This is a genomic window from Enterobacter sp. 168J2 (assembly GCF_034107265.1).
Lineage (GTDB): Bacteria > Pseudomonadota > Gammaproteobacteria > Enterobacterales > Enterobacteriaceae > Enterobacter > Enterobacter nematophilus.
This window is the reverse complement of record NZ_JAWNEB010000001.1, coordinates 1,311,904-1,426,657: the sequence shown is the minus strand read 5'-3', so window position 1 is coordinate 1,426,657 and position 114,754 is coordinate 1,311,904. Positions and strand designations below refer to the sequence as shown.

Sequence of the window (114,754 nt, the reverse complement as noted above, 5' to 3'; positions counted from 1 at the left end):
GGCATTCCGTACGTGTTTAAAGCCTCTTTTGACAAAGCCAACCGCTCCTCCATCAACTCTTACCGCGGCCCGGGCCTGGAAGAGGGGATGAAAATTTTCCAGGAGCTGAAGCAGACGTTTGGCGTGAAAGTGATCACCGACGTGCATGAGTCCTGGCAGGCGCAGCCTGTGGCAGACGTGGTAGACGTAATCCAGCTTCCGGCTTTCCTGGCGCGTCAGACCGACCTGGTTGCCGCGATGGCGAAAACCGGTGCCGTAATCAACGTGAAAAAACCGCAGTTCGTGAGCCCTGGCCAGATGGGTAACATCGTTGATAAGTTTATCGAAGGCGGTAACGACAAGATCATTCTGTGCGACCGTGGCGCTAACTTCGGTTACGACAACCTGGTTGTTGACATGCTGGGCTTCAGCGTGATGAAGAACGTTTCTAACCAGTCTCCGGTGATCTTCGACGTGACCCACGCGCTGCAGTGCCGTGACCCGTTTGGTGCAGCCTCTGGCGGCCGTCGTGCCCAGGTGACCGAGCTGGCGCGCGCCGGTATGGCGACCGGCCTGGCAGGTCTGTTCATTGAAGCGCACCCGGATCCGGCTAACGCGAAGTGCGATGGTCCTTCCGCGCTGCCGCTGGATAAGCTGGAGCCGTTCCTGAAGCAGATCAAAGCGATTGACGATCTGGTGAAGAGCTTCGACGAGCTGGATACCAGCAACTAATAAAAAAACCCGCTTCGGCGGGTTTTTTTATATTTTCTCCCTCTCCCTGTGCGAGAGGGTTGGGGTGAGGGCATCAGGCCGCACCGGATCAATCTCACGCAAAGATCGTCATCAAATACGCCACAAACAGCGCCATATGCGCCGCGCCGTTCAGCACGTTAGTGCGGCCGGTGGAGAATGAAATCTGGCACAGCAGCAGCGAGGCCACCATCACAATCATCTCCGGCGCGCCCAGCGCAAACTGCAGATCGTTACCCGTCATAAAGGCAATCAGCGTCACCACCGGCACGGTGAGTGAAATGGTCGCCAGCACGGAGCCGAAGAACAGGTTCATTGCGCGCTGCACCTGATTGTTCAGCACCGCCTTCAGCGCGCCCAGCCCCTCAGGGGACAGGATCAGCAGCGCCACCAGGAAACCGGTAAAGGCCACCGGGGCGTTCAGCTCGGTTAACAGCGTCTCCAGCGGGTTGGCGTTCATCTTGGTGACCGCGATAACCGCAATCAGATGCACGATCAGCCAAACCGTGTGCCACGCGCTGCTGTGGGCCGACGGTTTACCGTGGTGCGGGTCATCGTCGTCGCTGTCATCTTCATGTTCGTAAACAAACAGGCTCTGGTGCGTTTTGGTCTGAATGAGCAGGAACACGCCGTACATGGCGGCGGAAATCAGCGCGACCAGCAGCGCCTGGCCGGTGGAGAAGTTTGCACCCGGCAGCGCCATCGGGAAGACCAGCACGATAATAGCCAGCGGGAAGAGGGCGATCAGATACTGTTTAATGCCGAAAAGATTCATGTACTGGGTCGCGAATTTGCGTCCGCCCAGTAACAGAGAGAAGCCCACCAGGCCACCCGTCACAATCATAATGATGGAGTAGAGCGTATCGCGCATCAGCGTCGGGGCGGCATCGCCGGTCGCCATCAGCGCGGAAATCAGGCTGACTTCGAGAATAACGACGGAAAGGCTGAGAATTAAAGAGCCATATGGCTCGCCCAGGCGGTGGGCTAATACGTCCGCATGGCGAACGACGCTAAACGCGCTGGTTAAAATGCCCACCAGAGCAAGAATATTGATACCAACCACCACTGGCAGTGACTGACTGCTTCCCCAGAAGAGCAGCACAGCCAGTGCCAGAACCGGGAAAATGAGAGACGTCTCCTTGTGGCGGGTCTTTACCGCCTCGTGTGTTGCTGTCATGTGCTTCTCCATCAATGCAGGTGCTTGTAATTATAGATAGATTTTGAGGTCATTAAACTAACAGAAATCTATTAAATACCCTTTATTTTTTACTTAATTTTACCCTTTATCTTAGTTTTCATCTTTAACGCCTATAATAAGATATCTCTTTTAAATAAATATTAAATAACAATAAATTATGAATTTAATTCGTTCATTATTTTCTGCCGGGTGGCACACCGGCGTATCGTCGTCCACACTTAACTCTTTAGGCAAAAGAGAGGTTAGTGATGCCATATAAAACGAAACGCGAATTACCCGATAACGTGAAAAACGTCCTGCCCGAACACGCGCAGGATATCTACAAAGAAGCGTTTAACAGCGCCTGGGATCAGTACAAAGATAAAGACGATCGGCGGGATGATGCCAGCCGGGAAGAGACGGCGCATAAGGTCGCCTGGGCCGCAGTAAAACATGACTATGAGAAAGGAGACGATGATAAATGGCATAAAAAGAAATAGCCGTGAAATTATTCGCTGCCTTCATTTTGACTTTTCAGGCGGTTGAACTTCCGTTGTATTGCAACTGGTCCGCTAATTGCTTATCGTAATTTGACTGCTGGCAAAATGACCAGCACAGAATGCCGGGAAGGCGAATTACAGATGTCGCAGGGAAGCATGCAGTGGCGGAGGTGAAAAGTGTTAACGCGTGATTTCTTAATGAAGGCAGATTGTAAGACGGCATTTGGCGCTATTGAGGAATCGCTTCTCTGGTCAGCTGAACAACGTGCGGCGTCGCTCGCTGCCACGCTTGCCTGCCGCCCGGATGATGGCCCGGTATGGATTTTTGGCTACGGTTCACTGATGTGGAACCCGGCTCTCGAATTTGTTGAATCGGCAACCGGCACGCTGCCTGGATGGCACCGCGCTTTTTGCCTGCGCCTGACGGCCGGACGCGGCAGCGCCTGTCAGCCAGGGCGCATGCTTGCACTGAAAGAGGGCGGACGCACCACGGGCGTCGCGTATCGTCTTCCGGATGCCACGCTCGAAGAGGAGCTGACGCTGCTCTGGAAGCGCGAGATGATCACCGGCTGCTATATGCCGAGCTGGTGCAAGCTGGAGCTTGACGACGGACGCACCGTTAACGCGCTGGTGTTTATTATGGATCCACGCCATCCGCTGTATGAAGCGGACACCCGCACGCAGGTGATTGCCCCGTTAATCGCCTCCGCCAGCGGGCCGCTGGGCACCAACGCGCAGTATCTCTTCTCCCTCGATCAGGAGCTGACCCGCCTCGGCATGCAGGACGATTGTCTGAATGAGCTGGTGGTAAAGGTGAAGGCGCTGCTGGAAGGGAACCCGCTCAACGGTACGCTGCGACCGGGTTTTGCCTGAGAATACGCCCGGCGAGCCGGGCGTTTAAATTACGCTGCCACGTAGCTGACCGAATGCTCCAGCGACTGGCTGTGGCTGTCGATAAGAACATCCCACGTGCCGGTATACGGCACGGTTAGCCAGGCCTTGTCATCCTGCACGGTCAGAATATCCGCCTGGGATTGCTTCTGTGCTTTCGCGCTCATAAGATGAATACGACAGCGCTCTGAGCAACGCACCACTACCGTATCCCCGCCAAACAGTTTCAAACTTGTTTTCACCAGTGCCATTTTTTACCCCGTCGATTTTGCCCATCCCGAGCGTGATGTTGTTCACAAAATACTCATTGCATAACACCAAAGCGGGGAGCGAGGGATGCTGATTTTGATCAAAAAATGGCATAACGTTTAAACAAAAATGACAAAATTCCTGAAACCTTTCAGCTGACGCGCGTTTACCCTGTTTAACGCGCGCCTGAAGAAAATTAAATGCGGAAATGGCCGGCGGTTTCAGCAAGGTCGCCCGCCTGGCTTTGCAGTGCGCTGGCGGCCGCGGCGGACTGCACCACCAGCTCGGCGTTCTGCTGCACCATTCTGTCGAGATGGGTCACCGCATGGTTGATCTCGTGAATGCCTTTCATCTGCTCGCTGGTGGCAATCGAGATTTCGCGCATGATGCCGGAGACGCTGCCGATGCTGGAGCGGATCTCATCCATGCTTTCCCCGGCCAGATGCACGTAGCGCGAGCCGGTGGCCACGCTGTCGGTGGTGGAGTCGATAAGCGATTTGATCTCTTTCGCCGCCTGGGCGCTGCGGCTGGCGAGGTTCCGCACTTCACCGGCGACCACGGCGAACCCGCGACCCTGCTCACCGGCACGCGCCGCCTCGACGGAGGCGTTCAGCGCCAGGATGTTGGTCTGGAAGGCGATGCCGTCGATCACGCTGGTGATATCGCCAATCTTAGCGGACGCTACTTCGATGGACTGCATGGTGCTGATGGCCTGCGAGACCACTTCGCCGCCGCGCGCTGCGGCCGCAGAGGCCTTGCTGGCCTGGTCGTTGGCTTCTGCTGCCGATTCATTCGACTGGGTGACGGAGGCGGTGATCTCCTCCACGGCGCTGGCGGTTTCGCGAAGGCTGGACGCCGCCTGCTCGGTACGGCCTGAAAGATCCTGGTTGCCTGCCGCAATCTCCTGCGCGGCGTTTTTCACCGAGGCGCTGGCGTCGCGGAGCTGAACCATCACCACCGAGAGCTTATCGCTGAAGGCGTTAAACGCCTGCGCAATTTGCGCCACTTCATCATCGCCGCTGTCCGGCAGGCGCTGGGACAGATCGTTGGTGCCGTTGGCAATGTTGTGCATTGCGTCGCGAATGTCGGACAGGCGCTTCAGCAACCGGGCAATCAGGACGTGAACAATGGCGCCGCTCAGGAGTGCGAGGATCACCAGGGAAATCGCCGACGCTTTCAGCAGGGAACGCATGCCGGAGGTGGCATCGCTGCTGTCGAGGGCGACGACCAGGAGCCAGTTCGTGCCCGGCACGGCTGAGGCGATAAAGGTTTTTTCCTCGTCATTCAGCGTTCCATCGACCGGGTTACCGCTCTTCAGCGCCGCAAGGTCGATGCCTTTGAGCGTCTCGGCAAACGGCTTCAGCGTCAGGGCCGGCTCGTTGGCGGCAATCACCGTGCCGTCGCTGTTCAGGAGCAACCCGCTGCTGGCAGGAGTAGGGTGGATCCCGCGCACGTTCGCCACCACGCTATCCATGGCGACGTCGCCCGCCACCACCGCTTTCAGAGCGCCATTCTCCTTCACCGGCACGGCAAAGGTTACCACCAGCTTCCCGGTTCCGGCATCAACGTAGGGTGCCGTTACAACCGGGCCGTCCGTGCTCACCACCTGCTGATACCAGGGACGAACGGTTGGGTCATAATCCGCCGGGACGCCTGTCGGGTCGGAGAATTTCGCCGTCTTGCTGGCGTAGCCCACGTAAACGTTGGTGAAGCCGCCCGCCTGGGCAAGCTGCTTAAACACCGGAACCGGATCGTCAGCCAGCGCAATGCTCTGCGCGGAGGCAATCACCGTCATTTTGCTTTTGACCCAGTCGGCAATCGCCATGTTGTGGCTGGCGCTGGTGCTGGTCAGAATATCGCGCTGGGACTGCTGGTTATCCTGGCGCGTGACCTGGAAGTTAATAACGGTATTGAGAAGAAGGGCGACGACGAGGCAGCCTGTCGTCGCGGCGATAATGCGTGCGCGAATGGATCTGAACATAAGTGAAATACCTGCTGTGTTGTTTCCATGCCTATCGGCAACCCCGCAGGTAAACTTGATGCTGAAACCGCGTCCATAAGAAAATAATATTTTTACGGGTTTATTATTAAAAAGTTAATACTTTATCCGCGGTCAGCGTCCATTCGGCGAGTTCAACCAGCGTACCGATTTCAACGCCATCGATCAGCGGCAGCCCGGTAATGCCGCGCCCGTCGGTGCAGGTCTTACAGAGTTTTACCGGCACGTCCTGCGCGGTCAGGATCTCCAGCATCTGCTGGATGTTGTAGCCTTCCGCCGGTTTTTGACCCTTCAGCCCGGCGGTCACGGCATCGGACATTAAAAATATCCGCAGTGCCAGGTCGCTCTCTTTATCGCGTAGCGCGATTGCCAGACGCAGGCTGTTGAAAAGGGATTCGCTGCCGTAGGCCGCACCGTTGGCGACGATCACAATCTTCTGCATGTTGACTCCTGTTCTTATAAAGGCACGAATATTGCTTAATTTCCCGGAGTTTCGCTGTCCGGGAGAGTAAGCATGACATTAATGGCCGGCATTTCGCCAGGTGCAACCGAATGGCTCCAGCGCGCAAGGCGGATGCGCCGGGAGCAGCTCAGCAGGCTGGCGCAGCTGAACGTGCTGGTGCACGGCATTAGCCAGCTGGTGCACATGCTCCAGTGCGAGCGCGGTGCATCCAACGTCTGGCTCTGCTCACAGGGTAAGCTCTATGCGCCTGAATGCAAAGCCAGCCGGGCGCTGGTGGACGAAAACCTTGCTGCACTGAACGACATCCTTGAAAAACAGTCCGTCTTTCCGGGAAGCGCCGTTTGCGAACGTATCGGCAATGCGCTGCTCACGCTGGAGACGCTTCCCGCGCTGCGCGACGGTGTAAATCGGCAAACGCTGACGGCGCCGCAGGCAATGGAGCACTACTCCCGCATGCTGCGCCACCTGCTCAGTATCGTACCGCAGCTTAATGACAGCATTGACGACCCGCAAATCGCGGGCCGTTTCGTCGCCCTTTATAGCCTGATGCAGGGGAAAGAGCTGGCGGGACAAGAGCGGGCCCTGGGGGCGATTGGCTTCACGCAGGGCTTTTTCGATGATGTCACCCGCCAGCGGCTGGTTGACCGCATTGACGGGCAGCAGGCCTGCTTTGAGATCTTTCTCTCCCACAGCCAGGCCGACGTGCAGACTACGTTTTCTCTTAACTGTCAGCCCGATCGCGAGACGGAGCAACTCCGGCGCGTGGCCTGTACCCGCCAGCCTGCCGCAGACAATGGCCATACCGCGCTCGCCTGGTTTGCGCTGCAAACGGCGCGGCTGGAGCATCTGCGCGCGCTGGAGGAGACGATCATCGCCGATCTGATGGTCGCGGTGGATGAGCGTATTCAGCGCGACGAGGCGTACCCGCTTCCTGGAGATGAACAGGACGATCCGCTGGCGCACTACCCGGATAAACCGCTGCTGACCCTGGTTCGCCAGCAGGCGCGTGAGATAGAGCAGCTTTCCCGCCAGCTCGCGTCGCTGCGCGATACGCTTGAGGAACGCAAAACCATTGATAAAGCCAAAAGCGTGCTAATGACCCACCAGAACATGAGTGAAGAACAGGCCTGGACGACGCTGCGCAAAATGGCAATGGACAAGAACCAGCGCATGGTCGATATCGCCCGCGCGCTGCTTACGGTGAAAAGCGTGTGGCAGGTAACACCAAAGGAGTAGCTGCACAATCAGCGGGCATTTTATGCCTGATTGAGGTGCGTGAACGCGGGCAAAACCCGGCTTCAGAGCCTGAAACGGGGTCTTCAAACCTGGCACTGGCTTTGCATTATTCAATTAACCATTTTTGACGGTGCGCCAACGGCGGTGCATCAGTCTTCGGGATAAAGGCGTCCAGCGGTGCTTCGGCACGGCGGGCGCTTTTTTTTGGCTTTTTTTTCGGGAGCGGTTATGGCGGATTTGTCGAGACGGCGATTTTTGCAGGCCAGCATGCTGGCGAGTGGCGCAGCGCTGTTACCGGGTGTTATGCAGGCTGCCTGGGCGGCTGGCTCAGATAAACCGGAACAGGAGACGGTGCGCGTCGGGTTTATCCCGCTGACCGACTGCGCGCCGGTGGTTATCGCAGCCCTGAAGGGCTTTGATAAAAAATACGGTATCACCCTCGTTCCCACCAAAGAGGCGAGCTGGGCGGCGGTGCGCGACAAGCTGGTGGCGGGAGAACTGGACGCCGCACACATTCTTTACGGTCTGCTGTACGGGCTGGAGCTGGGCATCGCCGGCAAGCCGCAGCAGATGGCGAACCTGATGACGCTCAATCAGAACGGCCAGGCCATCACGCTTTCAAGCGATCTGGCGGAGAAGGGCGTTCGCGACCTCGACGGGTTGAAAACGCTGATTGGGCAGCAGGCGCCGGGAACCTACACCTTCGCGCACACCTTCCCGACCGGGACGCACGCCATGTGGCTCTACTACTGGCTGGCCAGCGCGGGCATTAACCCCTTTGACGACGTGCGCACGGTGGTGGTGCCGCCGCCGCAGATGGTGATGAACATGCGCATTGGCAACATGGTGGGCTTCTGCGTCGGCGAGCCGTGGAACGCGCGGGCGATTAACGACCGGATCGGCTTTACCGCCGCCACGTCACAGTCCATCTGGGCCGACCATCCGGAAAAAATCCTCGGCACGCGCCGCGACTGGGTGGAGAAAAACCCGCACACCGCCCGGGCGCTGGTGAGCGCGGTGCTGGAGGCCGCGCGCTGGATCGAGGCGTCTCCGGAAAACAAACGTGAAACCGCGCAGATCCTCTCCCGCCGGGCGTGGCTCAACTGCAAGGAACAGTATCTCACCGGGCGCATGCTCGGCGAGTACGACAACGGACTGGGCCAGCGCTGGGAGGACGCGCACCCGATCCGCTTCTTCAACGAGGGAGCCGTCAGCTACCCGTATCTCTCCGACGGCATGTGGTTCTTAACCCAGTTCCGCCGCTGGGGCTTGCTCAAAGCCGCGCCGGACTATGCGGGCATTGCGCAGCGCATTAACCAGACCGCGGTCTGGCAGGATGCCGCCACCGCCGTCGGCGGCATGTCCACGCCGTCATCGCCGTACCGCAGCAGCACGCTGATGGACGGCACCGTCTGGAACGGCACCGATCCGGAAGGGTACGCCAGCCGTTTCGCCATTCACCGTAAAGGGGCCTGATTATGCCGCATCTGCAAAACACGAAACCACAAGAGACGACAGAGAGCGGGGAAGTGATTGTCCTGCCTCCGGTACAGGTTCGCCGCCGCACGCCCGCGCTTGCGCGCCGGATGAACGATTTTTTCCAGCGCGTTATCCCGGCGCTGCTCGGCCTCGGGCTGCTGGTGGTGCTCTGGCAGCTGGCGGCGATAAACAGTAAAGGCTTCCCGACGCCGCTCAGCACGCTCGATTCCGCCATTACCCTGTTTGCCGACCCGTTTTATCGCGACGGGCCTAACGATATGGGCATTGGCTGGAACGTGCTTGCCTCACTGCAACGCGTCGCCATTGGCTTTGGCCTGGCGGCGCTGGCGGGTATCCCGCTGGGCTTTTTGATTGGCCGCTTCACCTTTTTCGCCCGCATGTTTAACCCGCTGATTGCGCTTTTGCGCCCGGTCAGCCCGCTGGCCTGGCTGCCCATCGGCCTGCTGCTGTTCCAGAAGGCGGAGCCCGCGTCGAGCTGGACCATTTTTATCTGCTCTATCTGGCCGATGGTCATCAACACCGCCGAAGGCGTGCGCCGCATTCCGCAGGACTACCTCAACGTAGCCCGCGTATTGCAGCTTTCCGAGTGGACCATCATGCGCCGCATTCTCTTCCCGGCGGTGCTGCCCGCGGTGCTGACCGGGGTGCGCCTCTCCATCGGCATCGCCTGGCTGGTGATTGTCGCCGCCGAGATGCTCACCGGGGGGCTGGGCATCGGCTTCTGGATCTGGAACGAGTGGAACAACCTCAACGTCGAAAACATTCTCATCGCCATCGTCATCATCGGCGTGGTCGGGCTGCTGCTGGAGCAGGGGCTGATGCTGATCGCCCGTCGCTTTAGCTGGCAGGAAAAATAAGGAGCGAACATGAAACCATTAATTCAGGTCCAGGCCGTGAGCCAGCGTTTTTCCACCGCCAGCGGCGAGTTTCTGGCGCTGCAAAACGTCTCTTTTGATATCCACGAGGGCGAAACCGTGAGCCTTATCGGCCACTCCGGCTGCGGCAAATCGACGCTGCTTAACCTCATCGCCGGAATTACGCTGCCGACGGAAGGCGGGCTGATTTGCGACAACCGCGAAATCGCCGGGCCGGGGCCCGAGCGCGCGGTGGTGTTCCAGAACCATTCGCTGCTGCCGTGGCTCACCTGCTTCGACAACGTGGCCCTGGCGGTGGATCAAGTGTTCCGTCACACCATGAACAAGGCCGAGCGCAAAGAGTGGATTGAGCACAACCTCGACCGCGTGCAGATGGGCCACGCGCTGCACAAGCGTCCGGGGGAGATCTCCGGCGGCATGAAGCAGCGCGTCGGCATTGCCCGCGCGCTGGCGATGAAGCCGAAAGTGCTGCTGATGGATGAACCGTTCGGCGCGCTGGATGCACTGACGCGCGCCCATCTTCAGGACTCGGTGATGCAGATCCAGCAGGCGCTGAACACCACCATCGTGCTCATTACCCACGACGTGGACGAGGCGGTGCTGCTTTCCGATCGCGTGTTGATGATGACCAACGGCCCGGCGGCCACCGTCGGGGAGATCCTCCGCGTTGACCTGCCGCGCCCGCGCAACCGGGTGCAGCTGGCGGACGATAGCCGCTATCACCACATGCGCCAGCAGATCCTCCATTTCCTCTATGAAAAACAGCCGAAAGCGGCGTAACGAGGGGGCGTTGATGCGACTGGTCATTATCGGGAACGGCATGGCGGCAACCCGGCTGATTGCTTCGCTCACCGGGCGTGCTTCCGGTCGGTTCGCTATCACCGTTATCGGTGACGAGCCGGAGCATGCCTATAACCGCATCCAGCTTTCGCCGGTGCTGGGTGGCGAAAAAACGGCTGCGGACATCTGCCTTCAGGATGAAGACTGGTACCAGGAGCGCGGCGTGACGGTGCTCCGTGGCGAAAGGGCGATTGCCGTGGACGTGGACGCGCGGGAAGTGCAGACCACCGCCCGCACGCTGGGCTGGGATGCGCTGGTATTTGCCACCGGGTCAACGCCGTTTGTGCCGCCGATCCCCGGCGGCGAAGCGCCGCACGTGTTCACGTTCCGTACCCTGGAGGATACCCGCGCCATTCAGGCCATCACTGGTCCGGCGGTGGTGCTGGGGGGCGGCGTGCTCGGCGTAGAGACGGCGGCAGCGCTGGCGCGTTCAGGTGACAACGTCACGCTCGTTCACCGCGGCCCGTGGCTGATGGAGCAGCAGCTGGACCAGCAGGCGGGCGTGCTGCTGGAAGAGGCGCTGGCGGCGCGGGGCGTTAGCTGTGAACTCGCCTCCGGCATCACGGCGATTAACGGGGATAGCGTGACGCTGCTCAGCGGACGCCGCGTTGTCGCCGCGCGCGTGGTGCTGGCGACCGGCGTGCAGCCCAACGTCGCGCTGGCGCAGGCCAGCGGCATTCGCTGCGCGCGCGGCATCGTGGTGGATAGCCAGATGCGGACCTCCGCACCGGACGTCTACGCCATTGGCGAGTGCTGCGAAATTGACGGCCAGATCTTTGGCCTGGTCGCCCCCTGTATGGCGCAGGCGGATATCCTCGCCGCGCGGCTGGCGGGCGACACCGCCGCGCCGTTTGCCCTGACCAACAACGGCGTGCGCCTCAAGGTGACCGGCGTGGAGCTGTTCAGCCTCGGGCGCGCGGCGGAGCAGGAGGGCGATGCGGTCTGGAGTTCATGGGATCCGCTAACCCGTCACTATCGTCGTTTACTGATACATCAGGGTGCGCTGGCTGGCGCGCTGCTGATGGGCGACTGCCGCAGCGCGGCAACATTTACCGATTTACTGGCAACGGCTGCGCCCGCACGCGCGGACTGGCTGTTCGATCGTTTCACTACGCAACCGCAGGTTGCAGGACAGAACGCTATGACAAAACCTACTCTGGTGGTGGTTGGACACGGTATGGTCGGCCATCATTTTCTCGAAGACTGCGTTAACCGCAATCTGCATCAGCAGTATCAGATCGTCGTCTTTGGCGAGGAGCGCTATGCCGCCTATGACCGCGTGCATCTCTCGGAATATTTTGGCGGCCGCAGCGCGGAATCGCTCTCGCTGGTGGAGGGGGATTTCTTTGCCGATAACGGCATTGAGCTTCGCCTTTCGCAGCAGATCGTCGCTATCGATCGCGACGCGCGCGTGGTGCGTACCGCCAGCGGTCATGAGACCCACTGGGACAAGCTGGTGCTGGCGACCGGCTCGTACCCGTTCGTGCCGCCGGTACCGGGCAACGATCTGCCGGGCTGCTTTGTCTACCGCACCCTTGACGATCTGGACAGCATAGCGGCTCACGCGGCGGGCTCGCGACGCGGCGTGGTGATTGGCGGCGGCCTGCTCGGGCTGGAGGCCGCGAATGCCCTCAAGCAGCTCGGGCTTGAAACCCACGTGGTGGAGTTTGCGCCCAATCTGATGGCGGTGCAGCTTGATAATGACGGCGCGACGATGCTGCGCAGGAAAATTGAGGCGCTGGGCGTTGGCGTTCACACCAGTATAGCCACCACGGAAATTGCTGCTACGGACGACGGGCTGGTGCTGCGCTTCGCCGACGGTGAACAGCTGGAAACGGACATGGTGGTCTTCTCTGCGGGCATTCGTCCGCAGGATGCGCTGGCGCGCAGCGGCGGGCTGGCTGTCGGCGAGCGCGGCGGGATCTGCATTGACGACGGCTGCCGGACCTCCGATCCGAACGTGCTTGCCATCGGCGAGTGCGCCCTGTGGGAGGGGAAAATCTTTGGCCTGGTGGCGCCGGGCTACCAGATGGCGCGCGTGGCCGCCGCCGCGCTCGCGGGGGAAGATAAAACCTTCACCGGGGCAGATATGAGCACCAAGCTCAAGCTGCTCGGCGTGGACGTGGCCTCGTTTGGCGATGCTCACGGTCGCACGCCGGGGGCGCTAAGCTACCAGTGGACGCACGGTCCACAGCAAATCTACAAGAAAATCGTGGTCAGCCATGACGGCAAAACGCTGCTCGGCGGCGTGCTGGTGGGTGACGCCAGCGAATACGCCACGCTGGTGCAGATGATGCTTAACGGCATCAGCCTGCCGAAAGAGCCGGAAACGCTGATACTACCCGCGTTGTCAGGCAGCGCGCCGAAAGCGCTGGGCGTGGCGGCGCTGCCGGAAAGCGCGCAGATCTGTTCGTGTCATAACGTCAGCAAAGGCGATATCTGCCGGGCGGTGAGCGCGGGCGCAGCGGATATCGGCGCCGTCAAGCAGTGCACCAAAGCGGCGACCGGCTGCGGGGGCTGCAGCGCGCTGGTGAAGCAGGTGATGGAGTTCCAGCTTGCCGAGCAGGGCGTGGAGGTGAAAAAGGACATCTGCGAACACTTCCCGTACTCGCGGCAGGAGATTTACCATCTGGTGCGCGTCAACCATATCCGCACCTTTGACCAGCTTATCAGCCGCTACGGTCAGGGGCACGGGTGCGAAATCTGTAAGCCGCTGGTGGGGTCAGTGCTGGCCTCCTGCTGGAACGAGTATCTGCTGAAGCCGGCGCACCTGCCGCTGCAGGACACCAACGACCGCTACTTCGCCAATATTCAGAAGGACGGGACCTATTCCATCGTGCCGCGCATGCCCGCAGGGGAAGTGACCGCCGACGGGCTGATCGCCATCGGGCAGATTGCGAAACGCTACGGCCTGTACAGCAAAATCACCGGCGGGCAGCGTATCGACCTGTTTGGCGCCACCCTGGAACAGCTGCCGGAGATCTGGCAGGCGCTGGTGGAGGCCGGGTTTGAAACCGGGCACGCTTACGGAAAATCCCTGCGCACGGTGAAATCCTGCGTCGGGTCGACCTGGTGCCGCTACGGCGTCCAGGACTCCACCGGCCTTGCGGTCCGGCTGGAGCACCGCTACAAGGGCCTGCGCGCGCCGCATAAAATTAAAATGGCGGTTTCCGGCTGCACCCGAGAGTGCGCGGAGGCGCAGAGCAAAGACGTGGGGGTGATTGCCACGGACAAAGGCTGGAACCTCTATCTGTGCGGTAACGGCGGCATGAAGCCGCGCCATGCGGATCTTTTCGCCAGCGATCTGGATGACGAAACGCTGATCCGCACCGTCGACCGTTTCCTGATGTTCTACATCCGCACGGCGGATCGCCTGCAGCGCACCAGCACCTGGATGGACAACCTGGAGGGCGGCCTCGACTATCTGCGGGAAGTGATCCTAAACGACAGTCTCGGCATCGCCCACGAGCTGGAGCAGGAGATGGCCAGGGTGGTAGAGACGTACCAGTGCGAATGGCAAACCACGCTCAACGATCCTGACCGCCTGGCGCTGTTCCGCACCGCGGTGAACGTCACGCCGTCGGACGAAAGCAAGCGCTGGCAGGAAATCTGCGGCATTGAGGATATCCCGGAGCAGGCGGGCATCGGCGCGCGGCTTGGCCGCAAACCGATTGCGCTGTTCCGCTTTGGTCAAACCATTTATGCCCTGGACGACCTGGAGCCGGGCAGCCGCGCGAACGTGCTTTCGCGCGGCATTCTCGGCGATGCGGCGGGCGAACCGGTCGTTATCTCTCCGCTCTACAAGCAGCGCATTCGCCTGCGCGACGGCTGTCAGGTGGAGAACGGCGAACCCGCGGTGCGCGCCTGGCCGGTCAAAATTGAAAACGGCAAGGTGTGGGTCGGCAACGAAGAGCTGGTGATGCGCGCGGAGGCCTCATGACGGAAACCCGGACAACGTGCCCCTACTGCGGGGTCGGCTGCGGCGTGGTCGCGAGCGTGGAAGGTGGCGCGGTCAGCGTTCGGGGGGATGACACCCATCCTGCGAACTTTGGCCGCCTGTGCGTGAAAGGGTCGGCCCTGGGGGAGACGACGGGCTTGCAGGGACGATTGCTGCACCCCGTTGTCGACGGACTTGAGGTGGACTGGACGCAGGCGCTGAACGCGGCGGGCGAGCGGCTGCGGGAGATTATCGACACATGGGGGCCGCAGGCGGTGGCGTTTTACGCCTCCGGCCAGCTGTTAACCGAGGACTACTATGCCGCCAACAAGCTGATGAAAGGGTTTATCGGCGCGGCGAATATCGATACCAACTCCCGGCTCTGCATGTCGTCGGCGGTGGTGGGCTACAAGCGCGCCTTTGGCGAAGACGTGGTGCCGTGCGGCTACGAGGATGTGGAAAACAGCGATCTGGTGGTGCTGGCTGGCTCGAACGCGGCCTGGACGCATCCGGTGCTCTATCAGCGTCTGGTGCAGGCAAAGCACAACAACCCGCAGATGAAGGTGGTGGTGATTGACCCGCGTAAAACCGCCACCTGCGATATTGCCGACCTGCATCTGGCGCTTAAACCCGGCAGCGACGCCGGCCTGTTTGTGGGGTTGCTCAATCTGATTCAGGGCGAAGATGAGTGGCCAATTGCCCGCGTGGCGGCGTTTTGCGACCTGCCATCAGAGGACATTGGTATCTTTTACGACTGGTTTGTTACCGCGCCCCGTGCGATAACGCTCTACACCATGGGGATCAACCAGTCCTCCAGCGGCAGCGACAAGTGCAGCGCCATCATCAACGTTCATCTTGCCAGCGGGAAATTTAATCGTCCGGGCTGCGGCCCGTTTTCGCTGACCGGACAGCCAAACGCCATGGGCGGCCGGGAAGTCGGCGGGCTGGCGAACCAGCTGGCGGCGCATATGAGCTTCGAGCCGGACGATCTCTCGCGGGTGGCGCGTTTCTGGGGAACGGAACGGCTGGCGCAGACGCCGGGGCTGATGGCGGTGGAGCTGTTTGACGCCATCGCCCGCGGTGAGGTGAAGGCGGTATGGATTATGGGCACCAACCCTGCCGTGTCGCTGCCGGACAGCCACGCGGTGTGTCAGGCGCTGGCAGGCTGTCCGCTGGTGATTGTCTCTGAGGTGATGAAAGATACTGATACCAGCCGGTTTGCCCATATCCGTTTCCCGGCGCTGGGCTGGGGAGAGAAGGACGGCACGGTGACCAATTCCGAGCGGCGCATTTCGCGCCAGCGCGCGTTTCTGCCTGCGCCGGGCGAGGCGAAGCCGGACTGGTGGATCGTCTCTCAGGTTGCAAAACGGCTGGGCTACGGCGAGGCCTTTGCCTGGCAACATCCGCACGAGATTTTTTGCGAACATGCGGCGCTGACGGCGTTTGAAAATGACGGCTCGCGGGCATTGAACCTTCAGGAACTGGCAGGGCTAACCCGTGAAGCGTGGGTGACGCTTGAACCTTATCAGTGGCCGACGGGGGATTTTCCGCGCCGAAACGTTGTTCCCGTCAACCCTCTGCCGCACCGTGCTACTGTCACCGCATTATACCCGCTGATTCTTAACTCCGGCCGTATTCGCGACCAGTGGCACACCATGACCCGTACGGGGTACGTGCCCCGGCTGATGCAGCATATCGCGGAGCCGTTTGTTGAGGTTTGCGCCGCAGACGCCATTCGGTTTTCACTGTGCGACGGCCAGCTGGCGCGGATCGGCTCCCCGCGCGGCGTGATGGTGGCCAGAGTACGAATCAACGACGGAATACGGGAAGGCGAGGCGTTTGCTCCGATGCACTGGAACGCGGAGTTTGCCCGCCAGGGAAAGGTCAACGCGCTGGTGGAAGGGCGCGTCGATCCGGCTTCGGGCCAGCCGGAGAGTAAGCAAACCGCCGTCAGAATCATGCCCTGGCAGCCCGCCTGGCAGGGGGAGCTCTATGCCCGGGAATGGCCGGAAATGCCCTCTTCGGTTCACTGGTGGCGTAAAGCCTCGCGAATGACGATAGCGGGCGATAAGCCGCTGCTCTCGTGGGCCATGGACTATGCCAGCTGGCGGGGCTGGCAGCTGCAGGTTGCGCAAACCGGGGAACGCAGCAGCGTGCTGGCCTGGCACGAAGGCCATCTGATGCTCGGCTTCTGGGAAGGCACCGCTTTGCCCGAACTGGCGCACCCGGTGATAGAAGCCGCTTTTCAGTCGCCACCCTCGACGCCCGCAGAGCGCCATGCGCTGCTGAACGGGCAGGGCGTGGGGAAGGTTACAGATCCGGGGCGCATCATCTGCAGCTGTTTCAGCGTTGGAGAAAACGCGATACGAGAGGCGATTGCCGGAGGCTGCGGTTCCGTTACCGCGCTGGGGGCGACGCTACGGTGCGGCACGAACTGCGGTTCGTGCGTGCCTGAGCTCAAAACAATGTTTCAGGAAATTCCGGAAAATTCCCAGTAAAGCTGCAAAGAGGGAGAAATCGCGTTAAGGTACCTGGTGTTCTTACGTAAGCACCGGGTAATTCTTACGACATTGATGACTGTTTCTCCCCCTTTCCGAACGCTGGTTTTACTCTCCCTTGTTATTGCCGGAGCCGTTCACGGTGCGCCGAATTCCTTTATCCAGCAGGCACAAAATCCCTTTGATAATAACGGGGACAATCTGCCCGATCTCGGTATGGCAGCCCCCACCGGGGAGGGGGAAAAGCATCTCGCCGAAATGGCGAAAGCCTTTGGTGAAGCCAGTATGACCGACAACGGCCTGACCACGGGCGAGCAGGCGCGGCAGTTTGCCTTTGGTCAGGTGCGCGACGCGGTGAGCGGCGAGGTGAACCAGCAGATTGAATCCTGGCTGTCGCCCTGGGGGAATGCCAGCGTCAATCTGCTGGTGGATAACGACGGGAAGTTCAACGGCAGCAGCGGGAGCTGGTTTATCCCCTGGAACGATAACAACCGTTACCTGAGCTGGAGCCAGCTCGGCCTGACGCAGCAGACGGATGGCCTGGTCAGTAACGCCGGAATCGGCCAGCGCTGGGTGGCCGGAAAATGGCTGCTGGGCTACAACACCTTTTACGACAACCTGCTGGATGAGAACCTGCAGCGTGCCGGGCTGGGCGCGGAGGTGTGGGGAGAAAATCTGCGCCTGTCGGCTAACTACTATCAGCCTTTTGCCGGCTGGCGCGACAGCTCTGACGTCCAGGAGCAGCGCATGGCGCGGGGATATGACGTTACCGCCAAAGCCTGGCTGCCGTGGTTTCATCACCTGAACACCAGCGTCAGCGTCGAGCAGTATTTTGGCGACAACGTTGACCTCTTCAACAGCGGAACCGGGTATCACAACCCTGTGGCGGTTAATCTCGGGCTTAACTATACCCCCGTGCCGCTGGTGACGCTCACCGCCGCGCATAAGCAGGGCGAAAGCGGAGAGAGCCAGAACAACCTCGGGCTGAAGCTCAACTACCGCTTCGGCGTGCCGCTGGTTAAGCAGCTCTCCGCCGGGGAGGTCGCGGCCACGCGATCCCTGCGCGGTAGCCGCTATGATTCGCCGGAGCGCAACAGCCTGCCGGTGATGGAGTTCCGCCAGCGTAAAACGCTCTCCGTCTGGCTGGCAACCCCGCCGTGGGATCTGAAAGGGGGCGAAACCGTTATGCTGAAGCTGCAGGTTCGCAGCACCCACGGCATTCGTCAGATCCACTGGCAGGGCGATACCCAGGCATTGAGCCTGACGTCCCCGGGGAAAAGTGACAGCACCGACGGCTGGAGCGTAATTATGCCCGCCTGGAATGACGCTGAAGGGGCGACAAACCGCTGGCATCTTTCGGCAGTGGTGGAAGATGCGAAGGGCCAGCGCGTCTCGTCCAATGAGATCACGCTTGCTGTGGTGCAGCCGCTGGTCGCATTACCTGACGACGACCCGCGCTGGAAGCTGCTGCCGGATGAGTAATGCTTAGAAAATGCGTTCCTGATGGACCCACACCGCGGCTTCAACGCGGGATTTTAGCTTCATTTTCTTCAGCATATGCTTCACGTGCACTTTGACCGTGCTTTCGGTGATATCCAGGCGGCGGGCGATCATTTTGTTCGGCAGGCCTTGGGCAATCAGCTTCAGAATATCGCGCTCGCGCGGCGTTAACTGGCTGACGTCACGATCAGACGTGGCGCGGTTCGCCCGCAGGCTGGCGGCCAGCACCGGCGTCAGGGCCTCGCTCAGCACCATCTCGCCTGCGGCCGCCTGCTGCAGCGCCTTCAGCAGGTCTTCCGGCTCCATATCCTTCAGCAGATAGCCATCCGCGCCGCGCTTCAGCGCCGTGACCACGTCCTCTTCGTGGTTGGAAACGCTAAAGACCACCACGCGGCCGGAAAGGGATTTCTCGCGCAGCTTGTCGAGGGTTTCCAGACCGTTCATGCCGGGCATGTTGAGATCGAGCAGGATCAGATCCGGATCGAGGGATTCGGCAAGCTCAATACCCTGTTCACCGTTGCTGGCCTCGCCAACTACGGTAATGTCGGGTGCCATGCTGACCAGCTGTTTTACGCCAGTACGCAGCATCGGATGGTCGTCGATCAACAGGATGGATGCCGGTTCCTGATTAGTCATGGGTTTCTCCTTGAGCAGTTGTAAGCGGTTTTTCGGGAATAAAGGTGACCACAACTTCCGTGCCACCCGTCTCTCTCCGGCGAACCTGGCAATCACCGCGCAGGCTTTGGGCGCGGTCTCGCATAATGATTAAACCATAGTGGTTAGTGCGTTCGGCATTTTCCGGCACGCCGCGACCGTTGTCGTGAACCGTCAGCCTGACCTGGTTAGCGTGCTGGCTGACGGTGACCGTGACCGCCGTTGCTTCCGCGTGTTTGAGCACGTTGCTCAGCGCTTCGCGGGCGATTTGCAGCAGATGAATCGCCTGATGGGAAGGGACAAACCGCGGCGGCAGCTGGTAATCCAGCTTCACCGGGAAGCCCAGCCGGGCGCTAAATTCCTGGCAGCTGGATTCCAGCGCCGGGCGCAGGCCCGGCTCGGTCAGCTGCAGGCGGAAGGTAGTCAGCAGCTCGCGCAGCTGTACCCAGGAGGTGTTCAGCTCGTTGCGGATCTGGCTCAGCAGCTGCTTGTTGCTTTCCGGCATCTCCGCGTCCTGCATCTGCAGGCAGCTCACCTGCATTTTCATACAGGAGAGCGACTGGGCGATAGAGTCGTGAAGCTCGCGGGCAATGGTCGCGCGCTCTTCCATGACGATCAGCTGCTGCTGTTTTTCCTGATGCCTGTCGAGCGCCAGCGTAGCCGTTAGCTGTTCAACCAGGGTGTCCACCAGCTGCTGCTGGTCGTGGCTCAGATGACGTCCGGCTGGCAGGGTGGCCAGCAGAATACCGTACTGGGTGTGGCTGTCCGTCAGACGCCACTTCAGGGTGGTGCCGCCAGAAGCCTGCAGCGGCAGGCCGCGCGGGCAGAGGTGGCAGCCTTTATCATCGCAGGACATGTCGGACTGACAGGTAAACTCCTGATGATTATCCTCATCTTCCACATCGTAAACCCGCAGCTCCAGATCGTGCAGCAGGGTCAGATTTTGCAGGCCGTTCAGCACCGGCGAAAGGCGTTCACATAGCGGCACCTGCATGTGCAGCCGACGGTTGGCCTGCCACAGGAAGGAGAGGATCTCATTTTTTTGCTCCAGCCCGGCGGTTTTTTCCTGCACGCGCTGCTCCAGCACCGCGTAGCTTTCGGAGAGCTCCGCCGACATGGTGTTCAGCGCCTGGCCGAGCATGGCCATCTCGTTGCGGCCGCTGATGTGCGTGCGCTGGGTAAAATCTCTGTTCGTTACGGCGCGCGCCATCGCCAGCAGCTGTTTCCAGGGATTCAGCAGCCGAGCCCGCAGCCAGATAATGGTGAAGATCAGCAGCAGGCCCATAAACAGCGCCATCGCACGGTGTACCATCACCACCCGGTCGATGCGTAATTCGGTGGTTTGGTCGAAAGAGGAGACCAGTGCGTCAATGCGGGAGACGAAACCCGCTACGTCCTGCGCAACGGTTTCGGTGCTGCGCGCCTGTTTCAGGCCGGGTTCCAGCTGGGTGTGCCAGTAGCCCTGCAGGGCTTTAAGCTGGGACTGCTGGCCGGCGCGGATGGCGGCGTTTTCCAGTTCGGGGCTGAAGGCCGTGCGCTCCATTTCATCAATTAAGGGCCGATCGTCCTGCGTCAGAGGGACCGACGCCAGCAGGCGGTAACTCTGCATGCGTAGCGAACCTGCCTCGTTGATGGCATGTGCATTACCCTGTACCCCTTGTACCAGCCAGCCGGAAATCGCCATGCCGGTCACGCCAAGGGCGGTAGACAGCAAAACAATCAGGGCTAGCTGATTGACGAGAGTCAGCGGTGATAAACATCTTTTTAACATAGAGTTGCCGGGCTCCTGACGTGGCCTGCTTGCAGGAATGGCGCTATTCTGGTGCATACCCTGGAGTATACCCATACCAATAAAGGATTACCCCTAAATTGCCAACGGAGTATAGGTGAAGAGGCGGGGGTAGCAAGGAACCTTCAGTGCAGTGAAAAACCACGTCTTTTTTACCGAATTATTCTACTCACTTAGGATAACCTCTTTTTTTGCGCCGCAAATCCCCGCACTTTTCCTTTGATTTATATCAACTTACCGCCGCCCTAAAACCCTAATGTTTGCAGCATCATTCGAGAATCAGAGGTGTCTATGAGTCACTCATCCGCTCCCGAAAGGGAAAATGGTGCCGTTATTACAGACTGGCGTCCAGAGGATCCGGCGTTCTGGCAACAGCGCGGCCATCGTGTAGCAAGCCGAAATCTGTGGATTTCCGTTCCGTGCCTGCTTTTAGCGTTTTGCGTATGGATGTTGTTTAGCGCGGTCGCGGTAAACCTGCCGAAAGTAGGGTTTACGTTCACGACCGATCAGCTGTTTATGCTGACCGCGCTGCCGTCGCTTTCGGGCGCGCTGCTGCGTGTGCCTTACGCGTTTATGGTCCCGGTCTTCGGCGGCCGTCGCTGGACGGCGTTCAGTACGGGCATCATGATCGTCCCTTGCGTGTGGCTCGGCTTCGCGGTGCAGGATACCTCCACGCCGTTCAGCGTGTTCGTGATCATTTCCCTGCTGTGCGGTTTCGCGGGGGCGAACTTTGCCTCCAGCATGGCGAACATCAGCTTCTTCTTCCCGAAAGCGAAGCAGGGCGGCGCGCTGGGTATTAACGGCGGTCTGGGCAACATGGGCGTGAGCGTGATGCAGCTGATTGCGCCGCTGGCGATCTCTGTTTCTATTTTTGCCGCCTTCGGTGGCGGCGGCGTCGAGCAGGCGGATGGTTCTTCCCTCTACCTGCAGAACGCGGCGTGGATTTGGGTTCCGTTCCTGGTGGTCTTCACCCTGGCCGCATGGTTCTTTATGAATGACCTGTCTGCGTCGAAGGCATCCCTGAGCGAGCAGCTGCCGGTGCTGAAGCGTGGACACCTCTGGGTAATGGCGCTGCTGTATCTGGCTACCTTCGGTTCGTTTATCGGCTTCTCAGCGGGCTTTGCCATGCTGTCGAAAACCCAGTTCCCGGACGTGCAGATCCTGCAGTTCGCCTTCTTCGGCCCGTTCATTGGCGCACTGGCGCGTTCGCTGGGCGGCATGATCTCTGACCGTCTGGGCGGTACCCGCGTGACGCTGGTGAACTTTATTGTGATGGCGGTCTTCTGCGCGCTGCTGTTCCTGACGCTGCCTTCTGACGGGCAGGGCGGTAACTTCTTTGCCTTCTTCGGCGTGTTTATGGTGCTGTTCCTGACGGCCGGGCTGGGAAGTGCTTCCACCTTCCAGATGATCTCCGTGATCTTCCGCAAGCTGACGATGGATCGCGTGAAAGCGCAGGGCGGCAGCGAAGAGCAGGCCATGCGTGAAGCGGCGACGGATACGGCTGCGGCTCTGGGCTTTATCTCGGCGATTGGCGCAATCGGCGGCTTCTTTATTCCGAAAGCGTTCGGCATCTCGCTTGACCTGACCGGCTCTCCGGCCGGCGCCATGAAAGTCTTCCTCGTCTTCTATATCGCCTGCGTTGTGATTACGTGGCTGGTATATGGCCGTAATACCAAGAAAAATAAGTAAGTGTGATTATCCGTTTGCGCGGCCTTCGGGCCGCGTTTTTTTTAGACTGAATAATAGTTACAACATACTGAAAGCTTTTACGGCAGTCGCCTGCGGGTAACACTGTGATCGCCATCGCTTTGCAGGCATGTCTACCCCTTAATACCTGAGATGTTAGATTTTGCCGGGGTTATTGTACGATGAATCATAAATATCTTTATAAATCATTTATTTATTCGATTTAAAAATATACCGCTTTGGTGGTATTTGGTCTAACCCCTCCTTTTAAAGTCCCTCTTCGTCTTGATCGTTATCAATTCTCCCCCTCTTTCAGGGCGTTACCTTCGCTGCAAATCAGCAATGTCGATTTAGAGAGCCACAGGCTCCATACAGGAGATACCCGATGAGCAAATTTTTGGACCGGTTTCGCTACTTCAAACAGAAGGGTGAAACTTTTGCCGATGGGCACGGCCAGGTTCTGGATACCAACCGGGACTGGGAAGACGGTTACCGCCAGCGCTGGCAGCATGACAAAGTCGTCCGTTCTACCCACGGTGTAAACTGCACTGGCTCATGTAGCTGGAAGATTTTCGTTAAAAACGGTCTGGTGACCTGGGAAATGCAGCAGACCGACTATCCGCGCACCCGTCCGGATATGCCGAACCACGAACCGCGCGGCTGCCCGCGTGGCGCCAGCTACTCCTGGTATCTCTACAGCGCTAACCGCCTTAAATACCCGCTGATGCGCAAACGCCTGATGAAAATGTGGCGTGAGGCGAAAGTTCAGCACAGCGATCCGGTTGAGGCCTGGGCGTCCATCATTGAGGACGCCGACAAAGCGAAAAGCTTCAAGCAGGTTCGCGGTCGCGGTGGATTCGTTCGCTCTTCCTGGAAAGAGGTGAACGAGCTGATTGCCGCCTCTAACGTCTACACTGTCAAAACATACGGCCCTGACCGCGTGGCGGGCTTCTCGCCAATCCCGGCGATGTCGATGGTTTCCTACGCCTCCGGCGCGCGCTACCTGTCTCTTATCGGCGGTACCTGCCTGAGCTTCTACGACTGGTACTGCGACCTGCCGCCTGCCTCTCCGCAGACCTGGGGCGAGCAGACCGACGTGCCGGAATCCGCCGACTGGTACAACTCCAGCTACATCATCGCCTGGGGCTCTAACGTGCCGCAGACCCGTACCCCGGACGCGCACTTCTTTACTGAAGTCCGCTACAAGGGGACCAAAACCGTTGCGGTCACCCCGGACTACGCGGAAATCGCCAAGCTGTGCGACCTGTGGCTGGCACCGAAACAGGGTACCGATGCCGCGATGGCAATGGCGATGGGCCACGTCATGCTGCGTGAATTCCACCTCGACAAACCGAGCCAGTACTTCACCGACTACGTGCGTCGCTACACCGACATGCCGATGCTGGTGATGCTGGAAGAGCGTGAGGGCTACTATGCCGCGGGCCGCACGCTGCGCGCCGCCGATCTGGTGGACGCGCTGGGCCAGGAAAACAACCCTGAATGGAAAACCGTTGCCTATAACAGCAACGGCGAGTTGGTGGCGCCAAACGGCTCTATCGGCTTCCGCTGGGGCGAGAAGGGCAAGTGGAACCTTGAGCAGCGCAACGGCACCACCGGTGAAGAGACGGAGCTGCGTCTCAGCATGCTGGGCAGCCAGGACGAGATCGCCGAGGTTGGCTTCCCGTACTTTGGCGGTGAAGGCTCCGAGCACTTCAACAAGGTTGAACTGAAAAACGTGCTGATGCACAAGCTGCCGGTTAAGCGCCTGCAGCTGGCCGACGGCTCTACCGCGCTGGTCACTACGGTGTATGACCTGACCATGGCGAACTACGGGCTGGAGCGCGGTCTGAACGACGAAAACTGCGCAACCGGCTATGACGACGTGAAGGCCTATACTCCGGCCTGGGCGGAGCAGATCACCGGCGTACCGCGCGCGCAGATCGTTCGTATCGCCCGTGAGTTTGCGGAAAACGCCGACAAAACCCACGGTCGCTCCATGATCATCGTCGGCGCCGGTCTGAACCACTGGTATCACCTCGATATGAACTATCGCGGTCTGATCAACATGCTGATCTTCTGCGGCTGCGTCGGTCAGAGCGGCGGCGGCTGGGCGCACTACGTGGGCCAGGAAAAACTGCGTCCGCAGACCGGCTGGCAGCCGCTGGCGTTTGCCCTCGACTGGCAGCGTCCTGCACGCCACATGAACAGCACCTCCTACTTCTATAACCACTCCAGCCAGTGGCGCTATGAAACGGTGACCGCCCAGGAGCTGCTTTCGCCGATGGCGGATCAATCCCGCTACAGCGGCCACCTGATTGACTTCAACGTGCGCGCTGAGCGTATGGGCTGGCTGCCGTCTGCCCCGCAGCTGGGCACTAACCCGCTGCGCATTGCGGAAGCGGCGAAGCAGGCGGGGATGTCGCCGGTGGATTACACCGTCAAATCCCTGAAGGATGGCTCAATTCGCTTCGCGGCAGAACAGCCGGAAAACGGTAAAAACCATCCGCGTAACCTGTTCATCTGGCGCTCCAACCTGCTGGGCTCGTCCGGTAAAGGCCACGAGTACATGCTGAAATACCTGCTCGGTACCGAAAACGGTATTCAGGGTAAAGATCTCGGCAAGCAGGGCGGCGTGAAGCCGGAAGAGGTGGAATGGAAAGACAACGGTCTCGACGGCAAGCTGGATCTGGTGGTGACCCTCGACTTCCGTCTGTCCAGCACCTGCCTGTACTCCGACATCGTGCTGCCAACCGCCACCTGGTATGAAAAAGACGACATGAATACCTCGGACATGCATCCGTTTATTCATCCGCTGTCTGCAGCCGTTGACCCGGCGTGGGAATCAAAAAGCGACTGGGATATCTACAAAGACATCGCGAAGAAATTCTCTGAAGTCTGCGTAGGCCACCTGGGCAAAGAGACCGACGTGGTGACGTTGCCCATCCAGCACGACTCCGCCGCCGAACTGGCGCAGCCGCTGGACGTGAAGGACTGGAAAAAAGGCGAATGCGACCTGATCCCGGGCGTCACCGCGCCGCACATCATTCCGGTTGAACGCGACTACCCGGCAACCTACGAACGCTTTACCTCTATCGGCCCGCTGATGGAAAAAATCGGTAACGGCGGGAAGGGGATCGCCTGGAACACCCAGAGCGAAATGGATCTGCTGCGCAAGCTCAACTACACCAAAGCGGACGGCCCGGCCAAAGGCCAGCCAATGCTGAACACGGCGATTGATGCGGCAGAGATGATCCTGACCCTGGCCCCGGAAACCAACGGCCACGTGGCGGTGAAAGCCTGGGCGGCGCTGAGCGAATTTACCGGTCGCGACCATACGCATCTGGCGACGAATAAAGAGGAAGAGAAGATCCGCTTCCGCGATATTCAGGCCCAGCCGCGCAAGATTATCTCCAGCCCGACCTGGTCAGGACTTGAAGATGAGCACGTGTCCTACAACGCCGGCTACACCAACGTTCACGAGCTGATCCCGTGGCGTACCCTGTCCGGCCGTCAGTCGCTGTATCAGGATCACCAGTGGATGCGCGACTTCGGTGAAAGCCTGCTGGTGTATCGTCCGCCAATCGACACCCGCTCCGTGAAAGCGGTGATGGGCGCGAAATCCAACGGTAACCCGGAGAAGGCGCTGAACTTCCTGACGCCGCACCAGAAGTGGGGGATCCACTCCACCTACAGCGACAACCTGCTGATGCTGACGCTTTCGCGCGGCGGCCCGATCGTCTGGATGAGCGAAGCGGACGCCAAAGATCTGGGCATTGAAGATAACGACTGGATCGAAGTGTTTAACAGCAACGGCGCCCTGACGGCGCGTGCGGTGGTGAGCCAGCGCGTACCGGCCGGGATGACCATGATGTACCACGCGCAGGAACGTATCGTGAACCTGCCGGGGTCCGAGATCACCGAGCAGCGCGGCGGTATTCACAACTCCGTCACCCGTATTACGCCGAAGCCGACCCACATGATCGGTGGTTATGCGCAGCTGGCCTACGGCTTTAACTACTACGGCACCGTAGGATCGAACCGCGATGAGTTCGTGGTGGTACGTAAGATGAAGAACATTAACTGGTTGGATGGCGAAGGCAATGACCAGGTACAGGAGAGCGTAAAATGAAAATTCGTTCACAAGTCGGCATGGTGCTGAATCTTGATAAGTGCATCGGCTGCCACACCTGTTCAGTGACCTGTAAAAACGTCTGGACCAGCCGCGAAGGTATGGAGTACGCCTGGTTCAACAACGTGGAAAGCAAGCCGGGCACCGGCTTCCCGACCGACTGGGAAAACCAGGAGAAGTGGAAGGGCGGCTGGATCCGTAAAATCAACGGCAAGCTGCAGCCGCGCATGGGTAACCGCGCGATGCTGCTGGGTAAAATCTTCGCTAACCCGCACCTGCCGGGCATTGAGGATTATTACGAGCCGTTTGATTACGACTACCAGAACCTGCACAACGCGCCGGAAAGCAAACACCAGCCGATCGCCCGTCCTCGCTCGCTGATCACCGGGAAGCGCATGGACAAAATTACCAGCGGTCCAAACTGGGAAGAAATTCTGGGCGGCGAGTTCGAAAAGCGCGCGAAGGACCAGAACTTCGAGAACATGCAGAAGGCGATGTACGGCCAGTTCGAAAACACCTTCATGATGTATCTGCCGCGCCTGTGCGAGCACTGCCTCAACCCGGCGTGCGTCGCGACCTGCCCGAGCGGCGCCATCTACAAGCGTGAAGAAGACGGCATCGTGCTGATCGACCAGGACAAGTGCCGCGGCTGGCGTATGTGCATCACCGGCTGCCCGTACAAAAAAATCTACTTCAACTGGAAGAGCGGTAAGTCTGAGAAGTGCATCTTCTGCTACCCGCGCATCGAAGCCGGTATGCCGACCGTCTGCTCAGAGAGCTGCGTAGGCCGTATCCGCTACCTCGGCGTGCTGCTGTACGATGCTGACGCGATTGAGAATGCCGCAAGCACCGAGAACGAGAAAGATCTGTATCAGCGCCAGCTGGACGTGTTCCTCGATCCGAACGATCCGAAGGTGATTGAGCAGGCGCTGAAGGACGGCATTCCGCAGAGCGTGATTGACGCCGCGCAGCAGTCTCCGGTGTACAAAATGGCGATGGACTGGAAGCTGGCCCTCCCGCTGCACCCGGAATACCGCACGCTGCCGATGGTCTGGTACGTGCCGCCGCTGTCGCCAATTCAGTCTGCGGCGGACGCGGGCGAGCTGGGCAGCAACGGCATTCTGCCGGACGTGGAGAGCCTGCGTATCCCGGTTCAGTATCTGGCCAACCTGTTGACCGCAGGGGACACCCAGCCGGTGCTGCTGGCGCTGAAACGTATGCTGGCGATGCGCCACTTCAAACGTGCTGAAACCGTTGACGGCGTGAACGATACCCGCGCGCTGGAAGAGGTCGGCCTGACCGAAGCGCAGGCGCAGGAGATGTACCGCTACCTGGCAATTGCCAACTACGAAGACCGTTTCGTGGTGCCGAGCAGCCACCGCGAGCTGGCCCGCGAGGCCTTCCCGGAGAAAAATGGCTGTGGCTTTACCTTCGGTGACGGTTGCCACGGGTCCGACAGCAAATTCAACCTGTTCAACAGCCGCCGCATCGACGCCATGGATGTGACCAGCAAAACGGAGCCGCACCAATGATTGAACTCGTCATTGTTTCGCGTCTGCTCGAGTACCCGGATGCTGCGCTTGCGCAGCATCAGCAGGAACTCTTTGATGCACTCGCGTCATCTGCAAACCTTGACAAAGAGGACGCCCAGACGCTTGGCGTTTTCCTCCGCGATCTGTTAGCGCGCGACCTGCTGGATGCCCAGGCGGACTACAGCCAGCTGTTTGACCGCGGGCGCGCGACGTCGCTGCTGCTGTTTGAACACGTTCACGGGGAATCCCGCGACCGCGGTCAGGCGATGGTGGACCTGATGGCCCAGTACGAGCAGCACGGCCTGCAGCTCGACAGCCGCGAGCTGCCGGATCACCTGCCGCTGTACCTTGAGTATCTGGCGCAGTTGCCAAAAGAAGAGGCGCTGGGCGGTCTGCAGGACATCGCCCCGATTCTGGCGCTGCTCGGCGCGCGTCTTCAGCAGCGCGAGAGCCGCTATGCGGTGCTGTTCGACCTGCTGGTGAAGCTGGCTAACGCCTCTGTAGACAGTGAAAAAGTGGCGGAGAAAATCGCGGATGAAGCCCGCGACGATACCCCGCAGGCGCTGGACGCGGTCTGGGAAGAAGAGCATGTGAAATTCTTTGCTGACCAGAACTGCGGCGCGTCTGAAATCTCCGCTCACCAGCGTCGTTTTGCCGGCGCGGTTGCCCCGCAATATTTGAATATCTCTAACGGAGGACGGCACTAATGCACTTCCTGAATATGTTCTTCTTTGACATTTACCCGTATATCGCGGGCACCGTGTTCCTGGTGGGAAGCTGGCTGCGCTATGACTACGGCCAGTACACCTGGCGTGCTGCCTCCAGCCAGATGCTGGATCGTAAGGGGATGCACATCGCGTCTAACCTGTTCCACATCGGGATCCTGGGGATTTTCGCCGGTCACTTCCTGGGGATGCTGACCCCGCACTGGATGTACGAAGCGTGGCTGCCGATTGAGGTGAAGCAGAAGATGGCGATGATCGCCGGTGGTGCCTGCGGCGTGATGACCCTGGTAGGCGGCCTGCTGCTGCTGAAACGTCGTCTGTTCAGCCCGCGCGTGCGTGCGACCACCACCGCAGCGGACATCCTGATCCTCTCCCTGCTGATGGTGCAGTGCGCGCTGGGCCTGCTGACCATTCCGTTCTCGGCGCAGCATATGGACGGCAGCGAGATGATGAAGCTGGTGGGCTGGGCGCAGTCCGTGGTGACCTTCCACGGCGGAGCGTCTGAGCACCTGGACGGCGTGGCGTTTATCTTCCGCGTTCACCTTGTGCTGGGCATGACGCTGTTTGTGCTGTTCCCGTTCTCCCGTCTGGTGCACATCTGGAGCGCGCCGGTGGAGTACCTGACGCGCAAATACCAGATTGTGCGCGCCCGTCGCTAATTCAGCGTTTTGATACTAGCCCCGCATTCGCGGGGTTTTTTTTCGCCCCAGCCCAGGTTGTTGCCCGCCGCAGCAAACAGGATCAACGCGCCGCCCGCCAGCTGCGTCAGGTTCAGCGAGTGTCCGAACACCAGGTTATCGACAACAATCGCCACCACCGGATAGATAAATGACAGGGAGCCGGTAATGGGGGTAGGTAGCTTCTGAATCGCGCTATACAGCAGCTGGTACATAATGCCGGTATGGACGATGCCGAGCGTCAGCAGGATCGGCCAGGGAAAATCACCGGAAAATGACGGCAGGCTGGCAAACGGCAGAAGCATCACCACGCCCGTCAGCACCTGGATAAAGGCTATATGCTGCGGTGCGATGGTTTTCAGTTTGCGCGCAATGATTGCCGTTAGCGCGTAGAAGAAGGCCGCGGCCATAGCCAGACCGATACCCGCCAGCCATTCAGTGCCGTGGGCGCCGGTCAGCTCGCTGGAGAGCAATATCACCACACCGCCAAAGGCAAGGAACAGCCAGCCCCATTTCACCAGGCTGACGCGCTCGCCTAAAAACATCCCCATCAGAACCAGCATAAACGGCTGGGTGTTATAGACCACGGTAGAGAGGCCGATAGAGATGCGTTCATAGGCCGCGAAGAGCAGCAGCCAGTTCACGACTAAAGCCACGCCGCCGAGAATCGCCAGCAGCAGCGTGGTGCGGGTGAGGGGACTAAAGGGCTTTTGACTTACCCGGATAAAAATGAAAAGCGCCATTGCCCCAATAAGGCAGCGCCAGAACACCACTTCCGTTACCGGCAGGCCGCTGAGCAAAACAAACGCGCCGATAGAGCCGGAAATTAACATCGCCAGGCTCATCTGCCAGACGCCTTTATGGAAATCACGCATCATCCACCTCCTGATTGAATGACCCTATTGTCGAAAAACGCTGTCGGGTTTTACAGGGGTGATATAAGGTTGAAGGTGTTAACTGCTTTTTAAAATTAGGTGAAACGAGTGGAATACCTTATTGATGATATCGACCGGCAAATTTTAGCCTGCCTGGTTGAAGATGCGCGCATGTCTTTGAAGGTGCTCAGCGGCCGCATCGGCCTGACCTCCCCCAGCACGGCAGAACGTCTGAAGCGGCTGGAGGAGCGGGGCGTGATTCAGGGATATGGTGCACGGGTGAATCTCGCGGCGCTGGGGTATACGCTGCAGGCGCTGGTGCGCGTGCGGCCTTTGCCGGGGCTGTTGCATAAGGTGGATAAATACATTCAGGCGATGCCGGAGTGTATTGAGAGCGACAAGGTGACCGGGGAAGACTGCTTTGTGATTAGGCTGGTGGTGCGATCGATTGAGCAACTGGATGCGCTGCTGGACGGGCTGGCGGAGCATGCCCAGTGTAATACGTCGATTGTGAAAAGTTCGCCGGTAAAGCGCCGGTTGCCGCCGATGTAGATTTCGAACGCCGGATTCGGTTTAGTTTTATAATGATTTTTTGGATTATTCGGGAAATGATGGTGGTGGGGGAAGGATGACTCGGCGCGTTGCGCCTCGCCCTTCGGGTCGTTGCCTGCGGCAACGCTTTCTCGCTACGCTCGAATCGAACCTTAGTCGAAGCTTCTCATCCTTCCCCGTTACGGAAATGCATGATGCCCGGTGCGAACAGAAAGTTAAGAGTCGTTTGGAAATGATGGTGGTGGGGGAAGGATTCGAACCTTCGAAGTCGATGACGGCAGATTTACAGTCTGCTCCCTTTGGCCGCTCGGGAACCCCACCACGGGGTAATGCTTTTTTACTGGCCTGCTTCCTGCTGGAAGCGGGGCGCATCATATCAAATGAGACGCCCCTGTAAAGCATTCCTTTAGGGAAATGAAGCTGTTTGCCTGCTTTTTATCCGTAAAGGCGCAAAGCTAATCAATTCATTTTCCGAAAGATTAAAGAATGATAGTTCTGTTACCGTAGACAAAGACACGCTGCGCCAGCACCTGATACAGGGCACGACTCAACACGTTCTTCTCAACGTCACGTCCGGCGCGCATCATATCTTCTGCGGTGTAGGTGTGATCCACGTGAATCACGTCCTGCATGATGATTGGGCCTTCGTCCAGATTGTCATTAACGTAGTGCGCGGTGGCGCCGATGATCTTCACGCCGCGCTCGTACGCCTGGTGATAAGGACGCGCGCCAATAAAGGCCGGCAGGAACGAGTGGTGGATATTGATAATCTTGTTCGGGAAGCGGGCCACGAAGGAAGGCGTCAGCACGCGCATGTATTTCGCCAGCACCACGTAGTCCGGGTTATGCGCTTCAATGGCAGCAGCCATCAGGTTGTCGTGCTCTTCACGGGTATGGCCTTCATGGCTCACCAGCTCAAACGGAATATCAAAACGCTCAACCAGCGTGCGCAGGGTTTCGTGATTGCCGATAACGGCGGCGATTTCCACGTCCAGACCGCCGTAATTGGCTTTCATCAACAGATCGCCCAGGCAGTGAGCCTCTTTCGTCACCAGAATCACTATGCGACGACGGCCTGCAGGATTCAGCTCACGCACGGAGCCTTCCGGCAGCGCGCTGTCCAGATCGGCCAGCAGGGTGGTGTCGTTGAAAATGCCTTCCAGCTCGGTACGCATGAAGAAGCGACCGGTACGGTGGTCAACGAACTCGTTGTTCTGCACGATATTCAGTTCATGCTTGTAGCAAATATTGGTAATTCGTGCGATCAGCCCTTTTTGATCGGGACAGATAGTGCGCAGAACTTTACGTTGTAATGATTGCATCGCCGGGAAATCCTGTTTGTATTTGCGAAGTCTGGGTTGTCAGGCGTTACTGCCCGCAACACTTTTTGAATTTTTTTCCTGAACCACAAGGGCAGGGATCGTTACGACCAAACTGTGGACGCGTACCGTCAATATAATACCATTGCCCGCTTTCCTTTAAGAACCGGGAACGCTCGATAATGGCGCCGGGCCTTGCGTTCTCTGTAAAACGGGCAACAAAGCTGACAAAGCCTTCGTCGTCGTGGCTGCCTGGTGAGGATTCAAACACGGTAAGTCCAAGCCAGCGGGTGTTGGCGAACCCGGCTTCAATTTCCTGTCGGAAATCGGCGGCGTGGCAGGACGGGTGCCAGGTTTTTATCAGGTAGTCTGCGTCTTTGATCACAAAAGCAGTATACCGTGAACGCATGAGGTGTGACGGATCCGGTGCAACCTGATTGCCAGAAAGATATCGCTGGCAACATAGGCTATACTCCAGAGCGCTACCGCAAGGGCAGAGTTGAGACACGATTCTCTTCCTGGAACAAAAAATAAGGGCGTAAAACGCCTCGGGTAGCACTATGTTAACTGAGCAGTTGCGTTGACGCTATGTCAGGAATCCAGGGGAAGTAAAACAGGGCTAATGAGAAAGGTTAAAATTGGACTGGCGCTGGGATCAGGTGCAGCCCGGGGATGGTCTCATATCGGCGTGATTAATGCCTTAAACAAGATGGGCGTTGACGTTGATATCGTTGCAGGATGTTCAATAGGATCGCTTGTCGGCTCCGCCTACGCGTGCGGCAGGCTTCCGGATCTCGAAACCTGGGTGCGCTCCTTCAGCTATTGGGACGTGCTGCGTCTGATGGATCTCTCCTGGCAGCGCGGTGGGCTGTTGCGCGGTGAACGCGTCTTTAACCAGTTCCGCCGGGTGATGCCTCTCGAAGACTTTACTGACTGCCGGATGCCTTTTGGCGCCGTCGCAACCAATCTCAGCACAGGCCGTGAACTCTGGCTGACCGAAGGGGATATTCACCTTGCGGTGCGTGCTTCATGCAGTATCCCCGGGCTTATGGCCCCCGTGCCCCATAACGGTTACTGGCTTGTGGACGGTGGCGTCGTGAACCCGGTACCCATCTCTCTGACGCGTGCCATGGGGGCCGATATCGTCATCGCCGTGGATTTGCAGCACGATGCTCATCTGATGCAGCAAGACCTTATGCCGGTCAATCTCCAGAGCGAAGATGCCGAAGTCGAGAAGCTTGCCTGGCATGAGCGCCTGCGCGGAAGAATTGGTCGGCTGGCCGCACGACGCTCGGTTGCCGCACCGACGGCCATGGAAATCATGACCACCTCAATTCAGGTTCTTGAGAATCGCCTTAAACGTAACCGTATGGCAGGCGATCCTCCTGATATTCTTATTCAACCTTACTGTCCGCAAATCTCTACCCTTGATTTCCATCGGGCTGAGGCCGCCATCTCAGCGGGCTCGCTAGCCGTCGAAAAGAAAATAGACGAGTTGCTGCCGTTTGTGCGAACAGCACGTTAAGCACCTTTTTTTGACTACTTCAGCAAAATCTGACAGGCGATAGTGCCGATAGCATGCCACTATTTAGTAACTGTCAGCCAGGGGAGGAACCATGACGCAGCCATTGGCCGGAAAACACATTTTGATTGTTGAAGACGAGCCCGTTTTCCGATCGCTACTGGATTCGTGGTTATCCTCGCTGGGAGCAAACACTTTACTGGCTGAAGATGGTGTCGACGCGCTGGAAAAAATGACCGGTATTACGCCCGATCTGATGATTTGCGACATCGCGATGCCGCGAATGAATGGGCTGAAACTGGTCGAGCATCTGCGCAACGAGGGTGACCAGATGCCCATTCTGGTGATCTCCGCGACAGAGAATATGGCGGATATTGCCAAAGCATTACGTCTTGGCGTTCAGGATATTCTGCTGAAACCCGTCAAAGATCTGAACCGGTTACGTGAAACGGTATTAGCGTGCCTTTATCCGAATATGTTTAATTCCCGCGTTGAGGAAGAGGAGCGTCTTTTTCAGGACTGGGACGCGCTGGTGAGTAATCCGCCAGCGGCGGCGAAATTGCTGCAAGAGCTTCAGCCTCCCGTTCAGCAAACTATTTCCCACTGCCGCGTAAATTATCGTCAGCTGGTGGCGGCCGACCAGCCCGGGCTGGTGCTGGATATTGCACCACTGTCTGATTCGGACCTCGCATTTTATTCTCTGGACGTAACCCGTGCAGGGGATAATGGCGTATTAGCCGCGCTGTTACTTCGTGCGCTCTTTAATGGATTATTGCAGGAACAGTTATCGCATCAGGGACAACGGCTCCCTGAGTTAGGCAGTTTACTCAAACAGGTAAACCAGCTTTTTCGTCAGGCCAATTTACCCGGACAGTTCCCGCTGCTGGTTGGTTATTACCATAGCGGTTTAAAGAATCTTATCCTCGTTTCAGCAGGCCTCAACGCGTCACTGAATACCGGAGAACACCATATTCAGGTGAGTAACGGCGTGCCGCTAGGAACACTGGGAACGGCGTATCTCAATCAAATTAGCCACCGCTGTTCTTCCTGGCAGTGCCAAATTTGGGGTGCCGGGGGAAGGCTACGCTTAATGTTGTCCACGGAATAAGCAATTGGATCTTAATTTTAAGATTGCTTTACCTGTGTTTTCTCGGGAGTGCTACTATCGCTGCCCAGATTCATGCGTATTTGTCCTAATTGATCGGCAACGCGTTCTTTTCAGACCCGGACTGCGGGGCGAGGCTGATATACTCAACGCGTTATTTATTGCATAAAAGTTCAAAACTTGAACAGCTCAGGAGAATTTGAATGGCTGCCCTAAATTCGAAAGTCAGAAAGGCCGTCATCCCGGTAGCGGGATTGGGGACCAGGATGTTACCAGCAACTAAGGCGATTCCTAAAGAGATGCTGCCTCTGGTTGATAAGCCATTAATCCAGTATGTCGTTAATGAGTGTATTGCGGCCGGCATCACTGAAATTGTGCTGGTTACGCATTCATCTAAAAACTCTATCGAAAACCACTTCGATACAAGTTTTGAACTCGAAGCCATGCTGGAAAAACGCGTTAAGCGTCAGCTGTTAGAAGAAGTTCAGTCTATTTGCCCTCCGCACGTCACCATTATGCAGGTCCGTCAGGGGCTGGCTAAAGGTCTGGGCCACGCGGTTATGTGTGCACACCCGGTTGTGGGTGATGAGCCTGTCGCGGTTATTCTGCCTGACGTGATTCTGGATGAATATGAATCCGATCTTTCCCAGGATAACCTGGCTGAGATGATCCACCGCTTCGACGAAACGGGCTGCAGCCAGATCATGGTTGAGCCAGTTGAAGACGTGACCGCTTACGGTGTGGTTGACTGCAAGGGCGTGAACCTTGAGCCAGGCGAAAGCGTGCCAATGGTTGGTGTCGTAGAGAAGCCTAAAGCCGACGTAGCGCCGTCTAATCTGGCGGTGGTGGGTCGCTATGTCCTGAGTGCTGAAATCTGGCCTCTGCTGGCGAAAACGCCTCCAGGAGCAGGGGATGAAATCCAGCTGACGGATGCCATTGATATGCTGATCGAGAAAGAGACCGTTGAGGCTTACCACATGAAAGGTAAGAGCCATGACTGCGGTAATAAGCTCGGTTATATGCAGGCGTTCGTTGAATATGGCATTCGCCATAATACGCTGGGTGAAGAATTTAAAGGCTGGCTCAAAGAGAGTATGGGTATTAAGAAATAATCCAGGCGTAAATCTCTGAAACCGGTGTGGCTCTGCCCACCGGTTTTTTTATGCCCATAAAACGCCATGACCAGCCTGTTTGTAAGCAAAACTAAATAGGCGAATAACGCTTTATGACGGAGTGTAAGAGGATGTTTGTGATAAATTGCGGGCAAAAAAAATCCCACCAGAGGCGGGATTTTTCTGAATTCGGCGTGATTAATCCTTGATCAGGAAGTCATCCAGCTGTTTACCTTGCTCATCCATGGCTTTCTTGATTACAGCAGGAGTACGGCCCTGGCCGGTCCAGGTTTTAGTTTCGCCGTTCTCATCAACATAGCTATATTTAGCAGGACGGGCAGCGCGTTTTGCTTTGGTACCGGTTTTTGCAGCAGCCATGCTGTTCAGCAATTCATTTGGATCGATACCATCAGCAATCAGCATTTCACGATATTGCTGCAGTTTACGCGTACGCTCTTCGATTTCAGCAGCAGCAGCGCTTTCTTCTTCGCGACGTTCATTAACTACAACTTCTAATTTTTCCAGCATTTCTTCGAGCGTTTCAAGGGTACATTCTCTTGCCTGCGCACGAAGAGTACGGATGTTGTTCAGAATTTTAAGTGCTTCGCTCATTGTAGTAATCTCAAACTTATAATGGGGGGGGTTTGTTGACCTAATAATAGAGCCATAAATTCAGATGTGCAATAGCCAGGAATGTAAGGAATTCAAAAAATACTAAATAAAGCCGCTATTATTAATTACGCTAACTTAAATTTCCTCTTTGACAGTCTCGCTTGTTATCACGATAACCTGCTTAACCCCGCCGCTTGCATCTTTTTTTTGTGACATTTACCGCAGGAATTATAGTTTCGGCGGATAAATATCAGCCTTTTGTATTAGTTCCTGACGACGGTGTTAAGGCAGGAATAGTTAATAAATAGTGAATTTTAATGAACGCAGATTCCACTATAAAAAGAAGTGTTATGTTTGGCTAACCATATAACCTATTCACCAGCATGACCGCCTTTACTCTCTGTTTTAGCGGATTATTTTTGCGAGAAGAGGGTGTTTTACACCTTTCAGCACGGCATCGTTTGTGCGGCGTGTCGCTGATGACCAGACAAAATATGGTACAATGAATCATCGGTAATATTACACATTGATTAGGGTTTTACGGCCAATGGCACAACTTTATTTCTACTATTCGGCAATGAATGCCGGGAAATCCACCGCGCTGCTGCAATCCTCATACAATTACCAGGAACGAGGAATGCGTACCGTAGTTTATACCGCTGAAATCGACGATCGCTTCGGTGCAGGGAAGGTGAGTTCCAGAATAGGCCTCTCTTCGCCAGCCAGGCTGTTTAACCCGCAAACCGACCTGCTGCAGGATATCCGCGCTGCGCATGCGTCAGAGCCCATTCATTGCGTGCTGGTGGATGAGAGCCAGTTCCTGACGCGTGAACAGGTGCACGCACTCTCTGAAGTGGTTGATGAGCTCGATATCCCCGTTCTGTGCTACGGGCTGCGTACGGACTTCCGCGGGGAACTGTTTGCCGGAAGCCAGTATCTGCTTGCCTGGTCAGATAAGCTGGTTGAACTGAAAACTATCTGTTTCTGCGGACGCAAGGCCAGCATGGTGCTTCGTCTGGACCAGGCCGGAAAACCTTACGCGGACGGTGAGCAGGTGGTGATTGGCGGCAATGAACGCTATGTGTCGGTCTGTCGTAAGCATTATAAGGAAGCGTTGTCCGTAGGCTCGCTGACGGCGATCCAGCACGACAACAGAAAATAATATCCGCTGATAATCAGACATAAAAAAACCCGCCATACAGGCGGGTTTTTTCATCATGCTGTCAGTTAAGCGCTTTTCTTCGCTTTCTTGTCAGCTTTAATGACCGGAGCGTCTGTTTTCACAGCTGCAACGTCACCTTCTTTGAACTCACGACCGTAGTAGGTATCCAGCAGAATCTGTTTCAGCTCGGAGATCAGTGGGTAGCGCGGGTTAGCACCAGTACACTGGTCATCGAAGGCATCTTCAGACAGCTTGTCTACGTGAGCGAGGAAGTCAGCTTCCTGAACGCCTGCTTCACGGATAGACTTAGGAATACCCAGTTCAGCTTTCAGGCTTTCCAGCCATGCCAGCAGTTTCTCAATCTTCGCAGCAGTACGGTCGCCCGGTGCGCTCAGACCAAGGTGATCAGCGATTTCAGCATAACGACGACGCGCTTGCGGACGGTCGTACTGGCTGAACGCAGTCTGCTTGGTTGGGTTGTCGTTAGCGTTATAGCGGATAACGTTGCTGATCAACAGGGCGTTCGCCAGACCGTGAGGAATGTGGAACTGTGAACCCAGCTTGTGCGCCATAGAGTGGCAAACACCCAGGAAGGCGTTCGCAAACGCGATACCGGCGATGGTCGCTGCACTGTGGACACGTTCACGGGCTACAGGGTTTTTAGAACCTTCATTGTAGGACGCTGGCAGGTTTTCTTTCAGCAGTTTCAGAGCCTGCAGAGCCTGACCGTCAGAGAACTCAGACGCCAGTACAGAAACGTACGCTTCCAGCGCGTGAGTCACCGCATCCAGACCACCGAACGCACACAGAGACTTAGGCATTTCCATTACCAGGTTGGCATCAACGATAGCCATATCTGGCGTCAGCGCGTAGTCAGCCAGCGGGTATTTCTGACCTGTTGCGTCATCCGTTACCACCGCAAATGGTGTGACTTCTGAACCGGTACCGGAAGTGGTGGTGACGGCGATCATTTTCGCTTTCACGCCCATTTTCGGGAACTTGTAGATACGTTTACGGATGTCCATAAAGCGCAGCGCCAGCTCTTCGAAGTGGGTTTCCGGATGTTCGTACATAACCCACATAATTTTCGCGGCGTCCATTGGGGAACCACCACCCAGTGCGATAATCACATCTGGTTTGAAGGAGTTCGCCAGTTCAGCACCTTTGCGTACAACGCTCAGGGTTGGGTCAGCTTCAACTTCAAAGAACACTTCAGTTTCGACGCCAGCCGCTTTCAGCACAGAGGTGATCTGGTCAGCGTAGCCGTTGTTGAACAGGAAACGGTCAGTCACGATGAGCGCACGTTTGTGGCCATCAGTAATCACTTCATCCAGCGCGATTGGCAGAGAGCCACGGCGGAAGTAGATAGATTTCGGAAGTTTGTGCCACAACATGTTTTCAGCTCGCTTAGCAACGGTTTTCTTGTTGATCAGGTGTTTTGGACCAACGTTTTCAGAGATGGAGTTACCACCCCAGGAACCACAACCCAGAGTCAGGGAAGGTGCGAGTTTGAAGTTATACAGGTCACCGATACCACCCTGAGAAGCAGGGGTGTTAATCAGGATACGGGCAGTTTTCATCATCTGACCGAAGTGGGCAACACGCTCAGGCTGGTTATCCTGGTCGGTGTACAGACATGAGGTATGACCGATACCGCCCATGGCAACCAGCTTCTCGGCTTTTTCTACCGCGTCTTCGAAATCTTTCGCACGGTACATCGCAAGCGTAGGAGACAGTTTTTCGTGAGCAAACGGCTCGCTTTCGTCGACAACTTTAACTTCACCGATCAGGATCTTGGTGGTCGCCGGAACGGTAAAGCCTGCGAGTTCAGCGATTTTATAGGCTGGCTGACCTACGATAGCAGCGTTCAGCGCGCCATTTTTCAGGATGATGTCCTGAACTGCTTTCAGCTCTTTGCCCTGCAGCAGGTAGCCGCCGTGGCTGGCGAAACGTTCGCGTACTGCGTCGTACACGGAATCAACAACAACTACAGACTGTTCAGATGCACAGATAACGCCGTTATCGAAGGTTTTAGACATCAGAACAGACGCAACAGCACGTTTGATGTCAGCGGTTTCATCGATAACAACAGGGGTGTTACCTGCGCCTACACCGATTGCTGGTTTACCGGAGCTGTATGCTGCTTTAACCATACCAGGGCCACCGGTCGCCAGAATCAGGTTAATGTCCGGGTGATGCATCAGCGCGTTAGACAGTTCAACAGAAGGTTGGTCGATCCAGCCAATCAGATCTTTTGGTGCGCCCGCAGCAATTGCTGCCTGCAGAACGATGTCTGCTGCTTTATTTGTCGCGTCTTTCGCACGTGGATGTGGAGAGAAGATGATTGCGTTACGGGTCTTCAGGCTGATCAGCGATTTGAAGATAGCCGTTGAAGTTGGGTTAGTCGTTGGAACAATACCGCAAATGATGCCGATAGGTTCGGCGATGGTGATCGTCCCGAAGGTGTCGTCTTCAGACAGAACGCCACAGGTTTTCTCATCTTTATAGGCGTTGTAGATATACTCAGAAGCAAAGTGGTTTTTGATCACTTTATCTTCAACGATACCCATGCCAGATTCGGCAACGGCCATTTTAGCGAGAGGGATTCGAGCATCTGCAGCAGCCAGAGCGGCCGCGCGGAAGATTTTATCAACCTGTTCTTGGGTGAAATTGGCATATTCACGCTGGGCCTTTTTAACGCGCTCGACGAGGGCGTTCAGTTCAGCGATATTAGTAACAGCCATAATGCTCTCCTGATAATGTTTAAACTCTTTTAGTAAACCAGCGCTCGATACGTCAGACAGTATAGACAGTGCCAATACGACTTGCGTTACATAAAGTAAAACAAAGGGTTACTTTATGCTCCAGTACACTAATTTACTAAAAGAGCCTTACCTTAGCATCATCCCTTTTTGTCAGGTGACCTCCCTGGGGGCGTAATCAAGATTACTCACTTCTGAGTACGGAAATCATGATCTGCGTCAATTTTCCACCAAGCTGATACCTTTCAGCAGGGTTATTTGATGGATAAATTTCCACTGTTAATTAATTAAGTAACTATTGGAAGCGGCGCTATCATTGTCTCAACATATGTTTAACATTCTGAAATGCTGACGTTTTGGCACAGATTTCTGGTGAAGTATGCTAATAAAAAGCGTATCTTCAGCGCGATTTTTCATAACAACGTATCAGTCCCGGGCATGCGCAAAAGCGGAGCAAAACGTGATCCAAACGCTCTTTGATTTTCCAACGTATTTTAAATTTTTTATCGGTCTGTTTGCCCTGGTCAACCCGGTGGGGATCATTCCTGTCTTCATTAGTATGACCAGTTACCAGACGGCGGCGGCCCGGAACAAAACCAATCTTACCGCTAACCTGTCTGTGGCGATCATTTTGCTCACCTCGCTTTTCCTGGGTGATGCCATTCTCCAGCTCTTTGGCATCTCGATTGACTCCTTCCGCATTGCGGGCGGGATCCTGGTGGTGACCATTGCCATGTCCATGATCAGCGGTAAGCTGGGTGAGGATAAGCAGAACAAGCAGGAAAAGTCAGAAACCGCCATCCGCGAAAGTATCGGCGTGGTTCCGTTGGCGTTACCCCTCATGGCCGGGCCGGGTGCCATCAGTTCGACGATTGTCTGGGGCACGCGTTACCATAGCCTCATGCACCTGATTGGTTTTTCTGTCGCGATTGCCGTTTTCGCGCTCTGCTGCTGGGGCGTATTCCGCATGGCGCCGTGGCTGGTGCGCCTGCTGGGGCAGACGGGCATCAACGTTATTACCCGTATCATGGGGCTATTGTTAATGGCTCTCGGGATCGAATTCATTGTCACGGGTATTAAAAGCATTTTCCCCGGCTTGTTACATTAATATTTCATATGAAAAAACGGCGCTTCGGCGCCGTTTTTTTTATGTCATTATCAGCAAATCATATAAATAAAGTTGAAAAGCTTACATATCATAATAAATTCTACTAATAATGTTCATCTCTTATATTTCATATAGTTATGAATTCACCTCAAGCCTGCCTGCACAGAAAATCTTCGAACGCACTGTTATTTTACTCACACGATAGTCTTGGGCTTGCTGAGGGATAACCGAAATGATATTAGTAATTTCAACATTTCGTTAGATGAATGTGCTAAATAATAATCAATTGTTAAATTTTCGTACAAAACTACGCGATGATAGCGCAGCGACGCGCCTGAAGAGATAATCTTCCATATTAGTTTGAATTTTAAGATTTTTTTAGGATGTTCAACGTATGGAAGGATTGAGTGCGACGATACGGCCTGCGCCGTAAAAGAGAATTGCTTAACAAATTTGCAAAATGTATTGGCGCGTGTTTACGCCATTTGATACTTTCCGGCCTACTATTTTGCAGCATAAAACAAGTAGATGAGAATTATTTTCATATAGTCCTCTTCTCAGATATCCAGCACAGGTCTCAAACAGGGGAGGCCTGGCAAGAATCGACGCAAGACGGCCATACGAGCGGTCAGTAATAAAAAAGTCGGTGATAGCAAGAAGTAAAAAAAGAACCTGACAGCAGCAAAAAAAACTCCTGCGCTGTACAGGCCCCAACAGGGGATTAACAGCTGGCGAAAGCCAGTAATTATAATGAGTGGAGTACCAACACAATGTCCATCATCACAAAAAAAAATCTGGTAGCGGCGGGGATTTTAACTGCGCTAATCGCGGGCAACGCTGCAATGGCTGCGGACGTTCCTGCAGGTGTTCAACTGGCGGAAAAACAGACGCTGGTGCGTAACAACGGTGCGGAAGTGCAGTCTCTCGATCCGCATAAAATTGAAGGCGTTCCTGAGTCAAACGTTAACCGCGACCTGTTCGAAGGTCTGCTGGTGACTGACGTAGACGGCCACCCGGCACCGGGCGTGGCGGAAAAGTGGGAAAATAAAGATTTCAAAGTCTGGACCTTCCATCTGCGTAAAGATGCCAAATGGTCCGACGGAACACCGGTTACCGCCGAAGATTTCGTATATAGCTGGCAGCGCCTGGCGAATCCAAACACCGCCTCTCCGTATGCGAGCTATCTGCAGTATGGCCACATCGCCAATATCGATGACATCATCGCCGGTAAAAAGCCGGTCACCGACCTGGGCGTTAAGGCGATCGATGCTAATACCTTTGAAGTGACGTTGAGCGAACCTGTTCCGTACTTCTATAAGCTGCTGGTTCACCCGTCCGTCTCGCCGGTTCCAAAATCCGCCGTGGAAAAATTTGGTGAAAAATGGACGCAGCCTGCCAATATCGTGACCAACGGCGCCTATAAGCTGAAAGACTGGGTGGTCAACGAACGTATGGTGCTGGAGCGTAACCCGCAGTACTGGGATAACGCGAAGACCGTGATTAATCAGGTCACCTACCTGCCAATCTCTTCCGAAGTGACCGACGTTAACCGCTACCGCAGCGGCGAAATCGACATGACCTATAACAACATGCCGATTGAACTGTTCCAGAAGCTGAAGAAAGAGATCCCGAAAGAAGTTCACGTCGATCCATATCTGTGCACCTATTACTACGAAATCAACAACCAGAAAGCCCCGTTCACCGACGTGCGCGTTCGTACCGCGCTGAAGCTGGCGCTGGATCGCGATATTATCGTGAACAAAGTGAAAAACCAGGGCGATCTGCCGGCGTACAGCTACACGCCTCCGTATACCGATGGGATGAAGCTGGTTGAGCCTGAGTGGTTCAAGTGGTCACAGGAAAAACGTAACGAAGAAGCGAAAAAACTGCTGGCTGAAGCAGGATACACCGCAGATAAACCGCTGACGTTTAACCTGCTTTACAACACATCAGATCTGCATAAGAAACTGGCGATTGCGGTCGCGTCTATCTGGAAGAAAAACCTGGGCGTGAACGTTAAGCTGGAAAACCAGGAGTGGAAAACCTTCCTCGATACGCGTCATCAGGGGACCTTCGACGTGGCGCGTGCGGGCTGGTGTGCGGACTATAACGAACCGACGTCATTCCTGAACACCATGCTCAGCGACAGTTCAAACAACACGGCGCACTATAAGAGCCCGGCGTTTGACAAGATCATCGCTGAAACGCTGAAAGTGTCTGACGATGCGCAGCGCGCAGAGCTGTATGCGAAATCAGAAGAACAGCTCGACAAAGACTCTGCAATTGTACCGGTTTACTACTACGTTAACGCCCGTCTGGTGAAACCGTGGGTAGGGGGTTATACCGGTAAAGACCCGTTGGATAATATTTCCGTTAAAAATCTTTATATTATCAAGCATTAATGGCAATACGTGGGGCGGGCCTGGCTTGCCCCACTGTGTCTACTTTGTAACATTCATCAGGCACACGCCAGAAGGTACGGGCAATGTTGAAATTTATCCTGCGTCGCTGTCTAGAAGCGATACCAACGTTATTTATTCTAATTACGATTTCCTTCTTTATGATGCGTCTCGCGCCGGGAAGTCCATTTACCGGTGAACGCACGCTGCCGCCGGAAGTTATGGCGAACATCGAGGCGAAGTATCACTTAAACGATCCCATCACCACCCAATACTTCAACTATCTGAAGCAGCTGGCGCACGGTGATTTTGGACCGTCATTTAAATATAAAGACTATTCCGTTAACGATCTGGTGGCCTCCAGCTTCCCGGTCTCGGCAAAACTGGGTGCTGCAGCATTCATTTTGGCCGTCGTTCTCGGGGTCACCGCAGGCGTTATCGCCGCGCTCAGACAAAATACCAAATGGGATTATGCCGTAATGGGGGTGGCAATGACCGGGGTAGTCATACCCAGCTTCGTTGTCGCGCCATTGCTGGTGATGATATTTGCCATCACGCTGAAATGGCTGCCCGGCGGCGGCTGGAACGGCGGGGCACTGAAGTTCATGATTTTGCCGATGGTGGCATTATCGCTGGCGTACATCGCCAGTATCGCGCGTATTACCCGTGGTTCTATGATCGAAGTGCTGCACTCAAACTTCATCCGCACCGCGCGCGCGAAAGGGCTGCCGATGCGCCGGATCATCTTCCGCCACGCGCTCAAGCCGGCGCTGCTGCCAGTGCTCTCCTATATGGGACCTGCATTCGTCGGCATCATTACGGGTTCAATGGTTATCGAAACAATTTACGGCCTGCCGGGTATTGGCCAGCTGTTCGTTAACGGGGCGCTTAACCGTGACTACTCGCTCGTTCTGAGCCTCACGATCCTCGTGGGCGCGCTGACCATTCTCTTTAACGCCGTTGTCGATGTGCTGTATGCCGTTATCGACCCGAAAATTCGTTACTAACGCTGGAGCACGCCATGATGTTGAGTAAGAAAAACAGCGAGGCGCTGGAAAACTTCAGTGAAAAACTGGAAGTAGAAGGTCGTAGCCTCTGGCAGGACGCCCGCCGTCGCTTTATGCACAACCGGGCCGCGGTCGCCAGCCTGGCGGTTCTGGTGGTCATCGCGCTTTTTGTGACCCTGGCACCTATGCTGTCGCAATTTACCTATTTCGATACGGACTGGGGCATGATGTCCAGCGCGCCGGATATGGAGTCCGGTCACTATTTCGGTACCGATTCATCCGGCCGTGATTTGCTGGTGCGCGTGGCGATTGGTGGCCGTATTTCCCTGATGGTCGGTATCGCCGCCGCGCTGGTGGCGGTGATCGTGGGGACGCTTTACGGCGCGCTTTCCGGCTACCTTGGCGGCAAAGTTGACTCGGTGATGATGCGTCTGCTGGAAATCCTGAACTCCTTCCCGTTTATGTTCTTCGTTATTTTGCTGGTGACCTTCTTCGGACAGAACATCCTGTTGATCTTTGTGGCTATCGGGATGGTTTCGTGGCTGGATATGGCGCGTATCGTGCGCGGCCAGACGCTGAGCCTCAAACGCAAAGAGTTTATCGAAGCGGCGCAGGTAGGGGGCGTATCAACCAGCAATATCGTGGTTCGCCATATCGTGCCTAACGTGCTGGGCGTGGTGGTGGTCTATGCCTCACTGCTGGTGCCAAGCATGATCCTGTTTGAATCCTTCCTCAGCTTCCTGGGGCTGGGCACGCAGGAGCCACTGAGCAGCTGGGGCGCGCTGCTGAGCGACGGTGCAAACTCGATGGAAGTTTCACCGTGGCTGCTGCTTTATCCGGCGGGTTTCCTGGTCGTCACCCTGTTTTGTTTTAACTTTATCGGCGATGGCCTGCGTGATGCCCTCGACCCGAAAGACCGTTAAGGAGCGCCGTCATGACAATAATTGAAACGGCCACCGCGCCTCAGGCGCAACAGCAGAGTAACCTTCTGCTGGATGTGAAAGACCTCCGCGTGACCTTTAAAACCCCGGACGGTGATGTGACCGCGGTCAACGATCTCAACTTTAACCTGAGCAAAGGTGAAACGCTGGGGATCGTGGGGGAATCCGGCTCCGGAAAATCCCAGACGGCATTTGCGCTGATGGGCCTGCTGGCCGCTAACGGCGTGATTGGCGGTTCGGCAAAATTCAACGGGCGTGAAATCCTCAATCTGCCGGAGCACGAGCTGAACAAGCTTCGCGCCGAACAGATCTCAATGATTTTCCAGGATCCGATGACGTCGCTGAACCCGTATATGCGCGTCGGCGAGCAGCTGATGGAAGTCCTGATGCTGCACAAAGGCCTGGGCAAAGCGGAAGCCTTTGAGGAATCCGTTAAAATGCTGGATGCGGTAAAAATGCCGGAAGCGCGCAAGCGCATGCGCATGTTCCCGCACGAGTTTTCCGGCGGTATGCGTCAGCGCGTGATGATTGCCATGGCGCTGCTGTGCCGGCCAAAGCTGCTGATTGCCGATGAGCCGACTACCGCGCTGGACGTCACCGTGCAGGCGCAAATCATGACCCTGCTGAACGAGCTTAAGCGTGAGTTCAACACGGCGATTATCATGATCACCCACGATCTGGGTGTGGTTGCCGGTATCTGTGACAAAGTGCTGGTGATGTACGCCGGGCGCACCATGGAATACGGCAAAGCGCGCGACGTGTTCTATCAGCCAGCCCATCCGTACTCCATTGGCCTGCTGAACGCGGTGCCGCGTCTTGATGCAGAGGGGGAATCCCTGCTTACCATTCCGGGCAACCCGCCAAACCTGCTGCGACTGCCGAAAGGCTGCCCGTTCCAGCCGCGCTGCCCGCACGCGATGGAGATCTGCAACAGCGCGCCGCCGCTGGAAGAATTTGCCCCAGGCCGTCTGCGCGCCTGCTTTAAGCCGCAGGAGGAGCTGGTATGAACGCAGTAGATGAAAAACGCAACGTGCTGCTCGAAATCGCTGACCTCAAGGTGCATTTCGATATCAAAGACGGCAAGCAGTGGTTCTGGCAGCCGCCGAAGACCCTGAAAGCGGTGGATGGCGTTACGCTGCGCCTGTACGAAGGGGAGACCCTGGGCGTAGTGGGCGAATCCGGCTGCGGTAAATCCACCTTTGCGCGTGCGATTATCGGTCTGGTGAAAGCCACCGGCGGCAAAGTGGCCTGGCTGGGTAAAGATCTGCTGGGCATGAAGCCCGACGAGTGGCGCGACGTGCGCAGCGATATCCAGATGATTTTCCAGGATCCGCTGGCGTCATTAAACCCGCGTATGACCATCGGTGAGATTATTGCCGAGCCGCTGCGCACCTATCATCCTAAGATGTCGCGTCAGGAAGTGCGCGACCGCGTTAAGGCGATGATGCTGAAAGTCGGCCTGTTGCCTAACCTCATAAACCGTTACCCGCATGAATTTTCAGGCGGCCAGTGTCAGCGTATTGGCATCGCGCGAGCGCTTATTCTTGAGCCGAAACTGATTATCTGTGATGAGCCGGTCTCCGCGCTGGACGTGTCGATTCAGGCGCAGGTGGTCAACCTGCTTCAGAAACTGCAGCGCGAAATGGGGCTGTCGCTGATCTTCATTGCGCACGATCTGGCGGTGGTAAAACACATCTCCGATCGCGTGCTGGTGATGTATCTGGGCCATGCTGTGGAACTGGGAACCTATGACGAGGTGTACCACAACCCGCTGCACCCTTATACCAAAGCGCTGATGTCGGCGGTGCCGATCCCCGATCCGGACCTGGAAAAGAATAAGACGATTCAGCTTCTGGAAGGAGAATTGCCGTCGCCGATCAATCCGCCGTCGGGCTGCGTGTTCCGCACGCGATGCCCGATGGCCGGGCCGGAATGCGCGAAAACGCGACCGGTGCTGGAAGGCAGTTTCCGACATGCGGTTTCCTGCCTGAAAGTAGACCCGCTATAATCGCAAGGGCTGACATGATGTCAGCCCTTATTTTTTGCGAGGTTACCGTGTCGCGTTTATTCACCTCAGCCCGTCGTCGGCTCTATCATCTTTTATTCGATCCAGAAACGGCATCGGGACGCCGTTTTGAGGGTTTCTGTGCGCTGTTTGCCCTACTCAGCGTGGTGGTCATCTTTATTGAATCGGGTGTGGGTACGCAGTATCACCTGACATTTGAGGAATGGCATGCGTTTGTCTGGCTGGAACTTATTATTACCCTGGTCTTTACCGCTGAGTATATTTTGCGTGTAGTTTGCTGGCCCAATCCGGCGAAATACGTATTCAGCTTCTGGGGCTTTATTGATTTAGCGACGATCTTGCCGCTCTACGTGATGTGGCTGTGGCCGGAGATCAGCCTCAACTATGTTTTCGCCTGGCGAGCGATGCGCGTTATTCGGGTATTACGTATCCTGAAGTTACTGCGCTTTATGCCGTCGCTGCGCGTATTCTGGAGCGCGATCGTCAGCGCACGCCATCAGCTTATTCTCTTCTATTCGTTTATTGCCATTGTCATGATTGTTTTCGGTGCGCTGATGTATTTGATAGAAGGGCCGAAATATGGCTTCACGACGCTCAATGCGTCCGTCTACTGGGCGATAGTGACCGTGACGACCGTGGGGTATGGCGATATCACGCCCCATACGCCGCTGGGGCGGATAGTGGCATCCGTGCTGATTCTGATTGGGTACTCGGTTATTGCGATCCCGACGGGGCTTATTACCACGCACATGAGCAGCGCGTTTCAGAACCGTAAACAGCGGCGAAAATGTCCGAACTGCCTCCAGGCCGATCATGAACACAGCGCGCGGTTTTGCAACCGCTGCGGAAGCGCGTTACCGGATTAAATAAAAAAGGCTGCCATCGCAGCCTTTTTTATTATTCGCGCCAGAGTATATGGCACAGCTTGTGGTCTTTCTCGCGACACAGCAGGACGCGGGCGAAAATGTCGTTAATTTCACCGCCGTCTTCATCAGCCAGCCCAATGACCACCTCGGCAAAGAAGTCAGGATTCAGTTCGAAATCCACATGTTCGGCCCAGTCCTCTGAAGGGTCGAACAATTCGGCACCGCCGCGCTCTTCGAACTGCAGATTAAAGAGGATCACGTCTGCGGGATCGAGGTTATCAACCGCCAGTTCGAGAAAAATGTCATAGGCCTGCTCGAGCGTTTCGTCTTCGGTCAGGCGATTGTTCAGATCCATTTCCATGATGACTACCTGTTTAACATCGTTGGGCACGTTTTACAGCAACGGACTAAAGAAGTAAAACAGTCGTTCAGCTATTCGCTGCCATAACGGACGTTTTACCCACAGCCTGGCATCCAGCAGCCGCGAGCGGGAGATATAGTCATCCTGAACTGCCGCCAGGTCACTGCCAAAGCCGGCGTCATCAATCACCAGGGTGATTTCAAAGTTTAGCCACAGGCTGCGCATATCAAGGTTAACCGTGCCCACCAGGCTTAACTCGCCGTCGACCAGCACGCTCTTGGTGTGCAATAGCCCGCCTTCAAACTGGTAAATTTTGACACCGGCGGCCAGCAGTTCGCTAAAGAAGGCTCGGCTGGCCCAGCCCACCAGAAGGGAGTCATTTTTGCGTGGCAGAATGATACTCACATCGACACCGCGCTGCGCTGCGGTACAAATCGCGTGCAGCAGGTCATCGCTGGGGACGAAGTAGGGCGTCGTCATGATCAGATATTCACGCGCGGAGTAGGTTGCCGTCAGTAGCGCCTGGTGAATCAAGTCCTCCGGGAAGCCCGGTCCGGAGGCGATGGTATGAATTGTATGGCCGCTGGCCTCTTCAAACGGCATGATATTGCCGTCCGGCGGTGGAGGCAGGATACGCTTGCCGGTCTCTATCTCCCAGTCGCAGGAATAAACGATGCCCATCGAGGTGGCAATCGGCCCCTCCATTCGCGCCATCAGATCCACCCATTGCCCGACGCCGGAGTCCTGTTTGAAGAAGCGCGGGTCAACCATGTTCATACTGCCGGTGTAGGCAATATAGTTATCGATCATGACCATTTTACGGTGCTGGCGAAGGTCCATCCGGCGCAGAAACACGCGCAGGAGATTAACCTTCAGCGCCTCAACCACCTCGATACCGGCATTGCGCATCATGCCCGCCCAGGGGCTACGGAAAAACGCCACGCTGCCCGCGGAGTCCAGCATCAGCCGGCAGTGGATCCCCCGGCGTGCGGCCGCCATCAGCGACTCAGCGACCTGGTCAGCCATGCCGCCGGGCTGCCAGATATAAAACACCATCTCAATATTATGGCGAGCAAGCTGAATATCGCGGATTAATGCCTGCATGACATCGTCGGACGACGTCAGTAGCTGGAGCTGATTGCCCTTAACGCCGCCAATCCCCTGGCGGCGCTCGCAGAGCTTAAACAGCGAGGAGGCGACGCTGCTGTTCTCCTCGGCAAAGATATGCTTGCAGGCTTTGAGATCGTTAAGCCACTTCGCGGTGGAAGGCCACATGGCGCGCGCCCGCTCGGCACGGCGTTTACCCAGATGAAGCTCACCGAAAGAGAGATAGGCAATAATTCCCACCAGTGGGAGGATATAAATGATCAGAAGCCAGGCCATGGCAGAGGGTACGGCTCTGCGCTTCATCAGGATGCGTAACGTCACACCCGCGATTAACAGCCAGTATCCCAGAATGACCAGCCAACTCACCACGGTGTAGAAGGTTGTCATAGTTAAAAAAATCCTTTTGAAAGCGTATTGTTATGAGTGTACGCATCAGGATTCATCTGGCAAATAAAAACGCCAGGTAAAAGCGCTGGTTTGCTGCCGGGTTGGGTTTATAATGGCGGCTCTGTTTGAGAAAGAGTTGTAGACATGAAGCGCAGTAGAACAGAAGTAGGGCGCTGGCGCATGTTGCGACAGGTGAGTCGTCGCAAGGCTCGTTGGCTGGAAGCACAATCCCGCCGCAATATGCGTATCCACGCCATCAGAAAATGTGGATTGACCCGGCATCGCAATGCGTTGCTGTTCGCAGTCCAGGATATCTGAAACCCATGAGGGCACCGCAAGGTGCCCGCTGATTTTATAGCGTCTGATTTTGCGAATATCGTTATTGCGGCGATATTCCGGTTATTTTTAGCAAAAGGAGGGAGAGGTGTTTGCGGAGTTTGGTGTACTGAATTTCTGGACGTACGTTGTTGGCGCATTTTTTATCGTGCTGGTGCCAGGACCGAATACCCTGTTTGTGCTGAAAACCGGGATTGGTCACGGCGTTAAAAAAGGGTATCTTGCCGCGACCGGTGTGTTTATCGGTGATGCGGTATTGATGTTTCTGGCCTGGGCGGGTGTTGCGGCATTGATCCAGACGACCCCCGTACTCTTTAATATCGTGCGCTATCTCGGGGCCTTCTATCTGCTCTGGCTGGGTGGCAAAATGCTCTGGTCGGTGATCACCCGTCAGAATAACGCTCAAGAGAGCGGAACCGAGCCTGCCAGCACGATCATGAAACGCTCACTCGTCCTGAGCCTGACCAATCCAAAAGCGATTCTGTTCTACGTTTCGTTCTTTGTGCAGTTTATCGACGTGAATGCGCAAAATACCGGGACCTCTTTCCTGATCCTCGCCACTACGCTTGAGCTGATTAGCTTTATGTACATGAGCTTCCTGATCTTCTCTGGGGCGTTTGTCACGCGTTATCTGAAAACCAAAAAGAAGCTGGCAAAGCTGGGGAACGGGCTGATAGGGCTACTGTTTGTCGGGTTTGCGGCGCGATTAGCGTCACTGCATTAATATGAAAAAAGGCTCCTGCTGGAGCCTTTTTTGATCAGAACACTTTCTTGTACGGCCGCACCGTCACTTTCGCATACACACCCGCCGCAACGTATGGGTCTGCGTCAGCCCAGGCCTGCGCCGCTTCCTGAGATTCAAACTCCGCAATGACCGTGGAGCCAGAAAAACCGGCGGCTCCAGGGTCATTGCTGTCAACAGCAGGCATTGGACCCGCGGTCAGCAAACGGCCTTCGTCCTGGAGCAGCTGCAGGCGAGCCAGATGGGCAGGGCGAACGGAGAGACGTTTTTCGAGGGAATCAGCGACATCTTCAGAGTAAATCACGTAAAGCACGGTGAAGCTCCTTAAGCGTTATAAAGTGTCAGTTACGTTATGTGAAAGGGCAATTGACTGCAATGTAAAGATAAAAACAACGTTAATCCCCCGATCTGGATGCCCCTTTTTTGACCACTCCAGCGCTTAAATTGCGCCAGGACAAAGTGACTTATTGAATATGATTGCTATTTGCATTTAAAATCAGGGTTCGGTTTTTTAACGTTGATGATTATGACTTCGATGACCCTTGATTTACCTCGCCGCTTTCCCTGGCCGACGCTGCTGTCCGTCGTGATTCACGGTGCCGTCGTGGCGGGTTTGCTCTACACCTCGGTTCATCAGGTTATTGAAATGCCCGCACCCGCCCAGCCGATCTCGGTGACCATGGTCTCGCCAGCGGATCTGGAACCGCCGCAGGTTGCGCCACCACCGCCACAGCCTGTTGCTGAGCCTGAACCGGAACCCGAGCCTGTTCCGGAACCGCCGAAGGAAGCTCCGGTGGTGATCCACAAACCTGAACCGAAGCCAAAACCTAAGCCGAAGCCAAAGCCGGTGAAGAAGGTCGAGGAGCGTCCTAAACGTGAAGAACGCCCGGTTGAACCGCGTGCGACCCAGCCGGTCGAGAATGCACAGCCTTCGCGTCCTGTGATGAACAACAGCGCACCGGCGGCGAAGCCGACGGTTGCCGCACCAGCGGGCCCGCGTGCGTTGAGCCGTAATCAGCCTCAGTATCCGGCGCGAGCTCAGGCCTTACGCATTGAAGGCCGCGTACGGGTGAAATTTGACGTCACCGCGGATGGCCGCGTTGATAACGTGGAAATCCTGTCTGCTCAACCTTCTAATATGTTTGAGCGCGAAGTGAAATCGGCGATGCGCAGATGGCGCTACGAACCCGGTAAACCGGGGAGCGGACTGATCGTGAACATTGTTTTCCGCCTGAATGGCGGGGCACAGATGGAATAAGAAAAGCCTCCGAAAGGAGGCTTTTTTTTGCCCGTCAGTCAGGCTGGCGGAAGCTGACGAGGTTTACCCTCGCTATCTACCGCCACATAGATAAACAGCGCTTCAGTTGCTTTATAGCGCTGCCCGATCGGTTCAGAAGAGACTTTCTTCACCCAGACTTCAATGTTGATGGAGATGGAGGTATTGCCGCGCTTTACGCAGCGGGCGTAACAGCAAACCACATCACCTACCGCAACCGGGCGCAGGAAGGTCATGCCATCCACCCGCACGGTCACCACGCGTCCGTGAGCAATCTCTTTTGCCAGAATTGCGCCGCCCATATCCATCTGCGACATCAGCCAGCCGCCAAAAATATCGCCATTGGCATTGGTGTCAGCGGGCATTGCCAGTGTGCGTAAAACCAGTTCACCCTGAGGGGCGTTATTTGTTGTCATTGTTTTAACTCGTAACGGAAGACTTCAGGCGGGATGCTACTATGATTTCACAGCGGAGAGAATAGACCAGAACGCCTGTCGAACACGTTCTGGTCAGCCAGCAATCAGTGCTTGTCGTCCTGCGGCATGTGGCGATAGATATAAACGCCGCTTAGCAGGGTGAAAATCAGCGTCAGGGCCGTCAGGCCGAAGACCTTAAAGTTGACCCAAATGTTTTGCGGCAGCCAGAAGGCAATGTAGATATTGGCAAGACCGCAAAGAATAAAGAACACCGCCCACGCGATATTCAGGCGCGACCACACTTCCTGAGGCAGCGTCAGCTCTTTGCCGAGCATGCGCTGGATCAGAGGCTTTTTCATCACCCACTGGCTGATGAGCAGCGCGCCCGCAAACAGCGCATAGATCACCGTCACTTTCCACTTAATGAATTCATCATTGTGGAAGAAGAGGGTTAGTCCACCGAATACGGCGACCAGGACGAACGTCACCAGCGCCATTTTTTCAACTTTACGGTAGCGCACCCAGCTGTAGATCAGCACAACCGCTGTCGCAATAATCAGCGCCGTGGTCGCAGCATAAATGTCATACAGCTTATAAAACGCGAAAAAGACAACCAGCGGTAAAAAATCAAGAAACTGCTTCATTCTGTGATTCCATCTTCTCTGTTGAGCCGGGAAGGGGCATCCTCCCGGCATCAGGATTACTGACGAATTAACATATACAGGCGGAACAGATAGACCAGCAGCACCGCTGAAATCAGGTTGCTCAGCGTATTCGCGACCACCGCGCCAACGTTCGGGGTTAATACCGCAAAATTCGGTGCGAACAGGAGCAGGAGCGTTTTAGCCAGCAGCCAGCCGATCACGGCGGGCGCCACCAGACGCATGTTCGCCCATGCCAGCCTGATGCTGCTGCGCATCGCGGTAAAAATCCCCATTTTATCCTGCACAACCATCACCGGAGCAAAAGCGAGCACGATAGCCAGTAACACGCCCGGCACCACCACCAGCATAATCCCCATCTGCACCAGCATGGTGGTTAAAAAGATAAGGATAAACAGCTTAGGTAAGACCGGCGCGCTGGCTCCAATCGCCCGTAAGGCGCTGACGCGGTGGCCCGCCGACACCAGCTGAATCATCAGCAGAACGCCACCCGCCAGCACCGCATTACCAATGAGCCCAGAGAAAGTGGATGCGGCAGAAGCCCGCAGCAGAATCTGTTGCTGCTCCGGCGTCATGTTTTGCACCAGTTCAAACAGCCCCACGCTTCCTGCCAGATGGTCGCCCTGGCTCAGGCTGGCAATCTGTTCTTCACTCGGTGAGAACGCATGGCCCAGCACCACAGTGATGAAGGCGCAAAGCAACGCGATCAGTAAAAAGGTAATGAACTGATTGCGGAAAAAATTTCCCGTGTCACGGTAGACAGACTTCGCCGTGATAGACATGCACTCTCCTTGAGTATTGCAGGTGTTAATTAGCCGGCAATTGTACACCGGATGCACCTGCTGTGGCAGCATCAAGGCTTGTATGGAAAAGCATATCTTTGTAAAGCGGCGGTAATCCAAAGCGTGCCCGGGCGCGATTACAGGCTTCATTGACCTGCCCATCTTCGCCCGACATGGCAAATTCCCGGCACGGGCTGGGGCGATCCTCGTAGATAGAACACCGGGTAGATATCCCGGGCTCCCCCTGTAATGCCGCGCAACGGCTCTGCTTTTGGTTGGTGCCGCGCATACAGCGCAAAAAAGGGGTGACTGGCTCAGTGAGATGAACCGGAACGGTACCGCCGCCATCGCTGGCTTCGGCCCAGTAGAAAGAGACTCGAAAATACGCACAACAGGCTCCGCACGTCATGCACGGGTTAACTTCACTCATGGCACACCTGCAAAAAAGAACGCATCAAATCAACTTGTGAGAGCGATAAATTATCCAGCCGCCGGAGGAAGAGCAAGAGGGGGAAAAGGGAAAATTTTGTAACTGTGAAATGCCAAAAATTGACATAGAAACAACTTATTGCTTTTCAAGTCACCACAAAAAATTAACCCAGATCAATGAATGTTAAATTACTGGTTTTAATGTGATCTGTGGCAGATCACTTATTACTCTTTTGTGAGTATATTCTCATCCGCGATTAAAACCACAACGATGGAGCGGATATGAAAAAATTAGCGGTGGCAGCCCTTGTATTAAGCAGTCTCTCTGGCGGCGCGTACGCGCATGAAGCAGGCGAATTCTTTATTCGTGCCGGTTCGGCAACGGTTCGCCCAACTGAAGGTTCTGATAACGTGCTGGGAATGGGCGGTTTTAACGTCAGTAACAACACCCAGTTAGGTTTAACATTCACCTATATGGCGACGGACAACGTTGGTGTTGAGCTTCTGGCGGCAACGCCGTTCCGTCACCGGGTCGGCCTTGGGGCAACCGGTGACATCGCCACGGTTCACCATTTACCGCCCACGCTGATGGCGCAATGGTACTTCGGCGACTCAAGCAGCAAGGTGCGTCCCTATATTGGCGCGGGTGTGAACTACACCACCTTCTTCGATGAGAAATTCAACGATACCGGTAAAGAGGCTGGTCTCTCCGATCTGAGCCTGAAAGACTCGTGGGGTATGGCTGGGCAGGTTGGTCTGGACTATCTGATTAACCGTGACTGGCTGATCAACGCCTCGGTCTGGTATATGGACATTGATACGGACGTACGCTTCAAGGCGGGCGGTGAGCAGCAAAGCATCAATACTCGCCTGGATCCGTGGGTGTTCATGTTCTCTGCGGGTTATCGTTTCTGATTCTGTGTGTTCAATGCGCCCCCGAGGGGCGCATTTCATATTACTTCTGAATCAAATAGCGAATGGTTGGCCCGTCCTGCTGGATATCCAGCACCGTATAACCGTGGTTTTTCGCATCTAGCGGAATGTTGTTGATGGATTGCGGACAATCGCTCACCACCTCCAGTATTTCACCTTTTTTCAGCTGCGGCAGCGCCTCAAGCGTGGCAACCGCCGGATACGGGCAGGGTTCACCGACCATATCCAGACGATAATCTGGGACGATCTCTTTCATGCAGCGTTCTCCTGCGTTTCAGTTTTGACGGCGGCACGGCGGAAGAACCGTTTTTCCTGCGCGACAACCCGTAAAAAACCGATCAGCAGCAGGGCATAAGTCACCAGCAGGCCGCCGAGAGGGCCGAAAGTGTTTAGCAGGTTGACCTTATCCCAGTTTGTGGCAAGTACCGGAGAGACGTCGTCCCAGTAGTACGCCAGAATGGTTGAGCCGATGACGTTACCCAGCCCGACCCACCAGTAGTGCACCTGTCCCTCAACCGCGCGATACATCCAGCCGGTTTCACACCCGCCCGCCAGCACAATCCCGAAGCCAAACAGCAGGCCGCCAATCACCGCGTTCGGGCCAGCCCACATGATCTTCGGTTCAACACCGAGCTGAACGTAGCTGAAGATGCCGATAGCGCTCACCGCCATACCGGCAATGATTGCCTTCGCCATCATCGTCCGTCCCGTGATCCACATATCGCGAAACGCGGAGGTAAAGCAGATCTGCGCGCGTTCGATCAGCAGGCCAAAGCCGACGCCGAACAGCATCGCCAGGCCAAGCTTCGGCTGATTCATCGCCGTGCAAATGGCCCATGCGACCATAGCAAAAAAGACCAGCATACCCAGGCGGAAACGACGCTTTGCCTGGTCCGGCTTCTGGGTTAGCGGGGACGCCGCGCTGACTTTCGTCATTTTCACCGGGATGCGGAACAGCGGCAGCAGGGTGAATTTTGCTCCGAAGTAAGAGCCAATCGCGGTGGCCACGGCAAAAAACCAGGCATGAAGGGAGAACTGAGGGATCCCCGTAAAGAACGCGGCCAGATTACAGCCCATCGCCAGGCGGGCACCAAACCCGGCAATCATACCGCCAGCCACCGCCTGCATGATGCGAATGCGGCTTTTGGGCATGCGCAGCTTAACGTTGTTTGCCCACAGCGCCGCGGCGAAGCAGCCGCCGAACATGCCGACGATCATCATCCCGTCGATGCGGGTAAGCGGTGTGCCTTCCAGATGAATGAGTTTGAAGTAGCCCCACTCTTCGGTATGCACGCCTGCAAGCTGCAGCAGCTGACCACCCCAGCGGGTGAACTCGCCGGTGACGGCCCAGAAGGTACCGGTAATGCCGAAATAATAAGTAGAAAGAATGCCTGCCGCGATGACGGCCGGAACAGGTGACCAGAACTTAACCAGGTAAGTCTGTTTGAAGTATTGCCATGACATGAATAAACCTCTGAACTCAGAAGGATTAGTGCTAAAAAGAGTCCAGATCATACGCTTACGCGAAAGTTTGAAAAGCTATTCACACCGAAAATATCGACGGGATCAATTTTGACGTAATCCTTTGTAGAGGATGGAGAAGGAGGAGTAACCGTCTGGCAGGGGTACCAGACGGTGGAGAGATTATGCTTTACGCGTCGCTGCTTTCATTGCGGTCACGAACGCTTTCAATTCGCTCAGCATCTGCTCGGGCTTGTCCACGTTCTTCTCGATGATCTTCACAATCGCGGAGCCGGAGATGGCGCCCGCCGCCTTCGCCTCAATTGCCGCGGTGACCTGATCCGGAGAAGAGATCCCGAAGCCCTGCAGCGGAGGCGCGGCATGGTATTCGGCCAGCTTTTCCACCAGATGATGCAGCGGCAGTGCGGCTTTATTCTCGGCGCCGGTCACGCCCGCGCGGGAGAGCAGATAGGTATACCCGCGTCCGTAAGAGGCTATCTGGCGCAGCAGTTCGTCATCGGCGTTCGGCGGGCAGATGAAAATCGGCGCGACGTTGTGGCGCATCGCCGCCTGGCGGAACGGCGCAGACTCTTCAACGGGCACGTCTGCTACCAGCACCGAGTCGACGCCCACGCGCGCGCACTCGGCGTAGAACTCGTCAACACCGCGGTTAAACACCAGGTTGGCGTACATCAGCAGGCCAATCGGAATGGTCGGGTGCTTCTGGCGGATCGCCGCCAGCATCTCAAAGCACTGGGTTGGGGTCACCCCTGCGGCAAACGCGCGCAGGGTGGCGTTCTGGATGGTAGGGCCATCCGCCAGCGGATCGGAGAACGGAATGCCCAGCTCCAGCGCGTCGGCGCCGGCTTCAATCAGGGCGTCGATAATCTTCAGAGACTGCTCCGGGCCAGGGTCGCCCAGCGTAACGAAGGGAACGAACGCGCCTTCCTGGCGGGATTTCAGTTCAGCAAATGCATTATCGTAGCGTTCCATCAGATTTCCCCTCGTGCTTTCAGAATATCGTGAACGGTGAAGATATCTTTGTCACCGCGACCGGAAAGGTTAACCACCAGCAGCTGTTCTTTTTCCGGGTTCTCTTTCATCATTTTCAGCGCGTGCGCCAGCGCGTGCGAAGACTCCAGCGCCGGGATGATCCCTTCGCTGCGGCACAGCGTTTTGAAGGCTTCCAGCGCTTCGTCATCGGTAATGGAGACATAATCCGCGCGCCCGGTGCTGTTCAGGAACGCGTGCTGTGGCCCAACGGACGGGAAGTCCAGTCCGGCAGAAATTGAGTAAGACTCTTCAATCTGCCCTTCATCGGTCTGCATCATCGGGGCTTTCATGCCGAAGTAGATCCCCACGCGGCCATGCTTCAGCGGCGCGCCGTGCTCGCCGGTTTCAATCCCGTGACCGGCAGGCTCAACGCCAATCAGCCCTACGCGGGTTTCGTCGATAAAATCGGCAAACATGCCGATGGCGTTAGACCCGCCGCCGACGCAGGCAATCACCGCATCCGGCAGACGACCCTCTTTTTCGAGGATCTGCGCTTTGGTCTCTTCACCGATCATGCGCTGGAATTCGCGCACGATGGTCGGGAACGGGTGCGGGCCCGCCGCGGTACCGAGCATGTAGTGCGCGGTTTCGTAGCTGCCGGACCAGTCGCGCAGCGCTTCGTTACAGGCATCTTTCAGCGTCGCGGAGCCGCTGTGCACCGGGATCACTTCCGCACCCATCAGGCGCATACGGAACACGTTAGGCGACTGACGCTCAACGTCTTTCGCGCCCATGTAGATGCGGCACTTCAGGCCGAGCAGGGCGCTGGCGAGCGCAGAAGCCACGCCGTGCTGTCCCGCGCCGGTTTCGGCGATGATTTCGGTTTTACCCATACGCTTGGCGAGCAGCGCCTGGCCCAGCACCTGGTTAGTTTTATGCGCGCCGCCGTGCAGCAGGTCTTCACGCTTCAGATACAGCGTGGTTTTGGTGCCTTCGGTCAGGTTGCGGCATTTGGTCAGCGCGGTTGGACGCCCGGCGTAGTTCTTCAGCAGGTCGGTAAACTCCGCCTGAAACGCCGGGTCTTTCTGCGCGCTCACGAACGCTTCTTCCAGCTGGCGCAGCGCGGGCATCAGGATTTGCGGAACGTACATCCCGCCGAACTCACCAAAATACGGGTTAAGTAATGTCGTCATCTTCTCTTCCTTAATATGCACGCAGAGTTTTAAACACCGAGGCCAGCTTGCTGGCATCTTTGATACCCGGTTGCGACTCTACGCCTGAATTGAAATCGAGGCCTGCGCAGCCGGTTTTCGCGGCTTCCACACAGTTATCCGGGCTTAGTCCGCCCGCCAGCAGGACGTTGTCCAGCTTTTCGCCGTTCAGCAGCGACCAGTCAAAACGTTGTCCGGTGCCGCCCTGACCGTTGTCGAGCACGTATTTGTCGACGTGGTTAAGGTTACGTGCAGGCAGGGTGCTGCCCACGCTTTGTGCTTTCCAGATCTGAACCTGCGGTGCCAGCGCGTCGCGCAGGGCATTGATATACGCCTGATCTTCTTCGCCATGGAGCTGAACGGCACTCAGGGATAACGCGTCGGCTTTTGCCACAACGTCCGCGATATCCGCATTGCGGAACACGCCAACATAGCTCAGCGGGGCCGCCGCGATTACCCTGCGGGCCTGTTCCTCATTGACTGCGCGAGGAGAGGAGTCGACGAAGATTAAACCGCCATAGATTGCGCCAGCCTCATACGCGGCCAGCGCGTCCTGTTCGCGGGTTAAGCCGCAGACTTTGTTTTCGCCCAGCAGCACGCGACGCACCGCCGCGTTGAGGTCGTCATGCTCCATCATGGCGGAGCCAATCAGGAAACCGTTGGCAAAGTGGCTCAGCTCGCGCACCTGGGCGTAGCTGTTAATGCCGGATTCGCTGATCACCGTGACGCCAGAACCCAGACGCGGAGCCAGCTGGCGCGTGCGGTTCAGGTCAATCGACAGGTCGCGAAGATCGCGGTTGTTGATGCCGACCACTTTGGCTTCCAGCGCGATGGCGCGCTCGAGCTCTTCTTCGTTACTCACTTCGGTCAGCACGCCCATTTTCAGGCTGTGCGCCACGGCAGACAGCTGGCGATACTGCTCGTCGTCCAGCACCGAGAGCATCAGCAGACAGGCGTCAGCCTGGTAGAAACGCGCCAGCCAGATCTGATACGGGTCGATAATAAAGTCTTTGCACAGGATCGGCTGCGGCGCGATGCCGCTGACGATCGGCAGAAAATCGAAGCTGCCCTGGAAATATTTCTCATCCGTCAGCACTGAGATGGCCGACGCATGATGCTTATAAATACCGGCGATGCGCGCCGGGTCGAAATCGTCACGAATAACGCCTTTTGAGGGAGACGCCTTTTTGCACTCCAGAATAAAGGCGGTGCGTGCACCCTGCAGAGCGTCATAGAAACGACGGCTGCTTGGGACGACGTCATTCTGGAAACTGGCAAGCGGCTGCTCTGCTTTGCGTGCTTCCACCCAGATGGCCTTATCGGCGACGATTTTCGCTAAAACGGTCTGCATTCTTTACCCTCTTGCCGCAAGTGCGGTAACGCGATCGTAAGCTGCACCGGAGCGCAGTACATCCAGAACTTTTTGAGCATTGGCCTTCAGGTCTTCCTCACCGTGCAAACGCATCAGCATGGCGACGTTGGCAGCCACGGCGGCCTCATGGGCGGCCTCACCTTTACCTTGTAGTAAGCGCGTCAGAATGTCACGGTTTTCTTCCGGCGTACCGCCTGCCAGCGCTTCCTGACGGTACGGCGTTAAGCCGAAATCAGACGCCTCAAGCTGATAGCTGAGCACTTCACCATCGTTAAGCTCTGCCACCAGCGTCGGCGCATGCAGCGAAACTTCATCCATTCCGCCGCTGTGCACCACGGCGGCGCGCTTGTAACCCAGCACGCGCAGCGTCTCGGCAATCGGCAGCACCAGCTCAGGGCTGTAAACGCCAATTAATGCCAGCGGCGGATGGGCCGGGTTGATCAGCGGGCCGAGCACGTTAAACAGCGTGCGGGTTTTAAGCTGCTGGCGAACCGGCATCGCGTGGCGGAAACCGGTGTGATATTTCGGCGCAAAGAGGAAGCAAACGCCCAGATCGTCCAGCGCTTCGCGTGAACGCTCGGCATTCATCTCCAGGTTGATGCCAAACGCGGCCAGCAGATCGGACGAGCCTGAACGGCTGGAGACGCTGCGGTTACCGTGTTTCGCTACCTTTAAACCACACGCCGCCGCCACAAACGCGCTGGCAGTGGAGATATTGATACTGTTGCTGCCGTCACCACCGGTTCCTACGATGTCGGCAAACTGGTAGTCAGGGCGCGGGAACGGGGCGGCATTCTCCAGCAGGGCGGTTGCGGCACCGGCGATCTCCTGCGGGCTTTCACCGCGCACCTTCATGCTGACCAGCGCCGCCGCCAGCTGTTCAGGCTTCAGTTCGCCGCGCACCACGGCGGAGAAGAGCTGGTGGCTCTCCTGCTGGCTCAGGGTCTGCGCCTGATACAGTTTTTCCAGAATTGGCTGCAGGGTATTGGTCTGCTCCAGCTTCTGTAACGCCCAGTCAAGGGTCTGCTCCAGCAGGCGGGCGCCGTTGGAGGTCAAAATAGATTCCGGGTGGAACTGCATCCCGCAGACGCGATCCGCATCGTGGCGTACCGCCATCACCATCCCTTCGAACGAGGCGTTGATGGTCAGCCCGGCCGGAATGTTGCTGCCGACCAGCGAATGATAGCGCGCGACCGGGAGCGGATTCGGCAGCCCGGCAAACATTGCCTGGCCGTCATGTTCAATGCTGGAGGCTTTACCGTGCAGGATCTCGCCCGCCTGGCCGACGTAACCACCGTAGGCTTCCACGATCGCCTGGTGACCAAGGCAGATACCGATAATCGGCAGCTTGCCGCGCATGCGGGTCAGCAGTTCGGGCATACAGCCCGCTTCGCTCGGCGCGCCCGGCCCCGGGGAAAGCATCAGCACCGGATTTTGCATGGTAGCCAGACGGTCAATCAGGGTCTGAGCCGGAACGTGGTTGCGGTAGATAACGACGTTATGGCCATTCGCACGCAGCTGGTCTGCCAGGTTATAGGTAAAGGAGTCGATATTATCGAGCAGCAGAATGTCAGCCATCAGAAAATCTCCTGTGCGTGGTGTGCGGTAGCGATGGCGCGCAATACCGCGCGTGCTTTACTGCGGGTTTCGTCAGCTTCAGACTGCGGAACAGAGTCGAGAACAATCCCGGCGCCGGCCTGAACGGTAGCAATACCGTCTTCGACGTAGGCGGAGCGGATCACGATGCAGGTATCGAGGTCGCCGTGGGCGGTGAAGTAACCCACCGCGCCGCCGTAGCTGCCGCGACGACGTCCTTCCGCTTCGGCGATAAGCTGCATGGCGCGCACCTTCGGCGCGCCGCTCAGGGTGCCCATATTCATACAGGCGCGGTAGGCGTGCAGCACGTCGAGGTCGCTGCGCAGCTCACCCACCACGCGGGAGACCAGGTGCATCACGAAGGAGTAGCGGTCAACTTTGGTCAGATCCGCCACGTAGCGGCTGCCTGGGGTGCAAATGCGCGCCAGGTCGTTACGCGCCAGGTCAACCAGCATCAGGTGCTCGGAGAGCTCTTTGTGGTCGGTTCGCATTTCCAGTTCGATGCGGCTGTCCAGATCGCGGTCCAGCGAGCCATCGGCGCGACGGCCGCGTGGACGGGTGCCTGCAATCGGGTAGATCTCAATCTGGCGGCTGGTGGCGTCGTACTTCAGCGAGCTTTCCGGCGAGGCGCCGAACAGCGTGAAATCATTGTCCTGCATAAAGAACATATACGGGCTTGGGTTGCTCTTCTTCAGCACGTCGTAAGCCGCCAGCGGCGACGGGCAGGGCAGCGAGAAGCGGCGGGACGGCACAACCTGGAAAATCTCCCCGGCGCGAATCGCCTTTTGCATCTGGCGAACCACGGCGCCGTATTGATCGTCGGTCTGATTTACCTCACAGGTCATCTTCTCGACGCGCTGTACCGGCAGCGCAGGCGGCGCTTCCGTCATCTGCTGCTGGAGCTGAGCGATGCGATGCTCCAGACGGTTTTTCTCAGACGCAGACGGGGTGAACAGGCTTGCCTGAATGCGGGTATATTTTTTCTGATGGTCGATCACCAGCAGGGTTTCGGCCAGGTAGAAACAGTAGTCCGGGCAGCGGTTGCCCTGCTCGGTTTCCTGCAAATCTTCAAAACCGGCGACCAGGTCGTAAGCAAACAGCCCGCCGAAGAACATCGCTTCGCGCTCATCTTCCGGCACGGTGACCAGATTTTGCAGCAGGCGGAAGGCATCGAATACGGACAGCGAGCAGAGGCGAGCATCTTCGTCCAGCAGCTGGCTCACCGGCGGGAAATGCAGAATTCGCAGGTCAGGGTGACGCTCATTGTCGATGCCCGCGGGCAGAGCCGCATCCAGCAGCGGGAGGAGCGATGCGCCATTGTCAGAGAGCACTTTGATGGTGACAGTGTCACCTAACGCGGTAATGCGCAGCGCGCTGTCGACCAGCAGCAGGCTTTTCAGATCGTCCTTGCTGTCGATATCCGCAGACTCCAGCAGCAGCGTCGCCGGACGCGCGCCGCACACCTGATGAAACAGCGCGGTCGGGTTGTGGCGATAGGCCGCCTCGCAGGTCAGCAGTTCGAGATGGGGTTTGGCTGTTTGCATGTTGTTGTTCTCATTTATTCTGTTCAAAAAAAAGCCCGCTGGGTAGCGGGCGGGTATCTGTTTGCATTTCGCAGACGCGTGACACTGCCCGAAGATCAGGAAGTGCGCCACCAGCCGTGCAGAGTGAAATGTGCCGTCATTTTCAGATACCTTTCTCGTGTGAACTTGCGTACTAGTTAACTGGTTCGATGGCGTATTGTCAACCCTTGATTTCAGAATTTCACGTTAAGTCGGTATCATGACGGTTTCGGATGTTTCCAACCTGTTATGGGAAGTGCTTTGAGCGATACCACCTACGCGATTATTTATGATTTACACAGCCATACTCAGGCCTCTGATGGCCTGCTGACGCCCGAAGCCCTGGTTCATCGCGCGGTTGAAATGCGTGTCGGCACGCTGGCGATAACCGATCACGATACCACCGACGCCATTCCGGCAGCGCGCGCCGAGATTGCCCGCAGCGGACTGGCGCTGAATCTGGTGCCCGGCGTCGAGATATCGACCGTATGGGAAAACCATGAAATTCACATCGTTGGCCTGAACATTGATATAGAACATCCGGCACTTCTTGCCTTTTTGCAAGAACAAAAAACGCGCCGCAACCAGCGCGCGGAGATGATCGGCGAGCGTCTGGAGAAGGCGCATATTCCGGGCGCGCTGGAAGGGGCGCAAAAGCTGGCGAACGGCGGGGCGGTCACCCGCGGTCATTTCGCCCGTTTTCTGGTCGACGCGGGCAAAGCGACGACCATGGCGGATGTCTTTAAAAAATATCTGGCGCGCGGGAAAACCGGATACGTTCCGCCACAGTGGTGTACAATAAAACAAGCTATTGATGTGATTCATCATTCTGGCGGTAAGGCCGTGCTGGCCCATCCGGGACGGTATAATCTTTCTGCTAAATGGCTGAAAAGACTGCTGGCGCACTTTGCCGAATGCGGTGGCGAGGCGATGGAAGTCGCCCAGTGTCAGCAGGCGCCCAACGAGCGCGCGCAGCTCGCGACTTACGCCCGCCAGTTTGGCCTGCTTGGGTCACAGGGTTCTGATTTCCATCAGCCCTGCGCGTGGATCGAGCTGGGACGCAAGCTCTGGCTACCCGCTGGCGTTGAGCCGGTCTGGCAGCTCTGGGAGTAGCCGCAGCAAATTGAAGAGAGGGAAGTATGAGTCAGTTTTTCTATATCCATCCGGATAACCCGCAGCCACGTCTGATTAACCAGGCCGTGGAGATCGTCCGCAAAGGCGGCGTGATAGTCTACCCGACCGATTCCGGCTACGCGCTGGGCTGTAAAATTGAAGATAAAGGGGCGATGGAGCGAATCTGTCGCATCCGCCAACTGCCGGACGGCCATAACTTCACCCTGATGTGCCGCGATCTCTCTGAGCTGTCGACCTATGCTTATGTGGATAACGTGGCGTTTCGCCTGATCAAGAACAACACGCCGGGTAACTACACCTTCATCCTGAAAGGGACGAAAGAGGTGCCGCGCCGCCTGCTGCAGGAAAAGCGTAAAACCATCGGGATGCGCGTGCCGTCGAACCCGATTGCCCAGGCGCTGCTGGAAACTCTCGGCGAACCGATGCTCTCTACCTCACTGATGCTGCCGGGAAGCGAGTTTACCGAGTCCGATCCGGAGGAGATTAAAGATCGTCTGGAGAAGGTGGTGGAGCTGATTATTCACGGCGGTTATCTCGGCCAGCAGCCGACTACTGTTGTAGATCTCACGGAAGACACGCCGGAAGTGATTCGCGAAGGCGTGGGTGATGTTAAGCCTTTCTTGTAGAGGTGTAAGCAGATATACTACGCGGCCATCAAAGCAGGGCTCGGCTCTGCTTTTGACCTGATTCGACGCCTGTGAAGGCGACACCTGAGGAAGCTCAATGAGCGAGAAGTTACAGAAAGTGCTGGCGCGCGCCGGCCACGGTTCACGCCGTGAAATCGAAGCCATTATTGAAGCGGGTCGCGTGAGTGTGGACGGTAAAATCGCCACGCTGGGTGACCGCGTTGAAATCGTACCGGGGCTTAAGATCCGCATTGACGGTCATCTTATCTCTGTGAAAGAGTCTGCGGAACAGATCTGCCGCGTGCTGGCCTACTACAAGCCGGAAGGCGAGCTGTGTACCCGCAACGACCCGGAAGGTCGTCCAACGGTGTTTGATCGTCTGCCAAAACTGCGCGGCGCTCGCTGGATTGCCGTGGGCCGTCTGGACGTGAACACCTGCGGTCTGCTGCTGTTCACCACCGATGGTGAACTGGCAAACCGTCTGATGCACCCAAGCCGTGAAGTTGAGCGTGAGTACGCCGTTCGCGTCTTCGGCCAGGTTGACGAAAATAAACTGCGCGATCTGTCGCGCGGCGTGCAGCTGGAAGACGGCCCTGCGGCGTTCAAAACCATCAAATTTACCGGTGGTGAAGGGATTAACCAGTGGTACAACGTGACCCTGACCGAAGGACGTAACCGCGAGGTGCGTCGTCTGTGGGAAGCGGTAGGCGTGCAGGTTAGCCGCCTGATCCGCGTTCGCTACGGCGACATTCTGCTGCCGAAAGGTCTGCCGCGCGGTGGTTATACCGAGCTGGATCTTACCCAGACTAACTACCTGCGCGAGCTGGTTGGCCTGACGCCGGAAACCACCTCTAAAGTGGCGGTGGAGAAAGATCGTCGTCGTATGAAGGCGAATCAGATCCGTCGCGCGGTGAAACGCCACAGCCAGGTGAACAGCAATCGTCGCTCTGGCAGCCGGAATAACAACGGTTAATTTAAAAAGCCCGGTGAACTCACCGGGCTTTTTTCTTTAGTAATCAATGCCAATTTGTGCTTTGATGCCAGCATCAAACGCATGCTTGACCGGACGCAGCTCGCTGACGGTATCTGCCAGCTCCAGAATCTCCCGATGACACCCGCGACCTGTAACGATAACCGTCTGGTGCGCAGGGCGGTTCTTCAGTGCATCCAGTACGTCCTCCAGCGGCAGGTAGTCGTAGGCGACCATATAGGTGATCTCATCCAGCAGCACCATATTTAACGCCGGGTCAGCCAGCATTCTTTTGGCGTGCTCCCAGACGGCAAGGCAGGCTGCGGTATCGGTTTCCCGGTTCTGCGTATCCCACGTAAATCCGGTCGCCATCACCTGAAACTCAACGCCGTGCGGTTCAAGCAAATTACGCTCACCGTTGGGCCATTCCCCTTTGATAAACTGGATGACTCCCACTTTTTGTCCGTGGCCGACGGCGCGCGTAGCGGTGCCAAACGCTGCAGTGGTTTTGCCTTTACCATTGCCGGTAAAGACGATGACGATCCCACGTTCGTCCTGGGCTGCCGCGACGCGCGCGTCAACCTGTTCCTTCAGACGCTGCTGGCGCTGCTGATGACGCTCTTCACTCATTGCGAAATCCCCGGTTTGCGGCCCGGCTGGGCGTCAAAGGTCATTCCGGTTTTGCGGCGGCTGTCGTCGCCCATCAGCCAGAGATAGAGCGGCATAATGTCTGCCGGGGTTTTCAGCTTCAGCGGATCTTCCGTCGGGAAGGCGCAGGCGCGCATGCTGGTGCGCGTACCGCCCGGGTTAATACAGTTTACGCGCAGATGGCGGCTCTGATACTCCTCCGCCAGCACCTGCATCATGCCCTCGGTCGCGAATTTTGAGACAGCATACGCTCCCCAGTTTGCGCGTCCCTCGCGGCCTACGCTGGAAGAGGTGAAGACCAGAGACCCTGACTCGGATTTGAGTAATAAAGGAAGCAAGGCCTGGGTGAGGAAAAAAGTTCCGTTAACGTTAACCTGCATCACCTGCTGCCAGATATCAGGATCCTGTTCATCCATTGGACGCACTTCACCTAACAAACCGGCGTTGTGCAGCACGCCGTCCAGACGTGAGTAGTGGGTACTGATACGGCGAGCAAGTTCCTGGCACAGCGCTGGCGTGCATGTCAGTAAATCGAGCGTGTACCAGGGGGCAGGTGTCCCGCCTGCGGCTTCAATTTCCTGAGCGACCCTCTTGAGCTTTTCCTCATTGCGCCCAATGAGAATCACGCTTGCGCCATACTCAGCGTACGTCAGGGCCGCTTCGCGACCAATACCATCGCTGGCGCCGGTGACAAGAATGATTCGGTTCTGCAGCAGGCTTTTTTGCGGTTGATAATGCACGGTGACTCCTCAGGCGCACGGTGTCTCTATCACGCCTTTATAATGACTTTTCGGCTTTATGCCCGAATTAGCGTGAGAATTCAATCAGTCTACAGGACGCATTACTGTAAAATTAACAATTTGCAAATATTTAAAGCGCAGCGCAGGGATTCCTGAAGACGGCTCGCAGAGGTAATGTCACGGGCGAGACGCAGGGGCAGGGCTGTTGTACACTGCCGTGAAAGATTCGTGGTTTAATCAAGGTGGAACGCGTGGAATTACTTTCTCAATATGGGTTGTTTTTGGCCAAAATCGCGACGGTGGTGATTGCCATTGCGGTGGTTGCCGTTCTGATTGTCAACCTGACGCAGCGCAAGCGTCAGCGTGGGGAGTTACGCATCACCCGCCTGAGCGAGCAATATAAAGAGATGCAGGAAGAGATGTCCCTCTCGCTGCTGGATAGCCACCAGCAGAAGCTGTGGCTGAAAGCCCAGAAGAAAAAACACAAGCAGGAAGCCAAAGCCGCGAAGGCGAAAGCAAAGCTCTCGACGCCGCAGGGTGACGCCAAACCCCGCGTCTATGTGCTCGATTTTAAAGGCAGCATGGATGCGCATGAAGTCGCCTCGCTGCGCGAAGAGGTGACTGCGGTTCTGGCTGTGGCAACGGCGCAGGATCAGGTGGTGGTGCGTCTTGAGAGCCCGGGCGGGGTGGTACACGGTTACGGGCTGGCCGCCTCACAGCTACAGCGCCTGCGCGAGAAGCAGATCCCGCTTACCGTGGCCGTAGATAAAGTCGCGGCGAGCGGCGGTTATATGATGGCCTGCGTGGCGGACAAAATCGTTGCGGCGCCGTTTTCCATCATTGGTTCCATTGGCGTGGTCGCACAGATCCCTAACTTTAACCGCTTCCTGAAAAATAAAGAGATTGATATCGAACTTCACACGGCGGGTCAGTATAAACGCACCCTGACGCTGTTGGGGGAAAACACGGAAGAGGGGCGCCAGAAATTCCGTGAAGATCTGAATGAAACTCACCATCTCTTTAAAGACTTCGTACACCGCATGCGCCCAACGCTGGATATTGAACAGGTGGCGACCGGCGAGCACTGGTACGGCATCCAGGCGCAGGAAAAAGGGCTGGTGGATGAAGTGGGTACCAGTGATGACCTGCTGCTCAACCTGATGGAAGGCCGGGAACTGGTAGGCGTGCGCTTTACCCAGCGCAAACGACTGATGGACCGCTTTACCAACAGCGCGGCGGAAAGCGCGGACCGCCTGCTGCTTCGCTGGCTACAGCGCGGACAAAAACCGCTGCTGTAAACAAAAACGCGAGGCATATGCCTCGCGTTTTGCATTAATCGACCAGGTGATATTTCTCTGAAAGCGTATGCGCCAGGTATTTAAACATATTAAACACGGCGGTGCTTTTCGGGGTCGGTAAACCCTGCTCGTCAAGGAAGTATTCGCCGCTGAAAACCAGCACGCCATTACGCTGCTCAACGCCGGTGGCTTCAATGCCTGCCAGCGTATCTTCATGGTCACGAATAAGCTTGTTTGCTTCGATAAGCAGAGAGGCTCGGTCAATGGGTTGGGTCGTATTCTGCATAATCCACTCCTTAAACAGTGACAATAGTCTACGCCGGGGTCGCTTTGGGGGCAAATTTTCCCTGTAATGTGAGGGGATAAGATGCAGAGGGCAGGTTGGCGGGATTTGCTTTTGCATGCTAATAAAGTTGCGTAACGAATTTTATCAGGTAGAGTGTGCGCTTTCGTCATTCTGGCAACAGAATTGCTTGACATTCGACCGGGAATTCGTCACGAATTATACGAGATGTGAGAAAAATACCCGAAAACTCAATGACCTGGATGTCGCCATTCTGACGTTCGGTAAGACATAGGGGTTGATATCCCCTGGCGCAGTCGCAATATCATTGGCTCGTCGTCAGCGGAAGGGAAATCAACGTGCGGCGTATTCCTGGAAGAATTAAATTAGGTAAAGGTGAATATGGGTAAAGCTCTCGTCATCGTTGAGTCCCCGGCAAAAGCCAAAACGATCAATAAGTATCTGGGTAATGACTACGTGGTTAAGTCCAGCGTTGGTCACATCCGCGATTTGCCGACCAGTGGCTCAGCCAGCAAAAAGAGCGCAGACTCTACCTCCACCAAAGGGGCTAAAAAGCCTAAAAAGGATGAACGTAGCGCGCTTGTCAACCGCATGGGTGTTAACCCATGGCACAACTGGGATGCACAATATGAAGTGCTGCCCGGGAAAGAAAAAGTCGTTAACGAGCTGAAGCAGCTTGCTGAAAAAGCAGACCACATCTATCTCGCAACCGACCTTGACCGCGAAGGGGAAGCCATTGCGTGGCACCTGCGGGAAGTGATCGGGGGGGATGACAAACGCTACAGCCGCGTAGTGTTTAACGAAATTACAAAGAATGCGATTCGTCAGGCGTTTGAGAAGCCGGGCGAGCTGAATATCGATCGTGTAAACGCCCAGCAGGCGCGTCGCTTTATGGACCGCGTTGTGGGCTACATGGTTTCCCCACTGCTGTGGAAAAAGATTGCCCGCGGCCTGTCTGCAGGGCGCGTGCAGTCTGTAGCCGTGCGTCTCGTCGTTGAGCGTGAACGCGAAATTAAAGCCTTCGTGCCGGAAGAGTTCTGGGAAGTTGACGCCAACGTCACCACCCCGGGCGGTGATGCGCTGCCGCTGCAGGTAAGCCATCATAACGATAAGCCTTTCCGTCCTGAAAACCGCGATCAGACCATGGCCGCCGTGGCGCTGCTGGAAAAAGCGCGCTACCAGGTGCTGGAGCGCGAAGATAAACCGACCAGCAGCAAGCCTGGCGCGCCGTTTATCACGTCCACACTGCAACAGGCGGCGAGCACCCGTCTGGGTTACGGCGTGAAGAAAACCATGATGATGGCCCAGCGCTTGTATGAAGCGGGTTACATCACCTACATGCGTACTGACTCAACGAACCTGAGCCAGGACGCGGTGAACATGGTGCGCGGCTACATTAGCGACAACTTCGGTAAGAAATACCTGCCGGAAAGCGCCAACCAGTTCGCCAGCAAAGAGAATTCTCAGGAAGCGCACGAAGCGATTCGTCCTTCTGATGTCTCTGTGCTGGCCGAGTCGCTGAAAGACATGGAAGCCGACGCCCAGAAGCTGTATCAGCTGATCTGGCGTCAGTTCGTCGCGTGTCAGATGACCCCGGCGAAGTACGACTCCACCACGCTGACCGTTGGCGCGGGCGATTTCCGTCTGAAAGCGCGCGGTCGTATCCTGCGCTTCGACGGCTGGACGAAAGTGATGCCAGCGCTGCGTAAAGGTGATGAAGACCGTACGCTGCCTGCGGTAAACAAAGGCGACGAGCTGTCGCTTGTCGATCTGGTTCCGGCCCAGCACTTCACCAAGCCGCCTGCGCGCTTTAGTGAAGCGTCGCTGGTTAAAGAGCTGGAAAAACGCGGGATTGGCCGTCCGTCAACCTACGCGTCAATCATCTCGACCATTCAGGACCGCGGTTACGTTCGCGTAGAGAACCGCCGTTTCTATGCCGAAAAAATGGGTGAGATTGTCACCGACCGTCTGGAAGCTAACTTCCGCGAGTTGATGAACTATGACTTCACCGCGCAGATGGAAGACAGCCTCGACGAGGTGGCCAGCCACAAGGCGGAGTGGAAGAAGGTTCTCGACAGCTTCTTCAGCGATTTTACCAACCAGCTTGAGAAAGCGGAGAAAGATCCTGAAGAGGGCGGCATGCTGCCTAACCAGATGGTACTGACCAGCATCGACTGCCCGACCTGTGGCCGTAAGATGGGGATCCGTACTGCGACAACGGGCGTGTTCCTTGGCTGTTCAGGCTACGCGCTGCCACCAAAAGAGCGCTGCAAAACAACCATCAACCTGGTGCCTGAGAACGAAGTTCTTAACGTGCTGGAAGGTGATGATGCGGAAACCAACGCTCTGCGCGCGAAACGCCGCTGCAAAAAATGTGGCACGGCGATGGACAGCTATCTGATCGATCCTAAACGTAAGCTGCACGTCTGTGGTAACAACCCAACGTGTGACGGGTATGAGATCGAAGAGGGTGAGTTCCGCATTAAAGGCTATGACGGCCCGATTGTGGAGTGCGAGAAGTGTGGTTCTGAAATGCACCTGAAAATGGGGCGTTTTGGTAAGTACATGGCCTGCACCAACGACGAGTGTAAGAACACGCGCAAAATTCTGCGTAACGGTGAGGTTGCTCCGCCGAAGGAAGATCCGGTTCCGCTGCCTGAACTGCCGTGTGAAAAATCCGACGCGTACTTCGTACTGCGTGATGGCGCCGCAGGTGTCTTCCTGGCTGCCAACACCTTCCCGAAATCGCGTGAAACGCGCGCGCCGCTGGTGGAAGAGCTGCATCGCTTCCGCGATCGTCTGCCTGAGAAACTGCGTTATCTGGCCGATGCGCCACAGCAGGATCCTGAAGGCAATAAGACGGTGGTCCGTTTTAGCCGTAAAACGAAGCAGCAGTACGTTGCGGCAGAGAAAGAGGGTAAAGCGACCGGATGGTCCGCCTTCTTTGTCGATGGCAAATGGGTTGAAGGCAAGAAATAATCTTTCCTGACCGTTACTTACCTGTAAAAGGGCCGGACTTCCGGCCCTTTTTTATTACCTTATTATTATTTTTTGTTCCGTACTATACAGTCAGGCTATAAATGATATAGTGGTTATAGTTAACCCTTTTCTTATTATCAAATCGTCTTAAGCGATTGACCGCGTGCGCTAAATCGGATGGTCTGGCATGAAATTACAGCAGCTTCGTTATATCGTTGAGGTGGTGAATCACAACCTTAATGTCTCTTCCACCGCCGAGGGGCTATATACCTCGCAACCGGGCATCAGCAAGCAGGTTCGCATGCTTGAGGATGAATTAGGTATTCAGATTTTCGCCCGCAGCGGTAAACACCTTACCCAGGTGACGCCAGCGGGACAGGAAATTATCCGTATTGCGCGGGAAGTCCTCTCCAAAGTCGATGCGATCAAGTCTGTGGCGGGGGAACATACCTGGCCGGATAAAGGCTCGCTGTATATTGCCACGACGCACACCCAGGCGCGCTACGCCCTCCCGGGCGTTATCAAGGGCTTTATCGAGCGTTATCCGCGCGTCTCCCTGCATATGCACCAGGGGTCGCCAACGCAAATTGCTGAGGCGGTGTCGAAGGGCAATGCAGATTTTGCCATCGCGACGGAAGCGCTTCATCTGTATGACGATCTGGTCATGCTGCCGTGCTATCACTGGAACCGCTCCATTGTGGTGACCCCGGATCATCCGCTGGCGGGAAAAGGGTCGGTGACGATCGAAGAGCTGGCGCAATATCCTCTGGTCACCTACACGTTTGGCTTCACCGGACGTTCTGAGCTTGATACCGCCTTCAACCGGGCCGGGTTAACGCCGCGGATTGTCTTTACCGCCACCGATGCCGACGTCATAAAGACCTATGTACGGCTTGGTCTGGGGGTAGGGGTGATCGCCAGCATGGCGGTGGACCCGGTGTCAGACCCTGACCTGGTGCGTCTTGATGCACATGATATTTTCAGCCATAGCACGACCAAAATAGGTTTCCGTCGCAGTACCTTCCTGCGAAGCTATATGTATGATTTTATTCAGCGCTTTGCCCCGCATTTAACGCGTGACGTGGTGGATACCGCCGTTGCATTACGCTCAAATGAAGATATTGAAGAGATGTTTAAAGATATCAAACTCCCCGAAAAATAATCACACCCGGTATCTTTCCCAGTGGGAAAGATACCGAAATATCCGCTTAAAGCTAAATTAGAATTATCATCATCTGCACTTCCCCTGCCATATATTGCCATTATCCTTTTAATTTGTGTGGTTTTAATGTCGTGAATTGGCGACAAAAATAGAAACTAATTAACGGCTACGCAAATTTTTCTTTTCAAATATTTATTTCTGGTCAAAAGATTGAATATTTCATGCCTCTTGATGCGTAAATTCACTGGCTTTTCGGCTAAAGTTTCTTTAGGATTTATCTCAACAGATGATTAATTGTACCAATTGTTTGGTCCTAAATGATAAGCGATATCGATTGTATGAGGTTAGCAATGCCTTCAGGAAGTGAAGAACCGCAAAGGGATCCTGCGCTCAAGCGTAAAGCCTGGCTGGCGGTCTTTCTCGTTTCCGCCCTGTTCTGGGTGATGGTTGCTCTCCTGGCCTGGAAATATTGGGGTTGAATATGGCAGTGACGGTACGTACAGAAACGGCAAAACGGATGTGTCAGCATCATGACACTGTTCACAAAGGACGCAAAGCACCTGCGACAGCAGTGCCGGCATCCTGGAAACTGACGCCGCAGCAGCAAGCTTTTATTGATGTGTTCGCGGAAGACGAACCCAAAAAACAATAATTTAGTTTATTGCGTAATGATGCAGTTAGTCTGAATAAAGACTATGCACCTTTGTACTCTTTAATAAATACACATCAGCAATATAGCACGAGGACCTGCCTCGGAATGTTTAATAAATAATGCCTGGTGTCCCTATGATGAATAACATGATGTCTCAAAAATACTGGTCATGGATCGGCGTTTTTACCCTGTCGATTCTGTTCTGGAGTCAGCTCATCTGGCTGGCCGTCCACTAAATGATAAAACCTCGCTGCGGCGGGGTTTTTTGTTTTACTCTCCTCTGGACCATTCCTAAATTTATCAATTCGGGTTGTTATCAAAACGTTACGACATCTTTGTGTTATCTTTAATTACGGCCCTGATGATTGTCAGGACATCTCTGTAATTAAGGAGGAGCTTATGTCGTTAACCCTACGCGAAGCCAGTAAGGACACATTACAGGCAGAAAATAAAACCTGGCACTACTATAGCCTGCCGCTGGCTGCCAGAACGCTTGGGGACATTTCGCGTTTACCCAAGTCCTTGAAAGTTTTGCTGGAAAACCTCCTGCGCTGGCAGGACGGTGATTCCGTTACCCTCGACGATATTCAGGCGCTGGCGGGATGGCTCAAGAATGCCCATGCCGACAGAGAAATTGCCTACCGCCCGGCAAGGGTCCTGATGCAGGACTTCACCGGCGTTCCTGCCGTGGTGGATCTCGCCGCCATGCGTGAGGCGGTCAAACGTCTCGGCGGCGATACGGCTAAAGTGAACCCGCTTTCTCCCGTCGACCTCGTGATTGACCACTCGGTAACCGTTGACCACTTCGGTGATGACGATGCCTTTGGCGAGAACGTGCGTCTCGAGATGGAGCGAAACCACGAGCGTTACGTCTTCCTGAAGTGGGGCCAGCAGGCGTTCAGCCGCTTTAGCGTGGTTCCACCCGGCACCGGTATTTGTCACCAGGTTAACCTTGAATATCTTGGTAAAGCCGTCTGGAGTGAATTGCAGGACAAGGAGTGGGTGGCTTATCCGGACACGCTGGTGGGCACCGATTCCCATACCACCATGATTAACGGCCTCGGCGTGCTGGGCTGGGGTGTCGGCGGTATCGAAGCGGAAGCCGCCATGCTCGGTCAGCCGGTCTCCATGCTTATCCCTGATGTCGTCGGCTTTAAGCTCACCGGGAAGCTTTCTGAAGGCATTACCGCCACCGATCTTGTGCTCACCGTTACCCAGATGCTGCGTAAGCATGGCGTGGTGGGCAAATTCGTAGAATTTTACGGTGACGGGCTGGATTCGCTGCCGCTTGCTGACCGCGCGACCATCGCCAACATGGCGCCAGAATATGGCGCAACCTGCGGATTTTTCCCCATTGATGACGTCACGCTGGAGTACATGCGCCTGAGCGGACGCAGCGAAGAGCAGGTGGCGCTGGTGGAGGCGTACACCAAAGCGCAGGGCATGTGGCGCAATCCGGGCGATGAGCCGGTATTTACCAGCACGCTTGCGCTCGACATGGGAAGCGTTGAGGCGAGCCTCGCCGGTCCGAAACGTCCGCAGGATCGCGTGGCGTTAAGCGACGTGCCAAAAGCGTTTGCCGCCAGCAATGAGCTGGAAGTCAACGTGGCGAAGAAGGACCATCGCCCAATCGACTATGTTCTGAACGGACATCAGTATCAGCTCCCGGACGGCGCGGTTGTCATTGCCGCCATCACCTCCTGCACCAACACCTCAAACCCCAGCGTATTAATGGCGGCCGGCCTGCTGGCTAAAAAGGCGGTTGAGCTGGGGCTGAAACCACAGCCCTGGGTCAAAGCCTCTCTGGCACCGGGCTCCAAAGTGGTCTCGGATTACCTGGCGCAGGCCAGGCTAACGCCGTATCTTGACGAGCTGGGCTTTAACCTCGTGGGCTACGGCTGTACCACCTGCATCGGTAACTCCGGCCCGCTGCCTGAACCTATTGAAACGGCGATCAAGCAGGGCGATCTGACGGTTGGCGCAGTGCTTTCTGGCAACCGTAACTTTGAAGGTCGTATTCATCCACTGGTGAAAACCAACTGGCTCGCTTCGCCGCCTCTGGTGGTGGCCTACGCGCTGGCCGGCAATATGAATATTAACCTGGCGACCGATCCCATTGGTCACGACCGCAAGAATGAGCCGGTCTATCTGAAGGATATCTGGCCGTCCTCGCGTGAAATTGCGATGGCCGTTGAAAAGGTCTCCACCGAGATGTTCCGCAAAGAGTATGCGGAAGTGTTTGAAGGCACGCCGGAATGGAAAGCCATCAACGTTGTGGGCTCGGACACCTATGACTGGCAGGACGACTCCACCTATATCCGCCTGTCGCCGTTCTTTGATGAGATGCTGGCCGAGCCTGCACCGCTTCAGGATATTCACGGGGCGCGCATACTGGCGATGCTGGGGGATTCCGTCACCACGGACCATATCTCCCCGGCGGGGAGCATCAAAGCCGACAGCCCGGCGGGCCGTTATCTGCAAAGCCGGGGCGTGGAGCGCCGCGATTTTAACTCCTACGGATCGCGCCGCGGTAACCATGAAGTGATGATGCGCGGGACGTTTGCCAACATCCGCATTCGTAACGAAATGGTTCCGGGCGTGGAAGGGGGGATGACGCGCCATCTTCCGGGGACTGAAGTCGTGTCGATTTATGACGCAGCCGTCAAATATCAGCAGGAAGGTACGCCGCTGGCGGTCATCGCCGGGAAAGAGTACGGTTCCGGCTCCAGCCGAGACTGGGCGGCAAAAGGGCCGCGACTGCTTGGCGTCCGCGTGGTCATTGCCGAGTCGTTCGAACGTATTCACCGCTCGAACCTGATCGGCATGGGGATCCTGCCGCTTGAGTTCCCGCAGGGCGTCACGCGTAAAACGCTGGGCCTGACCGGGGAAGAGCAGATTGATATTAGCGGCCTGCAAAACCTGCAGCCGGGTAAAACGGTGCCGGTGAAGCTTACGCGAGCAGACGGGAAAAGCGAGGTACTGGAATGCCGGTGTCGTATTGATACCGCAACCGAACTGACCTACTACCAGAACGACGGCATTTTACATTATGTGATTCGTAAAATGCTGGATTGATAAAAAAGCCCGGCATCTGTGCCGGGCTTTGTCCTTTTACTCTTTCAGAAGATGGCCCATCTTGGCCGCTTTGGTATCGAGATAGTGGGCGTTTTTCGGGTTGCGGCCGACAATCAGCGGTACGCGTTCGACGATGTTGATCCCGGCTTCGGTGAGGATTTCCACCTTTTTCGGGTTATTGGTCAGCAGGCGAACCTCGTCCACGCCCAGCAGCTTGAACATATCGGCGCAGAGGGTGAAGTCACGCTCATCGGCGGCAAAACCGAGCTGGTGGTTGGCTTCCACCGTATCGTAGCCCTGGTCCTGCAGCGCGTAAGCGCGGATTTTATTCAGCAGACCAATATTACGGCCTTCCTGACGGTGATAGAGCAGCACGCCGCGGCCTTCTTCGGCAATATGGGTAAGGGCAGCTTCGAGCTGGAAACCGCAATCACAGCGCAGGCTGAACAACGCGTCGCCGGTCAGACACTCTGAATGGACGCGGGACAGCACCGGCGTCTGCCCTGAAATGTCGCCGTAGACCAGCGCGACATGATCCTGTCCGGTTGCCAGTTCTTCAAACCCCACCATCAGGAAATCGCCCCATGGGGTTGGCAGTTTGGCTTCTGCCGCACGTTTAAGCTGCATGTGATTCTCCAGAGTAGGCTGACACGTTTCGTGCCTTGCGCCTGTTTTGCTTTCTGTATTTGTCCATTTTGCCACAAGCTCGGCACGTTCGCCTAATGGGCGCCATGCTATATGAACGTTAAACGCACGATCCGACATATCCACCCATCGAATGAATTTCAGTTATGATTGTGAGGCTTAGCGAAAAAGGAGAAGACATGCTTTCAATCGCCAGACGTACGGCAGCAGGCGCGGCCATTTTACTGATTATGCCTTTGGCCGTGTGGGTCTCCGGCTGGATGTGGCAGCCGGGGCAGAATGCCACGTGGCTGAAAACGTTATACTGGGTAACGGAAACGGTCACGCAGCCGTGGGGAATTATTACCCACGTCATCCTCTGCGGCTGGTTCTTGTGGTGCCTGCGCTTTCGACTGCGCGCGGCGCTGATGCTCTTTGCTATCCTCGGGGGCGCGATCGTTATTGGACAGGGCGTGAAGTCCTGGGTGAAGGATCACGTTCAGGAGCCAAGACCTTTTGTCGTCTGGCTGGAAAAAGCGCACCATGTTCCGGTGGATGAGTTCTACAATTTAAAGCGTAAAGATCGCGGCGCGCTGGTGAAAGAGCAGCTTGCGGAACAGAAGGATATTCCAAAGTTCCTGCGTAAGCACTGGCAAAAAGAGACGGGGTTTGCGTTTCCTTCCGGCCATACGATGTTTGCGGCCAGCTGGGCGTTGCTGGGGGTCGGGCTGCTTTGGCCTCGACGCCGCACGATGACCATCGTGATTTTACTGGTTTGGGCGACAGGGGTGATGGGCAGCCGCTTGCTGCTGGGGATGCACTGGCCGCGGGATCTGGTGGTTGCTACGCTGATCTCCTGGATGCTGGTGACGCTGGCAACCTGGCTTGCGGAACGGTTCTGCGGCCCGCTCACGCCACCGCCTGAAGAGAAAGAAGAGATCGCCGAAAGGGAGCAAAGCGACGCCTGACGGTTGATATTGTGCATTTTGCCCATAAATCCATGACGTGCGCGTTACTTTTTCCGTTTCGCGCCCGTCGCTAAAATGGTAGTTTATAAGGCTGATTGCGGTAAGTTGAACACACTTTATTCGCTTGAACCACATAACGGGAAGTAATGTGAAATATTTACTCATTTTCTTACTGGTATTGGCGATTTTTGTCATTTCAGTCACATTGGGTGCACAAAACGATCAACAGGTGACGTTTAACTATCTGCTGGCGCAGGGTGAGTATCGGGTCTCAAGCCTGCTGGCGGTCTTATTTGCTGCAGGCTTTGCCATCGGCTGGCTGGTTTGCGGTCTTTTCTGGTTGAAAGTTCGTGTTTCTCTTGCGCGCGCTGAACGTAAAATTAAACGACTCGAACAGAACATTGCGCCTGCGTCCGACATTCCGGAAAGCTCAGGTGTGCCGGTCGTGAAGGAATAATCGACTATGCTGGAGTTGTTGTTTCTGCTTTTGCCTGTAGCCGCAGCCTATGGCTGGTATATGGGCCGCAGAAGTGCGCAACAAACGAAACAGGATGAGGCTAACCGACTCTCCCGCGACTACGTTGCGGGGGTGAACTTCCTCCTGAGCAATCAGCAGGACAAAGCGGTAGATCTGTTCCTCGATATGCTGAAAGAGGATACGGGGACCGTCGAAGCCCACCTCACTCTCGGCAACCTGTTCCGCTCGCGCGGCGAGGTTGACCGCGCTATCCGTATCCACCAGACCCTGATGGAAAGCGCTTCCCTGACCTACGAACAACGTCTCCTGGCGGTACAACAGCTGGGCCGAGACTATATGGCCGCGGGGCTGTACGATCGCGCTGAAGATATGTTCACACAGCTGGTGGATGAAACGGATTTCCGCATCGGCGCGTTGCAGCAGTTACTGCAGATTTACCAGGCCACCAGCGACTGGCAGAAAGCCATTGATACGGCCGAACGTCTGGTGAAGCTGGGCAAAGACAAGCAGCGCGTTGAAATTGCGCATTTCTACTGCGAGCTTGCCCTTCAGCAGATGGGCAACGACGACATGGATAAAGCCATGGCGTTGCTGAAGAAAGGCGCCGCCGCGGACCGCAATAGCGCGCGTATCTCTATCATGATGGGGCGCGTTTTTATGGCCAGCGGCGACTACGCTAAAGCCGTTGAAAGTCTGCTGCGGGTTATTGACCAGGACAAAGAGCTGGTCAGCGAAACGCTTGAAATGCTGCAAACCTGCTATCAACAGCTGGACAAGCAGGAAGAGTGGGTGGCATTTCTGCGCCGTTGTGTGGAAGAGAATACCGGCGCGACCGCTGAGCTGATGCTTTCTGACGTGGTTGAGCAGTATGAGGGAAGCGACACCGCACAGGTTTATATTACCCGTCAGCTGCAGCGTCACCCCACGATGCGCGTATTCCACAAGCTTATGGACTACCACCTGAACGACGCGGAAGAAGGGCGCGCGAAAGAGAGCCTGATGGTGCTGCGCGACATGGTTGGCGAGCAGGTGCGCAGCAAACCGCGCTACCGTTGTCAGAAGTGTGGTTTTACCGCGTATACGCTCTACTGGCACTGCCCATCCTGCCGGGCCTGGTCCACCATCAAGCCAATTCGTGGCCTTGACGGTCAGTGATTTTTTAAAACACCCTATTTTAGTTACAACATACTAAAGATTTTTACCCCTTTCTCAACACCGTGCGGCCTGCCGGTCTGGCAGGCGCGTAAATGGATTCTGTCAATTTAGAGCGGCGGCAGGTAGAATGCTGGCCGTTTATCTGTTCCGCGCCGCTGCGCGCCCATAGACGAAAAGGGCTGGTCATGACGTCTGTTACTTCCTCCACTTCCCGCGTTATTACGGATTCTCCTGTTGTTGTCGCGCTTGATTACAATAAGCGTGACGCAGCGCTGGCCTTTGTCGACGGTATCGATCCTCGCGATTGTCGTCTGAAAGTTGGTAAAGAGATGTTCACGCTGTTTGGACCGCAAATCGTCCGCGATCTGCAGCAGCGCGGCTTCGATGTCTTCCTCGATCTCAAATTCCATGATATCCCGAACACCACGGCGCACGCGGTTGCCGCCGCTGCGGAGCTGGGCGTGTGGATGGTCAACGTCCACGCGTCGGGCGGGGCGAGAATGATGACGGCCGCTCGCGAAGCGCTCCTGCCGTTCGGCAAAGATGCGCCATTACTGATTGCGGTTACCGTGCTGACAAGCATGGACGAAAGCGACCTGCGCGACCTTGGCGTGACGTTGTCACCTGCCGGGCACGCCGAGCGTCTGGCCCGTCTGACGCAAAATTGCGGCCTTGATGGCGTCGTTTGCTCCGCTCAGGAAGCCGTGCGTTTCAAGTCAGAACTGGGCAATGCGTTTAAGCTGGTCACGCCAGGCATTCGTCCTGCTGGCAGCGACGTGGGCGATCAGCGACGCATTATGACGCCTGAGCAGGCGTTGGCTGCAGGTGTCGATTACATGGTTATCGGGCGCCCGGTGACGCAGTCTGCGAACCCGGCAGAGACGCTTAAGGCTATCAACGCATCACTGAAAAAGGGGGCGCAATGACCGATTCCAACAGCCGGCTGGTCTACTCGACGGAGAGCGGGCGTATAGACGAACCGAAAACGAAAGCGGAACGTCCGAAAGGCGACGGTATTGTTCGTATCCAGCGTCAGACCAGCGGGCGAAAAGGAAAGGGGGTCTGCCTGATCTCCGGGATTGATATGGATGATGCGGAGCTGAACAAGCTGGCAGCCGAGTTGAAGAAGAAATGTGGCTGCGGCGGCGCCGTGAAGGACGGCATTATCGAAATTCAGGGTGATAAACGCGATTTAATTAAATCGCTCCTTGAAGCCAAAGGCATGAAAGTTAAACTGGCAGGCGGCTAAAATAAATAAGCCACGGCAATTGCCGTGGCTCGTGTTATATACGTGCGTTAGTCAGACCTGAAATGCGATGCTAAATCGCCTTAACGGGAAGGCTGATAAAATAATTATTTGCCAACCTGGTGACCGATAATACCACCGACAGCAGCGCCGCCTAATGTGCCCAGCGTACTACCATCCGTTAATACTGCACCACCGAGCGCACCAGCACCGGCGCCAATTGCGGTGTTACGGTCACGTTTAGACCAGTTAGAGCACGCGCTCAGAGACATTGCTACAGTGATTGCCAGAACAGCGGCGGCTAATTTTTTGCTGGTTAAGGTCATAATACTTTCTCCTGAATTATCGATTCACGGAAAGATGTACACATTAAGTATAGCCAAAATGAATACTCAATTCTTTTTTCCGGGAAAGCTGGTCGCGCAGGCGTTACGTAATCACGCAAGTGATAGTCACTTCCTGTTATATCGCTAACATTAATTTTACGACTTTACGGCAGGTTAAACAGGTAAAAACTCTTAAAGGGAGGATAGGAATCCTCTCAGACGAAGGGGGCATTTGCGCCCGGAATACGGGCGCAAAATGGACTCAGGCGGACGTTTTAATAATATCGACAATGAGACCGTCCTCTTCCAGTTTATTACGATGTTCGTCGCTTAACCTTTCGTCGGTAATTACGCGGCTAAAGCGTGAGGCTGGACCCATGGTGTAAGGATGGACGGCACCAAATTTGGAGCTGTCGGTCAACACAATGGCTTCACACTCTTTTTCCAGAACGGCATTCACAACGTCAGTTCGCATCATATCCCGGCCGGTGAAACCTGTCTCAGGCTGCCAGCCGTCAATACCGATAAATGCCTTACTGAAATGAACCTGCTGGACATACTGCCGGGTTAGCGGGCCTACCATGCTCTCACTTTTTTTCTGGTAAATGCCGCCCAGCAAAATCACCTCACAGCGCGTCTCCTTGAGTAAATGGGCGATATAGCTGCTGACGGTGATGATGGTAACGTCTTTTTGTTCGGCGAGCGTACGAGCCAGAAGGGCGTTGCTGCTGCCGTTTTCAATAAAGACCGTCTCGCCAGGGTTTACCAGCGATGCGGCAAATTCTGCCAGCTCTCGTTTAAGCGCGTAGTTATTCATCATGCGCGTCTCAACGTCATCGCTGTCCAGCGGCACGGCATAGCCATGCGCACGGCGCAGGTAGCTCTGTTTTTCCAGCAGATTAAGATCCTGACGGATGGTGACTTCGGAAACGCCGGTGGTTTTAGCCAGCTCAACGACGCTTACGCGCCCCTGATCGATGACCATCTGCAAAATGAGTTGTTGTCGGGAATTCATAGCATCCAATTAATAAAGCGAAACGAGGTCTGAGACAGTGGGATTAGACTTCCCACGGCGCTTTAGGCTGTCGGTTTTCGGGAGCGTTGTCAGCGCCATCCTGAGCGAGAAGTTCAGACTTCAGGATCTCGAGATTACGAATCGCAGAGTGATAATCACCCGCCACCAGGATATCCAGCACGGTATCAATACGTTGTGCTACAGCTTGTGGATCAATAGTAGACATCATCTCTCCCCAGGAGCGAAAAGTTAATAATTTCAATGATGCAGAAAATAGGTTCAAAAGAGAAGGGAAAAAACGCCATAACGAAATTACATAAACGAAAGTGAACCGCTGTATGGCTCTAACGCTGCTGTCGCGCTTGATATCGTTTTAGCCAGCGCTCGAATGCGGCAGCGGGCATCGGCTTAGCGAAAAGAAAACCCTGCCGTTCGTTTACGCCGTTCTTGGTCAGAAAGGCATCTTCTTTTGCGCTCTCCACCCCTTCGGCAATCACCTGCAGGTTTAACGCCTGCGCCACTGCGACAATGGCGCGTACCAGAGACTGGGAGACAGAGTGCTTGTGAATATCCCTGACAAAAGCCTGATCGAGCTTAATGGCATCGATAGGAAAACGCGCCAGCTGGGAGAGAGAGGAGTAGCCGGTACCGAAATCGTCCAGATGAATTTGCGCCCCGAGCTGGCTGAATTGCTGGATCACCGAGAGCGCCAGCTCTTCGTTTTCGATAAGACAGCTTTCGGTTAACTCAACGTCGATAGGGCAGTACTCAAAATGCAGATCCTTCAGCGCCTGCTTTAACTCGCTGAAAATCGTCTGGTCGGCCAGCTGACGTGCAGAGACGTTCACGGCCACGCGCAGGTTAATTCCCTTGTCACGCCATTTTGCCACCTGGCGAACCACATCAAGCATCACCCAGCGGCCCAGCGGCACAATCAAACCGGACTCCTCGGCGTAAGAGATAAATTCCAGAGGGGGAATCAGACCGCGCTCGGGCGACTGCCAGCGGACCAGCGCTTCAAGGCTTCTGACTTCGCCGCGCCAGGTCATTTTCGGCTGGTAGTGGATCAGGAGCTGATCGTTATCCAGGGCTTTACGCAGGTTGGTGTCCAGCCACAGATACTCAAACACGCGCTGGTTCATCTCGGGGGAGAAGACGCAGAATTTGCCACGGCCGTTCTCCTTGGCGGTGTACATGGCGATGTCGGCATTGCGAATCACGCTTTCCCGATCGTTCCCGTGCTGCGGCGCGAGGGCGATCCCCAGGGAGCAACCGGTGTAAACCTCAATCAGACCGATTCTGAACGGCTGGCGCAGGCGGGTCAGAATACGCGACGCCATCGCTTCCAGCGAGCCCTGGGAGGTATTGGTGGCCATAACGATAAACTCATCGCCGCCGAGCCGCGCTAAAACCTGCCCCTCATCCAGGCAACTTAGAAGGGCAAGTGCAACCGCCTGCAGCAGCTGATCGCCGAACATATGCCCGTAGGCATCGTTAACCTTTTTGAAGTTATCCAGGTCGAGGTACACCACGCCAACCTGCGTATCGCCACGGCTACTTATGGCGTCTGAAATCAGCTCATGGATCGCATTGCGGTTGGGCAGGCCGGTGATGGTATCGGTATTGGCCAGCACGCGCAGGCGCTCCTGCGCCCGCCGCTCTTCGGTAATGTCGGTCCCGGAACAGATAAGGAAAATTTCATTTTTGCCGCTGCCGCTGTGAACGAATTTATTTCTGAACAGAAATAAGCGTTGCCCTTTCCGCGTTTTGATCCAGCGTTCGACTTCGTAGGAACTGCCGTTGCGAAAGAAACCTGCAATGTTGCGCTTCGAGGCTGCCGCTTCGCTGCGGCTCATGAACAGTTCAAACACGTTCTGACCAATGACTTCATGTTCTTTCAGACCGGTATACTCTTCGCTCAGGCGGTTAAAGCGCTGGATATTGCCGTTTTGATCGAGAATAACAATGACGGAATTCGCTTCAGAAACAACCTGTTCTGCGAAGGAAAGTCCCTGAGCCAGATCGCGTGCCACGGAGGGCGTATCGTTCCAGGCAGAAGCCGTTCCAGCCCACTCGTTTCGTGTGATTTTGCGTCCGACAAGATGAATGGGAACCTGTTCGCCGTAAAGAGAGAGGTTCAGAGAAATGCTGGAGGTCATCACCGTTAGCTGACGGATCTGTGCGGCCTGTTCATCGTCCAGTACGATCTCCTGAGTCTCGTCTGCATTTTCGCTGGCGGCAAGGTGCAGAGCGTTGCTGTCAGCCGACAATCGCCACCACGGGCTGTGAGTACCCATGTAACGAAACAGCAAATTCTGCTCAAGTTCGTCGATCATGATTTCTCCCGCCGCGACGCATTAGCGAACAAATTATTCATTTGTCGTCGACTTTTCCGTTGAAAATAGCGGCAAAGCCGCAGTGAACGTCTTGTTTTTCCCTGCTTTTTTATAATGAAACGCATCAGGCAGATAAAATGCTGAGCGGATAAAATTCACGTGACCGATTAGGACAGCACTCTTTTACTGTAGATAATTATGGCTATTTTGGGCGAGCTGGGGCTGAAAAAAGTAAGAAAAATGATGCTTTTGCGGCGGGAAAGGCAGGAGAAAATTGTCGGCCTTTCCGAACGGAAATGACCGACAATTGAGCAGGTTATCAGGCGACAGGGCGCGCAATAATACTGCGGGTTTCCATACGAACTTCAGCGATAGTCACGTCAATCACGTCAGTGACTTTGTAAACCGTCTCGCCTTTAATTTGCACGGTGCCGCTTTCCTGACTGCAGACCAGTTCGTCACGAACGGCGTGCAGGAACGGGGCAGGGATAAAGGCGACCGCACCGTTATCCACCAGACGTACGCGCATTCCCCCGCGGCTGATATCAATAATCTCCGCCGCGAAGCGGGTATCGGTACCGGCTTTATTCTGCAGGAAGCGCGCGTACAGCCAGTCTCCAACGTCACGTTCCGCCATGCGGTTCAGACGGCGACGCTCGGCCATCTGTAGGGTCGTGTCGTCCTGAGGACGGGCAATGGTTTCGCCCTTGATAATCGCTTTCAGCAGGCGGTGGTTAACCATATCGCCATACTTACGGATCGGGGAGGTCCAGGTGGCGTAGGCCTCCAGACCGAGGCCGAAGTGCGGGCCTGGCTCGGTGCTGATTTCCGCGAAGGACTGGAAGCGGCGAATACGGCTATCCAGGAAACCGGACGGCTGAGCGTCCAGCTCGCGGCGAAGCTTGCAGAAGCCCGGCAGCGTCAGCACTTCTTCCGGGTCAACATGCACGTCGTGATTCTTCAGCAGGGCCGCCAGCGCTTCGGTATTGGCCGGATCGAAGCCGGTATGAACGTTGTAAATACCGAAGCCCAGCCTGTCGCGCAGCACGCGCGCGGCACAGATGTTGGCGGAAATCATCGCTTCTTCGACGATGCGGTTAGCAATGCGTCGCGGTTCGGCCACGATATCCAGCACTTCACCTTTTTCACCGAGAACAAAACGATAATCCGGACGATCCTTGAAGACCAGGGCGTGAGTCTTACGCCACTCGCCGCGGTTCAGGCAGATGCGGTGCAGCAGACGAATCTGCGCCGCAATAGCCTCGGATTCAGGTTTCCAGCTGCCGGTGTTTTCCAGCCAGTCGGAGACATTGTCATAGGCCAGCTTGGCTTTGGATTCGATGGTGGCGGCAAAGAACTCGATATCGTCTTCAATCGTGCCATCTGCGGCAATGGTCATGCGGCAGGCGAGGACCGGGCGCACCTCATTTGGACGCAGCGAGCAGAGGTCGTCAGACAGTTCGCGCGGCAGCATCGGAATGTTAAAGCCCGGTAGGTAGTTGGTGAACGCGCGGATTTTCGCCGTTTCGTCCAGCTTGCTGCCTTCTACAATCCAGGCGGTTGGATCGGCAATCGCGACGGTCAAACGCAGTTTGCCATCGGCGCTCTCTTCAGCGTAGAGCGCATCGTCCATATCTTCTGTGCTGGCGCTGTCGATGGTGACAAACTCCAGCGAGGTGAGATCGCGACGCGCCAGGCCTTCGTCCTGCATCTCGGTTGCCACACCGTTCGGCGCTTCTTTTTCAAGATTATGGCGCGCCAGCGTGACCCACCACGGGACGAAATGGTCGTCGCCAAAGGTGATGAACTGGGTCAGTTCAGCATAGAAACCGCGGTCGCCTTTCAGAGGATGACGGCGCATTTCTGCCACGGCCCAGTCACCTTCTTTAAAATCATGCTCAACGCCGCGGGCGGCGCGGCAGGGAATGGCATCTTTCAGCAGGGGGTGATCCGGCACGACAGATAGACGATCGTCCTTTCTCTGCACTTTGCCCACAAAGCGGGTCAGGAACGGTTCGATCAGTTCTTCCGGCTCGGCGGATTCGCGTTCCTTCTCGGTATGGATGACGGCCATGACGCGATCGCCATGCATCACTTTCTTCATCTGCGGTGGCGGAATGAAGTAGCTTTTCTGCGCGTCAACTTCAAGGAAGCCAAAGCCCTTTTCCGTGGCTTTCACGACCCCTTCTGCACGCGGCGTTTGGGAATGCAGTTGCTGTTTAAGCTGCGCTAGCAGCGGGTTGTCCTGAAACATAATGTTCTATTTTCGTAGCCATTGAGCGGCTGACAGTTTTACGCGATTCTCACTGCTACAGCAAGCGCTCTTTGGGGAAAGCGTGTGGTTATTCCGCTTTGCCGGACGCCACTTTTAATCGATTGAGCCAGCCCTCCAGCGCGCATTGGCTCAGCTGGTTAATCGCCTGAACGGCAGTAAGTCCTTCTTCAGTGAGCGGGGTAAATTGTGCGGCGCTGAATCGGTCCGGCGAGCGTGTCAGCAATTCGGCTGCTGCCGCAAGCGCCGGCGAAGGAAGCGAAATCGTTTCCCGGCTGTTTATCAGGATCTCACCCGTCAGGTCGAGCAAGGTCGGCTCATGACACAGGACCGGCGTCAGCGCCTCAAGCGCGGGCTCTGCCTGCCAGCGAGAGAGGGACTCAAGCTGATGCGTACTGGCATAGCGAAGCTCGACCACGGGCAGAAGCGCTATCCACGCGTCGGAGGACGCCGGCAGGGTGTGCGGCTGAATATGATGGCCCGGCAGCCAGCGGACGGGATGGCCAAGCAGCGCCTGAAAGACGGCGACCACGCGCGCCTGAAAACCGATAAAGCCGATTATCTGGTTAATCACCACAATGTCATAGGTAGACAGACCTACCTCATCAAGCTGGTTTCGCGACTTATCATCAATGACGTCAGGCGAGCTGGCGAGCTGGCGGGCGTACTGCGTGATTTCCGCCAGCCGTCGGTTACTTTCGCGAGAGGAGTCAGGACTCGGCAGCGGGGCGAGGAGGGCGGCGTAGTGGTTGCACAGCCGCTGAACGCCGCAGGCCTGCGCCACCGTCAACGCGGTGCTTAACCGATCGTAGGCGCTGAGCGTTCGCAGGCGGTTTACGGGAAGTGAGAGCGGGAACAGCTGGTGGCATAAGGATCTGGCAGGAGCAAGCCAGCCGGTACAGGCGGCAACAATCTCATCTGGCAGGGCTAAATCGAGCAAAAAACGATCGTCGACGTTAGCGGCTTCGGGCACCAGGGGCAGCACATCCGGCTGCGCGTGGTTTGACTGGGTTTCGTGATACCAGTGGCCTTTGCCGGAAAAACGACGTTGTTCCATGGGCGTTCCTTGATCTCAAAATGGCGATCAATATCCTGGCGTAAGGCAGATAAAGGGAAAAATATTGTTAGGTGATAACAAATAGCAGAACGGAATAACGAAGGGGTGAGTACGGCGGGGAAAGCTCTCTTCCCGTGCGGGAAGAGAGCCATAGCTTATTTAATTTCCAGCTCGTTCATTGCAGCGATGTTGAAGCCGCCGTCAACGTGAACCACTTCGCCGGAGATACCAGCGGAAAGGTCAGAGCACAGGAATGCAGCAGAGTTACCCACATCTTCAATGGTAACGGTACGACGAATCGGAGTAACCGCTTCGCAGTGTGCCAGCATTTTACGGAAATCTTTGATGCCGGACGCCGCCAGGGTGCGGATAGGGCCAGCAGAGATGGCGTTAACGCGCACGCCTTCTGGACCCATTGCGTTCGCCATGTAGCGGACGTTGGCTTCCAGAGATGCTTTCGCCAGACCCATAACGTTGTAGTTAGGGATAGCACGCTCTGCGCCCAGGTAGGACAGGGTCAGCAGCGCTGCGCCAGGGTTCAGCATTGCGCGGCAAGATTTCGCCATTGCAACGAAGCTGTAGGAGCTGATGTCGTGCGCGATTTTAAAGCCATCACGGGTAACCGCGTTCACGTAGTCGCCGTCCAGCTGGTCGCCAGGAGCGAAGCCGATGGAGTGAACGAAACCGTCGAATTTCGGCCATGCTTTTGCCAGTTCAGCAAACATGCCGTCGATGCTTTCGTCTTGTGCAACGTCACATTCCAGAACAATGCTGGAACCCAGCTGCGCGGCAAACTCTTCAACACGGCCTTTCAGCTTGTCGTTCTGGTAGGTGAACGCCAGCTCAGCGCCTTCGCGATGCATTGCCTGTGCGATGCCGTATGCGATGGACAGTTTGCTGGCAACGCCAGTCACCAGAATGCGCTTACCGGAAAGAAAACCCATAGCTTTAATCCTTATATTCATTGCTTATTTTGCCTTGTAATTCATAGCGTTACAGGCAGTATTTCAAAATCATTCGAAATTAGCTCGAAATTATAGCCCACTCACGGCCCCTTGTGTCACGATATTTCTCGCCGATCTCCGAAGGCGAATGCCCCAAAAGGTGAGGCGCGGGCTGGCGGGGGCTCAAAATTTCAGCATTCGTCCAGTATATCACCCGGCAGCAGCTTCGCCTCATCCAACCAGCAAGGATCCGCGATCCGTCAGCGGTATTCACGCTTTCCCGGCGTTTTCAACGAAGCGCGCAACGACAATAAAGAATACCGGGACGAAGAAGATCGCGAGAAGCGTGCCGCTAATCATGCCGCCAAACACTCCGGTGCCGATAGCGTGCTGTGTGCTATCACTCGCGCCACGCGCCAGCATCAGTGGCACCACCCCTAACGTAAAGGCTAACGATGTCATCAGAATAGGGCGCAGACGCTGGCTTGCGGCCTGTAACGTTGCCGCCAGCAGGGTGCGTCCTTCCCGGTGGAGCTGCCTTGCAAACTCGACAATCAGAATGGCGTTCTTGGCGGACAGGCCTATCAGGGTGATAAGACCGACCTTAAAGAAAACATCATTCGTCATGCCCGCAACGAACACGGCAGCCACCGCACCGATCAGCCCCAGGGGAACGACCAGCATTACCGCAAAGGGAATTGACCAGCTCTCATACAGGGCGGCGAGCACCATGAATACGACCAGTATCGACAGAACGATCAGACCCGGGAGCTGAGATTCAGATTTTCTCTCCTGCAATGAACTCCCGGCCCACTCGCCGGCCATCCCCTGCGGTAAATCAAGTGACAACGTCTCCATGGCCTTCATTGCAGTACCGCTGGATGTGCCCGGGGCCGCACTGCCGGTAATGCGGATAGCAGAATATCCCTGATAACGCGTCAACTGCTGCGGCGCAACGTTCCAGGAAAGCGTCGCAAACGTAGATACTGGCACCATCTGCCCCATACGGTTTTTTACCGATAATTTCAGGATCTGCTCAGGCTGCATGCGGTAAGGGGCATCGGCCTGAATGATGACCTGCTGAACGCGGCCGTTGTTCGTGTAGTCATTAACGTAGTTCGACCCCATGGTGACCGAGAGCGTCTGGTTGATTTCATCAAATGAAACGCCCAGTGCTTCCGCTTTTTCCCGGTCAACGTGAAGGGCCAGGCTCGTTCCTTCCGGCAGACCGTCTATATACACGTCACTCAGTTCAGGACGTTGATTAGCCTTCAAAACCAGCGCATCGGCCGCTCTCTTTAACGCCTCATAGCCCAGTCCCGCCCTGTCCTGTACGTACCAGGTGAAGCCTGAGGAGGTGCCCATATCCGAAATGGCCGGCGGGAGAAGGCTCATCGTGACGCCATCTGAGACGTTAGCCATGCTGGCCTGTATATGGTCGGCTTCATTCTGCGCGGTCGAACCCTGCCGATCCTTCCAGTCCTTCAGCGTGGTGAAGGCCATGGCCGAGTTCGGACCCGATCCTGAAAAACCAAATCCCAGGATCATAATGTTGCTTTCAATATCCGGCCGGGCCGCAATTTCCTCTTCAAATTTTTTAACCACTTTCAGGGTGCGCTGCATGGTGGCGTCGGAAGGCAGCTGAATGGAGGACATAAAATAGCCCTGATCTTCATCCGGAAGAAAGGACGAGGGCAGCGAAGAAAGCCCCAAAAACAGCGCGGCACAAAGCGCAACGTACAGCAGCAGCATACGCCCGGTTCGTCTCAGCACCGCGCCCAGCCCGGATTCGTACCACCTCGTAAGGGTTCGAAAACGGGCGTTAAACCCTGCCGCGAACCTGCCACCACCGTGCTTTGCTGAGCTGTGAGGCTTAAGTAGCGTCGCGCAAAGCGCGGGGGTAAGCGTGAGGGCAAGAAATGCCGACAACAGTATGGATACCGCCATGGAAATACAAAATTGCCGATAAATAATCCCGACGGATCCTTCGGCGAAACCCATGGGAATAAAGACGGCGGTAAGCACCAGGGTGATCCCGATAATTGCCGGCGTGATTTCATTCATCGCCTCCCGGGTCGCGTCGCGCGGAGAGAGGTTTTTTTCTTCCATCAGGCGCTCGACGTTCTCCACAACCACAATGGCGTCATCTACGATAATCCCTATCGCCAGAACCATGCCGAACATAGTCAGAATATTGATGGAGTATCCACTCAATAACATCACTGTGAAGGTGCCAAGCAGTGCGACGGGGGCAACAACCGCCGGGATAAGCGTACAGCGGATCTTATGCAGAAACAGCAGCATCACGAGGAAGACCAGGATCATCGCTTCCACAAACGTCTGTACCACCTTTACGATGGAGAGCTTCACAAAAGGCGCGGTATCAAAGGGAACCGTAAACGTCATTCCTTCCGGCAACACCTGAGAAAGCTCGTCGATGCGCGCGCGTACGCCTGCAGCCGTGCTCATCGCATTGGCGCCAGGCGATAGCTGGACTGCCGCAGCCGTTGCGGGCAGCCCATTTTCGCGGATACCGAAAGCGTAGCTTTGCAGACCGGACTCAATGCGCGCGACGTCGGACAGCTTCAGCCTTGCGCCGGACGCTTCTGATTTCAGTGTAATATTCCTGAAAGCCTCTACGGAAGTGAGCTGCCCCTTCACGGTGATCGGATACGTTACGCCTTGCCCTTCAGATGCCGGTTCATCTCCCGTTTTGCCGGGCGAAACCAGGGCATTTTGTTGGCCAACGGCGGTAAGCACATCGCTCACCGAAAGTCCGTAGCTATGAAGCTTCATCGGGTCCAGCCAGATGCGCAGCGCTTTTTCGCCACCAAACAGCTGAATTTTCCCCACCCCAGGTACGCGGCGAAGCTCGTCACTGACGTGCCGGGCAAAATAATCGCTTAAATCGGCTTCCTCAAATTTACCGGTTGCGGACTTCAGCCCCACCATCATTAAAAATCCGGAATTGGCCGCCTCGACGTTGATACCATTTTGCCTGACCGCCTGTGGCAAACGCGGTTCCACAATTTTGATCTGGTTCTGAAGGTCCATCTGCGCCAGCTTGATGTCCGTGCCGGGCTTAAACGTCACGGTAATAGACGCAGAACCGGTTGTGTCACTGGACGATTCGAAGTAGAGCAAATTATCGACGCCAGATATTTCGCGCTCAATTAACGACACCACCGACGTATTCATAATATCGGGGCTGGCGCCCGGGTAGGTGACAGAAATAATGATCCCAGGCGGTGCCACCGCCGGGTACTGCGCAACCGGCAGCCGGGGGATAGACAATACCCCCGCCAGGACGATAAAAAGCGCCACTACCCAGGCGAAAACGGGGCGTTCAATAAAAAAATGAGGCATTAATTTAACTTCCAGCTACGTGAATTTCGTCGTCGGTTGATACGCGCTTGCCGATATCCCTGAGCTGTGAAAACTTCTCAAGCAGCTGCGGTGCGTCATCCAGGCTTGTCGCAAACATCCACATGTATGTCATTACGGAATAAATATGTCCGGCGGTAATGCCAGTCGATTGTGTCATCCAGATAATGGTCAGCGTAAAAAGCAGGGCGACGAGTATGCCAACCCATAAATACCCCCACGCCTCCCGGTCAGATAATGCGATACGTAAACGCGCGAGCGTGGAGTAATGTCGGTGCAGGGTGGTCGTGCCCGCCTTATGGACATAATCTACCTCTTTCTCCAGACGGTTATTCAGGCGCATGAATAACCATTCATTTTTACGCGCATATCCGGAGACAAATCCCGTCAGGATAATGACGATTGCAAAGCACATGACGCCTGCCCAGAATTCAATAAAGAGCAGCATGATTGCCGCACCAAAGAGCGAGCTCATCGATGTAATAAGCAGGGGCAGGTGCATTTCAAAGAAATCCACATACTCGCGCGAGAGCGTGACCCTGGCGGCAATTGCCGAATGGTTAAGCTGATATTTGCGCTGCGAAAGCACGACGGAGACGGCAAGCCCGGCATAAATACGGGCAAACGTCCGTGTATCAACGCTCCGTCTGGCCGCGCCGATAAACCACATGCAGAGCACCATCAGGCCATACAGCGCGGCATTAAGCGTCTTACCCGCAAGAATGGCATTTATCGCGATGCCTGCCAGAACGGGATAGAGTAAAAACGTCACGTTTTCAGCCACCACCAGCAAAAAGGTGACAACCAATTTTTTCCGGTGCCGTATCGCGAGCTTTTTAAGCGAGTGCATGACGCCGGCGGTTTCAGGAGAACGACGGTTATTAGTAAGGTTCATCATTATGGGTAACGGGTATGTGGCTATTTCAGTGAGTTATTTTTGTTCAAAATGGTGTAATGGAGAGTCTACAACCCGCCTGTTTAGCGGACATGGGCGGTTTGTGGAGAGAGTATGGAGCTAAACAGCGCGGTTGTTTAAATCATTCTCATGATGAGGTACAGCGGTGAACCGCCAAAAAAGAGAATTAAATAACACTCATAGTAAAACACCAGATCGTTAAAGTCTGGCGTAGCGTTCAGCAGCACAGTGAACGTAATAATGAGATAAACAAAAATCACCATTAGCCAGAAGGCGATGAGTAATAATTCTGTGAACGCGCCTGCTTTGTTTTGTATTATCAGAGAGACAACCGACAGGGCAATGCAGCCATAGATAATGGGGGAAGAGGGTAGCGTTGCGGCGACTTTTTCATCCATTTTATGTATCAGTACCAGCCAGGTATAAAGTAATCCCCACGATAGCAGCAGAAACAGAGAAAATATGCCGATTTTTTTAGGAGAGAGGTATTTCGAAAGTTCCATGCTCATTATCTCAACCAAATTCAGAAAGCCTTTACGCGTCGAGGATATTTTCCACGTTAAACGGAAGACGGTTTAACTCCGAATAACTATTGTGGACTAACATTGTCGAGTCTTTATTGACTGAATGTGTAGGCTGTATGGAGAAATTGCCGGGTGCTTAAATTAATTCAGGAAATTTTCGCGGCCACGGCACTTTTTCCCGGAGCCTGTGTCTTATTGTGCTAAAGATATCTGATAGCGTGCTCAAAGGGATTTTACCCGCGGAGATAAAATGAACAAAAATACTCTAATCCTTGTTGTTGAAGATGAAAACGAAATTGCCGATATACTGATGAGTTACTTAGAGCGTTCTGGGATGAAAACGCTTAGAGCCCGGCAGGGCGAGCAGGCGATAGCGCTCAATCGACTCCATAAACCGGATCTTATCCTGCTGGATATCCATCTGCCCGTATGCGATGGCTGGAGCGTACTCACGACGCTTCGTCAGGAAAGTTCTGTGCCCGTCATTATGGTGTCCGCACTCGATCAGGACGTGGATAAGCTGATGGGGCTGAGGCTTGGCGCGGATGATTACGTCATCAAACCTTTTAACCCTTCCGAAGTGGTCGCGCGGGTTGAAGCCGTGCTGCGCAGAACCAAACTCGCTCTCCAGCAGGCGGAGTCCGCGCCTCTCAGGACGGCTTTTATTACGGTCTATCCGGACGATTTTTACGTTGAGGTCACCGTGGGCGCAGAAGTGGTTTCGCCAGTATTAACGACGACGGAATTTAAACTTCTGACTTACCTGGTGAGATTCCCGCGAAAGGTATGTTCCCGCGAAGAGTTACTCAACGCGTGTCTGCCGGAAGGCGATACGCTAGACAGAACGGTAGACAGCCATATGAGTAAGCTGCGTAAAAAGCTGGAGCTTGCAGGCCTTTATGGCGTTCCTGAGAGCATCAGGGGGATGGGCTATCGGCTTGGGGAGAAAAAATGAACAGAGATTCTGTCCTGAGTCGGCAGATCTTAACGTATATGCTGCTGCTGACGTTTACGATCATTGCCATTGCGGTACTGGGCTCCTGGTTTTTTTACTCTTTTATTCTCGATCACCTCCCCGGCGGTGCCGTTGCGGGCGATGACGAGCAAATGACGATGTGGGACTGGGTGTGGATCGGGACCGCGACAACAATCAGTCTGATAATTGCGATATTTTTAACGATAAAACTCTCTTCGCGAATACTCACCCCGTTAAACGCGGTGGCCTCCAGCCTGAGAAAAATTTCTCAGGGCCAGCTGGATGCCCGGGCTTATTGCGCCAGCTCCCGGCTGGGCGAGGTCAATCATCTGGTCACGGATTTCAATGAAATGGCGGAAAAACTCCAGACGCTGGATATTCAGAGGAAATCCTGGAACGCCGCCATTGCCCACGAGCTCAGAACCCCGATCACGATTTTACGCGGGCGGCTTCAGGGGCTGGTTGACGGCGTTTTTGAACCGGATCCGCTGCTTTTTAATAATCTTCTCAAGCAGACTGAGGGATTAACCCGTTTGATTGAAGATCTTCGGGTCATCAGCTCTGACGGCGGGGCGGGTTACACGTTGTATAAATCCAGAACGGACCTCAAAGGCACAATCCAGGATGCGCTTGATACTTTCATGCCCGAGTTCAAACGCAACCAGTTTGCGATCAAGACCGAGTTGAGAGAACAGCAATGCGTGTTCGACCCCTTACGCATCAATCAGTGTCTGGCCGTTCTGTTTGACAACGCATTACATTATTCAACTTCACGGAAACTCATCGTAAAAAATGGCGTCTCTGATAAAGGCAATTATATTCTTATTCAGGATGGCGGGCCGGGCATCCCCAGAGAATTTCATGATTTCTTATTTCAACCCTTCCAGCGGGATAATGGTGCCAGAGATATGAATCCTGAAGGGTGTGGTTTAGGCTTATCGGTGGTAAAAGCCATCATGCTGGCTCATGGTGGCGATGTAACCTATACCTTATCGAAGCAAAACCACTCCATATTCAAACTGACCTGGCCCGACGCCTGAGCCCTGGCGGCAGGTCAGCCTGGCCTGCCCGCCGATAGCGGCAACTGCCATATATCGCCTAATTTTGTATCCCACTCCAGAGGGGTAATACGCAGTTTGCCCCGTTTTGGGCTTAAGGTTATTTCACTGAAATAAATTTCATCGCTTTTCAACATGAGGTCAATGCGGCAGTAGTCAAGACCATTCGCCAGCTCCTGAGCGGCCAGCAAAGCCTCTCGGAACAATTTCGGCTCGCCAGGCGCTACCGGCGTATTAGGATATTCCATCTGGAAGGGCTGTAAATTCCAGTATCGGTCGTAGACGTTGATAAACTCTCTGCCGCGGTCATCCGTAAAATCGGCCTCAACATAGTGTGCGACGCCGTGAAAACAGTGAATTCGCAGCATTTCCGGCGTGCTGTTCCTGTCCACATTATTGAAAAGATCGACATAAGGCTCACACAGTATAACGGGTGTAATATTTTTGTATTGCCACTCGCGCGTGGTGTAATACAAATTCTTCTTTAATGCGAGAGTGAGCTTTTTTCGGGCCTGCCGGTAATTGAACTGGTCTTTGTTTGTACAGATTATTGTGCTTCCACTGTCATGATTGCACTTAAGGACGAATTGATCGGGCAGTGTTGAAAAATCAATATGCGAAAACCTGCGATATACCCCAATCAAAGGCACCGCTTTTACTCGCGTTGTTCTGGACGCAACGTATTCGCGGACGGCGAGTTTATCGGCAAGCATTGTGTAGAGATTATTATGGTCATAGACCAGGCGATGACATATTTTTTCACTCAACGTAGTGGGTGATTTAATGTCAGGGTTTCTGCCTGATATCTTTTTGAGTCTTGCAGTATGAAAATTCAGGTCCGTCATGAAATATGAGCGGCATTTTCTGATGAGATACTCTGTGTATTTTAGAACATAAGTGGTGGTGTTCATTTCTTCTCCTCCGTAATGCCCCGGTATTCTGGAGAAGAACTATTGATTGATATTGCTTAAAATATGGAGCAGGGATGGAGACACAAATAAAAAGGATTAAATAGCGCACGCAGGCTATTTAATCCTTATTTGAGCGGAGCAATACGTGTTTACCGCCGCACTTAACGGTCTTTTCTCCACGCATCGGCGGTCAATGCTTCACCGAAATGCCCGGCAATCAGCCTTTTCGTCAGCTCATGAAGCGGGGAGGCCATCACATCCGCCGTGCTCCCGCGCTCGACGACTTCCCCCTGGTGCATGACCATCACCTGGTCGCTGATGTGCTTCATCATCCCCAGATGCTGAGTGACGTAGATATAGGAGATACCCTGCTTTTCCTGTAATTCGAGCATCAGGTTAATCAGCTGCGAACGCATCGACATATCCAGCGAGGCAAGCGCTTCGTCTGCAACGATCACTTTCGGGCGCAGAATCAACGCACGGGCCAGACCCAGACGCTGTTTCTGACCGGGGGCCAGCATATGCGGGTAGTAGCTTTCGTGATCCGGTAACAGCCCAACCATACGCAGCGTTTCGAAGATACGCTTGCGTCGCGCCTCTGGCTCCAGTTCGGTATTCAGGCGCAGAGGGAAATCAAGGATCTGCGAAATGCGCTGGCGTGGATTAAGCGAGGTAGACGGATCCTGGAAGATCATGCGGATGCGCTGGCTGCGGAAAGAGTAATCGCCAAACTGCAGAGGATGATCGTCAATCAACACTTCTCCGGCGGTGGGCTCGACCATGCCGGCAAGCATTTTCGCCAGCGTGGATTTGCCGGAGCCGTTTTCGCCGATGATCGCCAGCGTCTGTTTTTCACGCAGGGTAAAACTCAGCGGCTTAACCGCTTCGACAGTCTGACGATGAAACAGCCCCGTACGATAGCGAAAGGTCTTACTCAGATTGCGGACTTCCAGCAAGGTTTCGACCATTTCACTCTCTCTCCATGTTCAGCGGGAAATGACAGGCGTAAAGATGATTTTTGGCGCCGGTCAGGCGCGGCGTCTCGATACATTTACGCTGAGCATACGGACAACGCGGCCCCAGACGACAGCCTATCGGCAACGATTCCAGCAGCGGAATCGCTCCGGGCAGGGTATTCAGACGGCTCTTGTGCGGCATGGCGCTGCCAAAATCAGGAATGGCGCGGATAAGCGCCTGCGTATACGGATGGTGCGGCGCGGCGATCAGCTCTTCACTTGGAGCGGTTTCGACCGTTTGCCCGCAGTACATCACGTCAATTTTATCCGCCCATTTGCTGAGCATTTGCAGGTCATGGCTGATCAGCAAAATGGTGGTGTTGTTGTTCTGGTTCAGGCGCGACAGCAGGCGGAAAATTTGCGCCTGCGTGGTCGGCTCCATCGCGTTGGTCGGTTCATCCGCAATCAGCAAGCGCGGCTGATTAGCCAGCGCGATGGCAATCATCACTTTCTGACACTCGCCATCGGTCAGCTCATACGGGAAGCTGCGCATCGCGTCTTTATGATCTTTGATCCCGACGCGGTGCAGCAGCTCAATGGCGCGGCGTTTGCGCCAGCCGAAACGCTGCCACCAGCGGCCTTTATAGGTCCAGCCGGGAATGTTCTGCATCAGCTGTTTGCCCACGCGCTCGGACGGATCGAGACAGGACTGTGGCTCCTGGAAAATCATCGAGACGTTATGGCCGACCAGCTTACGCCGCTCGCGCGGGGAGAGGCGCAGCAGGTCGATATCGTCGAACCGCATACGGTCGGCGGTCACGCGCCAGTTGTCTTTCGCCACGCCGCAGATCGCTTTGGCGATCAGGCTTTTCCCCGAACCGGATTCACCCACCAGCCCGCGAATCTCGCCCTCGGCGAGAGTAATGCTGATGCGATCGACGGCTTTCACCCAGCCTTCACCGGTTTTGAATTCAATGGTGAGGTTGCGAATATCAAGAAGCGGCATTATTGCACCCCCGCGTTAATTGCACGGCGAATACCGTCGCCCAGCAGGTTGATCAGCAATACGCTTACCATAATGGCCGCACCCGGCAGCATGACCGTCCACGGCGCCACGTAGATCAACTCCAGCGCGTCACCGAGCATCGCCCCCCATTCAGGGGACGGCAGCTGCGCGCCGAGGTCGAGGAAGCCGAGCGCAGCGATGTCCAGGATCGCCATCGACAGCGCCCGGGTGATCTCGGTGACCAGCCCGGCGGCGATGTTTGGCAGAACGGCAAACCACAAAATGTTGAAGGTCGTCGCGCCGTCCAGACGGGCCGCAACGACATACTCTTTTTCCAGCTCGTCATGCACCATGCTGTAAACCGAGCGTACGATACGGGGCAGGATAGCCAGCCAGACGGCGAACATGGCATGCGACAGATGTGGACCGGCAAAGGCAACAACGATGATTGCCAGCAGCAGAGACGGAATCGACAGCAGCGTGTCCAGAATGTGGTTCAGCACCGCCGAGCGAAGGCCATGCGTGGAGCCCGCGAAAATACCGAGCGCCAGTCCACAGATCGTCGCCGCGAGCGTCACGACAAACGCGCCGCCCACCGTCGGAGCAGCCCCGCTTAACAGACGGCTCAACACGTCGCGTCCGAGGTCGTCAGTGCCGAGGAAGAAAGAGACTTCGCCGTAGCGAGACCAGGAAGGCGGCAGCAGCTGATAGCCAAGGAACTGCTGATCGATGCCGTAAGGCGCAAACCACGAGCCAAAGAGGCAAAGCAATACCAGACCGGCACAGCCATAAAGGCCGATCATTGCCGTGGTGTCACCATAGAACTTACGCCACACGGTACGCAGCGCACCGGGCGTGCGCTTTTCACTGTATACGTTATCGTAAGGCATACCATTCCTTATGCTTCAATGGGTTAGCCATCGCACCCAGAATATCGGACAACACGTTAACAATAATGACCAGCGAACCAATCACCATCACACCCGCAGAAATCGCGGCGTAGTCCTGCTGGCGGATGGCGTTAATCAGCCAGCGCCCCAGCCCGGGCCAGCTAAAGACCATTTCGGTGATCATGGCCAGCGTCAGCATGGTGGAAAACTGTAATCCCAGACGCGGAATAACCGGCGGCAGCGCGTTATGCAGGACGTTGCGGCGCAGTATGGTCAGGCGAGACAACCCGCGCGTGGCGGCTGCTTTGACATAGTTCTGCTCAAACACCTCGATGGTGCTCAGTCGCATCAGGCGGATCACCTCGGTCGTCGGCGCAACCGCCAGCGTCAGCACCGGCAGTACCATATGGCGCAGGGCGCTGACGATCATCTCATGGCGCCAGACAGAATCGGACAGCCAGGCGTCAATGATGGCAAAACCCGTCACCGTTTTAACGGTATAGAGCAGGTCAAAACGACCCGAAACCGGCAGCCAGCCCATCGTCAGCGAGAAGAACAGCGTCAGCAGCAGCGCCAGCCAGAATACCGGGATAGAGAAGCCGAGCAGGGCGAGGGCGCTGATAAACTTATCCTGCCATTTGTTGCGGTAGATCCCGGCCAGCATGCCCACGGGAATACCCACCATCAGGGCAAAGCCGAAGGCCAGAATGCACAGCTCCATCGTGGCCGGGAACACCTCTTTCAGCTGCTCGGAGATAAGCTGCCCGTTGATGCTCGACACGCCGAAATCCCAGTGCAGCAGACCGTTAAACCAGAACAGCCAGGCATCCCACAGCGATGATCCCTGAAGCGGGGCGTGCGGCGTAAAATAGCTCAGGCTGAAGCCGACAAAGGTCAGCAGAAAGAGCGTCACCAGCAGCAGCAGGAGTCGACGTAAGGTAAAAATAATCATGGTTTTTTCACCTCTTGTTCTTTTTCGCGCGACACGCCGGCGAACGAGGCGTTGCCGAACGGACTCAGCACAAGGCCTTTAATATCGTAACGATAGGCCTGAAGGCGCAGGGAAGAGGCCAGCGGCAGCACGGGCAGTTCCTCAGCGAGGATCTTCTGCGCTTCATCGTAAGCGTCAATGCGCGAGGCCAGCTGTTGGGAAGAGAGCGCTTTTTGCAGCACGGCGTCGAACTCCCGGTTACACCAGTGGGCGTAGTTGGTCTGCGAATTGATCGCCGCACAGCTCAGCAGCGGCCGGAAGAAGCTGTCCGGATCGTTACTGTCGGTAGCCCAGCCGGTCAGCGTAAGGTCGTGATTCATGTCCATCAGGCGCGCCTCCTGGAAACGGCCCTCCACCGGTACGATGATCACTTTAACGCCCACCTGCGCCATATCCGCCTGCAGCAGTTCCGCGGTTTTCAGCGGGCTCGGGTTCCACGCCTGGGAGCTGGTGGGTACCCAGAGCTGGAGCGTCAGGTTTTCCGCGCCCAGCGCCTTCAATTGTTCACGCGCTTTTGCCGGATTGTATTCCGTAATTTTAGCCTCACCGTCGTAGGCCCACGAGGCGCGCGGTAATATTGAGGCGGCGGTTTCCGCCGTGCCGTAGTAGATCGACTGCATCAGACGCTGGTTGTTAATCGCCAGCGCCAGCGCGTGGCGGACGGCAGGGTTGTTCAACGGCGGCTTATCGGTGTTAAAGGCCAGATAGGCGATGTTCATCCCCGGGCGCAACGTCAGGCGCAGACGCGGATCGTCGCGCAAAATCGTGAGCTGGCTTGCTGCGGGCCAGGCGAGCACGTCGCATTCCCCGGTGAGCAGCTTCGAGAGCCGTCCCGTTCCGCCAGAACCGAGATCGACAACCACCTGCGGCATCAGCGGCGTGCCCCGCCAGAAATGTTCGTGGCGCTGCAGGCGAATATATTGCCCCGCGCGGTATTCGGCCAGCTGGAACGGCCCGGTACCGACCGGCTGGCGGTCGAGCAGCTCCTGGCGATCTTTTTTCGTCAGCTTCGCCGCGTATTCGGCGGACATAACGGACGCATAGTGGGTCGCCAGGTGCCAGAGGAAGGAGGCATCCGGGCGCGTCAGCGTAAATTCAACCGTCCGGCTGTCCAGCTTGCGCACGCTTTTAACGGTGTCGGCAAACTGCAGGCTGTCGAAATAGGGGAAATTATCCCCGTTAACGTTATGCCACGGATGGTTACGGTTAAAGATACGCTGGAAGGTGAAGACCACGTCATCCGCGTTCAGCTTGCGCGTTGGGGTAAACCACGGCGTACGCTGAAACGCGACATCATCGCGCAGGCGAAAACGGTAGGTTGCACCGTTGTCCAGGACTTCCCAGCTTTCCGCAAGTTCAGGCACCAGGCGGTAGGTGTACGGGTCGACATCAAGCAAGCGGTCATACAGCTGCGCGGCGAGCGTATCCACGATCAGGCCGCTTCCCGCTTTTTGCGGGTTGAAGGTATCCACCTGGCCGCTTACGCAATAGACGAAGCCGCTGTCACGAATGTCAGGCTGCGTAGACTGCCCGGGCGCAGCAAACGCCAGGCCGCTGAACAGACCGAGTGCAAAAAAGGACGATAAAACCAGACGCATAATTTTTAAGGTTTTTAGGTTCGATCTGCAAAGTGTATCGCACTTACGCCTGCTTCGTAAAAATGTCTGCGGGCAAGTGCCGATATTGTCAGCGCATTTGATGCTTTTTGAGCAATGCCCGTAACTGATGGTAGGTCAGCCCCAGGAGTTCGGCCGCCCGTTTCTGGTTATATTTCGCCGCCTTCAGGCTTTGCTCCAATAGCTGCTGTTCCTGCTCGTGCTGGAACTGGCGTAAATCCAGCGGGAGCGCGGGGGCGTCGCCTGAAGACGATGGCGCGGGTACCGGCGGCGCACTGCGCTGAAAAGGATCGATAATGATATTGTCCAGCTCCGTCTCGCTGCTGCCGTGGCGGTAAACAGAACGCTCCACGACGTTCTTCAGCTCGCGGATATTTCCCGGCCAGCGGTAGGCCAGAAGCGTCTCCCGCGCACGATCGCTGAAGCCGGGGAAAAGGGGGAGACCGAGTTCGCGGCACATCTGAATCGCAAACTGGTCTGCCAGCAGCATGATGTCGCTTTTGCGCTCGCGCAGCGGAGGAAGCTGAACGACGTCAAAGGCCAGGCGGTCAAGCAGGTCGGCACGGAATTTTTCTTCTGCCACCATCTCCGGCAGATTGGCGTTGGTGGCGCACACCAGACGTACGTTTACCTGTAGAGGCTGGCTGCCGCCGACGCGTTCCAGTTCGCCATACTCAATCACGCGCAGCAGCTTTTCCTGCACCAGCATCGGCGCGGTGGCGAGTTCATCAAGAAACAGCGTGCCGCCGTCTGCGCGTTCAAAACGCCCTGGATGGCGCTTCTGAGCGCCGGTAAACGCGCCCGCCTCGTGCCCGAACAGCTCGGTGTCGAGCAGGTTTTCATTCAGTGCCGCACAGTTTAGAGAAATGAAGGGGCCGTCCCAGCGTCCGGATAAATAGTGCAGACGGTTGGCAATCAGTTCCTTACCCGTGCCGCGCTCGCCGATAATCAGCACCGGTTTGTTGAGCGGCGCAAGGCGAGAAACCTGTTCCAGCACCTCAAGAAAGCTGTTGGCTTCGCCGAGTAAGTTATCTTTGTATTGAGCCATGATGAAATTAACCACTCCTTAGCGATATTCACCAGGTCAGCATAGTGCTGTGGTGAGTAAAAATCAATCACACTGTGTAAAATCAATAAGATAAAAAAATGGCACGGGAATTGTATTATCAGTACAGCAGGGCATAGCCCCGATAACAGAACTATGAGGATTTGATTATGGGTATTTTTTCTCGTTTTGCCGACATCGTGAACGCCAACATCAACTCGCTGCTGGAGAAAGCGGAAGATCCGCAGAAGCTGGTGCGCCTGATGATTCAGGAGATGGAAGACACGCTGGTTGAAGTACGTTCTACCTCCGCCCGTGCGCTGGCTGAGAAAAAACAGTTAACGCGCCGTATTGAGCAGGCCACCGCTCAGCTCAATGAATGGCAGGAAAAAGCGGAGCTCGCCCTGCGCAAAGATAAAGAAGATCTGGCTCGGGCGGCGTTAATTGAAAAGCAGAAGCTGGCGGACATGATCGCTACGCTTGAGCATGAAGTGACGCTGGTGGACGACACGCTCACCCGCATGAAGAAAGAGATTGGTGAGCTCGAAAATAAACTGAGCGAAACCCGCGCGCGTCAGCAGGCGCTGACCCTGCGTCACCAGGCGGCAAGCTCTTCACGCGACGTGCGTCGTCAGCTGGACAGCGGCAAGCTGGATGAGGCCATGGCGCGTTTTGAGTCATTTGAGCGTCGTATCGACCAGATGGAAGCGGAAGCAGAGAGCCACAGCATGGGTAAGCAAAAGTCGCTGGATCAACAGTTTGCTGACCTGAAAGCGGACGATGAAATCAGCGAGCAGCTGGCGGCATTGAAAGCCAAAATGAAGCAAGATAACCAATAATAATGTTGCGGCACCTGAGCGTGCCGCTAAGCATCCGACGACAAGGAGTACACATGAGCGCGCTTTTCCTGGCCATTCCCCTGACGATTTTCGTGCTGTTTGTTTTGCCGATTTGGCTATGGCTGCACTACAGCAACCGTTCATCGCGGGACGATTTATCCCAGAGTGAACAACAACGTCTGGCGCAGCTTACCGACCAGGCGAATAAGATGCGCGATCGCATTCAGGCGCTGGAAGCTATCCTGGATGCAGAACACCCTAACTGGAGGGACCGTTAATGTCAGGACTGAATCTGAACAAAAAATTGTGGCGAATTCCACAGCAGGGCATGGTGCGCGGCGTTTGCGCCGGGCTGGCCCATTATCTTGACGTTCCGGTAAAGCTGGTGCGTGTGGTCACGGTACTGTCGATATTTTTCGGCCTGGCGTTTATCACTTTCGTGGCATACATCGTTCTGTCGTTCGTTCTTGACCCGATGCCGGAAGGCGAACTGGCTGCGGAAGGCGCGCCTACCAGTAACGATCTTCTCAATGCGGTTGACGATCAATTGGCAGCCGGTGAGAAGCGGTTGCGTGAGATGGAACGTTATGTCACATCCGATACCTTTACGCTGAGAAGTCGTTTTCGTCAGCTTTAAGAGAGAATATACATGAAGAAAAACTGGCAACAGGCCGGTCAGAAGGTAAAACCCGGCCTGAAAATCGCAGGTAAACTGGTTCTGATGACGGCGTTACGTTACGGCCCGGCAGGTGTGGCGGGCTGGGCGATCAAATCTGTTGCCCGCAAGCCGGTCAGAATGTTGCTGGCCGTGGCGCTTGAACCTCTGTTGCAAAAAGCGGCAAAGCGGCTGTCACGCCGCTACTTATCCCGATAATTCACGCTCGCGTTAGCCCTTTCTCTCCCCGGAAGGGCTAACGACATTTCATCCCTTTCCCTCACTTTCTTTGCGGCAGCTCACATTACTGCACAGAGCTGCTTTGTAATTGCGTTTTTCAGCCTCCCGGTTCGTTGACAGATATTTTTCAGGAGAGTAGATTGCCCTTCGTGGGACCGCTACCATGGAAAATAATGTGAACGCAAAAATTAAAAATCTTATCAATCATATTTACGGTGAATCATTTTCTGAAGCACATTTTAAAGTGTTATTAACAAAGCTTGAACAAGCTGCTGTTGATATTACAGAAAGGCGTAAATCAGGCTGGGATGAAAAAGACGTTGTTCTGATCACCTACGCCGATCAGTTCTCCGCGAAAGGGGAGAAAGCGTTGCCGGTATTTACCCGCTTTTATAATGAGTGGCTCGCGCGCACGTTTTCCCATGTCCACCTTTTACCTTTTTATCCTTGGTCCTCTGATGACGGATTTTCCGTTATTGATTACCACAACGTTGCGCCTGAAACCGGGACCTGGCAAGACGTTGCCGATTTAAAACAGTCTGCCAGCTTAATGTTTGATTTCGTGTGCAACCACATGTCAGCAAAAAGTGAATGGTTTGCTAATTATCTTGCGCAGAAACCTGGCTACGAAGATTTCTTTATTGCTGTCGATCCTGAAACCGATTTATCTGCGGTAACGCGTCCTCGCGCATTACCGTTGCTGACGTCATTTACGCTACATGATGGCAGCGTGCGCCATCTTTGGACCACCTTCAGCGATGACCAGATCGATCTCAACTTCGCCTCGCCTCAGGTGCTGATTGCGATGGTTGACGTGCTGCTCCATTACCTGGCGGAAGGGGCGCGTTATATCCGTCTGGACGCCGTCGGGTTTATGTGGAAGATCCCTGGAACAAGCTGCATCCATCTGGAACAGACTCACTGCCTCATCCAGCTTTTCCGTGCTATTACCGAGGCCGTGGCGCCAGGTACCGTAATCATTACTGAGACGAACGTTCCGCATAAGGACAATATCTCTTATTTTGGTGACGGTGAAAATGAAGCCCAGATGGTCTACCAGTTCTCCTTGCCGCCGTTGGTGCTGCATGCTGTGCACCGTCAGGATGTTAAAGCTCTCTGTCAGTGGGCGGGGTCGCTGGCGCTGCCTTCAACAAAAACGACCTGGTTCAACTTCCTGGCGTCTCATGACGGTATTGGTCTGAACCCGCTGCGCGGCATTCTGCCGGAATCAGAAATCCTCGCACTGGTTGAGAAACTTCAGCAGGAAGGGGCGCTGGTAAACTGGAAAAATAATCCTGACGGAACGCGTAGCCCTTACGAAATCAATGTGACCTATCTTGACGCGTTAAGCGCGCAAAACAGTTCCGATGATGAACGCATCGCGCGCTTTATTCTGGCGCACGCGGTGCTGTTAAGTTTCCCTGGTGTACCTGCCGTGTATATTCAAAGCATTCTTGGCTCCCGTAACGATTATGAAGGGGTCGAGCGCCTCGGCTATAACCGCGCGATAAACCGCAAGAAATATACTGCAGGTCAGGTTGATCTCGAACTTAATAATAAAAATAGCGTTCGTCATAAAATTTATTCCCGCTTAAGCGACTTTATTGCGATTCGTCGTGGGGAAAGGGCGTTTCACCCTGATGCGCAGGCATTTTTTGAATCACTGGATGAACAAATTCTTAAAATTGTTCGCGTGGCTGAAAACGGTGAGAAAATTACAGCCCTGTTTAATTTTAGTAATAACGTTCATACCGTTTATGGGGACACGCTTACTGGTATGGAATTACTATCAGGACAAGCTGTTAGCGGTAAAGAACTGACCCTCAATCCATGGCAGGTTATGTGGATTAAAGAAAACTAAAAAGGACCCTAAAATGAAAATGCCCAAAATTATGCTGTTATCAGCACTGGTTTCGTGCGCCCTGTTATCAGGCTGTAAGGATGATAAAGCGTCTGCTGTGACCATTGAGTTCATGCACTCGTCAGTAGAGCAGGAGCGTCAGGCGGTTATTACGAAGCTGATCGAAAAATTCGAAAAAGAAAACCCTGGCATTACGGTGAAGCAGGTGCCTGTGGAAGAAGACGCCTACAACACCAAGGTGATTACGCTCGCCAGAACGGGCGCGCTGCCTGAGGTGATTGAAGTCAGCCATGATTACGCGAAAGTCATGGATAAGGAACAACTGCTGGATCGCAAGGCTATCGGTGAAGCCATTAAAGCGGTAGGCGAAAAGACCTTCTATGACGGGATCCTGCGCGTTGTGCGTACCGAAGACGGCACCGCCTGGACGGGCGTGCCGATGAGTGCCTGGCTGTCCGGCGTCTGGTATCACAAAGATGTGCTTGCCGCTGCAGGTATTCAGGAACCGCATAACTGGGAACAGCTGCTGAAAGCCAGCCAGAAACTTAACGATCCGGCCAACAAACATTACGGCATTGCACTTCCTACCGCGGAAAGCGTCATGACCGAGCAGGCGTTCTCCCAGTTTGCGCTGTCCGGCGGCGCGAACGTTTTTGATGCCAACGGAAACGTTGAAATTGATACCCCTGAAATGGCGAAAGCGCTGGCGTTCTATAAATCGCTGGCCGCGACCACCATGCCGGGCTCAAACGACGTCATGGAGATCAAAGATGCCTTCATGAACGGTTCTGCGCCGATGGCCGTCTATTCCACCTACATCCTGCCGGCGGTATTCCAGGATGGTAACCCTGCCAACCTTGGCTTCGTCGTGCCTACAGAAAAGTCCTCTGCCGTTTACGGCATGGTCACGTCGCTGACGATCACCACCGGCCAAACCGAAGAAGAAACGCAAGCGGCTGAAAAGTTTGTGACGTGGATGGAGCAGGCTCAAAACGCAACCGACTGGGTCATGATGTCGCCGGGCGCGGCGCTGCCGGTGAACACGCTGGTGGTAGGCACCGATACCTGGAAAAACAACGACGTGATTAAAGCGTTTGGGCAACTGCCTTACGAACTGATCGCCCAGTTCCCGAACGTGCAGGTATTTGGCGCTGTCGGCGACAAAAACTTCACGCGCATGGGCGATGTGACAGGGTCCGGCATTATCAGTTCCATGGTGCATAACGTCACTGTGGGTAAACAAGATCTCAGCGCAACGCTCAGCAAGAGCCAGACGCGACTGACTGACCTGATTTCACAACGATAGGAGCGCTCTGCGGAAGGAAATTATGAAGACGTTGTTTTCTGGTCGTTCAGATATGCCTTTCGCCATGCTGCTGTTGGCCCCCAGCCTGATTTTGCTGGGGGGCCTGGTGGCCTGGCCAATGATTTCCAATATTGAAATCAGTTTTTTACGTCTGCCGCTTAACCCGCGTATTGATGCGGTGTTCGTCGGCCTGGATAACTACATTCGTATTCTTGGGGATGCTGCGTTCTGGCACTCGCTGTGGATGACGTTCTGGTACACGGCGCTGGTCGTGCTCGGCAGTACCGGGCTGGGGCTTGCCGTCGCCATCTTCTTTAACCGTGAGTTCCGTCTGCGGAAGACGGCGCGTTCGCTGGTGATTTTATCCTACGTGACGCCGTCTATTTCCCTGGTGTTTGCCTGGAAATACATGTTCAACAACGGCTACGGCATTGTGAACTATCTGGGCGTCGATCTGCTGCATCTGTATGACCAGGCGCCGCTCTGGTTCGACAACCCTGGCAGCAGCTTCGTGCTGGTGGTGCTGTTCGCCATCTGGCGCTACTTCCCGTATGCCTTTATCTCATTCCTGGCGATTTTGCAGACCATTGATAAATCGCTGTATGAAGCGGCAGAGATGGACGGAGCCAACGCCTGGCAGCGTTTCCGTATCGTCACGTTGCCCGCCATCATGCCCGTACTGGCAAGGGTGGTCACGCTGCGAACTATCTGGATGTTCTACATGTTTGCGGATGTTTATCTGCTGACCACGAAGGTCGATATTCTGGGCGTGTATCTCTATAAAACCGCCTTTGCATTCAACGATCTGGGTAAAGCAGCCGCCATTTCCGTTGTGCTGTTTGTGATCATCTTCGCCGTCATTCTGCTGACCAGAAAAAGGGTAAACCTCAATGGCAACAAATAAACGCATACTGGGCCGTATTGGTTTCTATCTGGGGCTGGCGGTATTTCTGATTATCACGCTGTTCCCGTTCTTCGTGATGCTGATGACGTCATTCAAGAGCGCGAAAGAGGCCATATCGCTGAATCCGACTATTCTGCCGCAGGCGTGGACGCTTCAGCATTACGTCGACATCTTTAACCCGCTGATCTTCCCGTTTGTGGATTACTTCCGCAACAGCATGGTGGTGTCGCTGACGTCGTCGGTAATTGCGGTGTTTCTCGGCACGCTGGGCGCTTACGCCTTGTCCAAGCTGCGTTTTAAAGGACGCACGACGATCAACGCGAGCTTCTACACCGTCTATATGTTCTCCGGGATATTGCTGGTGGTGCCGCTGTTCAAAATCATTACCGCGCTCGGCATTTACGACACTGAACTGGCGCTGATCATCACCATGGTGACCCAGACATTGCCTACGGCGGTATTCATGCTGCGCAGCTATTTCGACACCATTCCGGACGAAATAGAAGAGGCCGCGATGATGGATGGTCTGAACCGACTGCAAATCATCTTCCGCATTACCGTGCCGCTGGCCATTTCCGGTCTCGTGTCGGTGTTTGTTTACTGCTTCATGGTGGCATGGAACGACTACCTGTTTGCCTCCATTTTCCTGTCCAGTGCCAGCAACTTTACCCTGCCGGTCGGGCTGAACACGCTCTTTAGTACGCCAGATTATATCTGGGGTCGCATGATGGCGGCATCGCTGGTGACGGCGCTTCCTGTGGTCATCATGTACGCACTCTCTGAACGTTTTATTAAAAGTGGTTTGACCGCCGGTGGCGTCAAGGGCTAAGGCGGCCAATTTTTTATCAGGAGCAAGTTATGAAGAAGTTAGTTGCGACAGCGCCACGCGTGGCGGCGCTGGTGGAATATGAAGACCGTGCTGTGGAAGCACATGAAGTGAAAATTCGCGCCCGCTTTGGCGCCCCGAAGCACGGTACGGAAGTCGTGGATTTCCGCGCGGCAAGCCCGTTTATTGATGAAGAGTTCAACGCAGAGTGGCAGATGTTCACGCCGCGTGAAGAGGGCGCTGCGCGCGGTATCGAATTCGGTAAGTTCCAGCTGGGCAACATGATCGTTGGCGACATTATTGAATGCGGTGCAGACGTGACGGAATACCAGATCGGCGACAGCGTCTGCTGCTACGGCCCGCTGCAGGAGACGGTCATCGTTAACGCAGTGAACAACTATAAGCTGCGTAAAATGCCGCAGGGCGCGTCCTGGAAGAATGCCGTTTGCTACGATCCGGCACAGTTCGCCATGAGCGGCGTGCGTGATGCCAACGTCCGCGTGGGTGACTTTGTCGTCGTGGTCGGTCTGGGAGCCATCGGGCAGATTGCGATTCAGCTGGCGAAAAAAGCCGGTGCGTCTGTGGTTATCGGCGTTGATCCGATCGAACACCGCTGTGAGATCGCTCGCCGTCACGGCGCGGACCACTGTCTGAACCCAATCGGTACCGATGTCGGTCTGGAAATCAAGAAGCTGACCGGGAAGCAGGGCGCGGACGTGATCATCGAAACCAGCGGCTTTGCGGATGCGCTGCAGTCCGCGCTGCGCGGACTTGCCTACGGCGGCACCATCTCCTACGTGGCGTTCGCCAAGCCGTTTGCCGCGGGTTTCAACCTCGGCCGCGAAGCACATTTCAACAACGCGAAGATTGTCTTCTCCCGCGCCTGCAGTGAACCCAACCCGGACTATCCGCGCTGGAGCCGCAAGCGTATCGAAGAGACCTGCTGGGAATTGCTGATGAACGGTTATCTGAACTGTGACGATCTGATCGACCCGGTCGTGACCTTCGCCACCAGCCCGGAAAGCTATATGAAGTATGTCGATCAGCATCCTGAACTCAGTATCAAAATGGGCGTCACTTTTTAAGCTAAGGACAGCAAATCATGAAGATCGCAACACAAAACCAGGCCTTTTTCCCGACCAACATCATGGAAAAATTCGAGTACATCAAAGCGATGGGTTTTGATGGCTATGAAATTGACGGCCGCCTGCTGGTGGAAAACCTCGACGAAGTGAAAGCCGCTATCAAAGCTACTGGCCTGCCGGTGACGACAGCATGTGGCGGATACGATGGCTGGATCGGTGATTTCATCGAAGAACGCCGTCTGAACGGGTTACAGCAGATCGAACGCATTCTGGAAGCGCTGGCGGAAGTCGGCGGAAAGGGCATTATCGTGCCTGCTGCCTGGGGCATGTTTACCTTCCGTTTACCGCCAATGACCTCCCCACGCAGCCTGGACGGTGACCGCAAAGCGGTTAGCGCCTCGCTGCGCTGGCTGGATGAAGTGGCGGCGCGCACCGGCACTACCGTCTACCTGGAGCCGCTGAACCGCTACCAGGATCATATGATCAACACCCTGGCAGACGCGCGTCGTTATATCGAAGAGAACGGCCTGAAGCACGTGCAGATCATCGGCGACTTCTATCACATGAACATTGAAGAAGACTCGCTGACGGACGCGCTGCATCAGAACCGCGATCTGCTGGGTCATGTGCACATTGCAGATAATCATCGCTATCAGCCGGGCAGCGGCAGCCTCGATTTTGCCAGCCTGTTCGACCAGCTGCGTGCCGATAACTATCAGGGATACGTGGTGTATGAATGCCGCGTTCGCGCCGAGGATCCGGCTAAGGCTTATCAGGACTCTCTCACTTATTTGCGTGAATGCTAAGGATGACGAGCGTGATGAGTGCTTCTACACCTTCGCCTCTGCGCGTCGCCATTATTGGCGCCGGGCAGGTCGCGGACAAAGTGCATGCCTCGTATTACGCCACGCGCAGTGATGTTCAAATGGTGGCTGTCATGGACAGCCGCCTTGAGCAGGCACAGGCGTTCGCGGAACGTTATGCTATTCCATCGGCATGGCAGGACGCTCACGAGATGTTGCAGGCAGTAAAACCGGATGTGGTGAGCGTCTGTTCGCCCAACCGGTTCCATTTTGAACACGTAATGGCAGCCCTTGCAGCAGGTTGTCACGTTATGTGTGAAAAGCCCCCGGCGATGACGCCGGAACAGGCCGACCAGATGCGCATTGCGGCGCGCAGGGCAGGAAAAGTCCTGGCGTATGATTTTCACCATCGCTTTGCCCTGGATACCCAACTGCTGCGTGATGCGGTAATGAACGGGACGCTCGGTGAAGTTTACTTTACCTCGGCGCAGGCGCTGCGCCGCTGCGGTGTACCGGGGTGGGGCGTTTTTACCAACAAATCGTTACAGGGTGGCGGACCGCTGATTGATATCGGCATTCATATGCTTGACGCCGCAATGTATGTCCTGGGTTTCCCTGCGGTAAAACGGGTGACCGCGTACAGCTTCCAGAGGCTGGGAAACCGTAAAAGCACCGGTCAGTTTGGCGAGTGGGACCCAACGCAATTTACCGTGGAAGATGCCCTGTTTGGCACGATTGAATTCTGCAACGGCGGCATTCTGCGTCTGGACACCTCCTTTGCGCTTAACATTCGCGAGCAGTCGATCATGAACGTCTCTTTCTGCGGTGAAAAGGCGGGGGCAACGCTTTTCCCGGCGCACATCTACAACGACGAAGCCGGTGTTTTAGAAACCCTTACCCAGCGTGAAGAGGCGGACGATCAGCGCCATCTGCGCAGCATGGATGCCTTTGTGCGCCATGTGCAGGGAGAGCCCGTCATGATTGCCGATGCAGAACAGGGACTGGTTATTCAGCAGCTTGTCGCCGCGCTGTATGAATCAGCAGAAACAGGGGAAAGCGTGACATTATGCTGAACGTGTCTGTATTAACCGATCCGGGCTTTTGTCCTCACAGCCTGAACAAATACGCCTCTGTCATGGCCTGCGGTAACGGCTACATGGGCATTCGCGCTGCGCACGAAGAAGATTACACCCAGCAGACCAGAGGCATGTACCTCGCGGGGCTGTATCATCGCGCGGGGCGCAACGAGACCACTGAACTGGTCAATCTGCCGGATATCATCGGGATTGATGTTGAGCTGGATGGCATCGATTTCACCCTCCTTTCAGGGGACATCCTTGAGTGGCAGCGCGAGCTGGCCTTTGCGAACGGCG

107 protein-coding genes, 1 tRNA gene, 1 other RNA gene and 1 other annotated feature (2 of these 110 running past the window's edge) are annotated in these 114,754 nt (G+C 55.6%); of the genes, 60 read left to right on the top strand and 49 right to left on the bottom strand.

What is annotated here, in order from left to right; all coding sequences use genetic code 11:
• Positions 1 to 711, top strand: partial view of a 3-deoxy-8-phosphooctulonate synthase gene (gene kdsA, locus USG84_RS06870; protein WP_028013459.1) — the 3' portion only. The gene continues 144 nt to the left of window position 1, outside the view; 711 of the gene's 855 nt are visible here — the last part of the coding sequence; the start codon falls outside the window, past its left edge; the stop codon is at positions 709 to 711.
• A gap of 94 nt (positions 712 to 805) precedes the next feature.
• Here the strand turns inward: kdsA and chaA are convergent, their stop codons facing one another.
• Positions 806 to 1,906: a sodium-potassium/proton antiporter ChaA gene (chaA, locus tag USG84_RS06865; protein ID WP_061097959.1), complete on the bottom strand. Its 1,101-nt coding sequence runs from the start codon at positions 1,904 to 1,906 to the stop codon at positions 806 to 808.
• 269 nt (positions 1,907 to 2,175) lie between these two features.
• On the opposite strand from chaA, the gene chaB reads away from it, so the two are divergent.
• Positions 2,176 to 2,406, top strand: a complete 231-nt coding sequence (gene chaB, locus USG84_RS06860; RefSeq protein ID WP_014884191.1) for a putative cation transport regulator ChaB — start codon at positions 2,176 to 2,178, stop codon at positions 2,404 to 2,406.
• Positions 2,407 to 2,583: 177 nt separating this feature from the next.
• The gene (locus USG84_RS06855) at positions 2,584 to 3,279 is read left to right on the top strand and encodes a gamma-glutamylcyclotransferase (protein WP_253542360.1); all 696 of its coding nucleotides are present in this window, start codon (positions 2,584 to 2,586) and stop codon (positions 3,277 to 3,279) included.
• A gap of 29 nt (positions 3,280 to 3,308) precedes the next feature.
• On the opposite strand, the gene USG84_RS06850 is transcribed toward USG84_RS06855, so the two are convergent.
• The 3 genes from USG84_RS06850 to USG84_RS06840 all read right to left on the bottom strand — a co-directional run bounded on the left by USG84_RS06850 (position 3,309) and on the right by USG84_RS06840 (position 5,987).
• Positions 3,309 to 3,548: a DUF1883 domain-containing protein gene (locus tag USG84_RS06850; RefSeq protein ID WP_013096243.1), complete on the bottom strand. Its 240-nt coding sequence runs from the start codon at positions 3,546 to 3,548 to the stop codon at positions 3,309 to 3,311.
• A 194-nt stretch (positions 3,549 to 3,742) separates the two neighbouring features.
• The gene (locus tag USG84_RS06845; protein ID WP_151412506.1) at positions 3,743 to 5,527 is read right to left on the bottom strand and encodes a methyl-accepting chemotaxis protein; all 1,785 of its coding nucleotides are present in this window, start codon (positions 5,525 to 5,527) and stop codon (positions 3,743 to 3,745) included.
• Positions 5,528 to 5,633: 106 nt separating this feature from the next.
• The gene (locus tag USG84_RS06840) at positions 5,634 to 5,987 is read right to left on the bottom strand and encodes a DsrE/DsrF/TusD sulfur relay family protein (protein WP_253542357.1); all 354 of its coding nucleotides are present in this window, start codon (positions 5,985 to 5,987) and stop codon (positions 5,634 to 5,636) included.
• A 72-nt stretch (positions 5,988 to 6,059) separates the two neighbouring features.
• Here USG84_RS06840 and nasR point away from each other — a divergent pair, with 72 nt between their 5' ends.
• The 7 genes from nasR to USG84_RS06805 all read left to right on the top strand — a co-directional run bounded on the left by nasR (position 6,060) and on the right by USG84_RS06805 (position 18,376).
• Entirely contained in the window at positions 6,060 to 7,244 is a 1,185-nt protein-coding gene (nasR, locus tag USG84_RS06835; protein ID WP_253542354.1) for a nitrate regulatory protein NasR, read from the top strand.
• Between the two features lie 228 nt (positions 7,245 to 7,472).
• On the top strand, positions 7,473 to 8,720 hold the full coding sequence (locus tag USG84_RS06830) for a CmpA/NrtA family ABC transporter substrate-binding protein (RefSeq protein WP_151412507.1): 1,248 nt from the start codon (positions 7,473 to 7,475) through the stop codon (positions 8,718 to 8,720).
• Positions 8,721 to 8,722: 2 nt separating this feature from the next.
• Positions 8,723 to 9,601 carry a nitrate ABC transporter permease gene (gene ntrB, locus USG84_RS06825; protein WP_253542351.1) on the top strand — a complete coding sequence of 293 codons (879 nt, stop codon included), beginning with the start codon at positions 8,723 to 8,725 and terminating at the stop codon, positions 9,599 to 9,601.
• Positions 9,602 to 9,610: 9 nt separating this feature from the next.
• Positions 9,611 to 10,399 carry an ABC transporter ATP-binding protein gene (locus USG84_RS06820; protein WP_253542348.1) on the top strand — a complete coding sequence of 263 codons (789 nt, stop codon included), beginning with the start codon at positions 9,611 to 9,613 and terminating at the stop codon, positions 10,397 to 10,399.
• Positions 10,400 to 10,412: 13 nt separating this feature from the next.
• The gene (gene nirB, locus USG84_RS06815) at positions 10,413 to 14,399 is read left to right on the top strand and encodes a nitrite reductase large subunit NirB (protein ID WP_253542345.1); all 3,987 of its coding nucleotides are present in this window, start codon (positions 10,413 to 10,415) and stop codon (positions 14,397 to 14,399) included.
• Positions 14,396 to 16,894, top strand: a complete 2,499-nt coding sequence (locus USG84_RS06810) for a molybdopterin-dependent oxidoreductase (protein WP_151412508.1) — start codon at positions 14,396 to 14,398, stop codon at positions 16,892 to 16,894. The genes nirB and USG84_RS06810 overlap by 4 nt, the downstream gene beginning before the upstream one ends.
• A 75-nt stretch (positions 16,895 to 16,969) precedes the next feature.
• The gene (locus USG84_RS06805) at positions 16,970 to 18,376 is read left to right on the top strand and encodes a YchO/YchP family invasin (RefSeq protein ID WP_151412509.1); all 1,407 of its coding nucleotides are present in this window, start codon (positions 16,970 to 16,972) and stop codon (positions 18,374 to 18,376) included.
• Between the two features lie 3 nt (positions 18,377 to 18,379).
• Here USG84_RS06805 and narL read toward each other — a convergent pair whose 3' ends face one another.
• Both narL and narX read right to left on the bottom strand, forming a co-directional pair.
• Entirely contained in the window at positions 18,380 to 19,030 is a 651-nt protein-coding gene (gene narL, locus USG84_RS06800) for a two-component system response regulator NarL (RefSeq protein WP_003856701.1), read from the bottom strand.
• Complete coding sequence (narX, locus tag USG84_RS06795; protein WP_253542336.1) at positions 19,023 to 20,819, bottom strand: nitrate/nitrite two-component system sensor histidine kinase NarX; 1,797 nt, start codon at positions 20,817 to 20,819, stop codon at positions 19,023 to 19,025. The genes narL and narX overlap by 8 nt, the downstream gene beginning before the upstream one ends.
• Before the next feature lie 309 nt (positions 20,820 to 21,128).
• On the opposite strand from narX, the gene USG84_RS06790 reads away from it, so the two are divergent.
• From USG84_RS06790 to narI, 5 genes are all read left to right on the top strand, one after another.
• Complete coding sequence (locus USG84_RS06790) at positions 21,129 to 22,526, top strand: NarK family nitrate/nitrite MFS transporter (protein ID WP_047364940.1); 1,398 nt, start codon at positions 21,129 to 21,131, stop codon at positions 22,524 to 22,526.
• A 382-nt stretch (positions 22,527 to 22,908) separates the two neighbouring features.
• Complete coding sequence (locus tag USG84_RS06785; protein WP_253542334.1) at positions 22,909 to 26,652, top strand: nitrate reductase subunit alpha; 3,744 nt, start codon at positions 22,909 to 22,911, stop codon at positions 26,650 to 26,652.
• Positions 26,649 to 28,184 carry a nitrate reductase subunit beta gene (narH, locus tag USG84_RS06780; protein ID WP_151412510.1) on the top strand — a complete coding sequence of 512 codons (1,536 nt, stop codon included), beginning with the start codon at positions 26,649 to 26,651 and terminating at the stop codon, positions 28,182 to 28,184. The genes USG84_RS06785 and narH overlap by 4 nt, the downstream gene beginning before the upstream one ends.
• Entirely contained in the window at positions 28,181 to 28,891 is a 711-nt protein-coding gene (gene narJ / locus USG84_RS06775) for a nitrate reductase molybdenum cofactor assembly chaperone (RefSeq protein ID WP_151412511.1), read from the top strand. Before narH ends, narJ begins: the two co-directional genes overlap by 4 nt.
• Entirely contained in the window at positions 28,891 to 29,568 is a 678-nt protein-coding gene (gene narI / locus USG84_RS06770; protein ID WP_151412512.1) for a respiratory nitrate reductase subunit gamma, read from the top strand. Before narJ ends, narI begins: the two co-directional genes overlap by 1 nt.
• Here narI and USG84_RS06765 read toward each other — a convergent pair.
• Positions 29,565 to 30,461: a DMT family transporter gene (locus USG84_RS06765; protein WP_253543496.1), complete on the bottom strand. Its 897-nt coding sequence runs from the start codon at positions 30,459 to 30,461 to the stop codon at positions 29,565 to 29,567. The two genes, narI and USG84_RS06765, sit on opposite strands and share 4 nt — an antisense overlap.
• 108 nt (positions 30,462 to 30,569) lie before the next feature.
• On the opposite strand from USG84_RS06765, the gene USG84_RS06760 reads away from it, so the two are divergent.
• Positions 30,570 to 31,013 (top strand): Lrp/AsnC family transcriptional regulator, encoded by a 444-nt coding sequence (locus USG84_RS06760; RefSeq protein ID WP_041909598.1) that lies wholly within the window; start codon positions 30,570 to 30,572, stop codon positions 31,011 to 31,013.
• A 60-nt stretch (positions 31,014 to 31,073) separates the two neighbouring features.
• Here USG84_RS06760 and USG84_RS06755 read toward each other — a convergent pair.
• The 4 genes from USG84_RS06755 to USG84_RS06740 form a co-directional block, all read right to left on the bottom strand.
• Positions 31,074 to 31,204, bottom strand: a non-coding RNA gene (locus tag USG84_RS06755) — RtT sRNA.
• A gap of 45 nt (positions 31,205 to 31,249) precedes the next feature.
• Positions 31,250 to 31,334: transfer RNA gene (locus tag USG84_RS06750), tRNA-Tyr, on the bottom strand.
• 158 nt (positions 31,335 to 31,492) lie between these two features.
• Positions 31,493 to 32,335, bottom strand: coding sequence for a formyltetrahydrofolate deformylase (gene purU, locus USG84_RS06745; RefSeq protein WP_003856715.1), 843 nt, complete (start codon positions 32,333 to 32,335; stop codon positions 31,493 to 31,495).
• Between the two features lie 46 nt (positions 32,336 to 32,381).
• Entirely contained in the window at positions 32,382 to 32,840 is a 459-nt protein-coding gene (locus tag USG84_RS06740) for a YchJ family metal-binding protein (RefSeq protein ID WP_151413125.1), read from the bottom strand.
• A gap of 114 nt (positions 32,841 to 32,954) precedes the next feature.
• On the opposite strand from USG84_RS06740, the gene rssA reads away from it, so the two are divergent.
• The 3 genes from rssA (at position 32,955) to galU (ending at position 36,071) form a co-directional block, all read left to right on the top strand.
• Positions 32,955 to 33,857 carry a patatin-like phospholipase RssA gene (gene rssA / locus USG84_RS06735; RefSeq protein WP_151413126.1) on the top strand — a complete coding sequence of 301 codons (903 nt, stop codon included), beginning with the start codon at positions 32,955 to 32,957 and terminating at the stop codon, positions 33,855 to 33,857.
• A gap of 91 nt (positions 33,858 to 33,948) precedes the next feature.
• Positions 33,949 to 34,962, top strand: coding sequence for a two-component system response regulator RssB (gene rssB, locus USG84_RS06730; protein WP_028013436.1), 1,014 nt, complete (start codon positions 33,949 to 33,951; stop codon positions 34,960 to 34,962).
• A gap of 200 nt (positions 34,963 to 35,162) precedes the next feature.
• Positions 35,163 to 36,071, top strand: coding sequence for a UTP--glucose-1-phosphate uridylyltransferase GalU (gene galU / locus USG84_RS06725; protein ID WP_028013435.1), 909 nt, complete (start codon positions 35,163 to 35,165; stop codon positions 36,069 to 36,071).
• Positions 36,072 to 36,269: 198 nt separating this feature from the next.
• On the opposite strand, the gene hns is transcribed toward galU, so the two are convergent.
• Positions 36,270 to 36,683 carry a histone-like nucleoid-structuring protein H-NS gene (hns, locus tag USG84_RS06720; protein ID WP_008502781.1) on the bottom strand — a complete coding sequence of 138 codons (414 nt, stop codon included), beginning with the start codon at positions 36,681 to 36,683 and terminating at the stop codon, positions 36,270 to 36,272.
• A gap of 547 nt (positions 36,684 to 37,230) precedes the next feature.
• Between hns and tdk the strand changes: the two genes are divergently transcribed.
• The gene (gene tdk, locus USG84_RS06715; RefSeq protein WP_151413128.1) at positions 37,231 to 37,845 is read left to right on the top strand and encodes a thymidine kinase; all 615 of its coding nucleotides are present in this window, start codon (positions 37,231 to 37,233) and stop codon (positions 37,843 to 37,845) included.
• A gap of 65 nt (positions 37,846 to 37,910) precedes the next feature.
• Here tdk and adhE read toward each other — a convergent pair whose 3' ends face one another.
• Entirely contained in the window at positions 37,911 to 40,589 is a 2,679-nt protein-coding gene (adhE, locus tag USG84_RS06710) for a bifunctional acetaldehyde-CoA/alcohol dehydrogenase (protein ID WP_253542328.1), read from the bottom strand.
• A 478-nt stretch (positions 40,590 to 41,067) separates the two neighbouring features.
• Between adhE and USG84_RS06705 the strand changes: the two genes are divergently transcribed.
• The 7 genes from USG84_RS06705 to USG84_RS06675 all read left to right on the top strand — a co-directional run bounded on the left by USG84_RS06705 (position 41,068) and on the right by USG84_RS06675 (position 48,954).
• Positions 41,068 to 41,715 carry a YchE family NAAT transporter gene (locus tag USG84_RS06705; RefSeq protein ID WP_047368710.1) on the top strand — a complete coding sequence of 216 codons (648 nt, stop codon included), beginning with the start codon at positions 41,068 to 41,070 and terminating at the stop codon, positions 41,713 to 41,715.
• A 770-nt stretch (positions 41,716 to 42,485) separates the two neighbouring features.
• Positions 42,486 to 44,117, top strand: coding sequence for an oligopeptide ABC transporter substrate-binding protein OppA (gene oppA / locus USG84_RS06700; RefSeq protein ID WP_028013430.1), 1,632 nt, complete (start codon positions 42,486 to 42,488; stop codon positions 44,115 to 44,117).
• An 83-nt stretch (positions 44,118 to 44,200) separates the two neighbouring features.
• Positions 44,201 to 45,121, top strand: a complete 921-nt coding sequence (gene oppB, locus USG84_RS06695) for an oligopeptide ABC transporter permease OppB (protein ID WP_028013429.1) — start codon at positions 44,201 to 44,203, stop codon at positions 45,119 to 45,121.
• A gap of 14 nt (positions 45,122 to 45,135) precedes the next feature.
• Positions 45,136 to 46,044, top strand: coding sequence for an oligopeptide ABC transporter permease OppC (gene oppC / locus USG84_RS06690; RefSeq protein ID WP_061097980.1), 909 nt, complete (start codon positions 45,136 to 45,138; stop codon positions 46,042 to 46,044).
• An 11-nt stretch (positions 46,045 to 46,055) separates the two neighbouring features.
• Positions 46,056 to 47,069 (top strand): ABC transporter ATP-binding protein, encoded by a 1,014-nt coding sequence (locus USG84_RS06685; protein ID WP_061097981.1) that lies wholly within the window; start codon positions 46,056 to 46,058, stop codon positions 47,067 to 47,069.
• Entirely contained in the window at positions 47,066 to 48,070 is a 1,005-nt protein-coding gene (gene oppF, locus USG84_RS06680; protein WP_151413129.1) for a murein tripeptide/oligopeptide ABC transporter ATP-binding protein OppF, read from the top strand. The genes USG84_RS06685 and oppF overlap by 4 nt, the downstream gene beginning before the upstream one ends.
• Before the next feature lie 14 nt (positions 48,071 to 48,084).
• The gene (locus tag USG84_RS06675; RefSeq protein ID WP_253542325.1) at positions 48,085 to 48,954 is read left to right on the top strand and encodes an ion transporter; all 870 of its coding nucleotides are present in this window, start codon (positions 48,085 to 48,087) and stop codon (positions 48,952 to 48,954) included.
• A 31-nt stretch (positions 48,955 to 48,985) separates the two neighbouring features.
• Here USG84_RS06675 and USG84_RS06670 read toward each other — a convergent pair whose 3' ends face one another.
• Together USG84_RS06670 and cls are read right to left on the bottom strand one after the other, a co-directional pair.
• The gene (locus tag USG84_RS06670; protein WP_151413131.1) at positions 48,986 to 49,315 is read right to left on the bottom strand and encodes an HI1450 family dsDNA-mimic protein; all 330 of its coding nucleotides are present in this window, start codon (positions 49,313 to 49,315) and stop codon (positions 48,986 to 48,988) included.
• A gap of 33 nt (positions 49,316 to 49,348) precedes the next feature.
• Positions 49,349 to 50,809, bottom strand: coding sequence for a cardiolipin synthase (gene cls, locus USG84_RS06665; protein WP_320738216.1), 1,461 nt, complete (start codon positions 50,807 to 50,809; stop codon positions 49,349 to 49,351).
• Between the two features lie 144 nt (positions 50,810 to 50,953).
• On the opposite strand from cls, the gene USG84_RS06660 reads away from it, so the two are divergent.
• Both USG84_RS06660 and leuE read left to right on the top strand, forming a co-directional pair.
• Positions 50,954 to 51,127, top strand: a complete 174-nt coding sequence (locus USG84_RS06660; RefSeq protein ID WP_086379783.1) for a YciY family protein — start codon at positions 50,954 to 50,956, stop codon at positions 51,125 to 51,127.
• A 106-nt stretch (positions 51,128 to 51,233) separates the two neighbouring features.
• Positions 51,234 to 51,869: a leucine efflux protein LeuE gene (gene leuE / locus USG84_RS06655; protein WP_028013423.1), complete on the top strand. Its 636-nt coding sequence runs from the start codon at positions 51,234 to 51,236 to the stop codon at positions 51,867 to 51,869.
• A 34-nt stretch (positions 51,870 to 51,903) separates the two neighbouring features.
• Here the strand turns inward: leuE and USG84_RS06650 are convergent, their stop codons facing one another.
• The gene (locus USG84_RS06650) at positions 51,904 to 52,200 is read right to left on the bottom strand and encodes a YciI family protein (protein ID WP_049006872.1); all 297 of its coding nucleotides are present in this window, start codon (positions 52,198 to 52,200) and stop codon (positions 51,904 to 51,906) included.
• Between the two features lie 222 nt (positions 52,201 to 52,422).
• On the opposite strand from USG84_RS06650, the gene tonB reads away from it, so the two are divergent.
• On the top strand, positions 52,423 to 53,145 hold the full coding sequence (tonB, locus tag USG84_RS06645; protein WP_061097984.1) for a TonB system transport protein TonB: 723 nt from the start codon (positions 52,423 to 52,425) through the stop codon (positions 53,143 to 53,145).
• 38 nt (positions 53,146 to 53,183) lie between these two features.
• Here the strand turns inward: tonB and yciA are convergent, their stop codons facing one another.
• The 4 genes from yciA to USG84_RS06625 all read right to left on the bottom strand — a co-directional run bounded on the left by yciA (position 53,184) and on the right by USG84_RS06625 (position 55,453).
• Positions 53,184 to 53,579, bottom strand: a complete 396-nt coding sequence (gene yciA, locus USG84_RS06640; protein ID WP_028013420.1) for an acyl-CoA thioester hydrolase YciA — start codon at positions 53,577 to 53,579, stop codon at positions 53,184 to 53,186.
• A gap of 104 nt (positions 53,580 to 53,683) precedes the next feature.
• Entirely contained in the window at positions 53,684 to 54,223 is a 540-nt protein-coding gene (locus USG84_RS06635) for a septation protein A (protein ID WP_061097985.1), read from the bottom strand.
• 56 nt (positions 54,224 to 54,279) lie between these two features.
• Complete coding sequence (locus USG84_RS06630) at positions 54,280 to 55,023, bottom strand: YciC family protein (protein ID WP_061097986.1); 744 nt, start codon at positions 55,021 to 55,023, stop codon at positions 54,280 to 54,282.
• Positions 55,024 to 55,048: 25 nt separating this feature from the next.
• Entirely contained in the window at positions 55,049 to 55,453 is a 405-nt protein-coding gene (locus USG84_RS06625; RefSeq protein WP_080329326.1) for a YkgJ family cysteine cluster protein, read from the bottom strand.
• 281 nt (positions 55,454 to 55,734) lie between these two features.
• Here USG84_RS06625 and ompW point away from each other — a divergent pair, with 281 nt between their 5' ends.
• Positions 55,735 to 56,367, top strand: a complete 633-nt coding sequence (gene ompW / locus USG84_RS06620; RefSeq protein ID WP_061097988.1) for an outer membrane protein OmpW — start codon at positions 55,735 to 55,737, stop codon at positions 56,365 to 56,367.
• A gap of 40 nt (positions 56,368 to 56,407) precedes the next feature.
• Here the strand turns inward: ompW and yedF are convergent, their stop codons facing one another.
• The 8 genes from yedF to trpL form a co-directional block, all read right to left on the bottom strand.
• Positions 56,408 to 56,641 carry a sulfurtransferase-like selenium metabolism protein YedF gene (yedF, locus tag USG84_RS06615; protein WP_003856774.1) on the bottom strand — a complete coding sequence of 78 codons (234 nt, stop codon included), beginning with the start codon at positions 56,639 to 56,641 and terminating at the stop codon, positions 56,408 to 56,410.
• Positions 56,638 to 57,849: a selenium metabolism membrane protein YedE/FdhT gene (yedE, locus tag USG84_RS06610; protein ID WP_151413133.1), complete on the bottom strand. Its 1,212-nt coding sequence runs from the start codon at positions 57,847 to 57,849 to the stop codon at positions 56,638 to 56,640. The genes yedF and yedE overlap by 4 nt, the downstream gene beginning before the upstream one ends.
• Before the next feature lie 180 nt (positions 57,850 to 58,029).
• Complete coding sequence (gene trpA / locus USG84_RS06605) at positions 58,030 to 58,839, bottom strand: tryptophan synthase subunit alpha (protein ID WP_061097990.1); 810 nt, start codon at positions 58,837 to 58,839, stop codon at positions 58,030 to 58,032.
• Positions 58,839 to 60,032: a tryptophan synthase subunit beta gene (gene trpB / locus USG84_RS06600; protein WP_028013413.1), complete on the bottom strand. Its 1,194-nt coding sequence runs from the start codon at positions 60,030 to 60,032 to the stop codon at positions 58,839 to 58,841. The genes trpA and trpB overlap by 1 nt, the downstream gene beginning before the upstream one ends.
• Positions 60,033 to 60,042: 10 nt before the next feature.
• Positions 60,043 to 61,401: a bifunctional indole-3-glycerol-phosphate synthase TrpC/phosphoribosylanthranilate isomerase TrpF gene (gene trpCF / locus USG84_RS06595; RefSeq protein WP_253542234.1), complete on the bottom strand. Its 1,359-nt coding sequence runs from the start codon at positions 61,399 to 61,401 to the stop codon at positions 60,043 to 60,045.
• Between the two features lie 3 nt (positions 61,402 to 61,404).
• On the bottom strand, positions 61,405 to 63,000 hold the full coding sequence (gene trpD / locus USG84_RS06590) for a bifunctional anthranilate synthase glutamate amidotransferase component TrpG/anthranilate phosphoribosyltransferase TrpD (protein WP_061097992.1): 1,596 nt from the start codon (positions 62,998 to 63,000) through the stop codon (positions 61,405 to 61,407).
• The gene (locus USG84_RS06585; protein ID WP_151413134.1) at positions 63,000 to 64,562 is read right to left on the bottom strand and encodes an anthranilate synthase component 1; all 1,563 of its coding nucleotides are present in this window, start codon (positions 64,560 to 64,562) and stop codon (positions 63,000 to 63,002) included. The genes trpD and USG84_RS06585 overlap by 1 nt, the downstream gene beginning before the upstream one ends.
• Before the next feature lie 25 nt (positions 64,563 to 64,587).
• Positions 64,588 to 64,681: a sequence feature (Trp leader region), on the bottom strand.
• Complete coding sequence (gene trpL / locus USG84_RS24040; protein WP_106993556.1) at positions 64,658 to 64,702, bottom strand: trp operon leader peptide; 45 nt, start codon at positions 64,700 to 64,702, stop codon at positions 64,658 to 64,660. Its footprint overlaps the feature before it by 24 nt.
• Before the next feature lie 127 nt (positions 64,703 to 64,829).
• On the opposite strand from trpL, the gene rnm reads away from it, so the two are divergent.
• From rnm to rluB, 3 genes are all read left to right on the top strand, one after another.
• Positions 64,830 to 65,693 (top strand): RNase RNM, encoded by an 864-nt coding sequence (rnm, locus tag USG84_RS06580; protein ID WP_253542226.1) that lies wholly within the window; start codon positions 64,830 to 64,832, stop codon positions 65,691 to 65,693.
• Between the two features lie 26 nt (positions 65,694 to 65,719).
• Entirely contained in the window at positions 65,720 to 66,340 is a 621-nt protein-coding gene (locus USG84_RS06575; RefSeq protein ID WP_025756578.1) for an L-threonylcarbamoyladenylate synthase, read from the top strand.
• Positions 66,341 to 66,437: 97 nt separating this feature from the next.
• Entirely contained in the window at positions 66,438 to 67,313 is an 876-nt protein-coding gene (gene rluB, locus USG84_RS06570) for a 23S rRNA pseudouridine(2605) synthase RluB (RefSeq protein ID WP_028013408.1), read from the top strand.
• 36 nt (positions 67,314 to 67,349) lie between these two features.
• Here rluB and cobO read toward each other — a convergent pair whose 3' ends face one another.
• Together cobO and USG84_RS06560 are read right to left on the bottom strand one after the other, a co-directional pair.
• Positions 67,350 to 67,940 (bottom strand): cob(I)yrinic acid a,c-diamide adenosyltransferase, encoded by a 591-nt coding sequence (gene cobO, locus USG84_RS06565; RefSeq protein WP_116339485.1) that lies wholly within the window; start codon positions 67,938 to 67,940, stop codon positions 67,350 to 67,352.
• Complete coding sequence (locus USG84_RS06560) at positions 67,937 to 68,698, bottom strand: YciK family oxidoreductase (RefSeq protein ID WP_151413135.1); 762 nt, start codon at positions 68,696 to 68,698, stop codon at positions 67,937 to 67,939. Before USG84_RS06560 ends, cobO begins: the two co-directional genes overlap by 4 nt.
• 251 nt (positions 68,699 to 68,949) lie before the next feature.
• Between USG84_RS06560 and sohB the strand changes: the two genes are divergently transcribed.
• Positions 68,950 to 69,996 carry a protease SohB gene (gene sohB / locus USG84_RS06555; RefSeq protein WP_253542219.1) on the top strand — a complete coding sequence of 349 codons (1,047 nt, stop codon included), beginning with the start codon at positions 68,950 to 68,952 and terminating at the stop codon, positions 69,994 to 69,996.
• A gap of 34 nt (positions 69,997 to 70,030) precedes the next feature.
• Here the strand turns inward: sohB and USG84_RS06550 are convergent, their stop codons facing one another.
• A complete protein-coding gene (locus USG84_RS06550) occupies positions 70,031 to 70,282 on the bottom strand; it encodes a YciN family protein (RefSeq protein WP_003856804.1) in 252 nt (83 codons plus the stop codon).
• A gap of 399 nt (positions 70,283 to 70,681) precedes the next feature.
• On the opposite strand from USG84_RS06550, the gene topA reads away from it, so the two are divergent.
• The 6 genes from topA (at position 70,682) to acnA (ending at position 78,168) form a co-directional block, all read left to right on the top strand.
• Positions 70,682 to 73,279 carry a type I DNA topoisomerase gene (gene topA, locus USG84_RS06545; RefSeq protein WP_041909639.1) on the top strand — a complete coding sequence of 866 codons (2,598 nt, stop codon included), beginning with the start codon at positions 70,682 to 70,684 and terminating at the stop codon, positions 73,277 to 73,279.
• A 187-nt stretch (positions 73,280 to 73,466) separates the two neighbouring features.
• A complete protein-coding gene (cysB, locus tag USG84_RS06540) occupies positions 73,467 to 74,441 on the top strand; it encodes an HTH-type transcriptional regulator CysB (protein ID WP_061097998.1) in 975 nt (324 codons plus the stop codon).
• Between the two features lie 338 nt (positions 74,442 to 74,779).
• Complete coding sequence (locus USG84_RS06535) at positions 74,780 to 74,920, top strand: YmiA family putative membrane protein (RefSeq protein ID WP_213743510.1); 141 nt, start codon at positions 74,780 to 74,782, stop codon at positions 74,918 to 74,920.
• A gap of 2 nt (positions 74,921 to 74,922) precedes the next feature.
• Complete coding sequence (locus USG84_RS06530) at positions 74,923 to 75,093, top strand: hypothetical protein (protein ID WP_032644881.1); 171 nt, start codon at positions 74,923 to 74,925, stop codon at positions 75,091 to 75,093.
• A gap of 137 nt (positions 75,094 to 75,230) precedes the next feature.
• Positions 75,231 to 75,329, top strand: coding sequence for a small membrane protein YmiC (gene ymiC / locus USG84_RS06525; protein WP_032644994.1), 99 nt, complete (start codon positions 75,231 to 75,233; stop codon positions 75,327 to 75,329).
• 163 nt (positions 75,330 to 75,492) lie between these two features.
• Complete coding sequence (gene acnA, locus USG84_RS06520; RefSeq protein WP_028013402.1) at positions 75,493 to 78,168, top strand: aconitate hydratase AcnA; 2,676 nt, start codon at positions 75,493 to 75,495, stop codon at positions 78,166 to 78,168.
• Positions 78,169 to 78,204: 36 nt separating this feature from the next.
• On the opposite strand, the gene ribA is transcribed toward acnA, so the two are convergent.
• Complete coding sequence (ribA, locus tag USG84_RS06515; RefSeq protein ID WP_151413137.1) at positions 78,205 to 78,795, bottom strand: GTP cyclohydrolase II; 591 nt, start codon at positions 78,793 to 78,795, stop codon at positions 78,205 to 78,207.
• Between the two features lie 197 nt (positions 78,796 to 78,992).
• On the opposite strand from ribA, the gene pgpB reads away from it, so the two are divergent.
• From pgpB to yciH, 5 genes are all read left to right on the top strand, one after another.
• Positions 78,993 to 79,760, top strand: a complete 768-nt coding sequence (gene pgpB / locus USG84_RS06510) for a phosphatidylglycerophosphatase B (RefSeq protein ID WP_151413138.1) — start codon at positions 78,993 to 78,995, stop codon at positions 79,758 to 79,760.
• 148 nt (positions 79,761 to 79,908) lie between these two features.
• Complete coding sequence (locus tag USG84_RS06505) at positions 79,909 to 80,217, top strand: LapA family protein (protein ID WP_061098000.1); 309 nt, start codon at positions 79,909 to 79,911, stop codon at positions 80,215 to 80,217.
• Between the two features lie 6 nt (positions 80,218 to 80,223).
• Positions 80,224 to 81,393 carry a lipopolysaccharide assembly protein LapB gene (gene lapB, locus USG84_RS06500; RefSeq protein ID WP_151413139.1) on the top strand — a complete coding sequence of 390 codons (1,170 nt, stop codon included), beginning with the start codon at positions 80,224 to 80,226 and terminating at the stop codon, positions 81,391 to 81,393.
• 185 nt (positions 81,394 to 81,578) lie between these two features.
• The gene (gene pyrF / locus USG84_RS06495; protein ID WP_253542216.1) at positions 81,579 to 82,319 is read left to right on the top strand and encodes an orotidine-5'-phosphate decarboxylase; all 741 of its coding nucleotides are present in this window, start codon (positions 81,579 to 81,581) and stop codon (positions 82,317 to 82,319) included.
• Positions 82,316 to 82,642, top strand: coding sequence for a stress response translation initiation inhibitor YciH (gene yciH, locus USG84_RS06490; protein WP_028013396.1), 327 nt, complete (start codon positions 82,316 to 82,318; stop codon positions 82,640 to 82,642). The genes pyrF and yciH overlap by 4 nt, the downstream gene beginning before the upstream one ends.
• Before the next feature lie 104 nt (positions 82,643 to 82,746).
• Here the strand turns inward: yciH and osmB are convergent, their stop codons facing one another.
• From osmB to USG84_RS06440, 10 genes are all read right to left on the bottom strand, one after another.
• A complete protein-coding gene (gene osmB / locus USG84_RS06485; protein WP_008501216.1) occupies positions 82,747 to 82,965 on the bottom strand; it encodes an osmotically-inducible lipoprotein OsmB in 219 nt (72 codons plus the stop codon).
• Positions 82,966 to 83,227: 262 nt separating this feature from the next.
• Positions 83,228 to 83,980: a DNA-binding transcriptional regulator YciT gene (locus USG84_RS06480; RefSeq protein WP_253542213.1), complete on the bottom strand. Its 753-nt coding sequence runs from the start codon at positions 83,978 to 83,980 to the stop codon at positions 83,228 to 83,230.
• 43 nt (positions 83,981 to 84,023) lie between these two features.
• Positions 84,024 to 84,206, bottom strand: a complete 183-nt coding sequence (locus USG84_RS06475) for a hypothetical protein (RefSeq protein WP_041909652.1) — start codon at positions 84,204 to 84,206, stop codon at positions 84,024 to 84,026.
• Positions 84,207 to 84,324: 118 nt separating this feature from the next.
• Entirely contained in the window at positions 84,325 to 86,316 is a 1,992-nt protein-coding gene (pdeR, locus tag USG84_RS06470; RefSeq protein ID WP_061098004.1) for a cyclic di-GMP phosphodiesterase, read from the bottom strand.
• Positions 86,317 to 86,635: 319 nt separating this feature from the next.
• A complete protein-coding gene (locus USG84_RS06465) occupies positions 86,636 to 88,570 on the bottom strand; it encodes an exoribonuclease II (protein WP_320738215.1) in 1,935 nt (644 codons plus the stop codon).
• 88 nt (positions 88,571 to 88,658) lie between these two features.
• Complete coding sequence (locus USG84_RS06460; protein ID WP_151413648.1) at positions 88,659 to 89,645, bottom strand: CMD domain-containing protein; 987 nt, start codon at positions 89,643 to 89,645, stop codon at positions 88,659 to 88,661.
• A gap of 155 nt (positions 89,646 to 89,800) precedes the next feature.
• Positions 89,801 to 90,589 carry an enoyl-ACP reductase FabI gene (gene fabI, locus USG84_RS06455; RefSeq protein WP_003856831.1) on the bottom strand — a complete coding sequence of 263 codons (789 nt, stop codon included), beginning with the start codon at positions 90,587 to 90,589 and terminating at the stop codon, positions 89,801 to 89,803.
• A gap of 270 nt (positions 90,590 to 90,859) precedes the next feature.
• Positions 90,860 to 93,955: a multidrug efflux RND transporter permease subunit gene (locus USG84_RS06450; protein ID WP_253542203.1), complete on the bottom strand. Its 3,096-nt coding sequence runs from the start codon at positions 93,953 to 93,955 to the stop codon at positions 90,860 to 90,862.
• Positions 93,956 to 93,959: 4 nt separating this feature from the next.
• A complete protein-coding gene (locus USG84_RS06445) occupies positions 93,960 to 94,871 on the bottom strand; it encodes an ABC transporter six-transmembrane domain-containing protein (protein WP_414146776.1) in 912 nt (303 codons plus the stop codon).
• 134 nt (positions 94,872 to 95,005) lie between these two features.
• Complete coding sequence (locus USG84_RS06440) at positions 95,006 to 95,392, bottom strand: transporter (RefSeq protein ID WP_253542200.1); 387 nt, start codon at positions 95,390 to 95,392, stop codon at positions 95,006 to 95,008.
• 271 nt (positions 95,393 to 95,663) lie between these two features.
• Here USG84_RS06440 and USG84_RS06435 point away from each other — a divergent pair, with 271 nt between their 5' ends.
• Positions 95,664 to 96,368: a response regulator gene (locus USG84_RS06435; RefSeq protein WP_151413650.1), complete on the top strand. Its 705-nt coding sequence runs from the start codon at positions 95,664 to 95,666 to the stop codon at positions 96,366 to 96,368.
• On the top strand, positions 96,365 to 97,429 hold the full coding sequence (locus USG84_RS06430; protein WP_253542197.1) for an ATP-binding protein: 1,065 nt from the start codon (positions 96,365 to 96,367) through the stop codon (positions 97,427 to 97,429). The genes USG84_RS06435 and USG84_RS06430 overlap by 4 nt, the downstream gene beginning before the upstream one ends.
• A gap of 14 nt (positions 97,430 to 97,443) precedes the next feature.
• Here the strand turns inward: USG84_RS06430 and USG84_RS06425 are convergent, their stop codons facing one another.
• The 7 genes from USG84_RS06425 to pspF form a co-directional block, all read right to left on the bottom strand.
• Positions 97,444 to 98,358, bottom strand: a complete 915-nt coding sequence (locus tag USG84_RS06425) for an ATP-grasp fold amidoligase family protein (protein WP_151413652.1) — start codon at positions 98,356 to 98,358, stop codon at positions 97,444 to 97,446.
• A 161-nt stretch (positions 98,359 to 98,519) separates the two neighbouring features.
• Positions 98,520 to 99,326 (bottom strand): putrescine export ABC transporter ATP-binding protein SapF, encoded by an 807-nt coding sequence (gene sapF, locus USG84_RS06420; protein ID WP_028013385.1) that lies wholly within the window; start codon positions 99,324 to 99,326, stop codon positions 98,520 to 98,522.
• 1 nt (position 99,327) lies between these two features.
• Positions 99,328 to 100,320: a putrescine export ABC transporter ATP-binding protein SapD gene (gene sapD / locus USG84_RS06415; protein ID WP_028013384.1), complete on the bottom strand. Its 993-nt coding sequence runs from the start codon at positions 100,318 to 100,320 to the stop codon at positions 99,328 to 99,330.
• Positions 100,320 to 101,210: a putrescine export ABC transporter permease SapC gene (gene sapC / locus USG84_RS06410; protein WP_061098012.1), complete on the bottom strand. Its 891-nt coding sequence runs from the start codon at positions 101,208 to 101,210 to the stop codon at positions 100,320 to 100,322. The genes sapD and sapC overlap by 1 nt, the downstream gene beginning before the upstream one ends.
• Entirely contained in the window at positions 101,197 to 102,162 is a 966-nt protein-coding gene (sapB, locus tag USG84_RS06405; RefSeq protein ID WP_061098013.1) for a putrescine export ABC transporter permease SapB, read from the bottom strand. The genes sapC and sapB overlap by 14 nt, the downstream gene beginning before the upstream one ends.
• Positions 102,159 to 103,799 (bottom strand): ABC transporter substrate-binding protein SapA, encoded by a 1,641-nt coding sequence (sapA, locus tag USG84_RS06400; protein ID WP_061098014.1) that lies wholly within the window; start codon positions 103,797 to 103,799, stop codon positions 102,159 to 102,161. Before sapA ends, sapB begins: the two co-directional genes overlap by 4 nt.
• Positions 103,800 to 103,887: 88 nt before the next feature.
• Positions 103,888 to 104,865 (bottom strand): phage shock protein operon transcriptional activator, encoded by a 978-nt coding sequence (gene pspF, locus USG84_RS06395; protein WP_151413654.1) that lies wholly within the window; start codon positions 104,863 to 104,865, stop codon positions 103,888 to 103,890.
• 167 nt (positions 104,866 to 105,032) lie between these two features.
• Between pspF and pspA the strand changes: the two genes are divergently transcribed.
• The 12 genes from pspA to USG84_RS06335 form a co-directional block, all read left to right on the top strand.
• Entirely contained in the window at positions 105,033 to 105,701 is a 669-nt protein-coding gene (gene pspA, locus USG84_RS06390; RefSeq protein WP_061098016.1) for a phage shock protein PspA, read from the top strand.
• A gap of 53 nt (positions 105,702 to 105,754) precedes the next feature.
• Complete coding sequence (pspB, locus tag USG84_RS06385; RefSeq protein ID WP_061098017.1) at positions 105,755 to 105,979, top strand: envelope stress response membrane protein PspB; 225 nt, start codon at positions 105,755 to 105,757, stop codon at positions 105,977 to 105,979.
• On the top strand, positions 105,979 to 106,338 hold the full coding sequence (gene pspC / locus USG84_RS06380; protein WP_116339527.1) for an envelope stress response membrane protein PspC: 360 nt from the start codon (positions 105,979 to 105,981) through the stop codon (positions 106,336 to 106,338). The genes pspB and pspC overlap by 1 nt, the downstream gene beginning before the upstream one ends.
• A gap of 12 nt (positions 106,339 to 106,350) precedes the next feature.
• The gene (gene pspD / locus USG84_RS06375; protein WP_028013376.1) at positions 106,351 to 106,575 is read left to right on the top strand and encodes a phage shock protein PspD; all 225 of its coding nucleotides are present in this window, start codon (positions 106,351 to 106,353) and stop codon (positions 106,573 to 106,575) included.
• A 184-nt stretch (positions 106,576 to 106,759) separates the two neighbouring features.
• Positions 106,760 to 108,457, top strand: a complete 1,698-nt coding sequence (locus USG84_RS06370) for a sugar phosphorylase (RefSeq protein WP_151413655.1) — start codon at positions 106,760 to 106,762, stop codon at positions 108,455 to 108,457.
• Positions 108,458 to 108,470: 13 nt separating this feature from the next.
• Entirely contained in the window at positions 108,471 to 109,763 is a 1,293-nt protein-coding gene (locus tag USG84_RS06365; protein WP_253542194.1) for an ABC transporter substrate-binding protein, read from the top strand.
• A 22-nt stretch (positions 109,764 to 109,785) separates the two neighbouring features.
• Complete coding sequence (locus tag USG84_RS06360; RefSeq protein ID WP_320738214.1) at positions 109,786 to 110,667, top strand: sugar ABC transporter permease; 882 nt, start codon at positions 109,786 to 109,788, stop codon at positions 110,665 to 110,667.
• Positions 110,654 to 111,496 carry a carbohydrate ABC transporter permease gene (locus USG84_RS06355; protein WP_151413656.1) on the top strand — a complete coding sequence of 281 codons (843 nt, stop codon included), beginning with the start codon at positions 110,654 to 110,656 and terminating at the stop codon, positions 111,494 to 111,496. Before USG84_RS06360 ends, USG84_RS06355 begins: the two co-directional genes overlap by 14 nt.
• A gap of 29 nt (positions 111,497 to 111,525) precedes the next feature.
• Positions 111,526 to 112,578 (top strand): zinc-dependent alcohol dehydrogenase, encoded by a 1,053-nt coding sequence (locus USG84_RS06350; protein WP_151413657.1) that lies wholly within the window; start codon positions 111,526 to 111,528, stop codon positions 112,576 to 112,578.
• A gap of 17 nt (positions 112,579 to 112,595) precedes the next feature.
• Positions 112,596 to 113,384 (top strand): sugar phosphate isomerase/epimerase family protein, encoded by a 789-nt coding sequence (locus tag USG84_RS06345; protein WP_045260650.1) that lies wholly within the window; start codon positions 112,596 to 112,598, stop codon positions 113,382 to 113,384.
• Positions 113,385 to 113,395: 11 nt separating this feature from the next.
• Complete coding sequence (locus USG84_RS06340; protein WP_253542191.1) at positions 113,396 to 114,454, top strand: Gfo/Idh/MocA family protein; 1,059 nt, start codon at positions 113,396 to 113,398, stop codon at positions 114,452 to 114,454.
• Positions 114,448 to 114,754: the 5' portion of a glycoside hydrolase family 65 protein gene (locus USG84_RS06335; protein ID WP_320738213.1), read on the top strand. 1,973 nt of this gene lie beyond the right edge of the window; the window shows 307 of its 2,280 coding nt (coding positions 1-307); the start codon lies at positions 114,448 to 114,450; its stop codon lies off the right edge, out of view. Before USG84_RS06340 ends, USG84_RS06335 begins: the two co-directional genes overlap by 7 nt.

Excerpts from the sequence above, each read along its gene's own strand:
- chaA (WP_061097959.1), bottom strand. The coding sequence starts at position 1,906 with ATGACAGCAACACACGAGGCGGTAAAGACCCGCCACAAGGAGACGTCT.
- chaB (WP_014884191.1), top strand. The coding sequence starts at position 2,176 with ATGCCATATAAAACGAAACGCGAATTACCCGATAACGTGAAAAACGTC.
- USG84_RS06850 (WP_013096243.1), bottom strand. The coding sequence starts at position 3,548 with ATGGCACTGGTGAAAACAAGTTTGAAACTGTTTGGCGGGGATACGGTA.
- USG84_RS06845 (WP_151412506.1), bottom strand. The coding sequence starts at position 5,527 with ATGTTCAGATCCATTCGCGCACGCATTATCGCCGCGACGACAGGCTGC.
- USG84_RS06840 (WP_253542357.1), bottom strand. The coding sequence starts at position 5,987 with ATGCAGAAGATTGTGATCGTCGCCAACGGTGCGGCCTACGGCAGCGAA.
- nasR (WP_253542354.1), top strand. The coding sequence starts at position 6,060 with ATGACATTAATGGCCGGCATTTCGCCAGGTGCAACCGAATGGCTCCAG.
- USG84_RS06830 (WP_151412507.1), top strand. The coding sequence starts at position 7,473 with ATGGCGGATTTGTCGAGACGGCGATTTTTGCAGGCCAGCATGCTGGCG.
- ntrB (WP_253542351.1), top strand. The coding sequence starts at position 8,723 with ATGCCGCATCTGCAAAACACGAAACCACAAGAGACGACAGAGAGCGGG.
- USG84_RS06820 (WP_253542348.1), top strand. The coding sequence starts at position 9,611 with ATGAAACCATTAATTCAGGTCCAGGCCGTGAGCCAGCGTTTTTCCACC.
- nirB (WP_253542345.1), top strand. The coding sequence starts at position 10,413 with ATGCGACTGGTCATTATCGGGAACGGCATGGCGGCAACCCGGCTGATT.
- USG84_RS06810 (WP_151412508.1), top strand. The coding sequence starts at position 14,396 with ATGACGGAAACCCGGACAACGTGCCCCTACTGCGGGGTCGGCTGCGGC.
- USG84_RS06805 (WP_151412509.1), top strand. The coding sequence starts at position 16,970 with ATGACTGTTTCTCCCCCTTTCCGAACGCTGGTTTTACTCTCCCTTGTT.
- narL (WP_003856701.1), bottom strand. The coding sequence starts at position 19,030 with ATGACTAATCAGGAACCGGCATCCATCCTGTTGATCGACGACCATCCG.
- narX (WP_253542336.1), bottom strand. The coding sequence starts at position 20,819 with ATGTTAAAAAGATGTTTATCACCGCTGACTCTCGTCAATCAGCTAGCC.
- USG84_RS06790 (WP_047364940.1), top strand. The coding sequence starts at position 21,129 with ATGAGTCACTCATCCGCTCCCGAAAGGGAAAATGGTGCCGTTATTACA.
- USG84_RS06785 (WP_253542334.1), top strand. The coding sequence starts at position 22,909 with ATGAGCAAATTTTTGGACCGGTTTCGCTACTTCAAACAGAAGGGTGAA.
- narH (WP_151412510.1), top strand. The coding sequence starts at position 26,649 with ATGAAAATTCGTTCACAAGTCGGCATGGTGCTGAATCTTGATAAGTGC.
- narJ (WP_151412511.1), top strand. The coding sequence starts at position 28,181 with ATGATTGAACTCGTCATTGTTTCGCGTCTGCTCGAGTACCCGGATGCT.
- narI (WP_151412512.1), top strand. The coding sequence starts at position 28,891 with ATGCACTTCCTGAATATGTTCTTCTTTGACATTTACCCGTATATCGCG.
- USG84_RS06765 (WP_253543496.1), bottom strand. The coding sequence starts at position 30,461 with ATGCGTGATTTCCATAAAGGCGTCTGGCAGATGAGCCTGGCGATGTTA.
- purU (WP_003856715.1), bottom strand. The coding sequence starts at position 32,335 with ATGCAATCATTACAACGTAAAGTTCTGCGCACTATCTGTCCCGATCAA.
- rssA (WP_151413126.1), top strand. The coding sequence starts at position 32,955 with ATGAGAAAGGTTAAAATTGGACTGGCGCTGGGATCAGGTGCAGCCCGG.
- rssB (WP_028013436.1), top strand. The coding sequence starts at position 33,949 with ATGACGCAGCCATTGGCCGGAAAACACATTTTGATTGTTGAAGACGAG.
- galU (WP_028013435.1), top strand. The coding sequence starts at position 35,163 with ATGGCTGCCCTAAATTCGAAAGTCAGAAAGGCCGTCATCCCGGTAGCG.
- hns (WP_008502781.1), bottom strand. The coding sequence starts at position 36,683 with ATGAGCGAAGCACTTAAAATTCTGAACAACATCCGTACTCTTCGTGCG.
- tdk (WP_151413128.1), top strand. The coding sequence starts at position 37,231 with ATGGCACAACTTTATTTCTACTATTCGGCAATGAATGCCGGGAAATCC.
- adhE (WP_253542328.1), bottom strand. The coding sequence starts at position 40,589 with ATGGCTGTTACTAATATCGCTGAACTGAACGCCCTCGTCGAGCGCGTT.
- oppA (WP_028013430.1), top strand. The coding sequence starts at position 42,486 with ATGTCCATCATCACAAAAAAAAATCTGGTAGCGGCGGGGATTTTAACT.
- oppB (WP_028013429.1), top strand. The coding sequence starts at position 44,201 with ATGTTGAAATTTATCCTGCGTCGCTGTCTAGAAGCGATACCAACGTTA.
- oppC (WP_061097980.1), top strand. The coding sequence starts at position 45,136 with ATGATGTTGAGTAAGAAAAACAGCGAGGCGCTGGAAAACTTCAGTGAA.
- USG84_RS06685 (WP_061097981.1), top strand. The coding sequence starts at position 46,056 with ATGACAATAATTGAAACGGCCACCGCGCCTCAGGCGCAACAGCAGAGT.
- oppF (WP_151413129.1), top strand. The coding sequence starts at position 47,066 with ATGAACGCAGTAGATGAAAAACGCAACGTGCTGCTCGAAATCGCTGAC.
- USG84_RS06675 (WP_253542325.1), top strand. The coding sequence starts at position 48,085 with ATGATGTCAGCCCTTATTTTTTGCGAGGTTACCGTGTCGCGTTTATTC.
- USG84_RS06670 (WP_151413131.1), bottom strand. The coding sequence starts at position 49,315 with ATGGAAATGGATCTGAACAATCGCCTGACCGAAGACGAAACGCTCGAG.
- cls (WP_320738216.1), bottom strand. The coding sequence starts at position 50,809 with ATGACAACCTTCTACACCGTGGTGAGTTGGCTGGTCATTCTGGGATAC.
- USG84_RS06660 (WP_086379783.1), top strand. The coding sequence starts at position 50,954 with ATGAAGCGCAGTAGAACAGAAGTAGGGCGCTGGCGCATGTTGCGACAG.
- tonB (WP_061097984.1), top strand. The coding sequence starts at position 52,423 with ATGACCCTTGATTTACCTCGCCGCTTTCCCTGGCCGACGCTGCTGTCC.
- yciA (WP_028013420.1), bottom strand. The coding sequence starts at position 53,579 with ATGACAACAAATAACGCCCCTCAGGGTGAACTGGTTTTACGCACACTG.
- USG84_RS06635 (WP_061097985.1), bottom strand. The coding sequence starts at position 54,223 with ATGAAGCAGTTTCTTGATTTTTTACCGCTGGTTGTCTTTTTCGCGTTT.
- USG84_RS06630 (WP_061097986.1), bottom strand. The coding sequence starts at position 55,023 with ATGTCTATCACGGCGAAGTCTGTCTACCGTGACACGGGAAATTTTTTC.
- USG84_RS06625 (WP_080329326.1), bottom strand. The coding sequence starts at position 55,453 with ATGAGTGAAGTTAACCCGTGCATGACGTGCGGAGCCTGTTGTGCGTAT.
- ompW (WP_061097988.1), top strand. The coding sequence starts at position 55,735 with ATGAAAAAATTAGCGGTGGCAGCCCTTGTATTAAGCAGTCTCTCTGGC.
- yedF (WP_003856774.1), bottom strand. The coding sequence starts at position 56,641 with ATGAAAGAGATCGTCCCAGATTATCGTCTGGATATGGTCGGTGAACCC.
- yedE (WP_151413133.1), bottom strand. The coding sequence starts at position 57,849 with ATGTCATGGCAATACTTCAAACAGACTTACCTGGTTAAGTTCTGGTCA.
- trpA (WP_061097990.1), bottom strand. The coding sequence starts at position 58,839 with ATGGAACGCTACGATAATGCATTTGCTGAACTGAAATCCCGCCAGGAA.
- trpB (WP_028013413.1), bottom strand. The coding sequence starts at position 60,032 with ATGACGACATTACTTAACCCGTATTTTGGTGAGTTCGGCGGGATGTAC.
- trpCF (WP_253542234.1), bottom strand. The coding sequence starts at position 61,401 with ATGCAGACCGTTTTAGCGAAAATCGTCGCCGATAAGGCCATCTGGGTG.
- trpD (WP_061097992.1), bottom strand. The coding sequence starts at position 63,000 with ATGGCTGACATTCTGCTGCTCGATAATATCGACTCCTTTACCTATAAC.
- USG84_RS06585 (WP_151413134.1), bottom strand. The coding sequence starts at position 64,562 with ATGCAAACAGCCAAACCCCATCTCGAACTGCTGACCTGCGAGGCGGCC.
- rnm (WP_253542226.1), top strand. The coding sequence starts at position 64,830 with ATGGGAAGTGCTTTGAGCGATACCACCTACGCGATTATTTATGATTTA.
- USG84_RS06575 (WP_025756578.1), top strand. The coding sequence starts at position 65,720 with ATGAGTCAGTTTTTCTATATCCATCCGGATAACCCGCAGCCACGTCTG.
- rluB (WP_028013408.1), top strand. The coding sequence starts at position 66,438 with ATGAGCGAGAAGTTACAGAAAGTGCTGGCGCGCGCCGGCCACGGTTCA.
- cobO (WP_116339485.1), bottom strand. The coding sequence starts at position 67,940 with ATGAGTGAAGAGCGTCATCAGCAGCGCCAGCAGCGTCTGAAGGAACAG.
- USG84_RS06550 (WP_003856804.1), bottom strand. The coding sequence starts at position 70,282 with ATGCAGAATACGACCCAACCCATTGACCGAGCCTCTCTGCTTATCGAA.
- topA (WP_041909639.1), top strand. The coding sequence starts at position 70,682 with ATGGGTAAAGCTCTCGTCATCGTTGAGTCCCCGGCAAAAGCCAAAACG.
- cysB (WP_061097998.1), top strand. The coding sequence starts at position 73,467 with ATGAAATTACAGCAGCTTCGTTATATCGTTGAGGTGGTGAATCACAAC.
- USG84_RS06535 (WP_213743510.1), top strand. The coding sequence starts at position 74,780 with ATGAGGTTAGCAATGCCTTCAGGAAGTGAAGAACCGCAAAGGGATCCT.
- USG84_RS06530 (WP_032644881.1), top strand. The coding sequence starts at position 74,923 with ATGGCAGTGACGGTACGTACAGAAACGGCAAAACGGATGTGTCAGCAT.
- ymiC (WP_032644994.1), top strand. The coding sequence starts at position 75,231 with ATGAATAACATGATGTCTCAAAAATACTGGTCATGGATCGGCGTTTTT.
- acnA (WP_028013402.1), top strand. The coding sequence starts at position 75,493 with ATGTCGTTAACCCTACGCGAAGCCAGTAAGGACACATTACAGGCAGAA.
- ribA (WP_151413137.1), bottom strand. The coding sequence starts at position 78,795 with ATGCAGCTTAAACGTGCGGCAGAAGCCAAACTGCCAACCCCATGGGGC.
- pgpB (WP_151413138.1), top strand. The coding sequence starts at position 78,993 with ATGCTTTCAATCGCCAGACGTACGGCAGCAGGCGCGGCCATTTTACTG.
- lapB (WP_151413139.1), top strand. The coding sequence starts at position 80,224 with ATGCTGGAGTTGTTGTTTCTGCTTTTGCCTGTAGCCGCAGCCTATGGC.
- pyrF (WP_253542216.1), top strand. The coding sequence starts at position 81,579 with ATGACGTCTGTTACTTCCTCCACTTCCCGCGTTATTACGGATTCTCCT.
- yciH (WP_028013396.1), top strand. The coding sequence starts at position 82,316 with ATGACCGATTCCAACAGCCGGCTGGTCTACTCGACGGAGAGCGGGCGT.
- osmB (WP_008501216.1), bottom strand. The coding sequence starts at position 82,965 with ATGACCTTAACCAGCAAAAAATTAGCCGCCGCTGTTCTGGCAATCACT.
- USG84_RS06480 (WP_253542213.1), bottom strand. The coding sequence starts at position 83,980 with ATGAATTCCCGACAACAACTCATTTTGCAGATGGTCATCGATCAGGGG.
- USG84_RS06475 (WP_041909652.1), bottom strand. The coding sequence starts at position 84,206 with ATGTCTACTATTGATCCACAAGCTGTAGCACAACGTATTGATACCGTG.
- pdeR (WP_061098004.1), bottom strand. The coding sequence starts at position 86,316 with ATGATCGACGAACTTGAGCAGAATTTGCTGTTTCGTTACATGGGTACT.
- USG84_RS06465 (WP_320738215.1), bottom strand. The coding sequence starts at position 88,570 with ATGTTTCAGGACAACCCGCTGCTAGCGCAGCTTAAACAGCAACTGCAT.
- USG84_RS06460 (WP_151413648.1), bottom strand. The coding sequence starts at position 89,645 with ATGGAACAACGTCGTTTTTCCGGCAAAGGCCACTGGTATCACGAAACC.
- fabI (WP_003856831.1), bottom strand. The coding sequence starts at position 90,589 with ATGGGTTTTCTTTCCGGTAAGCGCATTCTGGTGACTGGCGTTGCCAGC.
- USG84_RS06450 (WP_253542203.1), bottom strand. The coding sequence starts at position 93,955 with ATGCCTCATTTTTTTATTGAACGCCCCGTTTTCGCCTGGGTAGTGGCG.
- USG84_RS06445 (WP_414146776.1), bottom strand. The coding sequence starts at position 94,871 with ATGATGAACCTTACTAATAACCGTCGTTCTCCTGAAACCGCCGGCGTC.
- USG84_RS06440 (WP_253542200.1), bottom strand. The coding sequence starts at position 95,392 with ATGGAACTTTCGAAATACCTCTCTCCTAAAAAAATCGGCATATTTTCT.
- USG84_RS06435 (WP_151413650.1), top strand. The coding sequence starts at position 95,664 with ATGAACAAAAATACTCTAATCCTTGTTGTTGAAGATGAAAACGAAATT.
- USG84_RS06430 (WP_253542197.1), top strand. The coding sequence starts at position 96,365 with ATGAACAGAGATTCTGTCCTGAGTCGGCAGATCTTAACGTATATGCTG.
- USG84_RS06425 (WP_151413652.1), bottom strand. The coding sequence starts at position 98,358 with ATGAACACCACCACTTATGTTCTAAAATACACAGAGTATCTCATCAGA.
- sapF (WP_028013385.1), bottom strand. The coding sequence starts at position 99,326 with ATGGTCGAAACCTTGCTGGAAGTCCGCAATCTGAGTAAGACCTTTCGC.
- sapD (WP_028013384.1), bottom strand. The coding sequence starts at position 100,320 with ATGCCGCTTCTTGATATTCGCAACCTCACCATTGAATTCAAAACCGGT.
- sapC (WP_061098012.1), bottom strand. The coding sequence starts at position 101,210 with ATGCCTTACGATAACGTATACAGTGAAAAGCGCACGCCCGGTGCGCTG.
- sapB (WP_061098013.1), bottom strand. The coding sequence starts at position 102,162 with ATGATTATTTTTACCTTACGTCGACTCCTGCTGCTGCTGGTGACGCTC.
- sapA (WP_061098014.1), bottom strand. The coding sequence starts at position 103,799 with ATGCGTCTGGTTTTATCGTCCTTTTTTGCACTCGGTCTGTTCAGCGGC.
- pspF (WP_151413654.1), bottom strand. The coding sequence starts at position 104,865 with ATGGCTCAATACAAAGATAACTTACTCGGCGAAGCCAACAGCTTTCTT.
- pspA (WP_061098016.1), top strand. The coding sequence starts at position 105,033 with ATGGGTATTTTTTCTCGTTTTGCCGACATCGTGAACGCCAACATCAAC.
- pspB (WP_061098017.1), top strand. The coding sequence starts at position 105,755 with ATGAGCGCGCTTTTCCTGGCCATTCCCCTGACGATTTTCGTGCTGTTT.
- pspC (WP_116339527.1), top strand. The coding sequence starts at position 105,979 with ATGTCAGGACTGAATCTGAACAAAAAATTGTGGCGAATTCCACAGCAG.
- pspD (WP_028013376.1), top strand. The coding sequence starts at position 106,351 with ATGAAGAAAAACTGGCAACAGGCCGGTCAGAAGGTAAAACCCGGCCTG.
- USG84_RS06370 (WP_151413655.1), top strand. The coding sequence starts at position 106,760 with ATGGAAAATAATGTGAACGCAAAAATTAAAAATCTTATCAATCATATT.
- USG84_RS06365 (WP_253542194.1), top strand. The coding sequence starts at position 108,471 with ATGAAAATGCCCAAAATTATGCTGTTATCAGCACTGGTTTCGTGCGCC.
- USG84_RS06360 (WP_320738214.1), top strand. The coding sequence starts at position 109,786 with ATGAAGACGTTGTTTTCTGGTCGTTCAGATATGCCTTTCGCCATGCTG.
- USG84_RS06355 (WP_151413656.1), top strand. The coding sequence starts at position 110,654 with ATGGCAACAAATAAACGCATACTGGGCCGTATTGGTTTCTATCTGGGG.
- USG84_RS06350 (WP_151413657.1), top strand. The coding sequence starts at position 111,526 with ATGAAGAAGTTAGTTGCGACAGCGCCACGCGTGGCGGCGCTGGTGGAA.
- USG84_RS06345 (WP_045260650.1), top strand. The coding sequence starts at position 112,596 with ATGAAGATCGCAACACAAAACCAGGCCTTTTTCCCGACCAACATCATG.